Genomic DNA, 114,571 nt, shown 5'->3' with positions numbered 1-114,571 from the left:
AGCCGGGCAGCCAGTCGAGCTCCATTTCCGGCAGCCGGCGCTCGCCCGCGATCCCGTACATGATCTGGATTTGCTCGGGCGAGCCGGCCATCACGCGGCCGAGCCACGTGCGCCAGGCGCGCGCCTCGTCGTAGTAGCCGCCGCGCATCAGCGCGAGCAGCGTGATCGTCGCGTCGCGCAGCCAGCAATAGCGGTAGTCCCAGTTGCGGTTGCCGCCGATCTTTTCGGGTAGCGACGTGGTGGGCGCCGCGACGATCCCGCCGGTCGGCTCGTACGCGAGCGCCTTCAGCGTGATCAGCGAGCGGCGCACGGCGGCCGCGTAGCGACCCTGCACCTGGCAGCGGCCCGACCATTCGAGCCAGTAGTTCTCGGTGCGGGCGAGCATCGACAGCGGATCGCGCGCAGGCGGCAGCCGCAGGTGCGACGCCGCGTAGCTGAGCGAAAACGGTACGCGTTCGTCGGCGCTCACCGTGAATTCCGCGAGCGTATGGAGGTTCTTGCCGGTGAGCGGCACCGGCGTGCGCAGCACGACGGTATCGGGGCCGGCGATCGCCTTCACGCCGTCCTCGCGGGTCAGTTGCGTGACCCACGGGATCGAGAAACCGTAGTCGAAGCGCAACACCAGTTCCATGCGCATCTTCATCGTGCCGTGGCGGCCGACGACGATCCGCACCAGTTCGGACCAGCCGTTGCCGGGCGGCATGAAGTCGATTACGGTGACGGCGCCGTCGGCGCTTTCATAGTCGGTCTCGAGGATCAGCGTGTCGCCGCGATAGCGGCGCGTCGTGTGCGTGATCGCGGCGTCGTCGGCCGGCGCGAGCAGCCAGCGGCCGTGCTCGGGCGTGCCGACCAGCGCCGCGAAACAGGCGCCCGAATCGAAGCGGGGCCAGCACAGCCAGTCGACGGAGCCGTCTTTCGAGATCAGCGCGGCGGTGTGGCCGTCGCCGACGAGGGCGTAGTCTTCGATCAGGGCGGGCATGGGCAAGCGGTCCTTGGGTATTCGAGTTCACTATGCAGGCGGAGGCGCCCTGGCTTCACGCGCCGGCGTCGCGCCCCGTATACTCGGCCGGGCGGCGGAGCGCATGAACGGCCGGCGTTTCGTCCTATCTCAACACTTGAAGCGACTCGATGCAAGGAGGATTCAATGCCCAGCCGTTTACGCGAGCGTGACGCACGCGCTTCGACACGAGGGTTCCCGCTTAGGCTCGCTCACTGGATGAAAGGTTTCGCGATCGTGCTGTCCTTGTCCGCGACCCATGCCTTCGCTCAACAATCGCCGGCACCGGCCGACGGCGTCTACAACCTGCTCGTCGGCACCTATACGGGGCGCGGCAGCGACGGGATCTACGTTTACCGCTTCGATACGAAAACGGGCAGTGTCGCACCCGTGTCGTCGGCGAAGACCGTGAATCCGTCCTACCTGTTGCCAAGCCGCGACGGTCGCACCGTCTACGCGGTCAACGAACTGCCCGGCGACAACGGCCCGGCGACGCAGCGCGGCGGCGTCAGCGCGTTCGGCTTCGATCCGAAGACGGGAGCGCTCACGTTCATCGACCGCGTGTCGTCCGAAGGGAACGATCCTTGCTATCTCGCGCTGTCGCCGGACGGCAAGTACCTCGTCACGGCCAACTACTCGGTCGCGGCCGATCCGGGCGGCAGCTTCGCCGTGTTCCCGGTCCGCGACGGTGGTGCGGTCGGCCCGGCCGCGCTGACGGTGCATCACGAAGGCACGGGGCCCGTGAAGGGGCGCCAGGACGGCGCGCACGTGCACTCGACGGTGTTCTCGCCCGATGGCCGTTACCTGTTCGTGCAGGACCTCGGCGCGGACAAGATCTACGGCTACCGCTACACGATCGACGGCAGCCGCGGGCTGATCAGCCCGACCGACACGCGCTACACGCCGGTGAAGGCCGGCTCCGGCCCGCGTCACATGGTGTTCGGCGCCGACGGCCGGTTCGCGTACGTGACGAGCGAGCTCAACGCGGCGGTCGAGGTGTTCGGCCACCACGACGGCAAGCTGACGCCGGTCGAGACGCTGCCGATGACGGTGCCGGGCTTCAAGGGCAAGGTGGGCGGCGGCGCGATCCACCTGTCGCCGGACGGCCGCTTCCTGTACGCGAGCAACCGTGGCGACGTGAACGAAATCGTGATCTACGCGGTGAACAAGGCCGACGGCCGGCTGAAGACCGTCGGGCGCCAGTCGAGCCTCGGCAAGACGCCGCGCGAATTCCTGATCGATCCGACCGGCAAGTGGCTGATCGTCGGCAACCAGGACAGCGATACGTTCTACGTATTCAGTCGCGACGTCGAAACGGGGCAGCTCGGCCCGAATCCGCAGAAGGTGGCGCTCGGCAGCCCGGTCGATTTCAAGCTGGTGCCGGTGGCGCAGTAAATGGAGAAAGGGCGCTGCTTCTGCAGCGCCCTTTTTTTTCGTTCGGGCGGCCGCTTGCGCGGGGCGCCCGTATCGGTCGTCGTCGGCCGCGCGGCCGCCGTGCTCAGTCGGCCGCGGCCGGCACGAGCACCTCGCGGCTGCCGTTGATCCCCATCGGCGACACGAGCCCGGCTGCTTCCATCTGCTCGACGAGCCGCGCGGCGCGGTTGTAGCCGATGCGCAACTGGCGCTGCACCGACGAGATCGACGCGCGCCGTGTGCGCACGACGAACGCGACCGCTTCGTCGTACAGCGGATCGGCTTCCGCATCCGGCGCGTCGCCGAACAGGTCCTGCGTCGCGCCGTCGGCGGCCGGGCCGTCGAGAATCCCTTCCTCGTACTGCGGCTCGCCGAACTGCTTCAGGTATTCGACGATCCTGTGCACTTCCTCGTCCGCGACGAACGCGCCGTGCACGCGCTGCGGGTAGCCGGTGCCCGGCGGCAGGAACAGCATGTCGCCCTGGCCGAGCAGCGATTCGGCGCCCATCTGATCGAGGATCGTGCGCGAGTCGATCTTCGACGACACCTGGAACGCGACGCGCGTCGGGATGTTCGCCTTGATGAGGCCGGTGATCACGTCGACCGACGGGCGCTGCGTCGCGAGGATCAGGTGGATGCCGGCCGCGCGCGCCTTCTGCGCGAGACGGGCGATCAGCTCCTCGATCTTCTTGCCGGCGACCATCATCAGGTCGGCCAGCTCATCGATCACGACGACGATCAGCGGCAGCTTCGACAGCGGCTCGGGATCGTCGGGCGTCAGCGAGAACGGGTTGCCGATCTTCTTTTCCTTCGCTTCAGCGTCGCGGATCTTCTGGTTGAAGCCCGCGAGGTTGCGCACGCCGACGGCCGACATCAGGCGGTAGCGCTTCTCCATTTCGCCGACGCACCAGTTCAGCGCGTTCGCCGCGAGCTTCATGTCGGTGACGACCGGCGCCAGCAGGTGCGGGATGCCTTCGTAGACCGACAACTCGAGCATCTTCGGGTCGATCATGATGAGCCGCACGTCCTCGGGCGTCGCCTTGTACAGCAGCGACAGGATCATCGCGTTGATCGCGACCGACTTGCCCGAACCCGTCGTGCCGGCGACCAGCATGTGCGGCGCCTTCGCGAGATCGGTGACGACCGGGTGGCCGGTGATGTCCTTGCCCATCGCGATCGTCAGCTGCGACGCCGAATGCTGGTACTGGCGCGATTCGAGGATTTCCGACAGGCGGATCATCTGGCGTTTCGCGTTCGGCAGCTCGAGGCCCATGCAGGTCTTGCCGGGAATCGTCTCGACGACGCGGATCGACGTGAGGCCGAGGCCGCGCGACAGGTCCTTCATCAGGCCGACGATCTGGCTGCCGCGCACGCCGAGCGCGGGTTCGATCTCGAAGCGCGTGATCACCGGACCCGCCGATGCGCCGACCACGGTCACCGGCACCTTGAATTCCTGCAGGCGCTGCTCGATGACTTGGGCGGTCTGCGCGAGGTGTTCCTCGGTGATCGTTTCGATATCGTCGGAGGCGGGCTCGAGCAGGTCGAGCGTCGGCAATTCGACGTTGAACGACGCGGGTGCGTGGAATTCGAACGCGTTCGGGCGCGGCTGGCGCGCGGGTTCGGCCGATGCGTCCGGGGGCGGGGTGCTCGATTCCGCCGGTGCCGGCGGCACGGTGGCCTCGGACAGCGTCGTGTCCGGCGGCGGCGCGGTCGTGACGGCCGGGATGGCGATGCCGGTTGCCGCGGGCGTCGCGCCCGTGCCGGGCATGGACCAGCTCGCCGATGCAGCAGCGGGGGCCAGCGGGGCGGTGAACGACTGGGCCTGCGGCGCCGGTGCGGACGCGACGGGTTGTGCCGGGGTCGCCGTGTCGATGGATCCGCCCGGTGTGGAGAAGGTCGGCATTGCCGACACAGACGCGGTCGCGGAAGTCGCGAGCGCGGCCGATGCCGTCGCGGGGGCGGTCGTGGCGAAGGAGGCCGGCGCGCCCCCCGTCGCTGCAGGCACGCCGCCGAACGCGGCGGGTGCAGCGGCAACGATCGTGCTCGTCGGGGCGAGTGCGCCGGAAGACGGCGCCGGGATGACCGCAGCGGCGGCGGCAGGCGCGATGCCGGGTGCCACCTGCGCTGCTGCGGGCGGTGTGGCCTGCGTGTCGGTCGACCAAGCGTCAGGCGTGCGGTTCGCCGGTGCTGCCGGAGGCGTGGCCGATGCGGTCGACGTTGCGGTAAATGCGCTGCCGGACGAGGTGCCAGCCGCGACGGCAGGCGACACCTGCGTGCTTTGCGCCGAATGCGATCCGATTGCGCTGAAGGACGTGCCGGTCGATGCGGATGCGGTCGCGGCCGGCTGCGATGTGGCCGGACCGGAAGCATTCATTGCGGGCGTCGGAGCAGACGTCGCCACGGGTGCGGACGGCTGTGCGGCGGGCAGGACGGCGGCACCGGTCGAAGGCGTGTGGGCGGGTGCCGTCGGTGCGGGTGCCGGCGTGACCGCGGCCGATGCCGCAGCCGGCACGTGACCGCTGGAACCGTGTGCGGCCCCGGTGGCGCCTATTGGCGCGGACGGCTCGGCCGATACAACGGGCGCCGCCGATGCGGTGGGTTGCGACGGCGACCAAGAGGCCGTGCCAGTCATGCCGGAGAACGAAGGCGTCGCGGCGGCCGGTGTGCTGTTCGACGTGTTCGCCGGTGCGGGTGCCAGGGCAGCAGAGCCCGGCGTGGTCCCGACGCGCGACGACGCGGAAGTTGCCGGAATCGTCAGCGCACCAGAGGAGGTTTCCGCGGACAACGGCTTCGACCACGACGCAGACGCAGGTTCCGCCATCGCGGAGATCGACGCCGCCGATGCGGGTGGCATGGCATCGGCAAGCGGCCGCGTCGGCGTTGCCGCGATCGACGAAGCGGGGAGGGGAGTGGTCGGCGCGACCTGCTGGACAGGCGTCACGACGTCCTGAGTCGCGTGCGTGTCCGGTGTCGTATCGACCGATACGGTGGTATCGGCCGGCAGTGTGGATTGCGACTGGACCTGACCGACCGTCCCTGCGGCCGTTGCCGCATCCTTCGCGTCGGCGGTGCGGCCCATGCAGCTTGCCATCGACGTGACGCTGGCCGCATGCGAACTGACAGCCTCGCTCGTCGCCCCCGACTCATCCGCATCGGACAGCGGCGCGGCAATCGGGCTTTCATGCGATGCGTCGAGTCCGGAAACCGGCGGGCTGACGATGTCTTCCCACGGTGCGAAGTCGATCGGTGAATCGAATGCCGGCGCGGCGGGAGCATTGGCGTCATGCCGATGCTCGCCTTCCGCATGACGCGTCGGTGCATCGGTCTCGACGCTGCGATCCGGTATGGCATGCCGTGCAGTTTCGCCGAAGGCCGGAATGCTCGTGCCAACATCGAGAAGGGGTGTGCGCACGCTCGGCTCGGCCGGCATGAATGCATCCAGCACGATCGGTGCGTCGTCGTATGCCGGCGTGGCTTCGTGCGTGTCCGGAAGGTCTGCGTGGCGGGGCGAGGCCTGAAGCGCGCTCGCAACGACCCCGGCGGGTACGGCCGTCGATGCCGATGCCGATGCCGCGACGCTCGCTGCCGTCGCAACCGCGGCGGCCGTCGCCGGCGCCGCATCGGGCGCCCGCACGTCGTCGAGCGTCGCCCATTGCGCGGTGCTGGCCTCGATCGAGCGCAGCGTGTCGTGAACGCTCGGCGCCGGCGTGATCGGCTCCGCGGGCTGCTGCACCCATGCGTAGAGCGGCGCGCGCGCGGGGACCGGTGGCGCGGGGCGGCGCCGTGCGGCGTCCGGCGACTGGCCGGCGCCCGCCGCTGGGCGCGCGGGCGTGCGCGGCGGCGTCACGCCGGCCGGGCGCGGTGTGACCGCGGCACGCGGCGCGGCCGGCTGCTTCATTGCGGCTGCGGCCGGGCGCGCGGCGGTCGGTTGCGGCCGAACGGGCTCGAACCCGGCCGGAAGCGGGGCCGGATTCGGGCGCGGCACCTGTGCATTCGCTGCGGCTCGCGCGAGGCTGGCGGTGCTGCCGGTCGTCGGCGGCGGCATGGCGCTCGTCGTGCCCGCTGCAGGCGGCGGGGGCATGCGATGGGCCGACGTCGGCTTCAGCCACCCCGAGGGTGCGACGGGCTCCGCGAGCGGACGCGGCGCTGGGTTGCCGCGCGGCTTCGGCCGGGCCTGCGGATCGGGTTTCCACAACGTTGGGCGCGAATAGCGGCCGTTCTGCCGCGGCGCCATCGAGTTGACGGTGTGCGCGGTGGTCGGCTGCACGATGTCGTCGTCGCGATGCAGCGCGCTGCGCGGCAGGTCGGCGACGCCGCGCACGTCGTCGTCGTCGACGTCGCGCGCGAGCTTGACGCCGAACGACGTGTCGACCCACGCGGCGAACTGCCGCCAGCCGATGCCGGTCAGCCACGGCAGGCCGGCGAAGAACAGCACGACCATCGCGACCGGCGTACCGATCGGGCCGAGCACATGCGCGAAGCCGTTCGAGAGCGCGTGGCCGAGCGCATTCGTGTCGGGGCCCGACAGCGGGCTCGTCAGCGCGCAGCTCGCGACGAACACGGCCGCGAAGCCGAGCCACAGGCGAATCGAGCCGCGGCCGGCGAGTCCGCCGCCGCCGGGCAGCATCGCCTGAACGAGACGCCAGATGAGAAGGAGGAACCAGACGGCGGAGATGCCGAACCAGCCGAAGACAACCGTGTGCATGCTTTGATGAAACAGGAAGAGGGCGGGGAGCGCGGTGCGCGACCCGCCGAGTTTAACCGGCCGGCGAACAGGACTCTAAGGCAGCATGAACGCGTCGACGCGCTTCCAGGCCACGGGACGCGTGCGTCCGGGATTCGCGCGTGGCGAAGGCGGCCGGTCGGCCTTCGCCCGCGCGCTGCATCAGGGGCTCCGGCGCGTGAAGGTCAGCGTCGCGCCGGCTTCGGTCACGATCTGCAATTGCTGCGGCTCGCGCATCTGCACGCCGGTCTTCTCGATGTGCGCGAGCGCATCGAGGTACGCGTGTTCGAGCTGGCCGCCGAGTGCGTTCGGGCATGCCATGCGCGTGCCGGCCAGCGGCCCGAAGCTCAGCAGACCGTTCTTGAGCGCGTAGGTGCCCATGTAGCGGTTGCAGCCGGAAAAGCCACTGGCGCGTCGGACGCCCGATTCGATGGACAGCGCGAGCTTGATCGGCTCGCCGTTGTCGCCGTGCGGAATCATGCGCGGCGTGCCGTCGGCGTTCACCCAGCTCGTGAGCTCCCAGCTCGTGTCGTCGAGCAGCTGGACGGCGGCGGGGTTGTACGGGTCGGGTGCGGGGGCGGCGGAATCGGGGTGGGTCGGCATCGCGCAGGCGGCGAGAAGCGTGGCAAGCGTCAACGCGCAGAGCGGCGCGCGCAGCGGGCGAAGCAGGCCGGTGCGTGCGCGTGCGGCGGCGGACAGGTGGGACATGAGCCTCGTTCCTCATCGGATTCTAATCAAGGCGTAAGAGTAACGCACCCGCCCCGCGCGAGGCGAGCCGACACTTCGCGCGTGAAAACGTTCGCAAGGCGCCGGCGGGCTTCACGCGGCGACGCGCGACGCGACGAAACCGCCCGGACCGGCACGGGTGCGCGTGTTAACATCGGAGCCGTTTTCGTCCTCCAACAGAACCAGCGGGAAATCACATGCAGATCGGTCAGCGGCTCGGTACGCCGCTTTCACCCTCGGCCACGCGCGTCATGCTGCTCGGCGCGGGCGAACTCGGCAAGGAAGTCATCATCGCGTTGCAGCGTCTCGGCGTCGAAGTCGTCGCGGTCGATCGTTATCCGGACGCGCCGGGGCACCAGGTCGCGCATCGCGCGCACGTGATCGACATGACCGACGCCGCCGCGCTGCGCGCGGTCGTCGAGGCAGAGCGCCCGCACCTGATCGTGCCGGAGATCGAGGCGATCGCGACCGATGCCCTCGCGGCGATCGAGGCGGCCGGCCTCGCCGAGGTGATCCCGACCGCGCGCGCGACGCAGCTCACGATGAACCGCGAAGGCATCCGCCGCCTCGCGGCCGAGGAGCTCGGGCTGGCGACTTCGCCGTATGCGTTCGCCGAGTCGTTCGACGCGTTCAGCGCGGCCGTCGCGAAGATCGGCATGCCGTGCGTCGTGAAGCCGGTGATGTCGTCGTCGGGCAAGGGGCAGTCGGTCGTGCGGACCGAGGCCGACGTGAAGCCTGCCTGGGATTACGCGATGGCGGGCGGCCGCGTGAACCACGGCCGTGTGATCGTCGAGGGCTTCATCGATTTCGACTACGAGATCACGCAGCTGACCGTGCGCGCGATCGATCCGGCGACGCTTGAGACGCGCACCTACTTCTGCGAGCCGGTCGGGCACGTGCAGGTGGCGGGCGATTACGTCGAATCGTGGCAGCCGCAGCCGATGAGCGCCGTCGCGTTGGAGAAGTCGCGCGAGATCGCGCACAAGGTGACCGAGGCGCTCGGCGGGCGCGGGCTGTTCGGCGTCGAGCTGTTTGTGCGCGGGGACGAAGTCTGGTTCTCCGAGGTGAGCCCGCGGCCGCACGACACCGGCCTCGTGACGCTCGCGTCGCAGCGTCAGTCGGAGTTCGAACTGCACGCGCGCGCGATTCTCGGGCTGCCGGTCGATCCGACGCTCGGCTCGCCGGCCGCGTCGGCGGTGATTTACGGCGGGCTCGACGAGCGCGGCATCGCGTTCGAGGGTGTGCGCGACGCGCTGGCCGTGCCGGGCGCCGACCTGCGCCTGTTCGGCAAACCGGAAAGCTTCGTGAAGCGGCGCATGGGCGTCGCCCTCGCGACCGGCGCGACCGTCGACGAAGCCCGCGAACGCGCAAAGCGCGCCGCGGCGGCCGTGCGGCCCGTGTCGGCGCGCTGACCGGATCGGGAGCACGCGATGGTGTCGACATGGCGGCGGATCGGCCGTATCGGCAAGGTGGGCGCCGCGCTGGCGCTGGTCGCGAGCCTCGCGGGGTGCGGCCTCGCGGCCGCGCCGTGCCGGGTCGCATCGGCCGGGCTGAAGATCGTGCCGGTCGTCGGCCATGTCGCGGCCGCGCCGACCGACGCGTGCGCCGACGTCATCGATCCCTGAGCGACGAACGCTCAATACATAACCAACGATAACCGCGCGTCCCGCGAGGGCGTGCTTCCACCCGTCTCGTGAGAGGACCTGCATGATTCGCCAAACCTTCGCCGCGCTCGCGCTGGCCGGCACCGCCGTTTCCGTCGCGCATGCCGCGCAACTGACCGTCGAGGAGATCGACGCCGATTCGCGCCAGCAGGCCCTCTATCAGTGCGCGAACCAGAAGCAGCCGGTGCGCGTGTCGTACTGGCGCGCGGGCAACGGCCAGAGCTTCGCGCTGGTGCCGGTCAACGGACAGCAACTGCTGTTCGTCGATACCGTTTCGGCGTCGGGCGTGCGCTACCAGGCCGGACGCTATACCTGGTGGACGAAGGGCAAGGAAGGGACGCTGCGCGACGAGATCGCCGACCAGAATGCGGCACCGCTGCTGGGCGACTGCGTGCAGGTCGAGAAGAAGAAAAAGAAGAAGGGCTGAGCGCCGCGCGCGATCGGATACGCCGTGCCGGCGTGCCGATTGCCGCGTTCGATGCGGGCAGCCGGGTTCGACCTCCAGCCGGATCGCTGGGCAGGCGGCGCCCGGGCTCGTCGACCGCTTGCCGATTTTCCGAAGTGCACACCCGGAATTCGACCCCTATTTTTACCCATCGGCCGATCGGGATAGCCTGGTCGCTCGACGCATCCGCCCGCGCCAGGCCTGCCGGCGCTCGCCGCGAACCGCCACCGAGGGCGTTCGCGGCGTTGTCACGGACAGATTGCTGCGCAGTGCTACAATACGCCCCTTTCCGCCGGCATTCGCGCCGAACGGAGTCCGCACGGCCTGTGGCGCCCGATGTTCGAAATGAACCGGTCCCAAGCGCCAGAGCGGCGCCGCGCGGCGCGCCGCGGCTCCGTCTACTTCCGAAATGTGATGAGCGCAGGCCCGGCCGGCCTGACGCACGATGTCCCCGCCGCGCCTTTTGAGCGAAACGCCACCATGTCCGATTCAGTCGCCAAGCCAGCCGACGCAACCTTCGATCAATTCGGCCTTGCCGCCGATATCCTGAAAGCCATCGCGGAGCAGGGCTATACGACGCCGACGCCGATCCAGGCGCAGGCCATTCCGGTCGTGCTCGCCGGCCGCGACGTCATGGGCGCCGCGCAAACGGGTACCGGCAAGACCGCGAGCTTCTCGCTGCCGATCCTCCAGCGGCTGCTGCCGCAGGCCAACACGAGCGCATCGCCCGCGCGCCACCCGGTGCGCGCGCTGATCCTCACGCCGACCCGCGAGCTCGCCGACCAGGTTGCCGCGAACGTGCACGCGTACGGGAAGCACACGCCGCTGCGCAGCGCGGTGGTGTTCGGCGGCGTCGACATGAACCCGCAGATGGCCGAGCTGCGCCGCGGCGTCGAGATCCTGATCGCGACGCCCGGCCGCCTGCTCGACCACGTGCAGCAGAAAACGGCAAACCTCGGGCAGGTGCAGATGCTCGTGCTCGACGAGGCCGACCGGATGCTCGACATGGGCTTCCTGCCGGACCTTCAGCGCATCCTGAACCTGCTGCCGAAGGAGCGTCAGACGCTGCTGTTCTCGGCCACCTTCTCGCCGGAAATCAAGAAGCTCGCATCGACCTACCTGCGCAACCCGCAGACGATCGAGGTCGCGCGCAGCAACTCGACCAACGCGAACGTCACGCAGATCGTCTACGACGTCGCCGAAGGCGACAAGCAGGCCGCCGTCGTGCAGCTGCTGCGCGATCGCGGGCTCAAGCAGGTGATCGTGTTCTGCAACAGCAAGATCGGCGCAAGCCGGCTGGCCCGCAATCTCGAGCGCGACGGCGTGGTCGCGTCGGCGATCCACGGCGACAAGACGCAGATCGAGCGGATGCAGGCCCTCGACGCGTTCAAGCGCGGCGAAATCGAGGCGCTGGTCGCGACCGACGTGGCCGCGCGCGGTCTCGACATCGCCGAACTGCCGGCCGTGATCAACTTCGACCTGCCGTTCAACGCGGAAGACTACGTGCACCGGATCGGCCGCACGGGCCGCGCGGGCGCGACGGGCGATGCGCTGTCGCTGTGCAGCCCGAACGAGCGCAAGCAGCTCGCCGATATCGAGAAGCTGATCAAGCGTCCGCTCGATGTGCAGACGCTCGCGCTCGACAAGCCGGCGCGCCATCGTCACGACGAGCGTGGCGGCGATCGCGGCGGCGATCGCGGCGGTGAGCGTGGCGGCGAACGCGGCGGCCGCCGCGAGCGTGACGAGCATCGCGGTGCGTCGGGGCGTCGTTCGGGCGGTTCCGAGCGCGGCGGCCATCACCGTCGTCACGAGGCGCCGGTCGACGACTTCTTCCTGAAGCCGTACGAACCGTCGGCGCCGGCGAACCAGCCGGAAGAGACGAAGTCCGCGCAGCAGCCCGAGAAGAAGGGGCCGAAGCGTCAAGTCGCCGCGCTGCTCGGCGGCTTCGGAATGCCGCGCAAGCCGTCGGTGTAAGCGGGCGGTTCAGGCGGTCGGTGCAGCGCGCGAGCGCTGCCGCGGAAACGGGTGCATGCGATGAGCATGTGCCCGTTTTTCATTGGGCGAGACGATTCGTGACGAGGCAACCGGGAGGAGGGGTGACTGATCGCGCGGGCGGGGGGCTTCGGTGCAGTGTCGTCAGCGCGCGTGCAGTTTCCGGTCGATTCAGCGCTGACGGATGCCGGAACGCGGTCGTTGCGAACCGGGATTCCGCGAACGGCTCAGCCGGCGTATGGCCCGAAGCGACGCGCCCACGCATCGGTCGCGGCCGCGTAGAACGCATCCATCGTGTCGCCCGATGGATCGCCATCGGCGGCAAGGCCGAGATGCATGGCGGCGGCCCGCAGCTCCGGCAGCGGATCGTCCCGCTGGAGCGCGATCGCGCCGGTCTGCTTGCTGAGCTTTTCGCCGTTCGCGTCGACGACGACGGGCACGTGCAGGTATTCGGGCGTCGGCACGCCGAGACAACGCTGCAGGTAGATCTGGCGCGCGGTCGAATCGAGCAGGTCGGCGCCGCGCACGACGTGCGTGATGCCCGCGTCGGCATCGTCGACCACCACCGCGAGCTGATACGCCCATTGGCCGTCCGCGCGCTTCAGCACGAAATCGCCGACGTCGGTCGCGAGATTCTGCGCTTGCGTGTGCTGCCAGCGGTCGTCGAACGTGACGATCGCATCGTCGCCGTCCGGCACGCGCAGCCGCCACGCGCGCGCGGGCTTGCCGTGCAGGCCGGTGCGGCAGGTGCCCGGGTACGCGAGCGTCGTGTGGCGCTCGTGCGCGGCACGTAGCGAATCGGCGATTTCCTTGCGCGTGCAGCCGCACGGGTAGACGAGCCCTGCGTCGACGAGCCGGTCGAGCGCGGCCGCATAGTTGGCCTCGCGCGTGCTTTGCCACACGGGTGGCTCGTCGGGCGTCATGCCGAAATGCGCGAGCGTCGCGAGGATGTCGTCGGCGGCGCCGGGCACCGTGCGCGGGCCGTCGATGTCCTCGATGCGCACGAGCCATGCGCCGCCGTGTGCGCGCGCGTCGAGCCAGCTCGCGAGCGCACCGACCAGCGAGCCGAAATGCAGCGGGCCGGTGGGCGACGGCGCGAAGCGGCCGCGGTAACCGTTCATCGGGGCGCGGAGCGACGCGCGCTTACGCGGCGCTGGCTGTCTGCGCGCAGGCCGGGCACGACTGGCCGGCCACGTAGCTCGGCGATTGCTGGGCTTCCGGCGTGACGACCGCGCGGCACGCGAAGCACGTGACGTTTTCGGTCGGCTGCAGTTGCGGGTTCAGCGCGGTGCGGTAGTCGAACACGAAGCAGTCGCCGTGATAGTGCGCGCCGCCGACTTCCTCGAAATACTTCAGGATCCCACCCTCGAGCTGGTACACATTCTCGATGCCGATTTCCTTCATGTGGATCGCCGCCTTCTCGCAGCGGATGCCGCCCGTGCAGAACGACACGACGGTCTTGCCCTCGAGATCGGCGCGGTTCGCGTCGATCACTTCCGGGAACTCGCTGAACTTGTCGATCCGGTAGTCGAGCGCGTCGTCGAACGTGCCGACGTCCACTTCGAACGCGTTGCGCGTGTCGAGCATCACGACCGGGCGGCCGGCATCGTCGTGGCCGCGGTCGAGCCACGCCTTCAGCGTGCGCGCGTCGACCGACGGCGCGCGGCCGAGCTCCGGCTTGATCGCGGGCTTCTTCATCGTGATGATCTCGCGCTTCAGGCGCACGAGCATCCGGCGGAACGGCTGCGAGTCGGACAGGCTCTCCTTGAACTGCAGCGTCGCGAACTTGCCTTCGAACAGCGGATCGTGGCGGAGGTAGTCGATGAACGCGTCGGTCGCTTCGCGCGAGCCGGCGATGAACAGGTTGATGCCTTCCGGCGCGAGCAGGATCGTGCCGCGCAAGCCGAGTTCGTTGCAGCGGGCGGTGACGAGCGGGCGCCATTGCTCGGTCGCGTCGAGCGACACGAAGTGGTAGGCGGCAAGGTTGACGATGGTCATGATGGTCCGACGGGAAAACGGCCGCGGCCGTGCGGCGGGCGCACGGCGGCCCCGCAAAAAAGGGTGCGAAGCCGGGGCGATGATTCGAAAACCCGTATTATCCCGCAAACTGCGCATGCGCCGGCACCTGACCGTTCGGCCAACGTCGCGCGCATCGGCCGAACGGCCGCGCGCGGGGATTTTTTGGGCAGCCTTCGCGACGACGCGGCTACAATATCGCCCATGTCAGATCCCCGCTTCGTCCATCTTCGCGTTCACTCCGAATTCTCGATTGCCGACGGCATCGTGCGTCTCGACGACATCGTCAAGGCGGCGGCCGCGGACGGTCAGGGCGCGCTCGCCCTCACTGATCTCGGCAACGCATTCGGCCTCGTCCGTTTCTACCAGGAAGCCCGCGGCAAGGGCATCAAGCCGATCGCCGGCTGCGACGTCTGGATCACCAATCCGGACGATCGCGACAAACCGTCGCGCCTGCTGCTGCTGGTGAAGGACAAGGTCGGCTACCTGAACCTGTGCGAACTGCTGTCGAAGGCATGGCTCACGAACCAGTATCGCGGCCGCGCGGAACTCGACGCGAGCTGGCTCGACGGCGAGCTCTCGCAAGGGCTGCTCGCGCTGTCGGGTGCGCAGCAGGGCGATATCGGGCTCGCGTTCGCGGCCGGTAACGAGGAAGCCGCGCGCCGGCATGCCGAGCGCTGGGCGAAGATCTTCCCGGGCGGTTTCTACATCGAACTGCAGCGTTACGGCCAGCCGGGCGCCGAGGCGTACATCCAGCAGGCCGCGACGCTCGCCGCGTCGCTGCAGCTGCCGGTCGTCGCGACGCATCCGACGCAGTTCATGACCGACGACGACTTCACCGCGCACGAGGCGCGCGTGTGCATCTCGGAAGGCGACATGCTCGCGAATCCGCGACGCCAGAAGCGCTTCACGACCGATCAGTATTTCCGCACGCAGGACGAGATGGCCGCGCTGTTCGCCGACTTGCCGTCGGCGGTCGCGAACACGGTCGAGATCGCGAAGCGCTGCAACCTGAAGCTCGAGCTCGGCAAGCCGAAGCTGCCGCTGTTTCCGACGCCGGACGGCATGTCGCTCGACGACTACCTGGTCCAGCTGTCGAAGGAAGGGCTCGAGAAGCGCCTCGAGCAGCTGTATCCGGATGCGGCGGAGCGCGAAGCGCAGCGCGACACGTACTACAAGCGGCTCGAGTTCGAGTGCGGGACCATCACGAAGATGGGCTTCCCGGGCTACTTCCTGATCGTTGCGGACTTCATCAACTGGGCGAAGAACAACGGCGTGCCGGTCGGCCCGGGCCGCGGCTCGGGCGCCGGTTCGCTGGTCGCGTACGCGCTCGGCATTACCGATCTGGACCCGCTGCGTTACAACCTGCTGTTCGAGCGATTCCTGAATCCGGAACGCGTGTCGATGCCCGACTTCGACATCGACTTCTGCCAGCACGGCCGCGATCGCGTGATCCAGTACGTGAAGGAAAAATACGGCGCGGACGCCGTGTCGCAGATCGCCACCTTCGGCACGATGGCCGCGAAGGCGGCCGTGCGCGACATCGGCCGCGTGCTCGACCTCGGCTACATGTTCACCGACGGCGTCGCGAAGCTGATCCCGTTCAAGCCCGGCAAGCACGTGACCATCGCCGACGCGATGAAGGAAGAGCCACAACTGCAGGAGCGCTACGACCACGAGGACGAAGTGCACCAGCTGCTCGACCTCGCGCAGCGCGTCGAGGGCCTCACGCGTAACGTCGGGATGCACGCGGGCGGCGTGCTGATCGCGCCCGGCAAGCTGACCGACTTCTGTCCGCTGTACACGCAGGGCGACGACGGTGGTGTCGTCAGCCAGTACGACAAGGACGACGTCGAAGCCGTCGGCCTCGTGAAGTTCGACTTTCTGGGTCTCACGACGCTGACGATCCTCGACTGGGCCGAGCGCTACATCCGCCGTCTCGATGCGTCGAAGGCCGACTGGTCGCTCGCGCAGGTACCGCTCGACGATCCGGCATCGTTCCAGATCCTGAAGAAGGCCAACACGGTTGCCGTGTTCCAGCTGGAAAGCCGCGGGATGCAGGGCATGCTGAAGGACGCGCAGCCCGACCGCTTCGAGGACATCATCGCGCTCGTGTCGTTGTACCGTCCGGGCCCGATGGACCTGATCCCGAGCTTCTGCGCACGGAAGCACGGCCGCGAGAAGGTCGACTATCCGGATCCGCGCGTCGAACCCGTCCTGAAAGAGACCTACGGCATCATGGTCTATCAGGAGCAGGTGATGCAGATGGCGCAGATCATCGGCGGCTACTCGCTCGGCGGCGCCGACCTGTTGCGCCGCGCGATGGGCAAGAAGAAGCCCGAGGAGATGGTCAAGCACCGCGAGATCTTCGCCGAGGGTGCGGCGAAGAACGGCCTCACGCGCGAGAAGTCCGACGAGATCTTCGACCTGATGGAGAAGTTCGCGGGCTACGGCTTCAACAAGTCGCACGCGGCGGCCTACGCGCTGCTCGCGTATTACACCGCGTGGCTGAAGGCGCACCATCCGGCCGAATTCATGGCGGCCAACATGACGCTCGCGATGGACGACACCGACAAGGTGAAGATCCTGTTCGACGACTGCGTTGTGAACAACCTCGTCGTGCTGCCGCCGGACATCAACCAGTCGCATTACCGGTTCGAGCCCGTCGCTGAAGCCGACGGCAAGCGCTCGCGCACGATCCGCTACGGTCTCGGCGCGGTGAAGGGCAGCGGCCAGAACGCGATCGAGGAAATCCTGCGCGCGCGCGAGGAAAAGCCGTTCACCGACCTGTTCGATTTCTGCGAGCGGATCGACCGGCGTGTCGTCAACCGCCGCACGGTCGAGGCGCTGATCCGTGCCGGCGCGTTCGATTCGCTGAACGCGAATCGCGCGCAGATGCTCGCGTCGGTGCCGCTCGCGATGGAAGCGGCCGAGCAGGCCGCGGCGAACGCGATGCAGGCCGGCCTGTTCGACATGGGGGCCGAGTCGCCGCACGCGCATGCGCTCGTTGACGAACCCGCGTGGGACGACAAGCGTCGCCTGCAGGAAGAGAAGGGCGCGCTCGGCTTCTACCTGTCCGGCCACCTGTTCGATGCGTATCGCGACGAAGTGCGCCGGTTCGTGCGGCAGAAGGTCGGCGACCTGAAGGAAGGGCGCGACAAGCTCGTCGCGGGCATCATCGCATCGCTGCGCACGCAGATGACCCAGCGCGGCAAGATGCTGATCGCGTTGCTCGACGACGGTTCGGGCCAGTGCGAAATCACGATTTTCAACGAGCAGTTCGAGGCGAACAAGGCGCTGTTCAAGGAAGACGAACTGCTGATCGTGCAGGGGCAGGCACGCAACGATGCGTTCACCGGCGGTATCCGTTTCACGGCCGACACGGTGATGGATCTCGAGCGTGCGCGCAGCCGCTACGCGCAGGCGGTGCGGCTCACGATGAACGGCAATGCGGATGCGGCGGCGCTGCGCCGCGTGCTCGAGCCGCACGTGTCGAAGGACGATCCGGCGGCCGCGCAGGCGGTCGAGGCGCCCGCGCCGCGCGGCGGCGGGCGCGACGGCGGCCGTCGCCCGCAGGCGCCGCTGCCGAACGGGCTCGCGGTCCAGGTTCACTACAGCAACGCGCGCGCGCAGGGTGAGATGCGTCTCGGCGACGCGTGGCGCGTCAAGCCGAGCGACACGCTGCTCGCGGAGTTGCGCGCGACGTTTGACGGAAGCATCGTCGAAATCACGTACTGAGCGGTCACCGCCCGACGGTCGTCGTCTGCACGGCCCGTCGCATCGCCATCGTGCGGTGCGGCGGGCCGTTTTCATTTCGGCGGGTGCTTGGGGCCGTCATCCGGACGCTATACAATCCGTCGCGCGCGACGCAAATGCGGCGCCGGCCGCGGCACGTCCGCCGGCCCGGGCGATATTGCGCGCTTGAAAACGGGGGCGGTTCAGCGCGGCACGCGATGCGGCGCGGTGCCGCGAGCGAACACGCGACGAGGCCGGCACGGGGAAGGGCGCCAGGATGCCGGTCGGTACGCGACGATAAAAAAACCGACAGCACGACCACAACAATGGCCAACGGGAAACCGACGAGGCGGATCCTCGTGATCCGGATTGATTTTCTGGGCGACATGCTGTGCACGACCGCTTTCCTCGGCGCGCTGAAACAGCGCTGGCCCGGTGCGGAACTGCACGTCGTCGCGAACCGCTACAACGCGGCCGCGCTGGCCGGCAACCCGGACGTGCACGCGGTCCATACTTACGTGTACAGCCGTCAGTGCGAGCGCAACGACCGCCCGGGACGGATGCGCGCGCTCTTCGACAGGCTGCGGCTCGTGCGCCGGCTGCGCCGCTTGCGGTTCGACCTCGTGATCGTGCCGAACGGCGGCATGCATCGCAGCAGCATCCAGTTCGCGCGACAGCTCGGCGTGAAGGATTGCCGCTGGCACGATGCCGATTCAGAATTCGACGATCGCAAGCCCGAACACGTCGCGTCGCGGCCGATGTGCCATGAGGCGCTGTCGGGATTCCGGCTCGTGCCCGAGCTCGGCCGCACCGGACTCGACGGTCTGGAGCTGTCCGTCCACCCGGACCGCGCGCTGCAGGAAACGTGGTATCGGCTGCTTGGGCCGCGCACGAAGCCGCGCGTCGGGCTCTTCGTGTCGAACAAGGCGGCGGAGCGACGCTGGCCGGCCGATCGATGGCGCGACCTCGCTCGGCGGCTCGCACCGCTCGCCGACGTGATCGTGTTCCGCGATCCCGCCGTGTCGGCCGCGGCCGACCACGACACGTGGCGGGACGTGGACGCCCGGCATGTCGCGCCGTCGTCGGTCGCCGAGCTGGTGGCCGCCGCGAGCCTGCTCGACGCGATCGTGTCGGCCGACAGCGCGCCCGTGCATCTCGCGTCGGCGCTCGGCGTGCCGGTCGCCGCGCTGTTCGAGGACCGTCCCGAGAAATACCGGCGCTGGCATCCGCTCGGCGTGCCGCACATCGTCCTGCGGGCCGGCGCGACGGTCGACGCGATCGGAGTCGACGCGCTCGAGCGCGCGGTGCTTCATCTGTTGATGCCGGCCGGGCAGCCCGAAGAAGCGATGGGTGGCGCAGTGCCGCTTCCGGCTGCTACCTTCGAGGCACCTGCAGTCGACGCAATCGTTTCGTAGCCTCCGGGACGGCAGGCGGCGACGGCATTGCCGGCGACGCCGTCGGACGGACAAACGGACGCCAGGCGGCACGATGACCGCGGCCCCGCCGTGCGCGGCGCGTCGTTGTCTGCCGCGATACCAGACGGGCGCCCCCAATTTCCAACCGCGACGCGTTGCCGACGCCCGCGCCCGACGCCACGCCACCGGCCGCAAAATCCTGTACATTGCGAGCCTTGTCCAGCCAGCTAGACGGAACGATCGCCGTGGCCCTGTTTTCTTCCGCCCGCCCGCCCAGAACCATCCTCGTCGCAGCCCCGCGCCGTATCGGCGACGTGCTGCTGACGACGCCGCTCGTGCGTTCGCTGAAGGTGCGCTGGCCCGACGCGCAGATCGACATGCTGGTGTTTCGCGGCACCGAGGGCGTGCTGGAGCACAACCCCGACGTGCGGCGCGTGATCGTCGTCGCGCAGCGTGCGGGATTCCGGGAGCGTTTGCGCGACGCGCTGTCGATGTGGCGCCGCTACGATCTCGCGTGCGCGGCGCTGAGTTCCGACCGGCCGCGTTTCTACAGCTGGTTCGCCGGCCGCAAGCGCGTCGGCCTCGTCGATCCGAACCGCGTCACGTGGCTGACTCGAATGATGCTGAACGGCATCGCGATCAATCATCACGAATCCGCGCATACGGTTGTCAGCACGCTCGCGCTCGCACCGGTGATCGGCATCGAGCCGGTATCCGAGGTCGTCGCGCCGGGCATCGGCGACGATCCCGCGCGGCGCGCGCGATTCGACGCGTGGCTGGCTGAATCGCCTGCGATTCGTGACGGCAAGCCGCTCGTCGTGCTGCATCCGTATCCGATGTTCCGCTACAAGCAATGGCGGCTCGAGGGCTGGGTCGAGATGATCGAATGGCTGCGCGCGCAGGGGTTTGCGATCGCGCTGTCGGGCGGCCCGGCCGATCGCGAGCGCGAGTACGCGGAGCAGGTCGCGGCCGAGGCGGGCGGCGACGTGCTGAATCTGGTCGGCCGCCTGACGTTCGGCGAAAGCGCGGAACTGGTGCGGCGTGCACGGCTCTTCATCGGGCCCGATACGGGCGCGACGCACGTTGCGGCCGCAACGGGCACCGACACGATCGCGCTGTTCGGTCCGTCCGATCCGGTGCGCTGGGGGCCGTGGCCGCAGCACTGGCCGGCGACGGAGAACCCGTGGGCGCTGCGCGGCTCCGCGCGGCACGGCAACGTGTGGCTGCTGCAGGGCGAGGGCGATTGCGTGCCGTGCCGGCACGAAGGCTGTGAGCGCCATGTCGACAGCCGCAGCGACTGCCTCGTCAATCTCGGCACGCAGCGTGTGAAGGCGGCGGCAGCCGAGATGCTCGGGCTGAATCCGCCAGGTGCCGCCGACTCGGTCATCGACACATCGCGCTTGCATCGCGCGCGTTCCGACTGACGACGCCTGAAGGCCTGACGTTTCCTGATTCGAAAAGCAGGGGAGCGGCGCCGCGTCGACGGCGCGCGGCCGTGCTTCCGGCAGCGGCGCGCGTGCGCCGCCATTGCAGCCTGAGAGGCTCAAGCTGCGGCGGGCGGCAACGCGGATCGCGCGCCGCCCGCCGCATGATGCGTTACGCGCTGCGCCGGATCGCCGACGTCTCGCGGGGCAGTGCTTCGGTGCGCGCGCCGCAGCCGAGCAGGATGCCGGCGAGCAGCACCAGCAGGTGACCTTCGGCGAAATCGAGCAGCAGCGAATTCGCGAGGCTGCCGATCGCGAAGATCGCGAGCCACGCGAGCAGCAGCTGCCGCGAACGCGAATCGAGCGCACGGCTGCCGCGCGCGATCTGCACGATCAGGTTCAGGAACAGCAAAACGCCGAGCGTGCCGAGCTGCACGGCCATCAGCAGGTATTCGTTATGCGGATTCGACGTGAGTTGCCCTTCGGCCGCCGTCTTGCCGGCCGTGAGCTTCTCGAACTCGAATTCGAGGCCGCCCGCACCGTAGCCGATCACGGGACGCATGCGATACAGCTCGAGCCCCTTCTTGTACCACTCGAGACGCAGCCCGGTCGACGTGACCGCATCGGTCTGCCGATACTGCTGCACTTCCGACACGACCTTCAGAAGCCGGCCGTTGTGCACCGTGCACGCGGCGACGACGAGCGCGACGCCCGCCAGGACCAGCGCCCCGGCGGCGAGCCCCGCGCGCAGCGCCGACTGGCGGCGCATCAACAGCACGAAACGCACCGCGACGACGAGGATCAGCAGCAGCGCGATGACCTGCCCGGTGCGTCCCTGCAGCATCACGAACACGTTGATCAGCGACCACGCGGCGACGCCCGCATATGCGGCTCGCGACAGCGCGGTGCGGGCCGACAGCGCGAGGTCGGCCGCCTGGTAAAACAGCAACGCGCCGAACATGCCGGCCGCGATGTGGTTCTTGAACACCCAGGCACGCGACAGCGGCAGTTCGGTCGCATGCGCGGGCCCGATCGCGGTCAGCCCGAGATAGTTGGTGGTCGACAGCAGCAGGATCACGCACAGCGTGCCGAACCACGCTCGTCGCACGATCGGTGCCCAGTTCGAGTGGCGGAAGGCGAGCACGGCAAACGGCAGCAGCAGCAGCTTGTCGTACTTGGCGACCCAGTTCCACGCCTTCGGGTGCGGCGCGACCGTATAGGTGACGCTCGCGGTCAGCGCCGCGAGGATCAGGAGCGCCGCGAGCGACGCCGGTTCGGTGACGAACGTGCGCAGGTCGCGCCAGAATTCGGGGGAGATCACGAGCGCGGCCGCGAACAGTCCGCAGAACACATTGGTCAGCGCGGTCGAGACGGGCACCATGCACAGCGCGATGACGGCGAAGGCGCGGGCGGCGGTCAGGCGCCGCGTGGCGGGAGCGGAAAACGAAAGCATCGGAACCTGTCGAATGGACGAATGCGGCATGCGGGCACCGTGCCGCGCGCCGCGCGTCCCGGCGGCACCGCGCGGGACGAAGCGCGCAGTATACGCGAAGCGGCGGGCGTTTCTTTACCGTTTCCGGGGTCCGATCAGCTGAATGCGCGCTTGATCCGCGAGCGCAGCAGCGCGCGCTTCAGGCGTCCCTCGACGACCGGCGTGTCGAGCGCGAGTCGCGAGCCCGCCGGCTCGCCGCGATGCAGGTAATAGCGGTCGAACGTGGCCTGCGTCATGCCCCATTTGTTGAGGAACTGGCGGCGACCATCGTTCTTGACGATCTTGCCCGTGCTTTTCTGCTGGAAGTGATAGACGAGGCTGTCGCCGACGCCGAGGAAGATCCGGCAGCCGGCGTCCCAGAATTTCATCGAGAAGTCGTTGTCGCTGCTCATCCCCGGCGACAGCTCGCTGCTGTAGCCGCCGATGCGGTTCCACCAGTCGCGGTGCACGAGCGTCGGCGGCCAGGTCGAGCCGAGCCAGTCCGCGCGCGCGAGCCGCGGTGTGGCCTCGACGAGGCCGGCCGCGTCGAACTGTTCGGCGTCGCGGCCGAAATTGCTGACGACGACGCACGGGTTGCGCGTGTCGACCGGCTCGACCATCGTGCCGGACAGCATGAACAGGTCGGTCGGCATCTGCTCGATGCGCCGCACGAGCGCCGCGTCCCAGCCGGGGCAACAGTACATGTCGTCGTTCATGTAGACGACGTAGTCGCGCGTCGCGCGCGCGGCGGCCAGGTTCACCGCGTGGCAGATGCCGATGTTGGCCGGCGACGCGGTGTGCTCGATGCCTTCGCTGCGCACCCAGTCGAGCGTGCCGTCCGAGCCGTCGTTCACGTGCACGATGATCTGGTGGTCGTACGCCGAATGACGGCGCAGGCTGTCGACGACGAGCTTGAGGTACGGCAGGTTGTTCCAGGTCGGGATGATGATGGAGAACATGGCGGTCGGATTCGGTGGTCGTCGTGTCGGCGGCGCGTGGCGCGGCGCCGCGCTCGGGCGCGCATGGCGCGCGGGCAGCCCGGCATTGTAACGCCGGGCCGGCCGCATGCCGGCGGCGTCAGGGGTGGGGCAGGGGGCGCGCGCTCAGCGGGCCGGCTCGTGGCCGAGCTTCAGGAACCGGTAGTACACCGTTTCCGCGTTGAACACAGCGATCATGAAGCCCGCGCGGCCGTCGAGAAACCCGCGCCGCAGCACATAGGTCCGCACGAACGCCCATGCGCCGCGCGCGAGCGCCTTGCCGAAGCCGCCGCGCTGGCCGGCCGCGCGGCGCTGGCGTGCGCCGGCCGTCGAATACGCATCGAGCTTGCGCACGACGGTTTCGAAATCCTCGTACGAATAGTGCATCAGCTTGCCCGGCAGCCGCTGCGCGGGCGTGTCGAATACGAGCCGTTCGTGCACCAGGTCGTCGGAGAAGCGGGCGGTGCCGCGCCGGAACAGGCGCGGCACCCAGTCGGGATACCAGCCGCTGTGGCGGATCCATTGGCCGCAGAAGCTCGACAGCCGGTCGAGCGCATAGACCTGCGCGGCCGGCGCGCGGATGGCCGCGCGGATCGACTGCGCGAGTTCCGGGCTGACCACCTCGTCGGTGTCGAGCGACAGGATCCAGTCGGTGTCGAGGGCGTCGAGCGCGCGGTTCTTCTGCGGGCCGAAGCCCGGCCAGTCGCGCTCGACGATCACGCGGGCGCCGTGCGCGCGGGCGATCGCGACGGTATCGTCGGTGCTGCCGCCGTCGATCACGACGACGTCGTCGGCGAAGGTCAGCGCGTCGAGGCACTGCGCGAGCCGCGCGGCCGCGTTGAGGGCGATGAGGGCGACGCCGAGGGTGGGTTCTGCCATGAAATCGTCGAAAAGGCGGAGAAAACGGTGAGCGGCAGTATACCCGCGCGCCGGCCGACGGCCGCTTCGGCGACGGCCATGCCGGCGCAGGCGGTACAGCTATAATGTTGGGCCTTTTTCGGCACCCGCCGGACGGGGTGAATTCCGGGCAGTCACGCCCCGGGCGCCGCGTCGCGGCTCAAGAAGGATTGCCTTGGAAACCCAGAACACTCTTCGCAAACCGATGGACGGCACCGGTACGTCGCCGGTCACGGTCCTCAAGCGCCTGTGGCCGTACATCCGGCCGCTCATCGGCATCGTGCTGCTCGCCGTGATGACGATGGGCGTCGTCGCGGCCACGGAAGCCGGGATCCCGGCACTGCTCAAGCCGCTGCTCGACCACGGCTTCGGCTCGCACGGCAGCGACCGCGCGAAATGGTACGTGCCGATCGCGGTGATCGGCCTCGCGCTCGTGCGCGGCGTGTCGCAGTACACGTCCAACTACCTGCTCAACTACGTGTCGAACCGCATCCTGCTGCAGCTGCGGCTCGAGATGTTCCAGCGGATGATCCACACGGGCGCCTCGTTCTTCCAGCGCGAGACCGCGAGCACCGTGATCAACGCGATCGTGTTCGAGGTCAACCAGATCCTGTCGGTGCTGACCGGCGTGATGGTCACGCTCGTGCGCGACTCGCTGACCGTGGTGTTCCTGCTCGGCTACCTGTTCTACCTGAACTGGCGGCTCACGCTGATCGTCGCGGTGATCCTGCCGGGCATCGGCTGGCTCGTCAGCAAGATCAACCGTCGTCTGCGCCGCCTGAACCGCGAGCATCAGACGCTGACCAACGAGCTGTCGTACATCGTCGAGGAGACGGTCGGCGGCTACAAGGTCGTGAAGGTGCACAACGGCGAAGCGTACGAGATGGACCGCTTCACGACGATGAGCAAGCGCCTGCGCGGCTACGCGATGCGCATGACGATCTCGGGCGGGCTCGCGCAGCCGCTGACGCAGTTCCTCGCGTCGATCGCGCTCGCGGTCGTGATCACGATCGCGGTCGTGCAGTCGACCAACGACCAGACGACGGTCGGCGGCTTCGTCGCGTTCGTCACGTCGATGCTGCTGGTGATCTCGCCGCTCAAGCACCTGATCGACGTCAACCAGCCGCTGCAGCGCGGGATGACGGCCGCCGAGCTGATTTTCGGGCTGATCGACGAGCCGGCCGAGCCCCAGGGCGGCGGCCGTGCGCTGCCGCACGCACGCGGCGAGATCGAATTCCGGGACGTGTCGTTCGACTACGGCGCCTCCGAGCGGCCGACGCTCGACCGCATTTCGTTCAAGGTCGCGCCGGGCGAGATGATCGCGCTCGCGGGGCCGTCGGGCAGCGGCAAGACGACCCTCGTCAACCTTCTGCCACGTTTCTTCGATCCGACGGGCGGCGCGATCCTGGTCGACGGCGTGCCGGTGGCCGACTACGACCTCCACGCGCTGCGCGGCCAGATGGCGATGGTCAGCCAGGACGTCGTGCTGTTCAACGACACGATCGCCGCGAACGTCGCGTACGGGCAGACGCCCGACCGCGCCCGCGTGCAGGCGGCACTCGAGGCCGCGAACCTCGCCGACGCGGTCGCCGCGATGCCCGACGGGCTCGACACGCTGGTCGGCGGCAACGGGATGCGTCTGTCGGGTGGCCAACGGCAGCGGCTCGCGATCGCGCGCGCGATCTACAAGGATGCGCCGATCCTGATCCTCGACGAGGCGACCTCGGCGCTCGATTCGGAATCCGAGCGTCACGTGCAGGCCGCGCTCGAGCGGCTGATGGAAGGGCGCACGACGCTTGTGATCGCGCACCGGCTGTCGACGATCGAGCGTGCGGACCGGATCCTCGTGCTCGAAGCCGGCAAGATCGTCGAAACGGGCAGCCACGACGAACTGCTGCGCCATGGCGGGCTGTACGCGCACCTCCACCGGATCCAGTATCAGCAGCAGGCGGCGTGACGTCGGATCGCACCCGTGTGCTAGTCTTCATCGGGCAGGTCCGGTTTCGTTGTTTCCGGTTCGACGTGACAACACGGAGGGAAGGGCAATGAAGAAGATGCACGGGATGATGCTGGCCGCGCTGGTCGCGGCGGGTTTCGCAGCGCCGGCCGCGATGGCGCAGGATCACGGCAACTACGACAATCACGGAGACCGCGGCGGCCCGGGCATGCGGCACGGCCATGGTCCGAAGCACATGCCGCCGGGGCAGGCGATGCATCGCGAGGACGATGTGCCGCCGCGCTGGGCCGACCAGCCGCGCCGCGACTGGCACAAGGGCGACCGTCTCCCGGACGAATTCCGCGATCGCCAGTACGTGGTCGACGACTGGCGCGGCTATCGCCTGAGCCCGCCGCCGCGTGGCTATCACTGGGTGGGCGTCGGCGGCGACTACCTGCTCGTGCAGATCGGCTCGGGCATCGTGCTGCGGGTCGGTCCGTAACACCCGCCACCGATCATCGATTCATCCGGCTGCCGGGGCGTGTGTTCCGGCAGCCGCGTCACTTGTCCTTATCCTTGTCCTTGTCCGCCGCCCGGCGGAACCAGCGCCGCTCGACCCGCGACATCGCCCAGCACACGGCCAGCGCGCAGACGGTGCCGAGCGCCACTTCCCCGAGCCGCATCAGCGGAATGTCCCATAGTGGGCCGTTGCCTGGAAACAGCAGCACGATCGTCGCGGTCACGCCGCCGAGCCGCGCCGCGCTGCCGACGTTCAGACACCAGCAGCTGACGATCGTGACCGCGACCGCGATCGCATAGGCGAGGAGGCGATCGCCGCCGAGCGCGGCGCCCGCGAATCCGACCAGGCCGCCGATCATCGCGCCGATGAACTGGTCGCGCGACAGCGACATCGTGTCCGAATAGTTGTGCTGCGTGACGGCGATCGCGGTGACCGCCGCCCACACGGCCTGCTCGGTGTGCAGCGCGCGGCCGATCGTGTACGCGAGGCACGCGCCGCAGACGGCTTGCAACGCCATCAACGCGCCTTGCGTGAGCCGCTCGCCGAAAGTCAGCCCCTTGAACAGATCGAAGATCGACTGCTGGATCTGCTGGCGGGCTTCGTTGAGCGTCCTGATCGTATCCATCGTGTCGGGCCGGGAAGCGGGGGCGAGCGCGTCAGTGCGCCTGTTCCGGCGATGCGGCGGCCGGCTCGCCGGTGGTCGCGTCGCCGTTCTCGACGCGCGTTTCCGGCATCGCGAGCCAGACCAGCAGCACCGCGAGCGTGCCGGCGGCGGCGAGCCCGAAGAAGCTGACCGCATTGCCGAAGTGATCGGCGACAAAGCCGGCCACGGCGGTGCTGAGCGTCGCGCCGATACCGGCCGCGAGCCCGAACAGCCCGATGCACAGGTTGTAGCGGCCCTTGCCGCCCGCGACGTCGGCCGCGATCAGCGGCAGCATCACGCCGAACACGGCCGCGCTGATGCCGTCGAGCATCTGCACCGGCACCAGCAGGTAGGGGCTGCTCACGCCGGCGAACAGCAGCGCGCGCACCGGCAGCGCCGAGAAGCCGAGCAGCAGGATCGGCCGGCGTCCCCAGCGTTGCGCGGACCGGCCGACCCACGGCGACAGCATCGCGACGATCGCCTGCGGCACGATGATGCACGCCGCGATCACGAGCTGCACGTTCTCGCCCATCCCGGCCGTCACTTCGCCGGCCGCGAGGTTGAGCATCGCCGCGTTCGACAAGTGGAACAGCACGACGCACGCCGCGAAGATCAGCATCCGGCGATCGCGCAGCAGCTCGAGCAGCGTCTCGCGCTCCTCGCCTTCGTCGCGCTCATCGGGTTTCGACGTATGCGGAATCACTTCGTGTGTCGGCTGGATCATCGCGAGCGCGAACAGCGCGGGCAACGCCAGCACGGCGGTCAGCCAGAACACCGCGCGCGCGGAGAAATACTCGCCGGTGAGCCCCATCAGGCCCGCCGCGACCGCGCTGCCGATCGATGCCCAGCGCGCGTTGCGGCCGAGCCGGTCGCCGAGGTCGGAGCGGCCGACCAGCGAGAACGAGATCGCGGCCATCGCGGGCACGAGCATGCAGCTCGCGAAGCCGTGGAACACTTCGGCCGCGATCACCGGCACGATCGTCGGGCTCGACGCGAGCAGCACCGCGGACAGGATGATGGCTGCGATTGCCCACGCGGCCGCGCCTTTCTTGTTCTTCAGCGCGTCGACGGCGGCGCCGCCAGGCACCTGGCTGACCATCGCGCTGATCGTGCCGATCGACAGCACCATGCCGATCTCGCCCTGCGTCCACTTGTGCGATGCGAGGTAGGACGCGATGAACGGACCGAACCCGGTTTGAACGTTTGCAACGAAAAAGTTGAGCCAGTCGAGGGCCCGGAGACTGCGAACGCTGACGGAATGCTTGATCGTCATCGGGCGGCACTCGCAGGCGAAGCCGGCGCGGCGGCGGTAACCGGCGGCGAGACCACGACGATCGGCTTGTCGGCCGCGTAGGGCGGCGACGCCTTGATCTGCGCGTCGTTCAGGTCGAGTTGCGGACGCAGCGCCTTGTCGCGCGTGACGAAGCGCAGCGCGCCCCAGCTCGCGGCGATCGAGCGGCGTTCGGTATTGACGAGCCCGCCGAGGTCGAGCACGACGGCCTGCGGTTGCGCGCCGCGGTCGATCAGCACGTCGACGACCCGGCCGATCTTCGTGCCGTTCGGGCGTTCGACGTCGCTGTCGAGCAACGGCAGACGCGTCGTGGGCGACGCCGCGGCCGAGCCCGACAGCGGCACGGCCTTGGGCCGGGCGGCCGGCGGCAGGTCGCCCGACGGCACGTCGAGCACGATCGGTTCCTGTTTGCCGCCCGGCGTGAAGCGGAACACGCTCCACGGGAAGACGACCTTGCGGTCGCCGATACCCATGAACCCCTGCAGGTTGACGATCATTTCGCGCGGTTTGCCGCTTGCGTCGGTCACCATGTCGACCGCGCGGCCGATCACCTTGCCGTTGCGGCGCGCGACCTCGCTGTCGAGCAGCGCATGGATCTGGGTGCGGTCGAGCGGGCGTGTCGCGACGAGCGGCGGCGGGGGCGGCGGAGGCGGCGTCGGTGATTCGGGGCGCTGCACCGGCTTCGGCTTCGTCACTTCACGGTGCGGCTTCTTCGGCGCTTCCGGTTCCTCCGGCTGGACGAGCGGCGGCACGGGCGGCATCGTCAGCGGTTCGCCGGCGGTTTCCTCGACGGGCTCGACGAGCGCCTCGCTGATCGGCGCGGGCGGATTCTGGGTCGGCAGCAGCCCGCAGCCGGACAGCAGCGCGGCGGCTGCGAGAACGAGGAAAACCGTCGAGGACGGGAACGACATGCGGGATGCGGGAAACGGGAGTCCGCCGCTCATTGACACTCACTCCATGGGTCGGGGGCGGGCCCGGGGGCTCGCGGCTGGCGATGGATGGCGGGTGCGGGCGGCGCACCACGCGAGGTGAGAGTTTAACGTGTCTTCCTTTCAGGACCGATTTATGCGAAGAATCGGGCGCGGGAGGACCGGGAAATGGCGGGGGGGCGGCGTCGGGGGGCACAACGAGCACGGCGCCCGACCGTCGACGACGGGACGGGCGCCGCACGGGCTTCCGACGTGGCGTTATTTGACCAGCGAGCCGAGCGTCGTCGTCACCGGGGCGAGCAGGCCACCGCCTGTCTTCGACAGCGCGCCGGTGCCGCTGCCGCCCGTCAGGCCGCCGACCGGCGAGCTGCCGCCCGCCGCCGTCACGGAGCCGACCGCCGATGTGAGCGCGCCTGCCGGGTTGCTGCCGCCCGTCGCGCCGCCGAGTGCCCCGGTCGACAGGAGCCCCGTCACCGGGGCGAGCGGATTCGTCGCGGCGCTGCCGCCGCCGAGCAGCGCCGTGCCGGCGGTGGCGACCGTGTTGCCGGTCGCGATCACGACGTTGCCGACGCCGGTCGTGACCGGATTGTTGCCCGTATTCGCGAGCGTCGTGCCGGCGTTCGCGACGCCGGTGCCGACGGTCGTCACGAGGTTCGTCAGCGGCGCGCCGAGCGGCGTGCTCGCCGCGACCGTCTGCGTGACCGAGCCGACCGTCGTCGTGATCGGCGTGATCGCCGAGCTGGCCGCGCCCGTCACCTGCGCGACCGGGCCGGTCGACAGTTGCGTGCCGAGCGTCCCGCCGGCGCCTGCGATCGTATTGCCGAGCGTCGTCACGGCCCCGCCGACGGGCGACGTGACGGGCGCGAGCGGCGCCAGGGCCGAACCGCTGGCGCCGAGGCTCGACACGACACCGCCCGTCGCGGCGACTGCCTGGCCGAGATTCGTGACCACGCCACCCGTGCTCGCGACCGTCGTGCCGATCGGATCCGACGACGCGCCGAGCTGACCGAGGCCCGAACCGAGGCCGGTGCCGAGCGTCGTGACCGCCGCGCCGACGTCCTGCACCACGGTGCCGAGCCCCTGTGTCGTTGCCGGGCTCGTGCCGGGCACCGACTGCGCGGCGATTGCCGTGCCGACGCTCGATATGGCTCCGCCACCGGCCGTCACGATGTTGCTCGACGCAGCGGCCGTCTGGCCGACGCCGTTGGCCGACGTGCCGCTCGAGCCGTTGCCCGTGCCGCCGGTCGTTGCCGTCGTGTCGCCGGATCCCGAGCCGGAGCCGCCGGTGCCCTGACTCAGCGAGCCGGAGCCGCCGCACGCGGCCAGCGACATCAGCGCCGCGGCGCCAGCCGCGATCATGATCATTCGGAATCCTGCTTGATGGATGATGGGCGTGTTCATGTCGTCCTCGTCTCGATTATGGAAATGAGTCAGGCGGCCTTCGTGTGCGCCGACATGTCGTCGCTGCGGAAGGGAAGCGGCGGGCGCATCGTTGTTGTCTCCCTGATCGACCTGTCGCCGTGTCGCGTATTCGCCTGAACCGGAACCCGGAGCGGTTGCAGGACGAATCGTTTGCATTCTTTCGTCTTGCTTGCCGATCGTGCCGAAAATCACCGGATTCGTTCGACCAGAGTAGGTCCATCGAGGTGAGACTTCTTTTAATGATCGTTAAATTGAAGTAAGCGTCCGATTCAATGCCGAAGTCGGGGTAATCACGATCGACGCGATGCGACTCGTGTGATGGGGGCGGGAGGGAGGGCGGAAGGAGGGGGCGGGCGGCGCCTGCCTGGGCCGCCGTCGCGGCGGGCAGGCGCGAGCGCCGTGCGAGGCGCGGAGCAACCGGAACGTCAGGCGTCCGGATACCACGCGTCGGTAAATTCGCTGACCTTGACGTCGGTCAGCTCCGGACGTGCGGCCAGCCATGCACGGACGTTCTCGCGGTCGGCATCGGTCGTCGTGCCGCGCGGCGCGCCGGAGATCACGTAGGCGCCGATCCCTTCGTCGGCGGATGCGACGGTCAGCAGCCCGTTCGCTTCGACGAAATCGATGAACGCGTCGATGAGCTGGCCGCGCTCGAGGTCGGACAGCTCGTTGCGGTAATGCGCGGTCGCGTTGAACGCGAGTTCCTGGAACTCGGCGATGTGGAGTTTCTTGCGCTGGCGGCGGTTGTGGCGTTGGCTCATGGTGTGTGATGAACGGGAAGAGGAAAAATGCAGCGACGGCGGGCGCGGGTGTGACATGCGCGAGCGGCCGGCGCCGCGTTGGATCGCCGCGCGGCATAGCCGGCGGCGGGCAGAGGGAACGTCACATCAGCACGATATCGTACTGCTCCTGGCTCAGGTTCGACTCGACCTGCAGCGATACCGGCTTGCCGATGAAGTCGATCAGCATCGCGAGATGCTGCGACTCCTCGTCGAGGAACAGGTCGATCACTTGCTGCGCGGCGATCACGCGGAATTCGCGCGGGTTGAACTGGCGCGACTCGCGCAGGATCTCGCGCAGGATGTCGTAGCAGACGGTGCGCGACGTCTTCACCTGGCCCTTGCCCTGGCAGGTCGGGCACGGCTCGCACAGCACGTGCGCGAGCGATTCGCGCGTGCGCTTGCGCGTCATCTCGACGAGCCCGAGCTGCGAGAAGCCATTGACCGTCACGCGCGTGCGATCGCGCGACAGCGCCTTCTTCAGCTCGGACAGCACCGCGTCGCGATGCTCGGCGTTCTCCATGTCGATGAAATCGATGATGATGATCCCGCCGAGGTTGCGCAGACGCAGCTGCCGCGCGATCGTATGCGCGGCCTCGAGGTTGGTCTTGAAGATCGTGTCGTCGAAGTTGCGCGCACCGACGTAGCCGCCGGTGTTCACGTCGATCGTCGTCATCGCCTCGGTCTGGTCGATCATCAGGTAGCCGCCCGACTTCAGGTCGACGCGGCGCGACAGCGCGCGCTGGATCTCCGTCTCGATGTTGTACAGGTCGAACAGCGGCCGCTCGCCGGTGTAGTGATGCAGCTTCGGGCTCACCGCCGGCGTGAACTCGCCCGCGAATTCCGCGAGGCGCTGGTAGGTCTCGCGCGAATCGACCTGAATGCGCGTCGTGTCGTCGTTCGCGAAATCGCGCAACACGCGCTGCGCGAGATCGAGATCCTGGTACAGCAGGCTCGTCGCCGGCAGCCGCTGCGCTTGCGCGACGATCGTCGCCCAGGTCTTGCGCAGATACGTGACGTCGCCCGCCAGTTCGTCGGAGGTCGCGTCCTCGGCGATCGTGCGCACGATGTAGCCGCCTTTCTCGTCCGACGGGATCACGGCGGTCAGCCGTGCGCGCACGGCCTCGCGCTCGGCCTCGCTCTCGATCTTCTGCGAGATGCCGATGTGCGGCTCCTGCGGCAGATACACGAGCGTGCGGCCCGCGATGCTGACCTGCGTCGACAGTCGCGCGCCCTTCGTGCCGATCGGATCCTTGATCACCTGGACCATCAGCGTCTGGCCTTCGAAGACGGTCTTCTCGATCGGCTGGTGCGGCGTGCCCGACTGCGGCTCGCCCGCGAGGCGCGGATGCCAGATGTCCGCGACGTGCAGAAACGCCGCGCGCTCGAGGCCGATGTCGATGAATGCCGACTGCATGCCGGGCAGTACGCGCACGACCTTGCCGAGGTAGATGTTGCCGACCCGCCCGCGCGACAGCGTGCGCTCGACGTGAAGCTCCTGCACCGCGCCTTGCTGGACGAGTGCGACCCGCGTTTCCTGCGGCGTGAGGTTGATCAGGATTTCTTCGTTCATGGTGGGATTCAGAAGTCGACGCGCGCGGCGCGCAGCAGTGCCGCGGTCTCAAAGAGGGGCAGACCCATGATACCCGAATGGGAGCCTTCGATTCGCTCGATGAATTCGGCCGCGCGCCCCTGGATCGCGTAGGCGCCGGCCTTGCCGAACGGTTCACGGGTGTCGACGTAACGTTCGAACGCCTCGCGCGGCGCGGCCGCGAAGCGCACCGACGAGCGCGACAGCGCGGGCGGCAGCAGTTCGCCGTCGGCGCCGATCACCGCGACCGCGGTCAGCACCTCGTGTTCGCGGCCCGCGAGGCGGGTCAGCATCGTGAGCGCGTCGGCGGCATCGGCCGGCTTGCCGAGGATCGCGCCGTCGATCGTCACGGTGGTGTCCGCAACCAGCACCGGCGCGGCCGGCTTGCCGCTCGCGACGAGGCGCGCCCGCGCGGCCTCGGCCTTCGCGACGGTCACGCGCCGGACGTACGCATCGGCGGCTTCGCCGGGCAGTTCGGCTTCGAGCGCCTCGGCGTCCTCGTCGGGGCGCGGCAGCAGCAATTCGAAGCGCACGCCGATCTGCTGCAGCAGCTCCTGGCGGCGCGGGCTTTGCGAAGCAAGGTAAAGGGTCGGAAAAAGGGCGGGGGGCGTGCTGGACGGCATGGTGTCGTTATCTCGTTGAGCGCGCGCGCCGCGCGTCCCGAGGACGACGCGTCATGCGCGGTGGTAGGGGTGATTCTGCGTGATGCTCCACGCCCGGTAAAGCTGTTCGGCGAGCAGCACGCGCACCATCCCGTGCGGCAGCGTCATGCTCGAAATGCGCAGCAGCAGGTCGGCGCGCGCCTTGAGTTCCGGATCGAGCCCGTCGGCGCCGCCGATCACGAACGCGACGTCACGGCCGTCCTGCTGCCAGCCGGGCAGCGCCTGCGCGAGCTGCATGGTGGTCCAGTCGCGGCCGCGCTCGTCGAGCGCGACGATGCGCGCGCCCTTCGGCAACGCGGCCTCGATCTTCTGCCGCTCGGCCGCCATCACGCTTTCCGCGCTGCGGCCGCCCGAACGCAGTTCGGGCTTGATCTCGCGCAGCTCGATGCGCAGCTCGGGCGGCATGCGCTTCGTGTATTCGTCGAAGCCGGACGCGATCCAGCCGGGCATCTTGTGGCCGACCGCGAGGATGAAAAGCTTCATCGGGACGACTCGCTGCGGGTCAGCGGCGGCGGGCCGCCGTCTTGCGCGCCGGGCGTGCGGGCGCTTCTTCCTCGTCGTCCTCGTCTTCGTCGGCCGTCGCGACGCCGTTCGGGCCCTTGCCGCCGCCGAGCTTCATCCGCACGGGCTTGTCGCCCCAGATTTCCTCGAGGTTGTAGTACTGGCGCAGCGCCGGTTGGAGGATGTGCACGACGGCGTCGCCGCAGTCGACCAGCACCCATTCGCCCGTGTCTTCGCCCTCGGAGCTGACGATGTCGCCGCCGGCTTCCTTGACCTTGTCGCGCACGCTCGACGCGAGCGCCTTGGTCTGGCGGTTCGACGTGCCCGACGCGACGATCACGCGGTCGAACAGTTCGGTCAGGTGGCTGGTGTTGAACACCTTGATGTCTTGCGCCTTGATGTCTTCGAGAGCGTCGACGATCACGCGCTGCAGTTTGCGGATATCCATGGAATCAGGAATGGTAGAGACGATGTTGAAGAATATAGGCCCAGACGGCGGCCGGCACATGCTCGGCCGACGCATCGGGCATTTGCGCGTGACGCGCGATGCATTCGCGCAGGTGCGCACGGATGTCGGTTGCGGCGATATCGAACGCCAGCGTCGTATCGATCAGCAGATGGCCGGCCGGTGTCGCTTTCAGCACGTCGGCGCCGGCCTGCCGCCGCGCGATTTCCTGCGCGACGGCCGGCGGCGCCGTGCCGAGGTCGAAGCCCGGGCGCGTCGACGCGCACACGTGCGCATAGTCGAACAGCTTGCGCCAGTCGCGCCACGTGTCGAGCCGCACCAGCTGGTCGGCGCCGATCAGCAGCGACAGCGAAGCGTCGGGGCCGATCCGCTCGCGCCAGCGCGCGAGCGTCTCGACCGTATAGGTCGGCCCCGCGTGCTCGATCTCGTCGGTCGCGACGGTGATCGTCACGCCGGGCAGGGACAGCGAGCCGGCAGCGGCGCGCGTCATCGCGAGCCGATGCTCGGCGGCCGACACGTCGCGCTTCTGGTAAGGCTGCCCGGCGGGCAGCAGCACGAGGTCGGTCAGCCCGAGCACGTCGGCGAACCGGCGCGCGAGCGCGAGGTGGCCGTCGTGGATCGGATCGAACGTGCCGCCCAGCAGGCCGATGCGACGTGACGGCGTTCGCGGCTGCGGGGCGGGGCGGGCGGTGGTGTTCAGAAAAACGTGTCCTGTTCTTGGGGCGGCGGGGCGCGGCGGGCTCAGACCCAGTCGCGCGGCACGAGGAACTCGCTCAGGCGCGCTTCGGGCGAGCCCGGCTCGGGTTGCCAGTTGTAGCGCCAGTTCGCGACCGGCGGCATCGACATCAGGATCGATTCGGTCCGGCCGCCGCTTTGCAGGCCGAACAGCGTGCCGCGGTCGAATACGAGGTTGAATTCCACGTAGCGGCCGCGCCGGTAAGCCTGGAAGTCGCGTTCACGCTCGCCGTACGGCAGCGCGACGCGGCGTTCGACGATCGGCAGATACGCATTCAGGAACGCGTCGCCGACGCTCTGCATCATCTCGAACGAGCGTTCGAACCCGGGTTCGGCGAAGTCGTCGAAGAAGATCCCGCCGATGCCGCGCGTCTCGTTGCGGTGCTTCAGGAAGAAATATTCGTCGCACCACGTCTTGAAGCGCGGATAGAGCTCGGCGCCGAATGGGTCGAGCGCGTCCTTGCAGGTCTGGTGGAAATGGCGCGCGTCGTCCTCGAACGGATAAACCGGTGTCAGATCCATCCCGCCGCCGAACCAGAAGATCGGCGCCTCGCCAGGCTTCGTCGCGATCAGCATCCGCACGTTCATGTGCACCGTCGGGCAGTACGGGTTGCGCGGGTGCAGCACGAGCGACACGCCGAGCGCCTCGAAGCCGCGGCCGGCCAGCTGCGGGCGCGCGGCGCTCGCCGACGGCGGCAGCGCGTCGCCCGCGACGTCGGAGAAACCAATTCCCGCGCGCTCGAACACACGGCCGCCTTCGAGAATCCGCGTGCAGCCGCCGCCGCGCAGGCGCTCTTCCGGCCCGCGCTGCCACGCATCGGTCGCGAGCGGCGTGCCGTCGAGCGCGCCGAGCGCGTCGGCGATGCGTGTCTGCAGGCCCTGGAGGTACGTGCGCACGCGCGCCACGTCGTAGGTCGAATCGGTCATGTCTGAACTGGGTGCCCCCGCGCGAAGCGGGGGCCGTAAAAAAGGCATCTGCCGGGCATTCTATCGAACCCCGGCAGAGGAGGCCGCCGCTTGCGACGGCAAGGTGGCGGTCAGGGCGTCACGCGCTCTTGCGGTTCAGCGCGCGAAAGCCGATGTCGCGGCGGTACTGCATGCCTTCGAAATTGATCTGGTTGATCGTGTCGTACGCATGCTGCTGCGCTTCGCGCACCGAATCGGCGAGACCGACCACGCACAGCACGCGGCCGCCCGACGTGACGAGCTTGTCGCCTTCGGCGAGCGTCGTGCCCGCATGGAACGTCACGGCCTGTTCGGTCTCGGCCGGGATTCCGTTGATGCGGTCGCCCTTGCGCGGCGCGTCCGGATAGCCGTGCGCGGCCAGCACGACGCCGAGCGCGGTGCGGCGGTCCCAGTCGAGCTCGACCGTGTCGAGCGTGCCCGCGATCGCCTGTTCGACGACCTTCGAGAAATCGCTCTTCAGGCGCGCCATGATCGGCTGCGTCTCCGGGTCGCCCATCCGGCAGTTGAACTCGAGCGTGCGCGGATTGCCTTCCTTGTCGATCATCAGACCCGCATACAGGAAGCCCGTGAAGCGGATGCCGTCCTTCTCCATCCCGCGCACCGTCGGCATGATGATTTCGCGCATCACGCGTGCGTGCATCTGAGGCGTGACGATCGGTGCGGGCGAGTAGGCGCCCATGCCGCCCGTGTTCGGGCCGCGGTCCTCGTCGAGCAGACGCTTGTGGTCCTGGCTGGAAGCCAGCGCCAGCGCGTGCTTGCCGTCGACCATCACGATGAAGCTCGCTTCCTCGCCGTCGAGGAATTCCTCGATCACGACGCGCGCGCCGGCGTCGCCGAGCTTGTTGCCCGACAGCATCATGTCGACTGCGGCATGCGCTTCTTCCAGCGACATCGCGACGACGACACCCTTGCCGGCCGCAAGGCCATCGGCCTTCACGACGATCGGCGCACCCTTCGCGTCGATGTACGCGTGCGCGGCGGCGGCGTCGGAGAAGGTTTCGTAGTCGGCGGTCGGAATGCCGTGGCGTTTCATGAACGCCTTCGCGAAATCCTTCGAGCTTTCGAGCTGCGCGGCTTCGCGGGTCGGGCCGAACACCTTCAGGCCGCGTGCGCGGAACAGGTTGACGATGCCGGCCGCGAGCGGCGCTTCCGGGCCGACGAGCGTGAACGCGACGCCTTCGCTTTCCGCGAAATCGGCGAGTGCGTCGAGCGACGTGATGTCGACGTTCTTCAGACGCTCGTCCTGCGCCGTGCCGCCATTGCCGGGCGCGACATAGACCATCTGGACACGCGGCGACTGCGCGAGCTTCCACGCCAGCGCATGTTCGCGGCCGCCGGAACCGACGACGAGTAGTTTCATGGGATTCCCCGCAGACTAGAAAACAGGGCGGCCGGCACGCTCAGGCGCGCCGGCCGCGAAATCGGTCGGGCCGCCGTCGCGACGATGCGCACGGCGGCCGGCATCTCATTCCTCGACGATGACGGCGTTCGTATACACCTCCTGCACGTCGTCGAGGTTCTCGAGCGCGTCCAGGAGCTTCTGCATCTTCGCCGCATCGTCGCCGGTGAATTCGACTTCGTTCTGCGGCTTCATCGTCACTTCGGCGAGTTCGGCCTTGAAGCCCGCGGCTTCGAGCGCGTCCTTCACCGCCGAGAAGGCCTGCCAGTCGCACAGCACTTCGATCGAGCCGTCGTCGTTCGTGCTGACGTCGTCCGCGCCGGCTTCGAGCGCCGCTTCCATCAGCGCGTCTTCCGACGTGCCGGGCGCGAACAGGAACTGGCCGACGTGATCGAACATGAACGCGACCGAACCGTCGGTGCCCATGTTGCCGCCGAATTTCGAGAATGCATGACGGACTTCCGCGACCGTGCGGGTGCGGTTGTCGGTCAGCGTGTCGACGATGATCGCCGCGCCGCTGATGCCGTAGCCTTCGTAACGGATTTCTTCGTAGTTCGCGCCGTCCGCGCCGCCGACGCCGCGGTCGATCGCGCGCTTGACGTTGTCCTTCGGCATGTTCGCGTCGGCTGCCTTGTCGACCGCGAGACGCAGACGCGGGTTCGAGCTGGCGTCGCCGCCGCCGAGGCGGGCCGCGACCTGGATTTCCTTGATCAGGCGGGTCCAGATCTTGCCGCGCTTCGCGTCGGCAGCTGCCTTCTTATGCTTGATGTTGGCCCATTTCGAATGACCAGCCATACCTTTCTCCGTGCCCGGGCGCGCTGCGCGGGCGATTGTGCCAATGTGTCGTTGAATCGGCGGCCGTCTGGGCGGGCGTGATGCCGCGGGGCCGCGCGTGTCGAGTGGAACGTGATTTTATCACGCGGCGACCGTCGCTTCGGGGCCGCCGTGCATGGCCGAACGGCCGGGCGGGCCGCTCGGTTTGCCGGGCCGCGCGGCCCGGCGGCGGCGTGCGTCAGTTCTTGGTGCCGAACAGGCGGTCGCCCGCGTCGCCCAGGCCCGGCACGATGTACGCGTGCTCGTTCAGGTGCGAGTCGAGCGACGCGACGAACAGCTTCACGTCCGGGTGCGCGTCCTGGAACACCTGCACGCCCTCGGGCGCGGCGACCAGCGCGACGAACATGATGTTCGCGGCCGGCACGTTGCGGCGCTTGAGCACGTCGACCGCGTGCACGGCCGAATAGCCGGTCGCGACCATCGGGTCGCACAGGATGAAGATGCGATCCTCGAGATCGGGCAGGCGCACCAGGTATTCGACCGGGCGGTGATCCTCGGCGCGGTAGACGCCGATGTGGCCGACGCGCGCGGACGGCACCAGGTCGAGCAGGCCGTCCGACATCCCGATGCCGGCGCGCAGCACGGGGACGATCGCGAGCTTCTTGCCCGCGATCACCGGCGCGTCGACCGCCACGAGCGGGGTTTCGACCCGCTTGGTCGTGATCGGGAGGTTGCGGGTGATCTCGTAGCCCATCAGCAGCGTGATCTCGCGCAGCAGTTCGCGGAACGTGCGCGTCGACGTGTCCTTGTCGCGCATGTGGGTCAGCTTGTGCTGGATCAGCGGGTGATCGGTGATGAAGAGATTCGGGAAACGGCTGTCCTGTTTCATGACGGGGTGCCTTGGCGGCAAAAGGGGATCGGGGGCGGCGATGGCGCCATGCCGGCCGCCGCTTATGGTCGCAATTTTACCAAGGCGCGCCACGTGATCCGGATATTATCGACGTCTCACGACAATCCGCGCGCCGTGTCCGGCCGTTCGCGCCCGTTCGCCCGTCCGGCGATGCGGCCGGCCCGCGCCGGCGCGCGTCGCCATAAGGGAATCGACGATGGATCTCGGCATCGCAGGAAAGACCGCGCTCGTGTGCGCGGCGAGCAAGGGGCTCGGACGCGGCTGCGCGGAAGCGCTGGCCGCCGAGGGCGTGAATCTCGTGATCGTCGCGCGCACGCGCGACACGCTGGAGGAAACCGCGGAGGAGATCCGCGCCGGGTCGAACGTGTCGATCACCGCCGTCGCCTGCGACATCACGACGCCCGACGGCCGCGCGGCCGCGCTCGCCGCCTGCCCGCAGCCGGACATTCTCGTGACAAATGCCGGCGGGCCGCCGCCCGGCGACTTCCGCGATTTCTCGCACGACGACTGGATCCGCGCGCTGGAGTCGAACATGCTGACGCCGATCGAGCTGATTCGCGCGACCGTCGACGGGATGATCGGGCGCGGTTTCGGCCGGATCGTCAACATCACGAGTTCGGCCGTGAAGGCGCCGATCGACGTGCTCGCGCTGTCGAACGGCGCGCGCTCGGGGCTGACCGGCTTCGTCGCGGGGCTGTCGCGCAAGGTCGCGGGGCAGGGCGTGACGATCAATAACCTGCTGCCCGGGCTGTTCGACACCGACCGGATCGCGACGACGCTCGCGGCGTCGGCGAAGGCGCAGGGCGTGACGGTCGACGAGATGCGCGCGCGGCGCGCGAAGGAAATCCCGGCCGGGCGCCTCGGCACGCGTGCCGAATTCGGCGCGGCGTGCGCGTTCCTCTGCAGCGTCCACGCCGGCTACATCACGGGGCAGAACTGGCTGCTCGACGGCGGCGCGTATCCGGGCACGTTCTGACGCGCGCACCGCCATTCACGCATACGACAACAATCGACCCACGAAGGAAATGGAGATGAGCAAACCCCGCATCGCATTGATCGCGCACGACGCGAAGAAGGACGAGATCGTCGCGCTCGCGGGCCAGTACCGCGAGACGCTCGCGCAATGCAGGCTGGTCGGAACGGGCACGACGGGCGGCCGCATCGCCGCCGCGCACGGGCTCGAGGTCGAGCGCAAGCTGTCGGGGCCGCTCGGCGGCGACCTGCAGATCGGGGCGGAATTGGCCGAAGGCCGCGTCGACATCGTCGTGTTCCTGCGCGACCCGATGACCGCGCAGCCGCACGATCCGGACATCACCGCGCTGGTGCGCGCGTGCGACGTGCACGACGTGCCGGTCGCGACGAACGTGGCGACCGCGCGGATGCTGCTCGACGATCTGGCGCGCAACATGCAGGACGTTTGCTAGTCGGCCGCCGGTCCGGCCTGATTGCCCTTGCTGACGGCAGGGCCATGCACGCCCGGCCGTGACGCGCGAGAATCGGGCGTCGCGACGCGCACCGCCGCCGGTCCCGTACCGATCGGCACCGGAGCGCGTCGGCGACCCGAATATCCCCTGACCGATTCAGAAACGAGGAGCGAAACGATGCCGAAAGCAATCCGATACGACCAGCCGGGCGGCCCGGACGTGATGAAGTGGGTCGATGTCGAGGTCGGCGAGCCGAAGGCGGGCGAAGTCCGTATCCGGCAGCATGCGGTCGGGCTCAACTATATCGACGTGTATTTCCGCACCGGCCTCTATCCGCAGCCGCTGCCCGGCGGCCTCGGGATGGAGGCGGCGGGCGAGGTGACGGCCGTCGGCGAGGGCGTGACCGCGCTCAAGGCGGGCGATCGCGTCGCCTACGTCGGGCAGCCGCCCGGCGCGTATGCGCAGGAGCGCGTGATGCCGGCCGAGCGGCTCGTGAAACTGCCCGACGGGATCAGCTACGACGACGCGGCGTCGGTGATGCTGCAGGGGCTGACCGCGCACTATCTGCTGCGCCGCACGTACCCGGTGAAGGCCGGCGACACGATCCTGATCCACGCGGCGGCCGGCGGTGTCGGCCTGCTCGTGTGCCAGTGGGCGAAGGCGCTCGGCGCGACCGTGATCGGGACGGTCGGCTCCGACGAGAAGGCCGCGCTCGCGAAGGCGCACGGCTGCGATCATCCGATCGTCTATACGCGCGAGAACTTCACGCAGCGCGTGAAGGAGATCACGAACGGCGCGGGTGTGCCGGTCGTCTACGACTCGATCGGCAAGGACACCTACATCGGTTCGCTCGACTGCCTCGCGCCGCTCGGGTTTTTCGTCAGCTTCGGCAATGCATCGGGCCCGCTGCCGGCGATCGACTCGAAGGAGTTCTCGTCGCGCGGCTCGCTGTTCTTCACGCGGCCGACGCTGTTCTCGTACATCGCGAAGCGTGCGGATCTCGAATCCGCGGCCGCCGAGCTGTTCGACGTGATCCTGTCGGGCAAGGTGAAGACGAGCATCAACCAGCGCTATCCGCTCGCGGAAGTCGGCCGCGCGCATGCCGATCTCGAGTCGCGCAAGACGACCGGCTCGACGATCCTCGTTCCCTGACGCATCCCTTCGTGCCGGCACCACGCCGGCACGCACCCAGACGGGCGGCGCTGGCCGCCGCCCGCTTCGTCCTCGTCCCGCCCGCCGTTTCCCGCCGCACGCGTTTACGCGTTTTTTATACCGGCCCGATTACCTTTGACCCGACCTTTACGCGCGTTCCCATAAGGTTCTAGTCGTCCGATTTCGACGACGGAGAACACAAAAATGGATGGGGTTTTCATCGGCGCACTGGTGTTGTTCACCGCGCTGATCCTCGGTTTGCTTGCCGGTTGCGAGAAGCTCGTGCAATACGGTCGCGGGGGGCGCGCATGACCTGGATGCTTTGGCTCGCGGGTGCCTCGACGGCCCTGCTGTTCGCGTATCTCGTCTTTGCGCTGCTGCGCGCGGAGGACATCGAATGAACGCGAACAACCTGTTGCAGATACTGCTGTTCATCGTCGTGCTGCTCGCGGCGGCCGTGCCGGTCGCGCGCTACCTCACGGGCGTGATGGACGGCAGTTCGCGTGTCGTGCGCGTGTTCGGGCCGCTCGAGCGCGCGCTGTACCGCATCGCCGGCGTCGACGCCGGCACCGAAATGAACTGGAAGCAGTATGCGATCGCCACGATCGCGTTCAACGCGCTCGGCGCGCTGTTCCTGTATGGCCTGCTGCGCCTGCAGGGGTTCCTGCCCGGCAATCCGCAGCAATTCGGCGCGATGACGGCCGACGGTGCGTTCAACACCGCCGTCAGCTTCGTCACCAACACCAACTGGCAGGACTACACGCCCGAGCAGACCGTCAGCTACCTGACGCAGATGCTCGGCCTGACCGTGCAGAACTTCCTGTCGGCGGCAACGGGCATCGTCGTCGTGATCGCGCTGATCCGCGGCTTCGCGCGTCATACCGCGCAGACGATCGGCAACTTCTGGGTCGACCTCACGCGCGTGACGCTGTACGTGCTCGTGCCGATGGCCGCGCTCGTCGCCGCGCTGCTGATGAGCCAGGGCGTGATCCAGAACATGAAGGCGTACCAGGACGTGCCGGTGCTGCAGGCGAGCACCTACGCGGCGCCGAAGCTCGACGCGCAGGGCAACCCGGTCAAGGACGACAAGGGCAACCCGGTGACGGTGCCCGCGCCGCTCGTGAAGCAGACGCTCGCGATGGGTCCGGTCGCGTCGCAAGAAGCGATCAAGATGCTCGGCACCAACGGCGGCGGCTTCTTCAACGCGAACTCCGCGCACCCGTACGAGAACCCGACGCCGTTCGCGAACTTCCTGCAGATCTTCTCGATCCTGATCATCCCGGCCGCGCTGGCCCTCGTGTTCGGCCGGATGATCGGCGACCGCCGGCAGGGCATCGCGGTGCTCGCGGCGATGACGGTCGCGTTCGTGATCGCGATCGGCGTCGAGGTGAGCGCCGAGCAGGCCGGCAACCCGACGCTCGCCGCGCTGCACGTCGACCAGTCGACGAGCGCGCTGCAGCCGGGCGGCAACATGGAAGGCAAGGAAACGCGCTTCGGCATCGCGCAGACCGGCATCTTCACGGTCGCGACGACGGCCGCGTCGTGCGGCGCGGTCGACACGATGCACGATTCGCTGACGCCGCTCGGCGGTCTCGTGCCGATGCTGCTGATGCAGCTCGGCGAGGTGATCTACGGCGGCGTCGGTTCCGGCCTCTACGGGATGCTCGTGTTCGCGCTGCTCGCGGTGTTCGTCGCGGGCCTGATGATCGGCCGCACGCCGGAATACGTCGGCAAGAAGATCGAGTCGTACGAGATGAAGATGGTGTCGATCGTCGTGCTGCTCACGCCGCTGCTCGTGCTGCTCGGCACGTCGATCGCGGTGCTCGCCGATGCGGGCAAGGCCGGCATCGCGAATCCGGGCCCGCACGGCTTCTCGGAAATCCTGTACGCGTTCAGCTCGGCCGCGAACAACAACGGCAGCGCGTTCGCGGGCCTGACGGTCGGCACGCCGTTCTACAACTGGATGACCGCGATCGCGATGTGGTTCGGCCGCTTCGGCACGATCGTGCCGGTGCTGGCGATCGCCGGCTCGCTCGCCGCGAAGAAGCGCATTGCGGCGACGAGCGGCACGCTGCCGACGCACGGCCCGCTGTTCGTCGTGCTGCTGCTGGGCACCGTGATGCTGGTGGGCGCGCTGACCTACGTGCCGGCGCTCGCGCTCGGCCCGGGCGTCGAGCATCTGATGATGTGGCTGGGCGCGTGATGCGCGCCCGCATGGCGACACCTTGCAAAGACTGAAGAGATTGAAGAGATCGCAATGACTCAACATTCCGCAACACGGTCCATGTTCGATCCGGCGCTGCTGCGTCCGGCGATCGTGGATTCGTTCAAGAAACTCACGCCGCGCACGCAGTTCCGCAACCCGGTGATGTTTTGCGTGTACGTCGGCAGCATCCTGACCACGATCCTGTGGATCGCGGCGCTCGTCGGCCAGGCCGAGGCGCCGGCGGGCTTCATCCTCGCGATCGCGCTGTGGCTGTGGTTCACGGTGCTGTTCGCGAACTTCGCCGAAGCGCTCGCCGAAGGGCGCTCGAAGGCGCAGGCCGCATCGCTGCGCAGCGCGAAGAAGGACGTGATGGCGAAGAAGCTCAACGAGCCGCATCCGAAGTCGCCGATCCGGATCATGACCGCGTCCGACCTGCGCAAGGGCGACGTCGTGCTGGTCGAGGCCGGCGACGTGATCCCGGCCGACGGTGAAGTCGTCGAGGGCGTCGCATCGGTCGACGAATCGGCGATCACCGGCGAATCCGCGCCGGTGATCCGCGAGTCGGGCGGCGACTTCTCGTCGGTGACGGGCGGCACGCGCGTGCTGTCCGACTGGATCGTCGTGAAGGTCACGGCGAACCCGGGCGAGGCGTTCCTCGACCGGATGATCGCGATGGTCGAAGGCGCGAAGCGCAAGAAGACGCCGAACGAGGTCGCGCTGACGATCCTGCTTGTCGCGCTGACGATCGTGATGCTGCTCGCGACCGCGACGCTGCTGCCGTTCTCGATGTTCGCGGTCGACGCGATGAAGGCCGGTCACGTGGTGACGATCACCGTGCTCGTCGCGCTGCTCGTGTGCCTGATCCCAACGACGATCGGCGGGCTGCTGTCCGCGATCGGCGTGGCCGGGATGAGCCGGATGATGCAGGCGAACGTGATCGCGACGTCGGGCCGGGCGGTCGAAGCGGCCGGTGACGTCGACGTGCTGCTGCTCGACAAGACCGGCACGATCACGCTCGGCAACCGCCAGGCGTCGATGTTCGTGCCCGCGCCGGGCGTGACCGAGGAAGCGCTGGCCGACGCCGCGCAGCTGTCGTCACTCGCCGACGAAACGCCGGAGGGCCGCAGCATCGTCGTGCTCGCGAAGGAACGCTTCAACATCCGCCAGCGCGACATGGCGCAACTGCATGCGACGTTCCTCGGCTTCTCCGCGCAGACGCGGATGAGCGGCGTCGATCTGCCCGGTCGTGAAATCCGCAAGGGCGCGGCCGATGCGATCCGCCGCTACGTCGAGACGCACGGCAGCCGCTTTCCGGACGAAGTGCGCCGCGCGGTCGACGACGTCGCGCGCCGCGGCAGCACGCCGCTCGTCGTGGCCGACCTGCATGACGGCGCGGCGCGCGTGCTCGGCGTGATCGAGCTGAAGGACATCGTGAAGGGCGGCATCAAGGAGCGCTTCGCGGAACTGCGCAAGATGGGCATCAAGACCGTGATGGTGACGGGCGACAACCGGCTCACCGCCGCGGCGATCGCGGCGGAAGCGGGTGTCGACGATTTCCTCGCGGAAGCAACGCCGGAAACCAAGCTCGCGACGATCCGCGAGCACCAGGCGGCGGGGCGCCTCGTCGCGATGACGGGCGACGGCACCAACGACGCGCCGGCGCTCGCGCAGGCCGACGTGGCGGTGGCGATGAACACCGGCACGCAGGCGGCGAAGGAAGCCGGCAACATGGTCGACCTCGACTCGAACCCGACGAAGCTGATCGAGATCGTCGAGATCGGCAAGCAGATGCTGATGACGCGCGGCTCGCTGACGACCTTCTCGATCGCGAACGACATCGCGAAATACTTCGCGATCATCCCGGCCGCGTTCGTGACGACGTACCCGCAGCTGCGCGTGCTCGACATCATGCATCTGACGTCGCCGGCGTCGGCGATCCTGTCGGCGGTGATCTTCAACGCGCTGATCATCGTCGCGCTGATCCCGCTCGCGCTGAAGGGCGTCACCTACCGGCCGCTCGGCGCCGCGTCGCTGCTGCGCCGCAACCTGCTGGTGTACGGCCTCGGCGGCGTGCTGCTGCCGTTCCCGTTCATCAAGCTGATCGACATGACGCTCGCCGCGCTCGGCTGGGCCTGATGCGCCGTACCTGAAGGAAGAACCATCATGAAATCGTTGATTCGCCCGCTCGTCGTGATCTTCGTCGTACTGACCGTCGTGACGGGGCTTGCCTACCCGGCCGTGATGACCGTGTTCGGCCAGGCCGTGTTCCCGTCGCAGGCGAACGGCAGCCTGATCGAGAAGGACGGCAAGGCGGTCGGCTCCGCGCTGATCGGCCAGCCGTTCGATGCGCCGAAGTATTTCTGGGGCCGGCTGTCGGCCACGTCGCCGATGCCGTACAACGCGACGGGCTCCGGCGGCTCGAACCTCGGCCCGCTGAACCCGTCGCTCGCCGACCAGGTGAAGGCGCGCATCGCCGCGCTGCGCGACGCGGGCACCGACATGTCGAAGCCCGTGCCTGTCGACCTCGTGACGGCGTCGGCGAGCGGCCTCGATCCGGAGATCACGCCGGCCGCCGCCGCGTACCAGGTCGAGCGCGTCGCGAAGGCGCGCAACCTGACGGCGGATGCGGTCGCGCAGCTCGTCGCCGCGAACACGGCCGGCCGCCAGTTCGGCGTGCTCGGCGAGCCGCGCGTGAACGTGCTGAAGCTGAACCTCGCGCTCGACGCGGCGCAGGCCGCGCACTGACCGTGTGCGACAACCGGCGTCCGGCGCGGCCCGATCTGCGCCGGACGCGCTTTTCCGACGGCGCATGCGCCGTCTTTGCCTTTTGCGGCGATTTGGAACAACAATGACGGTACTCGTTCGCAATCCCGCGCTTCGCCTTCCCGACGCATGAACCGCCCCGATCCCGACCAACTCCTCGACAAGCTGCAGCGCGACGAAGAAAAGCAGCGGCGCGGCCAGCTCAAGATCTTCTTTGGCGCGTCCGCCGGCGTCGGCAAGACCTACGCGATGCTGCAGGCCGCGCGCCAGCGCAAGCAGGATGGTGTCGACGTCGTCGTCGGGATCGTCGAGACCCACGGCCGCAGCGAAACCGCCGCGCTGCTCGACGGCCTCGACGTGCTGCCGCTCGCGCGCATCGACTATCGCGGCCGCACGCTCGCCGAATTCGATCTCGACGGCGCGCTCGCGCGTGCGCCGCAACTGATCCTCGTCGACGAGCTCGCGCATTCGAACGTGCAGGGCGCGCGTCACCTGAAGCGCTGGCAGGACGTCTACGAACTGCTCGACGCGGGCATCGACGTGTACACCACGGTCAACGTCCAGCATCTCGAAAGCCTGAACGACGTGGTCGGCGCGATCACCGGCATCCGCGTGTGGGAGACCGTGCCCGATCGCGTGTTCGACGCGGCCGACGAGGTTACGCTGGTCGACCTGCCGGCCGAGGAACTGCTCGCGCGGATGCGCGACGGCAAGGTCTATCTCGCGCAGCAGGCCGAGCGCGCGGTGCGCAACTTCTTCCGCAAGGGCAACCTGATCGCGCTGCGCGAACTGGCGTTGCGGCGCACGGCGGACCGCGTCGACGCGCAGATGCGCGAATACCGCGCCGACCGTTCGATCCAGCGCATCTGGCAGGCGCGCGAGCGGCTGCTCGTGTGCGTCGGGCCGGGGCCCGAGGCGCCGACGCTCGTGCGCGCCGCCGCGCGGCTCGCCGCGAGCCTGAAGGCCGACTGGATCGCCGTCTATGTGGAGACGCCGCGCCTGCAGCGGCTGCCCGACGCGCGGCGGCAGCGCACGCTCGACGCGCTGAAACTCGCGGCCGAGCTCGGCGCGGAGACGGCCACGCTCGCCGGCGACGACGCGGTCGCCGCGCTGATCGGCTACGCGAAGGTGCGCAACGTGTCGAAGCTCGTCGCGGGCGGCTCGCCGAAGGTCGGGCTCGCGCGCCGCTTCGCGCGGCCGTTCGGCGAAAAGCTCGCCGAGCGCGCGGGCGATGTCGACCTGATGCTGATCCGTGCGTCGGCGAGCGACGAAGTGCGCGCGACGCCGCTCGACGCGCGCGCACGCGACTGGCGCGACACGTTCGCGCAATTCGGCATGCGGCGTTCGCCGCCGCGCCACTACCTGTACGCGGCCGCGATCTGTGCCGCGATCACCGGCGTCGCGAGCATCGTGTCCGAGCGGCTCGACCTGACGAACCTCGTGATGCTGTATCTGCTCGGCGTCGTGTTTTCGGCCGTGCGGCTCGGGCGCGGCCCGGGCGTGCTGCAGTCGTTCCTGTCGGTCGCCGCGTTCGATTTCTTCTTCGTGCCGCCGCGCATGTCGTTCTCGGTCAGCGACACGCAGTACCTGCTGACTTTCTTCGGGATGCTGCTGACGTCGCTCGTGATCAGCCACCTGACGTCGACGCTGACGCGCCAGGCGAGCATCGCGCAGCGTCGCGAGCGCCGCACCGGCGCGATCTACGCGATGGCGCGCGAACTCGGCGCGGCGTTGACGACCGAACAGATCGTCGAGATCGGCAGCCGCCATGTGGGCGAGGTGTTCCGCGCGCGCGTGGCGTTCCTGCTGCCCGACAGCGCGGACCAGGTGCGGCAGAAGATCGAGGAGCCCGATGCGGTCGTCACGCTGACGGGCGCGGATCTCGACAGCGACGTCGGCCAGTGGGTGTACGACCAGCAGAAGCCGGCCGGCCGCGGCACCGACACGCTGCCCGCGACCGCCGCGCTGTACCTGCCGCTGAAGGCGCCGATGCGCACGCGCGGCGTGCTCGCGGTCGCGTCGCGCGACCCGCGGGAACTCGAGGTGCCCGAGCAGCTGCGGATGCTCGATGCGTTCGCCGCGCAGATCGCGCTCGCGCTCGAGCGCGTGCACTACGTCGAGATCGCGCGCGACGCGCTCGTCAACATGGAGTCCGAGCGGCTGCGCAACTCGCTGCTGTCGGCGATCTCGCACGACCTGCGCACGCCGCTCACGACGATCGTCGGTTTTTCGTCGATGCTCGCGAACGGACGCGCGGCCGCGCAGGACGGCGATGCCGCGGCGGCCGAGCGCTTCGCGCAGCGCGAGGGCGAGCTGGTCGACGCGATCCACGACGAGGCGCTGCGGATGACGGGCATCGTCACGAACCTGCTCGACATGGCGCGGCTGCAGGCCGGCAGCCTGCAGCTCAAGCGCCAGTGGTCGCTGCTCGAGGAAGCCGTCGGCGCCGCGCTCGCCGCGTGCAAGCGCGTGCTCGCGCGGCATCCCGCGCGCGTGGCGCTGCCGGCCGACCTGCCGCTCCTGCAGATGGACGCGGTGCTGATGGAGCGGCTGTTCACCAACCTGTTCGAAAACGCGGCGAAGTACACGCCGCCCGATACGTCGATCGAGATCGGCGCCGAGCGCGTGACCGACGACGGCCAGCCGTTCGTGCGCGTGCACGTCGACGATCACGGCCCGGGCCTGCCGGCCGGCATGGAAACGCGGATCTTCGACAAGTTCACGCGCGGCGAGAAGGAATCGGCGACGCCGGGCATCGGGCTCGGCCTCGCGATCTGCCGCGCGATCGTCGAGGCGCACGGCGGTAAAATCGGCGCGCTCAACCGTACCGCGCCCGACGGCCGCGTGACGGGCGCGCGCTTCTGGTTCACGCTGCCGGTCGACACGCCGCCGGCCGTGCCTGCCGTACCCGACGACGAAATCGACGTGCCCGGCGCATCGTCCCCCTCCGAGCCATTGCCAGACCATGAGTGAACCGAGCCTGACCGTCGTCCTGATCGAGGACGAGAAACAGATCCGCCGCTTCGTGCGCGCCGCGCTCGAAGAGGAGGACATCGCCGTGTTCGAGGCGGAGACGGGCAAGCAGGGGCTGATCGACGCGGCGACCCGCAAGCCCGATCTCGTGATCGTCGATCTCGGCCTGCCCGACACCGACGGCCTCGACGTGATCCGCGAGCTGCGCGGCTGGTCCGAGGTGCCGGTGATCGTGCTGTCCGCGCGCACGCAGGAAGAGGAGAAGGTCGCCGCGCTCGACGCGGGCGCCGACGACTACCTGACCAAGCCGTTCGGCGTGTCCGAGCTGCGCGCGCGGATCCGTGCGCAACTGCGCCGGCGCAACCAGGGCGGCGCGAACGAATCGCCGAAGGTGGGCTTCGGCGGCGTGACCGTCGATCTCGCGCTGCGCCAGGTGTGGCGCGACGGCGAGATCGTGCACCTGACGCCGCTCGAATACCGGCTGCTCGCGACGCTCGTGCGGCATGCAGGGCGCGTGCTCACGCACCGTCAACTGTTGCGGGACGTCTGGGGGCCGTCGCACGTCGAGAGCCATCACTATCTGCGGATCTACATGGCGCACCTGCGCCAGAAGCTCGAGCGCGATCCCGCGCAGCCCGAGCACATCGTCACCGAAACGGGCGTCGGCTACCGGCTCGTCGGCGCCGCGTGACGGCCGCGGCATGCCGCGTGACGTGATCTGAATGCAAGGCCGTCGCGCCGGTGAAGTTGCATCGGCGCGACATTGCCGCCGCATGCGCCGGCTGTGCACACCGGCCACGGATTCCCCGCTATGCTGACCGTTCCGCGAACGAAACCGAGGAGCGTGCCATGTCCGTCCGTCTCGTCGTCATCAGTGCGCTGGCGCTTGCCGCGCCCGGCGCGTTCGCGCAGCCGCTGCCGCCCGGGCAGCAGCCTTCGGCGCCTCAGCAGGCGCTCGCCAATCCCGCGTCGGTCAATTGCGAAAAGCTCGGCGGCCGCCACGTGATCCGCAACCTGCCGAGCGGGCAGGTCGGCATGTGCGTGTTCAAGGACGGCCGCGTGTGCGACGAATGGGCGTTGTACCGCGACGACCGCTGCATCGGCGGTGGCGGCGCCAAGCGCGTGTCGAACTGAGGCCGGACGCGGCAGGGCGGGCGTGGCCGCGCCAGGCGTCGGCCCGATCTCCGTTCGCGCCCGGCGCCGGTGCATCCGGCATGCCCGTAAGCCTCTTGTTATACTCGGCGCCGCCCGGGGACGACCCCGGGTCATTCGCTTCAACGGGGACGGCCCCATCCGATCCGGAGTACGTCGAGATGGCGTGGGTATTGTTGTTGATTGCCGGTTTGCTGGAAGTGGCGTGGGCGGCCGGCATGAAATCGTCCGAGGGTTTCACGAAGCTCGGACCGTCGGTGTTTACGATCGTGACGGCGCTTGCCAGCTTCGGGCTGCTCGCGGTCGCGATGCGCCAGTTGCCGCTCGGCACCGCGTATGCGGTGTGGACGGGCATCGGCGCGGTCGGCGCGTTCGTGTTCGGGATCGTGATGATGGGCGAGGCGCTCACCGCCGCCCGCATCGCGAGCGCATCGCTGATCGTGCTCGGGCTGGTCGGCCTGAAGCTGTCGTCGGCCACCTGACGCCGCCGCGCCGGGCGCCGGCCGGCGCCGGTGCCCGGCCGTGACGCACTGCGGAATTGCGCCGGCCCTTGTGCCAGCCTGTCTATAATGGAACGCATTCGGGCCTGAATGTCGCCGCGCCGCGCTCGGCAGCGGCGCCGGTCGCCACGCGCCGCGCGGCCGGTCGTACCGGCTCGATCCGATCAATCGGCAAATCGCACGGAAAAGTGCAAGGAGAGGGCCATGATCGAAGCCATTTCGCTCGGCGCGGGGCTCGCGTGGGCGAGCGGGCTGCGCCTTTACCTGACGGTGCTGATCGCCGGCGTGCTCGCGCGGGTCGGCTGGCTTCATCTGCCGGACACGCTCGCGGTCCTGACGTCGCCGTGGGTCATCGGCGCCGCCGCCGTGCTCGCCGTCACCGAATTCCTTGCCGACAAGATTCCCGCGTTCGATTCGCTGTGGGACGCGGTGCACACCTTCATCCGCATTCCGGCCGGCGCGGTGCTGGCCGCCGGTGCGCTCGGCCATGCCGACCCGACCGTGCTCGCGGTCGCCGGGCTGGCCGGCGGGTCGCTCGCCGGTGCCGCCCACGTCGCGAAGGCCGGCACGCGCGCGCTGATCAACCTGTCTCCCGAGCCGATCTCGAACTGGGTCGCGTCGTCCACCGAGGACGGCCTCGTGTTCGGCGGCCTCGCACTCGCATTCTTCGTTCCCCTCGCGTTCCTCGTCCTGCTCGCCGCGTTCATCGCGGCGTCGGCCTGGGCGCTGCCGCGCCTGTGGCGCGGCGTGTCGGGCGGCTTTCGCGGGATGGCGAACCACATGGTGTCGCGGCTCAACTCGATCGGGGGCAAGCGCGATTGAAGGCGCCGTCCCCTGTCGAGCGGCAGCACGCTGACCCGTCGTCGGCCGGGCGGCCCGGCCATGCCGGCCGCTTCGGCTGGCACGACCTGATCCGCCAGGCCGCGCGGATGACCGCGCGCGACTGGCGCGCCGGCGAACTGACGCTGCTCGTGCTGGCGCTGGTGCTCGCGGTCGCCGCGCTGACGAGCGTCGGCTTCCTCGCCGACCGGCTGCGCCAGGGGCTCGAACGCGACGCGCGCCAGATGCTCGGCGCCGATTTCGTCGTGCGCGCCGACCATCCCGTCGATCCGTCGTTCGACCGCGAGGCGCGCGCGCTCGGGCTGCGTACCGCGACGACCGCGATCTTCCCGAGCATGATCGCATCGGCCGCCGGCGGGCAGGCGAGCGACGCGGCGCCCGCGCGCCTCGCGGCCGTGAAGGCCGTATCGCCCGGGTATCCGCTGCGCGGCGCGGTCGAGATCGTGCCGGCCGGCGCGACCGCCGCGCACAAGGCGACCGCGATCCCCGCGCCCGGCACCGTGTGGGCCGATCCCGCGCTGCTCGACGCATTGCACCTGAAGGCGGGGGACACCGTGCGCGTCGGGCTGCGCACGTTCACGGTCGCCGCGTCGATCTCCCGCGAGCTCGATCGCGGCTTCTCGTTCGTCAACTTCTCGCCACGGTTGATGATGCGCGCGGACGAACTCGCCGCGACGGGGCTCACCGGTTACGGCAGCCGCGTCACGTACCGGCTGCTCGTGGCCGGCGACACACCGGCCGTCGCGCGCTTCGAGGCCTACGCGCACGGGCGCGTCGACGGCGGCAAGCTGCGCGGCGTCGGTCTCGAGTCGTTGCAGGAAGGCCAGCCGCAGGTGCGCCAGACGCTCGATCGCGCGCGCCATTTCCTGACGCTCGTCGCGCTCCTGACCGCGCTGCTCGCGGCGGTCGCAATCGCGATGGCCGCGCAGCGCTACATGCGGCGCCATCTGGACGGCTGCGCGACGATGCGCTGCCTCGGCGTGAGCCGCCGCACGCTCGGCGCGCTGTTCACGCTCGAATTCGCCGGCATCGGCATCGTCTCGGGCGTCGCCGGCGCGGTGCTCGGCTACGGCGGCCACTGGGCGCTTCTCGCGGCGCTCGGCAGCCTGATCGACGTCGTGCTGCCGCCGCCCACGCCTTGGCCCGCGCTCGTCGGGATCGGCGCCGCGCTCGTGCTGCTGCTCGGCTTCGCGCTGCCGCCGCTCGCGCCGCTCACCCGCGTGCCGCCGGTGCGCGTGCTGCGGCGCGACTGGGGCGACGCGTCGCGCACGGCCTGGGCCTTGTACGCGCTCGGCGTCGTGCTGTTCGCGGGGCTGTTGATCGTCGCGGCGGGCAATCTGAAGCTCGGGCTGATCGTCGCGGGCGGGTTCGCGGGCGCCCTGGTCGGTTTCTCGCTGATCGCACGGCTCGCGCTGTATGCGGCGGCGCGAGCGGTGCGCGATGCGCGCGTGGCCGCAGGCGTCGGCTGGCGCTATGCGCTTGCGTCGCTGCACCGGCGCGGCACGGCCAGCGCGCTGCAGATCACCGCGCTCGCGCTGGGCCTGATGTGCCTGCTGCTGATCGCGATCACGCGCAACGACCTCGTCGCCGGCTGGCGGCAGTCGACGCCGCCCGATGCGCCTAACCAGTTCCTGATCGACATCCAGCCCGACCAGCGCGACGACGTCGCCGCATGGCTCGCCGCGCACGGCGTACGCGACGCGGTGCCCGCGCCGATGGTGCGCGGCCGGCTCGTCGCGATCAACGGCAAGCCGGTGAACCCGGACGCGTATCCGTCGGACGAGGCGCGCCGGCTCGTCGACCGCGAGTTCAACCTGTCGTATACGACCGAGCTGCCGTCCGACAACCGGATCGTCGAAGGCGACTGGTTCGGCCGTTCGGCCAGCCCGCAGATCTCGATCGAGGCCGGGCTCGCGAAGACGCTGAACGTGAAGCCGGGTGACACGCTGCGCTTCGACGTGACGGGGTTGACGGTCGATGCGCCGATCACCAGCGTGCGCAAGCTCGACTGGGGCTCGTTCCGCGTCAACTTTTTCGTGCTGATGCCGCCGCCGATGCTGAAGGATTTCCCTGCCGTCTACCTGACGAGTTTCCACCTGCCGGCCGAGCAGGCGGCGCTGCTCGATCCGCTGATCGCGCGCTACCCGAACCTGACCGCGATCGACGTTGCACCGATCCTCGCCCAGTTGCAGCGGATGATGCTGCAGGTGGTCGGCGCGGTGCAGTTCCTGTTTGCGTTCACGCTCGCGGCGGGCGTGCTCGTGCTGTACACGGCGCTCGCCGGCTCGCGCGACGAGCGCGTGCGCGAGGCTGCGCTGCTGCGCGCGCTCGGCGCGTCGCGCGCGCAAATCAATGCGGTGCAGCGCGCGGAATTCATCGTCGTCGGCGCGCTGGCCGGCGCGCTGGCGTCAGCCGGTGCGATCGCGGTCGGCTGGGTGCTTGCGTCGCGCGTGTTCGACTTCCAGCTCGCCGTCGATCCGTGGCTCGTGCCGGCCGGCATCGCGGCCGGCGTCGCGTGCGCCGGTGCGGCCGGCTGGCTGAGCCTGCATAATGTGTTGCGGCGCCCGGCGCTGCAGTCGCTGCGCGACGCCTGAGCGTCGCCGGCGGCCCCGACTATCCCGTTTCCGATTATCCGTATGACCGATGTGAATGATGAGGCGCCGTCGCAACCGACGGCGTTCGAGCTCGTGGGCGGCGAAACCCGCGTGCGCGAAATGGTGGATCGCTTTTACGACCTGATGGACCTCGAGCCCGAGTTCGCGGAGATTCGCGCGCTGCATCCGGCGTCGCTCGACGGCTCGCGCGACAAGCTGTTCTGGTTCCTGTGCGGCTGGCTCGGCGGTCCGGATCACTACATCAGCCGGTTCGGCCACCCGCGGCTGCGCGCGCGGCACCTGCCGTTCCCGATCGCGTCGGTCGAGCGCGATCAGTGGCTGCGCTGCATGGCGTGGGCGATGGAGGACATCGGGTTGGCCGAGCCGCTGCGTGAACGGCTCATGCATTCGTTCTATGACACGGCCGACTGGATGCGCAACCGGCCCGGTTGATCGACCGGTACGCCGCTGTCCGTTCGCCGGACGATCTGCGTCTGGGCGTGTGGCCGGCGCGGCGCGACACTGTCCGCTTCCCCAACGATACGAGGCTCGCCCGATGACGACCCACGCACTGTTTCGTGAAGATGCCTATCTGACGCAATGCGAGGCCGTCGTCGCGGCCATTGGCGATGACGGCATCCGGCTCGACCGCACCGTGTTCTATCCGCTTGGCGGCGGGCAGGCCGGCGACAGCGGCACGCTGACGCTGCCTGACGGCAGCGCGATCACGATCGCCGACACGCGCAAGGCGAAGTTCGACGGCGCAACGCCCGACGACGCCGTGCACGTGCCCGCGACGGGCCAGGAAGCGCGCGTCGCGGCGCTCGCACCCGGCGCGCGCGTGATCGCGGACATCGACTGGCTGCGCCGCTACCGGCACATGCGGCTGCATACGGCCGCGCATCTGATGTGCGCGGTGTTGCCGTATCCGGTCGACGGCTGCAGCGTGACAGCCGACTACGTGCGGCTCGATTTCGCGACGTCGGACGCGATCGATCGCATCGACGTCGAGCGCCGTCTCGCGGCGCTGGTCCACGGCGCGCATGCGGTCACGACCGAATGGATCACCGACGCCGAGATGGCCGAGCGGCCCGACCTCGTGCGCACGATGAGCGTGAAGCCGCCAATGGGGCTGGGCCGCGTGCGGCTGCTGCGCATCGAAGGCGTCGATCTGCAGCCGTGCGGCGGCACGCATGTGCGCAATACGTCGGAAATCGGCGACCTGCGGGTCGCCAAACTTGAAAAGAAGAGCGCGCGGACTCGGCGCCTCGTACTGGAGTTTGCATGACGCTCGACAACCTGACGGACAGTGCCGCGGCGCTCGATCCGCAAGCGCGTGAGATTCTCGATTTCTGGTTCGGCGAGCCGGGTTCGGTCGAGTTCGGCCACGCGCGCAAGGTGTGGTTCAACGGCGGTGCGGCGTTCGACGACGTGCTGCGGACGCGCTATGGCGCGTTGCTCGACGCCGCGTGCGACGGCACCTACGATCGCTGGGCCGACACGCCGCTCGGTGCGCTCGCGCTGATCGTGGTGCTCGACCAGTTTTCGCGCAACATTCATCGCGGCACGCCGCGTGCGTTCGCCGCCGATCCGAAGGCGCTGCCGCTCGCGCGGCGCGTCGTCGCGGCCGGGTGGGACGCGCAATTGCCGAGCGGCCATCACCGTGCGTTCGCGTACCTGCCGTTCGAACATGACGAGTCGGACGAGAGCCAGCGCGAGGCCGTGCGCCTGTGCGCGGGCATTCGCGGCGAGGCCGGGTGCGAGAGCTATCACGACTTCGCGTTGCGTCATGCGGCCGTGGTCGAGCGCTTCGGCCGTTTTCCGCACCGGAACGCGATTCTCGGCCGTACGTCGACCGATGCGGAGACGGCATTCCTGCGCGAGCCGGGCTCGTCGTTCTGACGTGCGGGGTGGTGGGGCGGCGCGCGTGAAAGCGTGCTCGAGCGCCGCTTGGCCGGCCTTCCGGAAATGATGACGGCGCCGTTTCGCGGCGCCGCCTTGCATCACTGCGTTTCGTGCTCTTCGGGGGTGCGCACGTAGACGCGCAGCAGTTCCTCGTCGTCGCCCGGGCGAGCGCCGGTCCAGAACAGCTTCCACTCGCTGCCCGGCGCCGGATCGACTGCCCGCACGCCCTGGACGATCATCCACGTGCAGCGGGTCGTCTTCGCGTCGTCGATCGGCGTGTGCTGGATACCGGAGAAGTAGTACAGCATCGGCGCTTCCGATTCGCCGAGCCCGTGCAGGCTCGCCATGCAGTCGCCGTCGCTCCATTCGAGCGCGAGATGCGCATTCAGGTCGTCGAACACCGACCGGTAACTCTTCGCGACGTCGAGCCACGGCAGCAACAGCGTATACACGAGACCCCACGCGACCAGCGCGCCCGCGCCCCACGACAGCGCGCCGCGCCACAGGCCGGTCGTGCGCAGCTTCGGCAGCAGCCACAGCCAGCCGACCGTCAGCACGAGCGCGCCGATCACGAGCCCGGGCACGATCGGCATCGTCCAGTCGAGCGGCAGCCATCGGCCGAGCGGCGCGAGGTCCGCACGCGATGCGCCCGGATCGGCCATCACCGCCCAGATTCCCCACGCGAGCGCGACGACGGTGCCGAACAGCAGGCGGCTCAGGTAATCCCACGCGAGATGCAGCCCGCGCGGCAGGCGCTCGATCGCCTGCGCGGCAACCAGCGCGAGCGGCGCGAAGAACGGCAGGATGTACAGCTGGCGCGAGGTCGCGGACACTTGCAGCACCGCGAGGCCAACCCCGGCGAACAGGACGGGCAGCGCGATGCGCGGCGTGCGCCAGTCGCGCCATGCGCCGCGCGCCAGCGCGACGATCGCGAGCGGCGCGACCGGGAAGCCGAGCAGCAGGAACGCACGCAGGATGAAGAACGGCTTGTCGTTTTCCGCGCCGAGTTCCGGCACCGAGAAACCGAAGAAGCGGCCGACGTTGTTGTCCCAGAACCAGGTCATGAACAGCGTCTCGGAACGCAGGAACAGCGCGGTCGGCCAGACGAGCGCGAACGGTGCGAACACCAGCGCGGCGACGCCGAGCGAGCGCGCGAACGCACGCGTACGGCACGCGGGGTAGAGCACCAGCGCGCCCGTGAGCGTGGCCGCGAACACGAGCGGCACGAACAGGCCCTTTGCCATCAGCGCAATGCCGACGCCCGCGCCGAAGATCGGCGCGGCCCAGCGGCCGGACGGCCGCACCGGCAGCCCGTGCCGCATCTGGCGCGCCCGCGCGACGTGCTGCATCACGAGCTCGAGCAGGCCGCAGAAGCCCATCGCGGTGCCCGCGAACAGCGCGACGTCGGTCATCATGTCGTGCACGTGCTTGACGACGACGAGCGTGCTCGCGCTCAGCACGACGGGGCCGATCACGCGCAGGTCGAGCCAGCTGTCGGCGCGGCTGGCACTGCGCGCCGCGCGTGCGATGAAGCCGAACGCAAGCGCCGCGAACAGCGCGCTCGCGAGCCGTGCCGCGTCGTGCAGCGGCATCACCCGCTGCAACAGCCACGCGAGGCTCGTCGCGACCCACGCGTAGAGCGGGGGCTTTTCCATGAACGGCTGGCCCGCGTTGGTCGGCACGACGAAGTCGCCCGTCTCGAGCATGTGCTGGATGATGCCGAACGTATAGGTTTCGTCCTGCTTCCACGGATCGTGGCCGAGCACGCCCGGCAGCGTGTACGCGCAGACCAGCGCGGCAACCAGCAGCCAGACGCGCCAGCCGAGCTGGAGGACGCGATCGCGGGCGGTGTCCGTCGCGGCGGTGCCGCCCACGGCGGGCGTACCGGCGGCATGGAGTGTCGCGCTGAGGTCGGGATCGGTGGCTGATCGGGCGTGCGTGGCCGGAGCGGGCACGGACGTGCGTCGCCGGCCGGGCGCTGCGGTTCCTGGCATGGAAAAGATCTCGGTCGGGTCAAGCCGGTCCGGCGACATGGGCCGAACCCAATAAGGGTCGCATCAAAGCGAGATGACAGCCGGATGACCGGCTGTTTTTTGACTTGGCGCTAGTAGAGCACGGAACTGTTACGGATGTTTACTGAAATGGTCACGATATTGTGGAGATTTGTGGTGTCGTGACCACGGACCGCTTCAGCCGGTCCGTTTTTCCGCCTTTTGGGGCGCGATTACCGGCCGCCGCCGACGTCGAGCAGGGCGCCCGTCGTGTATGACGCCGTGTCGCCGAGCAGCCAGACGATCGCTTCCGCGATCTCCTGCGCCTCGCCCGCGCGCCCGAGCGGTGTCTGCGCGCCGAGGCGTGCCGCGCGACCCGGCTGGCCGCCGCTCGCATGGATTTCGGTCTCGATCAGGCCGGGCCGCACCGCGTTGACGCGCACGCCGTGCGGGCCGAGTTCCTTCGCGAGGCCGATCGTCAGCGAATCGACGGCGCCCTTCGAGCCGGCATAGTCGACATACTCGTTCGGCGAACCGAGCCGCGATGCGATCGACGACACGTTGACGATCGCGCCGCCGCGCCCGCCGCGATCGGTGGACAGCCGGCGCGCAGCTTCGCGCGCGCACAGGTAAGCGCCGAGCACATTGGTATCGAACATCCGCCGCAGCCGGTCGACCGGCATGTCGGCGAGCGGCATCGACGGCGCGACGATCCCCGCATTGTTGACGAGTGCGTCGAGGCGACCGAACGCCGCCGCGACGGTGTCGAACATCGCGATGACGTCCGCTTCGTTCGCGACGTCGCCGGCGACGACGCACGCGCGTGCGCCGGCGTCGCGAACGGCTTGCGCGGTCAGTTCGGCTGCCGCCGCGTCGCGTGCGTAGTTGATGCCGACGTCCCAGCCGCGCTCGGCCGCGAGCACGGCGGTCGCGCGGCCGATGCCGCGGCTCGCGCCGGTGATGAGGACGGCCTTGCGCTCGGACGACGGTGCGGGCATCGCGTGCGGCTCCCGGTAGACGTTACTTGGCCGCGTCCGGCGCCCACTTGTCGTGGCCGGGCGGCTGGTAGCGGCGCAGCTGTTCGATCAGCGCGACCGGTTCGGCGTCGAGGCACAGCGCGTCGAAGTAGGTCGGGCGCATGAAGCCTTCGTCGACCGTGTGGCGCAGCAGCGCGATCAGCGGATCGTAGAACGAATCGATGTTGTACAGCGCGACGGGCTTGCGGTGATAGCCGAGCTGCGCCCACGTATAGACCTCGAAGAATTCCTCGAGCGTGCCGGCGCCGCCGGGCATCGCGACGAACGCATCCGCGAGGTCGGCCATCATTTTCTTGCGATGGTGCATGTCGGGCACGACGTGCAACTCGGACAGCCCGGTATGGCCGACTTCCTTGTCGACCAGCAACTCGGGGATCACGCCGACCGCATGGCCGCCGGCCGCCATCACTTCATCGGCGATCACGCCCATCAGGCCGACGCGGCCGCCGCCGTAGACGAGCGTGAGGCCCGCATCGACGAGCGCACGGCCGAACGCGCGCGCGGCGTCCGCATAGACGGGCCGCACGCCGGACGACGAGCCGCAGTAAACACAGACTGCCTTCATTGTTTCGCATCCTTCGCGGCGGGCTTGGCGGCGACCGGGCTGCCGGCGGGGCGCGGCGAACCGTCGCGCGGCGGCAGGTAGTCGGTGAACTGGCGCTTGGGCAGCTTGCCGGAGACGAGATCGTCGAACAGCTGGCGCGAACGGCCGCGCAGGTACGGAGCCATGACCGAGATCACGTGCATGCTCACCTGGTGCAGCTCTTCGCGGATCGCGTCCTGGTCGTTGTATTTGCGCGGGTGCATCACGTACTGATACGACAGCCAGTACGTCGAGATCACGGCCATGTTGGTGGCGATGACTTCGATCTCGGCGGGCGTCGCGACCATTTCGGCGTCGGACACGAGCAGCTCGCACATGTCGTGCGCGAAGCGCACCTTGTGGCTGATGATCTGCTTGAAGTGCGTCTCGAGCGTGCGGTTGCGCGCGAGCAGGTCGTTGAGGTCGCGATACAGGAACCGGTAGGTCCACATGAAGTCGGCCATGTACTGCAGGTACGACCAGGTTTCGTCGATCGTCGGACGGTGATCTTCGGGAAAGCGCAGTCGCCGTTCGATCTGCTGCTCGAACTGCGCGAAGATGCTGTTGATGATGTCGTCCTTGTTGCGGAAATGGTAGTACAGGTTGCCTGGACTGATTTCCATTTCCTCGGCGATCGTCGTGGTCGTGACGTTCGGCTCGCCGATCTCGTTGAAGAGTTTCAACGACAACTCGAGAATCCGTTCGCGGGTGCGGCGGGGAGGTTTCGCTTCCATGTCGTCCGGCCCTGTGTGTGCCGGACTGGCGGGCGCTGCAATCGATGCTGCGAGATTCGTCCGGCGCGGGTTGCTGTTCTAAGTCTGGCGGACGATTATAAACCGCGGTTTCCTTACAACGGGCGCATTTCGTGATCGCGATGCGTTCGGCGCATGGTGCGGCGCCGCACGCAGGCGGTGCCGCAGGCGCCGTCAGAAGCCGAGCCAGCGTGCGATCAGCGGGCCGAGCACGAAGCCCCATGTCGTCACGCACGCGAACAGCGCGACCGTGACCGCCGCGCTGCCGAGATCCTTCGCGCGCTTCGACAATTCGTGGCGCTCGAGCGAGATGCGATCGATCGCGGCCTCGACGCTCGAGTTCAGCAGCTCGACGATCAGCACGAGCAGCACCGACGCGATCAGCAGCGCGCGCGATGCGGCGGGGACCGGCGAGAACGCACCGATCGGCAGCATCAGCGCGGCGAGCGTGAGCTCCTGGCGAAACGCGCTCTCCTCGCGGATCGCGACGCGAAACCCGTTCAGCGAATGCTTGAGCGCGTACCACGCACGCGTGATGCCGCGGTGGCGCTTGTACGGATTCGGCGGCAGCGGCGCGAGCCGATCGTCGGGGCCGAGCGGTTCGTGCGTATGCACGTCCGCGTCGGCGTGCGGCTCTTCTTCGTCGAACGGACGATGCGGTTGTGCCGTCGCGGCAGGGGGCGGGGTCTTGTCGTTCAGGTCTCGTTTCAAACGGCGGCACCTTCGGCGGGCGAGTACGCAGTCTTCGGCAGCGGTTTCAGATGCGACGCGAACTGCTCGGACGCCGCGCGCCACGAGAAGCGCTCGGCCCATGCGCGGGCAGTCTCGCGTTCGATCTTGAGCGCCTCGAGGCAGGCTTCCTGCAGGTCTTCGTGCATCGCGCCGGCATCGCCCCCGCCGAGCACGTCGATCGGGCCCGTGACCGGGTACGCGGCGACCGGCGTGCCACACGCGAGGGCCTCCAGCAGCACGAGGCCGAACGTGTCGGTGCGACTCGGGAACACGAACACGTCGGCCGCAGCATACACCTTGGCGAGCTCGGCTTGCGACAGGACGCCGAGATAGTTCGCTTCCGGATAGCGCGATTTCAGTTCGGCGAGCGCGGGACCTTCGCCCGCGACCCACTTCGAGCCGGGCAGGTCGAGGCGCAGGAACGCCTCGACGTTCTTCTCGATCGCGACGCGGCCGACGTACAGGAAGATCGGCCGCGCGGTATTGAGCACCTTTGACTCCATCGGCCGGAAGATGTCGAGGTCGACGCCGCGCGTCCACAGCACGACGTTCGTGAAGCCGAACTTCTCGAGGTCCTGCTTCACGACCGGGGTCGGCGCCATCACCGCGAGCGACGGCCCGTGGAACCAGTGCAGGAACTTGTAGGTCGCCGACAGCGGAATGCCGAAGCGCGCCTGCACGTATTCCGGAAAGCGCGTGTGATACGCGGTCGTGTACGGCAGCTTGCGCGCGCGCGCATAGCGTCGCGCGGCGAGGCCGAGCGGGCCTTCGGTCGCGATGTGCAGCGCATCGGGGGCGAACGCATCGATCCGGGCGCGCAGCTTGCGGTACGGCAGGATCGACAGGCGGATCTCGGGGTAGGTCGGGCAGGGCACCGTGCGGAATTCCAGCGGCGTCAGCATTTCGACCCGGTGGCCGAGCGCGGTGAGTTCGCGGGAGGTGCTCTTCAGCGTGCGCACGACGCCGTTGACCTGCGGCTCCCACGCGTCGGTGACGATCATGATCTTCATCGCGGCATGTGTCCTGTAAGTGGAGTTGTGTCAGGCGGTGGCCTTGGCCTTGCGCGACGGGGCTGCGGACGGCGCGGCGCGCATCGCCGTCCAGTAAATGATCTTCAGCTCGCCTTCCATCGTTTCGACGAGCGCGGACAGGCTCTCGACCCAGTCGCCGTCGTTGCAGTACAGCACGCCGTCGATGTCGCGGATCTCCGCCTTGTGGATGTGCCCGCACACGACGCCGTCGCAGCCGCGGCGACGCGCTTCGTCGGTCATCACGGTCTCGAACTGCGAGATGAAGTTCACCGCGTTCTTCACCTGATGCTTCAGGTACTGCGACAGCGACCAGTACTGGAAGCCCAGCCGGCTGCGGATCCTGTTGAACCAGCGGTTCAGCACGAGGATCAGCGTGTAGAGCGTGTCGCCGAGATACGCGAGCCATTTCGCGTGCTGGATCACGCCGTCGAACAGGTCGCCGTGGACAATCCACAGGCGCTTGCCAGCGAGCGTCGTGTGAAATGCCTCGCCGCGCACCTGGATGTCGCCGAATGCGAGGTCGCAGAACTGCCGCGCGCCTTCGTCGTGGTTGCCCGGGATGTAGACCACCTGCGTGCCCTTGCGCGCCTTGCGCAGGACCTTCTGCACGACGTCGTTGTGCGCCTGCGGCCAGTACCAGCCCTTCTTCAGCTGCCAGCCGTCGATGATGTCGCCGACGAGGTACAGGTATTCCGAATCGTTGTGGCGCAGGAAGTCGAGCAGGTACGGCGCCTGGCAGCCGCTCGAGCCGAGATGGATGTCGGACAGCCAGATCGTGCGGTAGCGATGGGTGGACGGCTCGGGGTCGTCGTGCTGCCTGGCGTGCGCGGCCGTCGGCTCATGCGACGAAAGGGCATCGGTTGCGGCCGAGCCGGACAGGAAGGCGGTGACGGCGCGGGCGCCGAGCGGTTGACGGAACAGGGAGGTCGCGGACGTTTTCTGGCCCATGCATGACTCGCGCCGGTTGACATTACCGGCATTGCGCCATGCGGGCGTGACCATGCCGTGACAGTCACGAGACGTTCTTATTACTGTCGTTCCGGCGTGTTTAGCAGTGAATGCGGCGGCGTTGCGTAATCTGCCGAACCGACCGTCCTGAGGCGATCGGGTAAGCCGTGAGCGGTGGCCGTGATCGCGCCTTCGAGGGGTTTCGTCTGATGGATGCGCCGACGCGCGTAACGGGTCGCGGTCGCGCGGACCGCGCGGCGCGTCACCGCGTCGTCACCGCGTCAGCGTGGAATCGCGACGACGCGCGTGCGGGCGATGCGGTCGTGCGGGAACTGGCGATCGGCGTGCAGGCGGGCGGCGCCGGCCCATGCGACGATCCACGCGGCCGCCAGCGCGAGCGTGACGGGCACCGACAGGCCGAGGAGCGGATGCAGCGCGAGCGGCGGCAGGAACCACAGCCACCCGAGCGCGTAGCGGACGAGCGCGTGGCCGGCGCTCAGCGGACGGCCGGTCGACGATTCGAGCCGCAGCCGCCAGGTCTTCATCGGCAGCGTCTGGCCGCCATGGGTCCAGAACCAGACGAAGTACGCGCCGACGACGAGCGCGATCCACGCGGCGAGGAGATTGTGATGAACGAGGCCGTTGCGCTGCTGCGTCGCGAGGCTGAATGCGAGGCCGGCGAAGAACACGATGCCGAACAGCAGCACGGCTTCGTACAGCATCGCGGCGAGGCGTCGCCGCACGGACGGCGCGGCGACGACGGCCGGGGCCTTGGGTGCGGGGGCGCTCGCCACGTCGGGTCAGGAACCCTTGAACATCGACGGCGCGTCGGCCGGCGAGACGGGCGTGACCGTCGCAGGCGCGGGTGCGGTGCCTGACGTGGATGATGCCGCGACAGGCGGCGTGCCGCCGCCGGACGTGGCGGGCGCCGATGCCGGCGCGGCGTTGCTCGCTGGATGCTCGTGCGAATTGACGAGGCGGCGCACATCGCGGTCGGCGACCGTCGGCGGCGCGCTGACGACGCTCGGCCGGCGACGGCGCTCGGTCGCGGCGAGGCGCTCCTTCTGTTCTTCGGGAAGTTGCTGGTAGGCCTTCCACGCACGCTCGCGCGCCTGCGCGGACAGCTCCTTCGCGCTCTGGTAATTCTCGCGCGCGACGCGGCGCTGCTCGGGCGTCATCCGCGCCCACTCGGACATCCTGTCCTGCAGGTGCTTCTGCTCATCGGGCGTCAATTTCGCGAAACGTGACGCGATCTTCAGCCATTTGCGCTTGCGTGCATCGCTGAAGCCGTCCCACTGATCGGCGAACGGCGCGAGTGCCGCGCGTTGCGCGGGCGTCAGGCGCGCCCACGACAGCGGGCCGTTGGCGGCCGGCAGCGGCAGGGGGAGCGGGGTGAGTTCGGTGGGCAGCCCCGCGGCGGCCGAGGTCGGCGCGGGCGCGTTGCTGGCCGCGGCGGAGACCGTCGCGGCGGGCGGGTTGAATCGGGAATAGGTGGCGACGTAGGAAACGGCGATCGCGATCACGCATCCGAAAAATACGGCCAGGCCCCGTTTCTGACTCACCCGAGCGATCCCCTCGTTATTCTCTGTTAGCGTGCGTGCGAAAGATACGCGTTGAACCCGTGATCGAGATACGCGTTGAGCGGCAGGTCGTCGCTGAGCATTGCCGCGTCGATGTCGGCGAGTTCGGCAGTGCGCTGCATGTCTTCCCAGTACGCGATGCCGACGAGCCCCGCGAGCAGCAGCGCGAGCGGCCAGGCGCGCAGCAGGCGGCGCGCGAACGACGTCTGCGGGCGACTCGCGGGCGGCGTGCCGTATGCGGCGGCGGCACCGGCGAAGGCGGGCACGAACACCGGCGCGGTCGCGGCTTCCGGCTTCTTGCGCGCGAGCGCGGCCCGGCGCGCAACGGCCAGACGGTCGGCGGTCGCGGCAGGCAGCGCCGCGGCACGTTCGTCCAGCGCGCGGCGGACCTTCAGCGCGAATTCGTGTTCTCGATTTACGGGAGCGGAGCTCATAGCGTGATTCCTTTGGCCTTGAGCGCTTGCGCCAGGGTGTGGGTGGCTCGCGAGCAGTGCGTCTTGACGCTGCCTTCGGAGCACCCCATTGCGGCGGCAGTCTCGGCGACATCCATATCTTCCCAATAACGCATCAGGAACGCTTCCCGTTGACGCGTTGGAAGTTTCTGGATTTCTTCGTCGATCAGGGCCAGAACCTGCTCCCGCTCGAGGCGGTGCTCGGTGCTCTCGACGCCCGCGTTGTCATCCGCGGACTCGAGCGTTTCCAGCGGATCGAAGTCTTCGTCGTCCGTGTTGTTGAGCGACGAGAAGAGCGTCACCCAGGTATTGCGGACCTTCTGCCGGCGGAACCAGTCATGGATCGCGTTCTGCAGGATCCGCTGGAACAGCAGCGGCAGCTCGGCCGCCGGCCGGTCGCCGTACTTCTCCGCCAGCTTGATCATCGCGTCCTGCACGATGTCGAGCGACGCATCGTCGTCGCGCACGGCGTACGCAGCCTGCTTGAACGCGCGCCTTTCGACGCCCGCCAGAAAGTCGGCGAGTTCCTTGTCTGATGCCATTCCGTAAAGGTATGCGCTGCGGACTGCGGCGTGTGAAAGGTCGAAAAATTTCGTAAAACCCGCGGATGCTAACAAATTTTCGCGCGACTTGGCACCGTTGACGGCTCGGTACGTTGCGCGCGAGCAGCGTCCGCGGGCCGCCGGGCGGGGCGCATGATGCGCTGCGGGATATTTTGCTTGACGACCCAATCATGACCCGCTATCGTCAACGATTCGCAACATGAAGTGATGGTCTCATTTGAGGCTGGCCCAAGAAGCCCGCCCTTCAAACTGGACGCGCCGCTTGAACCCGAGCCACAAGCCCGGCAGAGAGCACCCGATCAATTTTTTGCCGAAAATTCGAAAGGTCAAAATGAACATGCCCAGCGCGGAATTCTCCACGTCGGAACCCCTTTCCCCTCCCGATAGCGACTCCATCGGCGCCACCGTGCTCATGAAGGCACTGGCCGACGAGAACGTCGAATTCATCTGGGGCTATCCCGGCGGCTCGGTACTCTACATCTACGACGAGCTTTACAAGCAGGACAAGATTCAGCACGTGCTGGTGCGCCACGAACAGGCGGCCGTGCACGCAGCCGATGCGTATGCGCGTTCCACCGGCAACGTCGGCGTCTGTCTCGTGACGTCCGGCCCCGGTGTCACCAATGCGGTGACCGGCATTGCAACGGCCTACATGGATTCGATCCCGATGGTCGTGATCAGCGGCCAGGTGCCGACTGCCGCGATCGGCCAGGACGCGTTCCAGGAATGCGATACCGTCGGCATCACGCGTCCGTGCGTGAAGCACAACTTCCTCGTGAAGGACGTGCGCGACCTCGCGGAAACCGTCAAGAAGGCGTTCTACATCGCCCGCACCGGCCGTCCGGGCCCGGTGCTGATCGACATCCCGAAGGACATCTCGAAGACGCCGTGCCAGTACGAGCCGGTCAAGAGCGTGTCGCTGCGCTCGTACAACCCCGTCACGAAGGGCCATTCGGGCCAGATCCGCAAGGCCGTGTCGCTGCTGCTGTCGGCGAAGCGTCCCTATATCTATACGGGCGGCGGCATCATCCTCGCCGACGCCGCGCGCGAACTGAACCAGTTCGCCGATCTGCTCGGCTACCCGGTCACGAACACGCTGATGGGCCTCGGCGGCTATCGCGCGTCGGACAAGAAATTCCTCGGCATGCTCGGCATGCACGGCACGTACGAAGCGAACATGGCGATGCAGCACTGCGACGTGCTGATCGCGATCGGTGCCCGCTTCGACGACCGCGTGATCGGCGACCCGGCGCACTTCGCGTCGCGTCCGCGCAAGATCATCCACATCGATATTGATCCGTCGTCGATCTCGAAGCGCGTGAAGGTCGACATCCCGATCGTCGGCGACGTGAAGGAAGTGCTGAAGGAGCTGATCGAGCAACTGCAGACGGCCGAGCACGGCCCCGACACCGAGGCGCTCGCGCAATGGTGGAAGGACATCGAGGGCTGGCGTTCGAAGGACTGCCTGAAGTTCGACCGCGACAGCGAGATCATCAAGCCGCAGTACGTGGTCGAGAAGGCATGGGAGCTGACGGACGGCAACGCGTTCGTGTGCTCGGACGTCGGCCAGCACCAGATGTGGGCCGCGCAGTTCTACCGTTTCAACAAGCCGCGTCGCTGGATCAACTCCGGCGGCCTCGGCACGATGGGCTTCGGCCTGCCGGCAGCGATGGGCGTCAAGATGGCGCACCCGGACGACGACGTGCTGTGCATCACGGGCGAAGGCTCGATCCAGATGTGCATCCAGGAACTGTCGACCTGCCTGCAGTACGACACGCCCGTGAAGATCATTTCGCTGAACAACCGCTATCTCGGCATGGTCCGCCAGTGGCAGCAGATCGAATACAGCAAGCGCTATTCGCATTCGTACATGGATGCGCTGCCCGATTTCGTGAAGCTCGCCGAAGCGTACGGCCATGTCGGCATGCGGATCGAAAAGACCTCGGATGTGGAGCCGGCGCTGAAGGAAGCGCTGCGCCTGAAGGACCGCACCGTGTTTCTCGACTTCCAGACCGATCCGACCGAAAACGTCTGGCCGATGGTACAGGCCGGCAAGGGCATCACCGAGATGCTGCTCGGATCGGAAGATCTGTAACGGCGCGACGCGCGCCGGGGCCGGAGCGGCCGCCTTCACGAAGGGCGGTGCGGCACCGGGCGGCGCGCGGCGCGAGTGAATCGACACGGACACATTCTGGAAGAAGCGAACATGAGACACATCATTTCCGTCCTGCTGGAAAACGAACCGGGCGCGCTGTCGCGCGTGGTCGGTCTGTTTTCCGCACGCGGCTACAACATCGAAACCTTGACGGTGGCGCCGACCGAAGACCAATCGCTGTCGCGGCTGACCATCGTTTCCATTGGCTCGGACGACGTGATCGAACAGATCACGAAGCATCTGAACCGCCTGATCGAGGTGGTGAAAGTGGTGGACCTGACCGACGGTGCACACATCGAACGCGAGCTGATGCTGATCAAGGTACGTGCAGTGGGCAAGGAGCGCGAAGAAATGAAGCGGATGTCGGATATTTTCCGCGGCCGCATCATCGACGTGACCGAAAAGACCTACACGATCGAATTGACGGGCGCGAGCGACAAGCTCGACGCATTCATCCAGGGGCTGGACGCGACCGCGATCCTAGAGACCGTGCGTACCGGCAGCTCCGGCATCGGACGCGGCGAGCGCATCCTGAAGGTGTGATGCCGAACAGGCACGCCGGGTGCGCCGTCATGTCCCGGCCCGCAGTACTCCATCTGAACGAATTGTTGAATTTTTGAATTGGCGAAGGAACCATCATGAACGTTTTCTACGATAAAGACGCTGACCTCTCCCTCATCAAGGGCAAGCAAGTCACGATCATCGGCTACGGCTCGCAAGGCCATGCGCACGCACTGAACCTGAAGGACAGCGGCGTGAACGTGACGGTCGGCCTTCGCAAGGGCGGCGCGTCGTGGAGCAAGGCCGAAAACGCAGGCCTGTCGGTCAAGGAAGTCGCGGAAGCGGTGAAGGGCGCGGACGTCGTCATGATGCTGCTGCCGGACGAGCAGATCGCCGACGTGTACGCGAAGGAAGTGCACGCGAACATCAAGCAGGGCGCCGCGCTGGCATTCGCACACGGCTTCAACGTCCACTACGGCCAGGTGATCCCGCGCGCCGACCTCGACGTGATCATGATCGCGCCGAAGGCTCCGGGCCACACCGTGCGCGGCACGTACTCGCAAGGTGGCGGCGTGCCGCACCTGATCGCGGTTGCGCAGAACAAGTCGGGCGCGGCACGCGACATCGCGCTGTCGTACGCGGCAGCGAACGGCGGCGGCCGTGCCGGCATCATCGAGACGAACTTCCGTGAAGAAACCGAAACCGACCTGTTCGGCGAGCAGGCCGTGCTGTGCGGAGGTACCGTCGAGCTGATCAAGGCAGGTTTCGAAACGCTGGTCGAAGCCGGCTACGCGCCGGAAATGGCGTACTTCGAGTGCCTGCACGAGCTGAAGCTGATCGTCGACCTGATCTACGAAGGCGGCATCGCGAACATGAACTACTCGATCTCGAACAACGCCGAATACGGCGAGTACGTGACCGGCCCGCGCGTCGTCACGGAAGAGACGAAGAAGGCGATGAAGCAGTGCCTGACCGACATCCAGACGGGCGAATACGCGAAGAGCTTCATTCTCGAGAACAAGGCAGGTGCGCCGACGCTGCAGTCGCGCCGCCGCCTGACGGCCGAGCACCAGATCGAGCAGGTCGGCTCGAAGCTGCGCGCGATGATGCCGTGGATCGCGAAGAACAAGCTCGTCGACCAGACGAAGAACTAAGCACCGCGTGCTGTTCCGGCCCTTCGAGTGGAGGGTCGGTATCAAAAAGCCGTCCGAAGGCAGCAGTGCCCCGGGCGGCTTTTGCTATCCTACGGGCTTTGCAATTCACCGAACACCGAACGAACCCATGAACTATCCTCATCCGATCATCGCGCGCGAAGGCTGGCCGTTCATCGCGATTGCAGCCGTCATCGCGTTGTTGATCCACGCCGTCGGGGGCTTCGGCTTCGCATGGCCGTTCTGGCTGCTGCTCGTCTTCGTCGTCCAGTTCTTCCGCGATCCGCAGCGCCCGATCCCGGCGCAGCCGAACGCGGTGCTGTGCCCGGCGGACGGCCGCATCGTCGCGGTCGAGACCACCCAGGATCCGTACGCGAATCGCGAAGCGCTGAAGATCAGCGTGTTCATGAATGTCTTCAACGTCCATTCGCAGCGTTCGCCGGTCGACGGCGCGGTCACCAAGGTCGAATACTTCCCCGGCGCGTTCCTGAACGCGGCGATCGACAAGGCGTCGACCGAGAACGAGCGCAATGCGGTCGTGATCCAGACGGCGAGCGGCAAGACCGTCACCGCCGTGCAGATCGCCGGCCTCGTCGCCCGCCGGATCCTCTGCTACGTGCGTGCCGGCGAGCCGCTGTCGCGCGGTCAGCGCTACGGGTTCATCCGCTTCGGTTCGCGCGTCGACGTGTACCTGCCGCTCGGCAGCCGCGCGAAGGTGTCGATCGGCGAGAAGGTCTACGCGTCGTCGACGATCCTCGCCGAGCTCGAACAGTAAGCGGCGGGACGCACGATGGCCGCATTCAAACCGCGTCGTCCGCGCAACGGCTCCGGCCAGGCGCCACGCCCGTTCCGCCGCAACAAGGTGATGGCGCAGGACCCGGCGCCCATCGAGAGCCGCCGCGCCGCGCGCCAGCGGTTCCTGAAGACGCGCGGCATCTACCTGCTGCCGAACGCGTTCACGACCGCCGCGCTGTTCTGCGGCTTCTTCGCGGTCGTGCAGGCGATGAACGTGCGCTTCGAGATCGCCGCGATCGCGATCTTCGTCGCGATGGTGCTCGACGGGATGGACGGGCGCGTCGCGCGGATGACGCATACGCAAAGCGCGTTCGGCGAACAGTTCGACAGCCTGTCGGACATGGTGTCGTTCGGCGTCGCGCCGGCGCTCGTGATGTACGAGTGGGTGCTGAAGGATCTCGGCCGCTGGGGCTGGCTCGCCGCGTTCGTCTACTGTTCGGGCGCCGCGCTGCGTCTCGCGCGCTTCAACACGAACATCGGCGTCGTCGACAAGCGCTTCTTCCAGGGGCTGCCGAGCCCGGCCGCGGCCGCGCTGATCGCCGGTTTCGTCTGGCTCGCGACCGACAACCGCGTGCCGATGAAGCTCGGCTGGCTGCCGTGGGTCGCGTTCGCACTGACGATCTACGCAGGCGTGACGATGGTGTCGAATGCGCCGTTCTACAGCGGTAAGGCGCTGGACGTGCGGCACCGCGTGCCGTTCGCGGCGATCCTGCTGGTCGTCGTCGCGTTCGTGCTCGTGTCGTCCGATCCGCCGTTGATGCTGTTCTGCCTGTTCGTGCTGTACGGGCTGTCCGGCTACGTGTTTTGGGCCTACATGGCCGTGCGCGGACGCGCGAACCCCGCGCGCTCGTCGCAGCGCGATCACTGACGCGCAACCTGCCCGACGACGGCGGCCTCGGATGTGATTCCGGGCCGCCGTTTTTCATTTGCCCCTTTTTCGCACGGCGCGGCCCGGCATCCCGGGTGCCGTCCGATTGCGCACCCAGCGGAATGCCGCTATAGTCTTCGGCATGACTGCATTTTCCCGCCTCTCCCTCCTTCTAGCCGGTGCGCCGCTACGCGCGCTAGCTTTGGCGCGCCTGCCGCGCTGACTGTTCTCGCCCTCCGTCAAGCCTCGTCTGTTGTTGAGCGTCGCCAGCGGTGGCGCGATCTCATTACGTTTGATTCCCGTATAAAGAGCCCTGGAGCCCCCATGACAGACAAGCTGATCATTTTCGATACGACGTTGCGTGACGGTGAACAATCGCCTGGCGCGTCGATGACGAAGGAAGAGAAAGTCCGCATCGCGAAGCATCTCGAGCGGATGAAAGTCGACGTGATCGAGGCCGGCTTCGCGGCCAGCTCGAACGGCGACTTCGACGCGATCCACACGATCGCCGGCCTGGTGAAGGACAGCACGATCTGCTCGCTGGCGCGCGCCAACGACAAGGACATCCAGCGTGCGGCCGACGCACTGAAGCCGGCCAACAGCTCGCGGATCCACACGTTCATCGCGACGTCGCCGCTGCACATGGAGAAGAAGCTGCGGATGACGCCGGACCAGGTGTTCGAGCAGGCGCGCCTCGCGGTGCGCTTCGCGCGCAAGTTCACCGACAACGTCGAATTCTCGCCGGAAGACGGCAGCCGTTCGGATCTCGACTTCCTGTGCCGCGTGCTGGAGGCCGTGATCGCCGAGGGGGCGACGACGATCAACATCGCCGACACGGTTGGCTACGGCGTGCCGGAACTCTACGGCAACCTCGTGAAGACGCTGCGCGAACGCATTCCGAACTCGGACAAGGCGATTTTCTCCGTGCACTGCCACAACGACCTCGGGATGGCAGTGGCGAACTCGCTCGCGGGCGTGAAGATCGGCGGTGCGCGGCAGGTCGAGTGCACGATCAACGGGCTCGGCGAGCGCGCGGGCAACACGTCGCTCGAGGAAATCGTGATGGCCGTGAAGACCCGCAAGGACTACTTCGGCCTCGACGTCGGCATCGACACGACGCAGATCGTGCCGACGTCGAAGCTCGTGTCGCAGATCACCGGTTTCGTCGTGCAGCCGAACAAGGCCGTCGTCGGCGCGAACGCATTCGCGCACGCGTCGGGTATCCACCAGGACGGCGTGCTGAAGGCGCGCGACACCTACGAGATCATGCGCGCGGAAGACGTGGGCTGGACCGCGAACAAGATCGTGCTCGGCAAGCTGTCGGGCCGCAACGCGTTCAAGCAGCGCCTGCAGGAACTCGGCGTGTCGCTCGACAGCGAAGCGGAACTGAACGCCGCGTTCATGCGCTTCAAGGACCTCGCCGATCGCAAGGCCGAGATCTTCGACGAAGACATCATCGCGATCGTCTCCGAAGAATCGGCGCTCGCGCAGGAACAGGAGCACTTCAAGTTCGTGTCGCTGTCGCAGCGTTCGGAGACGGGCGAGCAGCCGCAAGCGAAGATCGTGTTCGCGGTCGAAGGCAAGGAAGTGACCGGCGAGGCGCGCGGCAACGGGCCGGTCGACGCGACGTTCAACGCGATCGAGGGCGAAGTCGGCAGCGGTTCCGAACTGCTGCTGTATTCGGTGAACGCGATCACGACCGGCACGCAGGCGCAGGGCGAAGTGACCGTCCGGCTGTCGAAGAGCGGGCGGATCGTCAACGGCGTCGGCACCGATCCGGACATCGTCGCGGCGTCCGCGAAGGCGTACATTTCGGCGCTGAACAAGCTGCATTCGAAGGACGACAAGGTCAACCCGCAGCGCTCGTAATTGCTGCGCGTCGAGCGCTCGACGCACACGAAACGCCCCGTGCGGCCTTTACGCCGCCCGGGGCGTTTTTTTATGCGCGGCTCATTCGGCTGCCGGCGCGCGGAACAGCCAGCGGCGGGCGGCCGCGCGAGGCGCCGGGCTGCGGCGGCGGAATTCGACTGCGATCCCGCGCCGCGGCGCATCGGCGACGAACGCGTCGAGCAGTTCGAGCACGTCATGGTCGATGTAGTCGGCGCGCGTTGCGTCGATGATCACGGCCGCGCGGTCGGGAATGTGCCGCAGATGATGCTTGACCTGCACCTTGCCGAGGAACGACACGTCCTTGCGGAACGACAGCAGGAAGTGGTCGTCGTGCTGCGCGAGGGTGACGGGGCTTTTCAGGTTCGCGACCGCGACCGCCAGCACGCTGCACGCGAGGCCGACGGCGATGCCGAACAGCAGGTCGACCGCCAGCACGCCCGCGATCGTCGCGGCGAACGGCACGAACGCGGCCGGACCCTGCTTCAGCACCGAGCGGAACAGCGCCGGTTTCGCGAGCTTGAAGCCGGTGTGGATCAGGATCGCCGCGAGGCTCGCGAGCGGGATCAGGTTGATCAGCCCGGTGAGCGCGAACACGCTGGCAAGCAGCAGGATTCCGTGCACGATCGCCGACATCCGGCTTTGCGCACCCGCGTTCACGTTCACCGAACTGCGCACGATCACCGACGTGATCGGCAGCCCGCCGAACGCACCCGCGACGAGATTGCCGACGCCCTGGGCCTTCAATTCGCGGTCGGGCTGCGTCGGGCGGCGCTTCGGGTCGATCTGTTCGACCGCCTCGAGGCTCAGCAGCGTCTCGAGGCTCGCGACGACCGCGAGCGTGATCGCGACGCGCCACACGTCCGGATTGACGAGCTGCGCGAAGTTCGGGCCGAGCTCGGCGTGCTTCAGCGATGCCGCGAGCGCCGCGAACGATTCGAGCTCCGGCAGCGTGACGCGATGCGCGGCGCCCGGCGCGACCGACGGCGCAACGACGCCGAGCACCAGCGTCGCGCCGATGCCGAACACGACGACCGCGAGCGGCGCGGGCACCGAGCGCACCCGGCCGAAGCGCTTGAACGTCGGTGTGTCCCAGGCGATCAGCAGCGCGAGCGAGGCAAGTGCGATGGCCGTCGCGGCCCAGGCGGTCGGCAGGCTCGGCCATGACGCAAACGATTGCGCGGCCGGCCCGCCGATGCCGAATGCGAACGGAATCTGCTTCACGATCAGCAGCAGGCCGATCGCCGCGAGCATGCCCTTGATGACGGGCGACGGCACGTACGCGGCGAAGCGGCCGGCGCGGAGCATGCCGAAGCCGAACTGCAGCACGCCGGACAGCAGCACCGCGAGCAGGAACGCGGAAAAGCTGCCGAGTTGCGCGATCCCTTCGACGACGATCACGACGAGGCCGGCGGCCGGTCCGCTGACCGACAGCGACGAGCCGCTCAACAGCGCGACGACGATGCCGCCGACGATGCCGGACACGAGCCCGGCGAACGGCTCGACGCCGGACGCATTGGCGATGCCGAGACACAACGGCAGCGCGACGAGGAAAACGACGATGCCGGCGACGATATCGCGCGGCAGGGTGGAGAGGCGCTCGTTCAGTTTCATGGTTGGGGTGATTTCATTGGCGTAGGGGGAGGCGGATCAGCCGAGCGCGGCGGCCATGGCGGCATGCTCCGGTTCGGCTTCGGCCGGTGGTGCCGTGTAGCCGGAGTCGAGTTCCTTCAGGCGGCCGTCCGTGAGCGAAAAGATCCAACCGTGAACGAGGGGCGGCCGCTGCCGGCCGTGCACGATCGGCGAAGCGCGCAGCAGCCGCACTTGTTCGAGGACGTTGAGCTCGGCCAGGCGGTCGGCCGCCGCCGTGTCGTCGAGACCGTCGAGCGTGTCGCGATGGCGCCGTGCGAGCGCGCACAGCGGCGCGATGCGGCGCGCGACGTGCGGCAGGTCGGCGGGCGGCGGCAGCAGCGACGCGCGCACGCCGCCGCATCCGTAGTGGCCGCACACGATCACGTGGTCGACTTCGAGCACACGCACGGCGTACTCGAGCACGCTCGCCGAATTGTCGTCGTCGGGATGGAACAGGTTCGCGATGTTGCGATGGACGAACAGCTCGCCGGGCACGCAGTGCGTGATGGTTTCGGCGGGCACCCGGCTGTCGGCGCAGCCGATCCACAGCACCCGAGGGTTCTGGCCGCGCGCGAGCGCATCGAAGAAGCCGGGCGTGTGTTCGTGCGTCTCGCGGGCCCAGGCGATGTTGGCAACCAGCATGCTCTTGGGGCGATTCATGAGGACTCCTTTGTGATAAGGACAAACAGATACCGGACGAAGTGGAGCAATATGATGCTTTCTAAATTGAAAGGTTCAATTTCGTCCGATATTAGGGGTATGCCCTAACGTCTGGTGCCAATGATACAAATTGTTTCAACTGGATCTGGCGAGGTGCATCGAATGCACCAATCCAACGCATGACATGTATTGTGCATGCCTGTTTCCCGTTGGCGCCCATGGCACGGGGCTTCGCATAATGCGATCGGCACAGGTTCGATCGGAAAGGATTGCCGCGTCGAATTGGAAATTAATCGAATATGACGGAAAAAATGAAATGGCCACTCACGCAATAATTCGTGATGGCCATTGTGAAAATTGCGCGTAAATGCGCAATCGATCCGATCAGAACAGGTTGCGACGGTCGGGGTCGTGCAGCGGGTCCGGCGTTTTTTGCGTGGTGCGCAGAACGCCTTGCGGGTCGAAGTAGAAGCTGTACATCATGTACCAGACATTGTCTTCGAGATAGCGGTAGGTCCACACCTCGCGCTTCATCAGCGGGAAGTAGGACGTCTCGACCGGGCGGCCGAAATTGACGAGCACGTCGGTCTTGGTCCACTTCCCGATTTCCGCACGATAGAACTCGCTCGGCTGCAGCACCTGGCGGACGTTAACGATCCGATGGGCTGCGTCGACGTCGGCCGCGACGGTGATTTCGCCCATCGGCTGGGTCGGCCACATCAGACGCTTGCCGCCGCCGGGCAGGTCGTAGATCTCGCGCGGCGGGCCCATGCGCGCAACGATCGCCGACTCGTCCTGGCCGGCCTGGTATTGCTGCCACGGCTGCGCACAACCGGCAAGCAGCGCCGCCGCGCAGGCGACCAGCGCCGGCAGGCGCACGGTAAGGCGAATGGGCATGGGATTCTCCAAGGCTTTCTAACTGTTCACTTGTATCACGGACGGCGCGTGCCGGCGCATCATGCCGAAAAAATCGGTGCGGATCGCGGGAAGTGCGTCGTCGGGGCGTCGCTTCGCGCCGCGCTTGCGGCTGGCAGTGCCTGCGGCCTATGATCCGCGCTTCTCGGACAGATTGAAGGGCAGGGAGCCGATGCAGCTGTGGAAACGATGCGCGCTTGCATTGAGCGTGGGGTGGACGCTGGCGTCGTGCGCGTTCGCGGCGGGCGAGCCGGTGCGGATCGCGCTGATAGAAGGAATGTCGGGCCCGTTCGCGAACGCGGGCGCGGCGGTCGAGCGCAACCTCCGCTTCGGCGTCGAACAGGTCAATGCGGCGGGCGGCGTGAAGCTGCGCGATGGCGCGCACCCGCTCGAACTCGTCGTGCTCGACAGCAAGGGCAGCCCGGAGGAGGCGCTCGTGCAGTTGCGCGCGGCGGCGGACCGGCACATCGGCTTCGTCGCGCAGGGCAACAGCTCGGCAGTCGCTGCCGCGCTCGTCGCGGCGCTCGACAAGCTGAACACGCGCAATCCGGACAGCCGGATGCTGTTCCTCAACTATTCGGCCGACGATCCGGCGCTGACCGGTGCGCGCTGCAGCTTCTGGCATTTCCGCTTCGACGCGCACGCGGGGATGCGGATGGCCGCGCTGGCCGACGTGATGGCGCGCGACCGCGCGCTGCGCAAGGTCTACCTGCTGAACCAGGACTACAGCTTCGGTCACGACGTCAGCGGTCTGGCGCGGCAAGCGTTGGCCGAGCGGCGTCCCGACGTGACGATTGCCGGCGACGAATTCCATCCGATCGGTCGCATCAAGGATTTCTCGCCTTATATCGCGAAGATCCGGGCGAGCGGTGCGGACGCTGTCGTGACCGGCAATTGGGGCAACGACCTCACGCTGCTCGTAAAGGCGGCACGCGAGCAGGGGCTGAACGCGAAGTTCTATACGTTCTACGGCAACAGCCTCGGCGCGCCTGCCGCGCTGGGCGATGCGGGCGTCGGGCGGGTGGTGGCCGTCGCGGACTGGCATCCGAACGCAGGCGGCGCGAAGTCGGACGCGTTTTACCGCGCGTTCCGGACCCGTTTTCCCGCCGCTCAGGACGATTACCCGGTGCGGCGCATGAGCCTGATGATCGAGATGCTCGCGGCGGCGATGACTCGGGCCGGCTCGACCGACCCAGTGGCGGTGGCGCGTGCGCTGGAGGGGCTGTCGTTCGACGACGGCTTCCACGCGTCGACGATGCGCGCGCAGGATCATCAATTGATCCAGCCCCTTTACGTGATGGAAATGGACAAGGCCGGCACGCCGGGCGTGCGCTTCGACAACGAGGGCTCGGGGTATGGCTTCCGTACGATCCTCGCAGTGCCTGCGCAGCGCACCCAGACGCCGTCGACCTGCTCGATGACGCGCCCGTGACAGGGGGCGGTAGGAACGGCGTGCAGTTGTGCTACAATGCCCGCCGGTTGTAAGTCACGGCACGGCCATTCTTCCGTGTCCGCCTGTTCAGTTAGTAGGAAACAAAGGAAATCACATGTCTGTTGCAGATATCAAGAAGTCGGAAGTCGTTGCTCAGTTCGCCCGCGGTACCAACGACACGGGCTCGCCCGAAGTCCAGGTCGCACTGCTGACCGCACGTATCGTCGAACTGACGGGTCACTTCAAGACCCACGCGAAGGATCACCACAGCCGCCGCGGCCTGCTGCGCATGGTGAGCCGCCGCCGCAAGCTGCTCGACTACCTCAAGGGCAAGGATGCCGACCGTTACCGCGCGCTGATCGAGAAGCTGGGTCTGCGTAAGTAATCGAGGCGATTGCCGCCAGCAAGATGCCTGTGTCAGTCCGCTGATGCAGGCATTTTGTTTTTGCGCGGTGCGTAGCGTCACGCGCACCGCGGGTTGTCCGGCACGTGAGTGCCGGCTGCCGGAACGGCTGATACCGGGGTCGGGATTTGTGTCATTCCAGCGCGCCGCTCGACGAGCGTCGCGCTGGAATGGCATAAAAAACACACCTTGCTCCGGGTGATTCGGTCGGGACGCCGCCGCACGGGATGGCCCGGGTGGCGAATGAAATGAATGAATTCAAAGGAGCAACCATGTCCATGTTCAACAAGGTCGTGAAGGAATTCCAGTGGGGCCAGCACAAGGTGCGCCTCGAAACCGGTGAAGTCGCTCGCCAGGCGAGCGGTGCCGTGATCGTCGACGTGGAAGACACCGTCGTGCTGGCAACCGTCGTCGGCGCGAAGTCGGCGAAGCCGGGCCAGGATTTCTTCCCGCTGACCGTCGACTACCTCGAAAAGACCTACTCGGCCGGCAAGATCCCGGGCGGCTTCTTCCGTCGCGAAGGCCGTCCGTCGGAACACGAGACGCTGACGTCGCGCCTGATCGACCGTCCGCTGCGCCCGCTGTTCCCGGAAGGCTTCTATAACGAAGTGCAGGTCGTGATCCACGTGCTGTCCGTGAACCCGGAAATCCCGGCGGACATCCCCGCGCTGATCGGTGCATCGGCTGCGCTCGCCGTGTCGGGCCTGCCGTTCAACGGTCCGGTCGGTGCCGCGCGCGTCGCGTACATCGACAACGCATACGTGCTGAACCCGACGCGTGACCAGATCAAGGCATCGAGCCTCGACCTCGTCGTCGCCGGTACGGAGCGTGCGGTGCTGATGGTCGAATCGGAAGCCGACCAGCTGCCGGAAGACGTGATGCTGGGCGCGGTCGTGTTCGGCCACGAGCAGATGCAGACGGCGATCGATGCGATCCACGAACTCGTGCGCGAAGGTGGCAAGCCCGAGTGGGACTGGCAGCCGGCACCGAAGAACGAGGCGCTGATCGCGCGCGTGACGGAACTGGCGCACGGCGACCTGCTCGCCGCTTACCAGCTGCGCGACAAGCAAGCGCGTTCGACGAAGCTGAAGGAAGTCTACGCGGCGACCTCGGCGAAGCTCGAGGAAGACGCGCTGGCGGCCGGCACGGTCGCGGCCGACAAGGCTACCGTCGGCAACATCCTGTTCGACATCGAAGCGAAGATCGTCCGTTCGCAGATCCTGAACGGCGAGCCGCGCATCGACGGTCGCGACACGCGCACCGTGCGTCCGATCGAGATCCGCACGGGCGTGCTGCCGCGCACCCACGGTTCGGCGCTGTTCACGCGTGGCGAAACGCAGGCGCTCGTCGTCGCGACGCTCGGCACGAAGGGTGACGAGCAGATCATCGACGCGCTCGAAGGCGAATACCGCGAGCGCTTCATGCTTCACTACAACATGCCCCCGTTCGCGACCGGCGAAACGGGTCGCGTCGGCTCGCCGAAGCGTCGTGAAATCGGCCACGGCCGTCTCGCGAAGCGCGCGCTGGTCAAGTGCCTGCCGAGCGCCGACGAATTCGGCTACTCGATCCGCGTCGTGTCGGAAATCACCGAGTCGAACGGTTCGTCGTCGATGGCGTCGGTGTGCGGCGGCTGCCTCGCGCTGATGGACGCCGGCGTGCCGATGAAGGCACACGTCGCGGGTATCGCGATGGGCCTGATCCTCGAAGGCAACAAGTTCGCGGTGCTGACCGACATCCTCGGCGACGAAGATCACCTCGGCGACATGGACTTCAAGGTGGCCGGCACGGAGCAAGGTGTGACGGCGCTGCAGATGGACATCAAGATCCAGGGCATCACGAAGGAAATCATGCAGGTCGCGCTCGCGCAGGCGAAGGAAGGCCGCATGCACATCCTCGGCAAGATGACGTCGGCGGTCTCGGGTGCGAACACGCAACTGTCGGAATTCGCGCCGCGCATGATCACGATCAAGATCAACCCGGAAAAGATCCGCGACGTGATCGGCAAGGGCGGTTCGGTGATTCGTGCGCTGACGGAAGAAACCGGCACGACCATCGACATCTCGGATGACGGCGTCGTGACGATCGCGAGCACGAACAGCGAAGGCATGGCCGAAGCGAAGAAGCGCATCGAGCAAATCACGGCCGAGATCGAAGTCGGCCAGGTGTACGAAGGCACGGTGCTCAAGCTGCTCGATTTCGGCGCGATCGTGAACCTGCTGCCGGGCAAGGACGGCCTGCTGCACATCTCGGAAATCGTCAACGAGCGCGTGAAGGACATCAACGACTACCTGAAGGAAGGCCAGCAGGTGAAGGTCAAGGTGATCCAGACGGACGAGAAGGGTCGCGTGCGTCTGTCGGCGAAGGCGCTGCTGAACGAAGCAGCGGCAGCGTCGCAGTCGGATACGCCGCCGCAGCAGTAAGCGGACAGGCGTGAGAACGGCCGGCAGTGCGAAAGCGTGCCGGCCGTTTTTTCTGTAGCATCGTTGTGCGGCGCAGCAGCGCCGGCGAGGCGCCCGTGCCGCGCACGGGTGCGCCCCCGACTGATCCTGGAGCGACCACCATGAAAGCCATCGAAATCACCGAATTCGGCGCCCCCGACGTGCTGAAGCTGGCGGAGCGTCCGCGCCCCGAACCGAAGCGCGGCGAAGTGTTGATCAAGGTGGCGGCTTCCGGCGTGAACCGGCCGGACGTATTCCAGCGCAAGGGCGCGTATGCGCCGCCGCCGGGTGCGTCGGATCTGCCGGGCCTCGAGGTCGCGGGCGAGATCGTCGGCGGCGACCTGTCAGATGCGGCGCTGAACCCGTTCGGCCTGAAGCTGGGCGATCGCGTCTGCGCGCTGCTCGCGGGCGGCGCCTACGCCGAATATGCGGTTGCGCCGCTGCCGCAATGCCTGCCGGTGCCCGACGGGCTGACCGACATCGAGGCCGCGTCGCTGCCCGAAACCTTTTTCACGGTGTGGAGCAACGTGTTCGACCGTGCGCTGCTCGGCGCGGGCGAGGGCGGCGAGCAGGAAACGCTGCTCGTGCAGGGCGGCTCGAGCGGGATCGGCGTGACGGCGATCCAGATCGCGCACGCGCTCGGCTTTCGCGTGTTCGCGACGGCCGGGAATGCCGACAAATGCCGCGCATGCGAGGCGCTCGGCGCCGAGCGTGCGATCAACTACAAGACCGAGGACTTCGTCGAGGTCGTCAAGTCGTTGACGCACGACCGAGGCGTCGACGTGATCCTCGACATGGTCGCGGGCTCGTACGTGCCGCGCGAACTGTCCGCGCTCGCGGATGGCGGCCGCCTCGTGCTGATCGCGTTGCTCGGCGGCGCGAAGGCCGAGGTCAACCTGAATGAAATCCTGCGCCGCCGGCTGACGGTGACGGGCTCGACGCTGCGGCCGCGTCCGGTCGAATTCAAGGCGCGCATCGCCGCGCAGCTGAAGGCGCGCGTCTGGCCGCTGCTCGCGGACGGTCGCATCAAGCCTGTCATCTACCGCGTGCTGCCGGCAGGGGAGGCCGCGCAGGCGCATGCGCTGATGGAAAGCGGCGAGCACATCGGCAAGATCGTGCTTGATTGGGGCGCGAACGCGTGACGGCCCGCGCGGCGGGCTTGACATGCGCGGTTTGACCGGTTCAAGCCGCGCGCAGTAAAATCGCGGGTTTGCTTCGCCAGATCCAACCTGACGGGCCGGTTTCCGGTGCGTTAATGACAAGATAGTGACGAGACAGACACGATGTCGAAACAACGAACGAAGCGAGTGATCGGCAACTGGAAGATGCACGGCCGGCTGGCCGGCAACCAGGCATTGCTGAACGAAGTGGTGCAGGGCGCGGGCGCGGTGGCGGCCGAGACGTCGATCGGCGTGTGCGTGCCGTTCCCGTATCTCGCGCAGATTCAGGCGCAACTCGCCGGCGGCCGTGTCGCGTTCGGCGCGCAGGACGTGTCCGCGCACGAGCAGGGCGCGTTCACCGGTGAAGTGGCGGCCGCGATGGTGGCGGAGTTCGGCGCGCAGTATGCGATCGTCGGTCACTCGGAGCGTCGCGCGTACCACGGCGAGCGCAACGAAACCATTGCCGCGAAGACGCAGCGCGCGCTCGCGGCGGGTCTCACGCCCGTCGTGTGCGTCGGTGAAACGCTCGACGAGCGCGAGGCGGGCGCGACCGAGCAGGTAGTCGGTGCGCAGCTCGACGCCGTGCTGGCCGTGCTGACGGCTGACGAAGCGGCGCGCATCGTCGTCGCATACGAGCCGGTCTGGGCGATCGGCACGGGCAAGAGCGCGACGTCGGCGCAGGCGCAGGACGTGCACGCATTCCTGCGTGCGCGTCTCGCGGCGAAGGGAGCGGCGGACGTATCGGTGCTGTACGGCGGCAGCGTGAAGCCGGACAACGCGGAAGAGCTGTTCGCGCAGCCTGACATCGATGGCGGCCTGATCGGCGGCGCGTCGCTGAAGGCGGAAGATTTCCTGGCGATCTGCCGGGCCGCACGTTGAGCGGTCCGGGATCGAATTGAACCATGATGGCGGCCGGTTGGTCCGGTTGCCTGATCCAATCGGGTGGATGTGATGCTGTTATTCAAGACGCTGATTATTGTTGTGCAGGTGCTGTCTGCACTCGGTGTGATCGGACTCGTGCTGCTGCAGCACGGCAAGGGCGCTGACATGGGCGCTGCATTCGGCAGCGGCGCGTCGGGCAGCCTGTTCGGTGCAACGGGCTCCGCCAACTTCCTGTCGCGCACGACGGGCATTCTCGCCACGATCTTCTTCGTCGCGACGCTCGCGCTGACGTACCTCGGTTCGTACAAGTCGACGCCGTCGGCCGGCGTGCTCGGCACCGCCGCGACCGCGCCGGCATCGGCGCCCGCAGCGTCGGCGCCGGCCGTCGCCGCGTCCGCTGCCGCGGGTTCGGCGGCGAGCGCGCCGGGTCAGGATGTCCCGAAATAAAAAGTCGAATTTTTTGCGTTTGTGCGTTGAACAAATCTGGAACTCGGGTTAGAATTTAATTCTTGAAGCGATTCGCGGGAAACAAGCAGCACAACCCGAGTTGCATGCAGTGCCGACGTGGTGAAATTGGTAGACACGCTATCTTGAGGGGGTAGTGGCGAAAGCTGTGCGAGTTCGAGTCTCGCCGTCGGCACCAAAGTTACTCAATGCCAGCCGCTTCTAGTGGCTGGCATTTTTCATTTCTGGGGTGTGCCTTGCGATTGTCTTGTGATCGCACGCACTCCGAAATGATTCCTTCCGCCGGAAGTGGTATTCTCCGGACGCTCAGAACCAACCGATAGAGGATTGCCTTGAACCTCGCAGCCTATTACCCCGTCTTGTTGTTCCTCCTCGTGGGCACTGGTTTAGGTATAGCGCTGGTCAGCATCGGCAAGCTCCTTGGTCCCAATAAGCCGGACGTCGAGAAGAACGCACCGTATGAGTGCGGCTTCGAAGCCTTTGAAGACGCCCGGATGAAATTCGACGTCCGGTACTACCTCGTCGCCATCCTGTTCATCATCTTCGATCTCGAAACCGCATTCCTGTTTCCGTGGGGCGTCGCGCTCCGGGACATCGGCTGGCCGGGTTTCATCGCAATGATGATTTTTCTGCTCGAATTCCTGCTGGGCTTTGCCTATATCTGGAAGAAAGGCGGCCTCGACTGGGAGTGATGGGTTAATCGCCGGTTTGCATGGGCGGCCACGCTGGGCCGCTCGTCTGGAGTGGAAAGCAAATGAGTATCGAAGGGGTCTTGAAGGAAGGGTTTGTCACCACGACGGCTGACAAGCTGATCAACTGGACGCGTACCGGCTCGCTGTGGCCGATGACGTTCGGGCTCGCGTGTTGCGCCGTCGAGATGATGCATGCGGGTGCGGCCCGTTATGACCTGGACCGGTTCGGGGTCGTGTTCCGTCCGAGCCCGCGTCAGTCGGACGTGATGATCGTCGCCGGCACGCTGTGCAACAAGATGGCGCCCGCGCTGCGCCGCGTGTACGACCAGATGGCCGAGCCGCGCTGGGTGATCTCGATGGGGTCGTGCGCGAACGGTGGCGGTTACTACCACTACTCGTACTCGGTGGTCCGCGGTTGCGATCGGATCGTGCCGGTCGACGTCTACGTGCCGGGCTGTCCGCCCACGGCCGAGGCGCTGGTCTACGGCGTGATCCAGCTTCAGGCGAAGATCCGCCGCACCAATACCATCGCCCGTCAATAAAGCCCCGAGCGTCCCCTCAATATGGCAAGCAAAATCGAGACCCTCAAGGCAAACCTCGAAGCCGCGCTCGGCGCGCGCGTGGTGAGCCTCACCGAAGCGATCGGTGAACTGACGCTCGTCGTGAAGGCGAGCGATTACCTCGAAGTCGCAAAGATGCTGCGCGACGATCCGAAGCTCCGTTTCGAGCAACTGATCGACCTCTGCGGCGTCGACTACCAGACCTACGGTGACGGCGCCTACGACGGCCCGCGTTTCGCGGCCGTGTCGCAGCTGCTGTCGGTCACGAACAACTGGCGCCTGCGCCTGCGCGTGTTCGCGCCGGACGACGATCTGCCGATCGTGGCATCACTCGTCGACATCTGGACCTCCGCAAACTGGTACGAGCGCGAAGCATTCGACCTGTACGGCCTCGTGTTCGAGGGTCACCCCGATCTGCGCCGCATCCTCACCGACTACGGCTTCATCGGCCATCCGTTCCGCAAGGACTTCCCGGTGTCGGGTTATGTCGAAATGCGTTACGACCCGGAAGAGAAGCGGGTCGTCTACCAGCCGGTGACGATCGAGCCGCGCGAAATCACGCCGCGCGTGATCCGCGAGGATCGCTATGGCGGTCTGAAACATTAAGGGGGCGTCATGGCAGAAATCAAAAATTACACCCTCAACTTCGGTCCGCAGCACCCGGCAGCGCACGGCGTGCTGCGCCTCGTGCTCGAGCTCGACGGCGAAGTCATCCAGCGTGCCGATCCGCACATCGGCCTGCTGCATCGCGCGACTGAAAAGCTCGCGGAAAACAAGACCTTCATCCAGTCCGTGCCGTACATGGACCGTCTCGACTACGTGTCGATGATGGTCAACGAGCACGGCTACGTGCTCGCGATCGAGCGTCTGCTCGGCATCGACGTGCCGGAGCGCGCGCAGTACATCCGCGTGCTGTTCGACGAGATCACGCGCGTGCTGAACCACCTGATGTGGATCGGCGCGCACGCACTCGACGTCGGCGCGATGGCGGTGTTCCTGTACGCATTCCGCGAGCGCGAAGACCTGATGGACGTGTACGAAGCGGTGTCCGGTGCCCGGATGCACGCGGCGTACTACCGTCCAGGCGGTGTCTACCGCGACCTGCCTGACGCAATGCCGCAATACAAGGCGTCGAAGATTCGCAACGAGAAGGCGCTCGCGAAGATGAACGAAGCGCGCAGTGGCTCGGTGCTCGACTTCATCGACGACTTCTTCACGCGCTTCCCGAAGTGCGTCGACGAATACGAAACGCTGCTGACCGACAACCGGATCTGGAAACAGCGTCTGGTGGGGATCGGCGTCGTCAGCCCGGAGCGTGCGCTGCAGATGGGCCTGACGGGCCCGATGCTGCGCGGCTCGGGTATCGCGTGGGACCTGCGCAAGAAGCAGCCGTACGAAGTGTACGACCGCATGGATTTCGACGTGCCGGTCGGCGTGAACGGCGATTGCTACGACCGCTATCTGGTGCGCGTCGAGGAAATGCGCCAGTCGATCCGCATCGCGAAACAGTGTATTGAGTGGCTCCGCAAGAATCCGGGCCCGGTGATGACCGACAATCACAAGGTTGCGCCGCCGTCGCGCGTTGGCATGAAGACCAACATGGAAGACTTGATTCACCACTTCAAGCTCTTCACCGAAGGTTTTCACGTGCCGGAAGGCGAGGCGTACGCGGCTGTCGAGCATCCGAAGGGCGAATTCGGCATCTACCTCGTGTCGGATGGTGCCAACAAGCCGTATCGCCTCAAGATCCGCGCACCGGGCTTCGCGCACCTCGCGTCGCTCGACGAAATGGCGCGCGGTCACATGATTGCCGACGCCGTCACGATCATCGGTACGCAGGACATCGTGTTCGGCGAAATCGATCGCTAATGGTCGCGCCGCCCGCGCGAGTGGGCGGCGAGCAGTAAGTCACACGCGATGCGCGCTGAACCGGCGCGGCTTCGCAAGCTGTCAACAGTGAGCGCCAGGTCTGCCGTCCTTGCACAGCAGTGCGGCAGGTTGTTCGTTCGGTAGGAATTGAAAGAGTCGTGTCTGAAAATGATCTCAGCTGAAGGCCTGAAGGAAATCGATCGAGCGTTGACGAAGTATCCCGCCGATCAGAAACAGTCCGCCGTGATGTCGGCGTTGGCCGTCGCTCAGGAAGAGCACGGCTGGCTGTCGCCCGAACTGATGCAGTTCGTCGCGGACTATCTCGGCATGCCGGCCGTCGCCGTGCAGGAAGTCGCGACGTTCTACACGATGTACGAGCTCAAACCGGTCGGCAAGCACAAGATCACGCTCTGCACGAACCTGCCGTGCCAGCTTGGCCCGCACGGCGGCGCGGAAGCGACTGCCGACTACCTGAAACAGAAGCTGGGCATCGGCTTCGGCGAGACCACGCCCGACGGCAAGTTCACGCTGAAGGAAGGCGAATGCATGGGCTCGTGCGGCGATGCGCCGGTGCTGCTGGTGAACAATCACAGAATGTGCAGCTTCATGAGCCGCGAGAAGATCGACCAGCTGCTTGAGGAGCTCTCGAAATGACGTCCCTCCACGACCGTCACATCAAACCGCTGATCCTCGCTGGTCTGAACGGCGAGAACTGGCATCTCGAAGACTACGTTGCGCGCGGCGGCTACAAGCAGCTGCGCCGCATTCTCGAAGAAAAGATTCCGCCGGAGCAGGTGATCGCCGACGTGAAGGCGTCGGGCCTGCGTGGCCGTGGCGGTGCGGGCTTCCCGACCGGCCTGAAGTGGAGCTTCATGCCGCGCCAGTTCCCGGGGCAGAAGTACCTCGTCTGCAACTCGGACGAAGGCGAACCGGGCACGTTCAAGGATCGCGACATCCTGCGCTGGAACCCGCACGCACTGATCGAAGGCATGGCCATCGGCGCGTACGCGATGGGCATCACCGTCGGCTACAACTACATCCACGGTGAAATCTTCGAAGTGTATCGACGCTTCGAGGCCGCGCTCGATGAAGCGCGTGCCGCGGGTTTCCTCGGCGACAACATCATGGGCTCGGAATTCTCGTTCCAGCTGCACGCGCACCACGGTTACGGCGCGTACATCTGCGGCGAGGAAACGGCGCTGCTCGAGTCGCTCGAAGGCAAGAAGGGCCAGCCGCGCTTCAAGCCGCCGTTCCCGGCGAGCTTCGGCGTGTACGGCAAGCCGACCACGATCAACAACACCGAGACGTTTGCCGCGGTGCCGTTCCTGCTGTCCATCGGGCCGCAGAATTACCTCGAGATCGGCAAGCCGAACAACGGCGGCACGAAGATCTTCTCGGTGTCGGGCGACGTCGAGCGTCCGGGCAACTATGAAGTGCCGCTCGGCACGCCGTTCGCGACGCTGATGGAGCTCGCCGGCGGGATGCGCGGTGGTCGCAAGATCAAGGCCGTGATTCCGGGCGGTTCGTCGGCACCGGTGATCCCGGGCGACATCATGATGCAGACCGATCTCGATTACGACTCGATCGCGAAGGCGGGGTCGATGCTCGGCTCAGGCGCGGTGATCGTGATGGACGAGACGCGCTGCATGGTGCGTTCGCTGCTGCGCCTGTCGTACTTCTACTACGAGGAATCGTGCGGCCAGTGCACGCCGTGCCGTGAAGGCACCGGCTGGCTGTATCGCGTCGTGAATCGTATCGAGCACGGCGAAGGTCGCCAGGAAGATCTGGACCTGCTGAACTCGGTTGCCGAGAACATCATGGGCCGCACGATCTGCGCGCTCGGCGATGCGGCGGCGATGCCGGTACGTGGGATGCTCAAGCATTACTGGGACGAATTCGCGTACCACGTCGAGCACAAGCACTGCATGGTCGGCGGCCACGCGCACGCGGCGGCAGCCTGAAGCGAAGCACCGGTTGCGGAATTTGAGCGCACGGTCGGGCGAAGGCGCGAACGGGCGGAAATAGGTTAAGGACCATTCACCATCATGGTTGAACTTGAAATAGACGGCAAGAAGGTCGAGGTGCCCGAAGGCAGCATGGTGATCCAGGCTGCGCACAAGGCGGATACGTACATTCCTCACTTCTGCTATCACAAGAAACTGTCGGTCGCGGCCAACTGCCGGATGTGTCTCGTCGAAGTCGAGAAGATGCCGAAGGCCGTGCCTGCCTGCGCGACGCCCGTGTCGGCCGGCATGATCGTGCGCACGCAGTCCGACAAGGCCGTGAAGGCGCAGCAGTCGGTGATGGAATTCCTCCTCATCAACCACCCGCTCGACTGCCCGATCTGCGATCAGGGCGGCGAATGCCAGCTGCAGGATCTGGCGGTCGGCTACGGCAAGTCGTCGTCGCGCTACTCGGAAGAAAAGCGCGTGGTGTTCCACAAGAACGTGGGCCCGCTGATCTCGATGGAAGAAATGTCGCGCTGCATCCACTGCACGCGCTGCGTCCGCTTCGGCCAGGAAATCGCCGGCGTGATGGAGCTCGGCATGCTGGGTCGCGGCGAGCACTCGGAAATCACGACGTTCGTCGGCAAGACGGTCGACTCCGAACTGTCGGGCAACATGATCGACCTGTGCCCGGTCGGCGCGCTGACCAGCAAGCCGTTCCGCTACAGCGCCCGTACGTGGGAACTGTCGCGCCGCAAGTCGGTGAGCCCGCACGATTCGGTCGGCGCGAACCTCGTCGTGCAGGTGAAGAACAACCGCGTGATGCGCGTGCTGCCGTTCGAGAACGAAGCGATCAACGAATGCTGGATCTCGGACAAGGATCGTTTCTCGTACGAAGGCCTGAACAGTGAAGAGCGCCTGACGAAGCCGATGCTGAAGCAGGGCGGCCAGTGGATCGAGACCGACTGGCAGACCGCGCTCGAATATGTCGCGAAGGGTCTGAAGGGCATCGCCGCGGATCACGGCGCGAACGCGCTGGCGATGCTCGCGAGCGCGCACAGCACCGCTGAAGAGCTGTTCCTCGTGAAGCAGCTCGCCAGCGAACTGAAAACGCCGAACGTCGACTTCCGTCTGCGTCAGCAAGATTTCTCGGCGCCGGTCCAGGGCGCACCGTGGCTCGGCATGCCGATCGCCGATCTGTCGAGCGTGGATGCCGCGTTCGTCGTCGGTTCGTTCCTGCGCCGCGACCACCCGCTATTCGCCGCGCGCCTGCGCCAAGCCGCGAAGAACGGCGCGAAGCTGCACTTCCTGCACGCGACCGCCGACGACTCGCTGATCCCGACCGCGAAGCGCATCGTCGCCGCGCCGTCGGCATGGCTCGACGAGCTGGCCGGCGTTGCCGCCGCCGTCGCGCAACTGCGCGGCGTCGCGCTGCCGGACGCGCTGGCGGGCGTCACCGTATCGCCGGCAGCACAAGCAGTCGCCCAGTCGCTCGCGAACGGCGAGCGCCGCGCGGTGCTGCTCGGCAATGCGGCCGTCCGTCACCCGCAATTCGCGAAGCTGCACGCCGTTGCACAGTGGATCGCCGACAACACGGGCGCCACGTTCGGTTTCCTGACGGAAGCGGCGAACACGGTCGGCGCGCACGTCGTCGGCGCACTGCCGGGCGAGGGCGGCCTGAACGCACGCGAAGCGTTCGCGCAGCCGCGCAAGGGCTACGTGCTGCTGAACGTCGAACCGGAATTCGACACGGCCGATCCGGCGCAGGCACTTGCCGCGCTGAACCAGGCCGAAATGGTCGTCGTGATGTCGCCGTTCAAGCACGGCCTCGATTACGCCGACGTGCTGCTGCCGATCGCGCCGTTCACGGAAACGGCAGGCACGTACGTGAACGCGGAAGGCTCGGTGCAGAGCTTCAACGGCGTCGTGCGTCCGCTCGGCGATACGCGTCCGGCGTGGAAGGTGCTGCGCGTGCTCGGCAGCCTGCTCGGCCTGCCGAACTTCGAATACGAAACGGCGGAAGAAGTGCGTCTCGCGGCGCTCGGCGACGCAGGCGTCGCGAAGCGTCTGTCGAACCAGGCGTCGGTTGCGCCGGCACGCGTCGCGGCAACTGCCGCGAACGGCGGCTTCGAGCGCCTCGCCGATGTGCCGATCTATCATGCCGACGCACTCGTGCGCCGCGCCGGTGCGCTGCACCTGACGGCCGCCGCGAAGATGGCGAACGCCGCAGCCCTGCCGGCCGCGCTGTTCGACAAGCTGGGCTTGAAGGAAGGCGACGCGGTGCGCGTGCGCCAGGGCGAGCGTGCGGTGCAGTTGCCGGCCGTGCGCGACGCGAATCTTGCGGAGACGGTCGTTCGCGTGTCGGCGGCGACGCCTGCCGGCGCAGCGCTCGGCAGCCTGTCCGGTGAACTGGTGGTGGAGAAGGCGTAAATGAGCTTGTTCGATACGATCAACGCGGGCGGAGCCCAGCTTCTCGGCGTCGCGTGGCCGACGGTGTGGGCCGTCGTGCGCATCCTCGTCGTCGCCGTCGTGATCCTGCTGTGCGTCGCGTACCTGATTCTGTGGGAACGCAAGCTGATCGGCTGGATGCACGTGCGTCTCGGCCCGAACCGCGTCGGCCCCGGCGGCCTGCTGCAGCCGATCGCCGACGTGCTGAAGCTGCTGCTGAAGGAAGTGATTCAGCCGAGCGCCGCAAGCCGTTGGCTGTACCTGATCGCGCCGGTCATGACCGTCGTGCCGGCGTTTGCCGTGTGGGCGGTGATCCCGTTCCAGGCCGAGGCCGTGCTCGCGAACGTGAACGCGGGCCTGCTGTATGCGATGGCGATCTCGTCGATCGGCGTGTACGCGGTGATTCTCGCCGGCTGGGCGTCGAACTCGAAGTACGCATTCCTCGGTGCGATGCGCGCTGCGGCGCAGATGGTGTCGTACGAAATCTCGATGGGCTTCGCGCTGGTGCTCGTGCTGATGACGGCTGGCAGCCTGAACCTGTCGGAAATCGTCGGCTCGCAACAGCACGGCTTCTTCGCCGGCCACGGCGTGAACTTCCTGTCGTGGAACTGGCTGCCGCTGCTGCCGGCGTTCGTCGTCTACTTCGTGTCCGGCATCGCCGAAACGAACCGTCACCCGTTCGACGTGGTGGAAGGGGAGTCGGAGATCGTCGCGGGTCACATGATCGATTACTCGGGCATGGCGTTCGCGCTGTTCTTCCTCGCCGAATACATCAACATGATCGTGATCTCGGCGCTGGCCGCGACGCTGTTCCTGGGCGGCTGGGACGCACCGTTCGAATTCCTGTCGTTCATTCCGGGCATCTTCTGGCTGGTGCTGAAGGTATTCGCGCTGCTGTCGGTGTTCATCTGGGTGCGCGCGACGTTCCCGCGCTACCGTTACGACCAGATCATGCGTCTGGGCTGGAAGGTGTTCCTGCCCGTCACGGTGATCTGGGTGGTCGTGGTCGGCTTCTGGATGATGTCGCCGCTCAACATCTGGGTGAAGTAAGGATCGGACGAAATCATGACTGCAATCCAACACTTCTTTAAGACCTTCTTCCTGACGGAGCTGCTGAAGGGGCTCGCGCTGACCGGTCGTTACACGTTCCGGCGCAAGTTCACCGTGCAGTTCCCGGAAGAGAAGACCCCGATTTCGCCGCGTTTCCGCGGGCTGCATGCGCTGCGCCGCTATGAAAACGGCGAAGAGCGCTGCATCGCGTGCAAGCTCTGCGAGGCCGTGTGCCCCGCGATGGCGATCACGATCGAGTCGGAAACGCGCGCGGACAACACGCGCCGCACGACGCGCTACGACATCGACCTGACGAAGTGCATCTTCTGTGGTTTCTGCGAGGAAAGCTGCCCGGTCGATTCGATCGTCGAGACGCAGATCCTCGAGTACCACGGCGAAAAGCGCGGCGACCTGTATTTCACGAAGGAAATGCTGCTCGCGGTGGGCGATCGCTACGAGAAGGACATCGCTGCGGCGAAGGCCGCCGACGCGCCGTATCGTTGATTGTGTTTGCAGTGCCGGCCCGGCATGAACGGGCCGAGCCGCCGCGACGGGTGCGGCTCGCGAGAGCGTCCCGCAAGCCGCGCCTGACTATGGCCTAACGATGAACCGGTAATCATGGAATTCACGACCGTACTGTTCTACATCTTCGCGCTGCTCCTGGTGGTATCAGGGCTGAAGGTGATCACTTCGCGCAACCCGGTGGCGTCTGCGCTTTTCCTTGTGCTGGCGTTCTTCAACGCCGCCGCGATCTGGATGCTGCTGGAAGCGGAGTTCCTCGCGATCCTGCTGGTGCTGGTGTACGTGGGCGCCGTGATGGTGCTGTTCCTGTTCGTCGTGATGATGCTGGACATCAACATCGATTACCTGCGCCGCGACTTCAAGCGCTTCGTACCGATGGCGACCGTCGTCGGCGCGATCATCGTGGTCGAGACCGCGCTGATCCTGTGGCGCGGCTACGGCGACACGCACACGGTGCACGCGATGGCGACGGGCGCGATGGCCGACTGGTCGAACACGCGCCTGATCGGCAAGGTGATCTACACCGACTACATCTTCGCGTTTGAAATCGCCGGCCTGGTGCTGCTGGTCGCGATCATCGCCGCGATCGGGCTGACCGAGCGCAAGGGCAAGGACAGCAAGCGCCAGCGCGTGTCGGATCAGGTCAAGGTGCGCCGTAATGACCGCGTGCGCCTCGTGAAGATGGAAGCGGACAAGCCGCAGCCGGAAACGGCGCAGAGCGAAGCCGGTACGAGCACCAACGGCTAAGCGGAGGAAAAGAAAACCATGCTGACTCTTGCTCATTACCTCGTGCTCGGCGCGATCCTCTTTGCGATCGCGATCGTCGGGATCTTCCTGAACCGCCGCAACATCATCATCATCCTGATGGCGATCGAACTGATGCTGCTGGCGGTGAATACCAACTTCGTCGCGTTTTCGCACTACCTCGGCGACGTGCACGGCCAGATCTTCGTGTTCTTCGTGCTGACCGTCGCCGCAGCGGAAGCCGCGATCGGTCTCGCGATTCTGGTGACCCTGTTCCGTAAGCTCGACACGATCAATGTCGAGGATCTCGATCAGCTCAAAGGTTAATTTCAGGCAACGCTGTTATGTCAACGACACTCAATGAAAACCTGCTGCTGGCGATTCCGCTCGCTCCGCTGGCCGGCTCGCTGATTGCGGGGCTGTTCGGGAACGCAGTGGGGCGCAAGGGCGCACACCGGATCACGATCCTCGGCGTATTGATCGCGTTCCTCCTGTCGGCGAAAGTCTTCCTCGACGTGATGGGCGGCGCGAGCTTCAACGCGACCGTCTACGAATGGATGAACGTCGGCTCGCTGAAACTCGAAGTCGGCTTCCTCGTCGATTCGCTGACCGCGATGATGATGGTCGTCGTGACCTTCGTCTCGCTGATGGTGCACGTGTACACGATCGGCTACATGTCGGAAGAAGACGGCTACCAGCGCTTCTTCTCGTACATCTCGCTGTTCACGTTCTCGATGCTGATGCTCGTGATGAGCAACAACTTCCTGCAGCTGTTCTTCGGCTGGGAAGCGGTGGGTCTGGTGTCGTACCTGCTGATCGGCTTCTACTTTACGCGTGAGAGCGCGATCTACGCGAACATGAAGGCGTTCCTCGTGAACCGCGTGGGCGACTTCGGCTTCCTGCTGGGCATCGGCCTGCTGCTGGCGTTCGCAGGTTCGATGAACTACGGCGAAGTGTTTGCGAAGCGCGCCGAACTCGCAAGCCTGCACTTCCCGGGCACCGACTGGGGCCTGCTGACCGTCGCCTGTATCTGCCTGTTCATCGGCGCGATGGGTAAATCGGCGCAGTTCCCGCTGCACGTGTGGCTGCCCGACTCGATGGAAGGCCCGACCCCGATCTCCGCGCTGATTCACGCGGCGACGATGGTGACGGCCGGCATCTTCATGGTGTCGCGCATGTCGCCGCTGTTCGAACTGTCGGATACCGCGCTGTCGTTCATCACGGTGATCGGTGCGATCACGGCACTGTTCATGGGCTTCCTCGGGATCGTCCAGAACGACATCAAGCGTGTCGTCGCGTACTCGACGCTGTCGCAGCTCGGCTACATGACCGTCGCGCTCGGCGTGTCCGCTTACCCGGTCGCCGTGTTCCACCTGATGACGCACGCGTTCTTCAAGGCGCTGCTGTTCCTCGGCGCCGGTTCGGTGATCATGGGCATGCACCACGACCAGGACATGCGCAACATGGGCGGCCTGCGCAAGTACATGCCGATCACGTGGATCACGTCGCTCGTCGGTTCGCTGGCGCTGATCGGTACGCCGTTCTTCTCGGGCTTCTACTCGAAGGACTCGATCATCGACGCGGTGAAGCTGTCGCATCTGCCGGGTTCGGGCTTCGCGTACTTCGCGGTCGTCGCGAGCGTGTTCGTCACGGCGCTGTACTCGTTCCGCATGTACTTCCTGGTGTTCCACGGCGAAGAGCGCTTCCGTAAGCCGAAGCATCCGGAATCGCCGATGGGCATGGCGGCCGCGCACGGCCACGACGATCACGGCCATGGTCATGACGACCACGCGCACGAGCCGCACGAGACCCCGTGGGTCGTGTGGGTGCCGCTGGTCCTGCTGGCAATTCCGTCGGTGATCATCGGTGCGATCGCGATCGGCCCGATGCTGTTCGGCGACTTCTTCCAGCACGGCGTCGCGTTCGACAAGGTGATCTTCATCGGCGAAAACCATCCGGCACTGGCCGAGATGGCCGAAGAGTTCCACGGCTGGGTGGGCATGGGTCTGCACTCGGTGTCGGGCCTGCCGGTGTGGCTGGCGCTCGCCGGTGTCGTCGTTGCGTGGTTCCTGTACCTGAAGCGTCCGGAGCTGCCGGCGTCGATCCGCCGCGCGTTCGGTCCGATCTACACGCTGCTGGACAACAAGTACTACATGGACAAGATCAACGAAGTGGTGTTCGCCCGTGGTTCGGTGGCGATCGGCCGCGGCCTGTGGAAGGAAGGCGACGTCGTCGTGATCGACGGTCTCGTCAACGGCAGCGCGCGGTTCATCGGCTGGTTCGCCGGCGTGATCCGCTTCCTCCAATCCGGTTACATCTATCACTACGCGTTCGCCATGATCATCGGCATGCTGGGGCTCCTGACCCTGTTTGTAACGCTCGGCGGCAAATAAGGCGGGGGGACAACACTAATGCACGCTTTTCCGATTCTCAGTACCGCGATCTGGCTGCCGATCGTTTTCGGCCTCCTCGTGCTCGCGGTGGGTAACGACAAAAATCCGGGGACGGCTCGCTGGGTCGCGCTGATCGGTTCGCTGCTCGGTCTCGCGGTCACGATTCCGCTGATCACGGGCTTCGACTCGAGCACGGCTGCGCTGCAGTTCGTCGAGCAGTCGACCTGGATCGAACGCTTCAATATCTCGTACCACCTTGGCGTCGACGGCATCTCGATGTGGTTCGTCGTGCTGACCGCGCTGATCACGGTGATCGTCGTGATCAGCGCGTGGGAAGTGATCACCGAGAACGTCGCGCAGTACCTCGCGGCCTTCCTGATCCTGTCCGGGATCATGATCGGCGTGTTCTCGGCGGCCGACGGCCTGCTGTTCTACGTGTTCTTCGAGGCGACCCTGATCCCGATGTACATCATCATCGGTGTGTGGGGCGGCCCGAACCGCGTGTACGCGGCGTTCAAGTTCTTCCTGTACACGCTGGCCGGCTCGCTGCTGATGCTGGTCGCGCTGATCTACCTGTACACGCAGACGCATTCGTTCGACCTCGCGACGTGGCAGAACGCCAAGATCGCGATGACGCCGCAGATCCTGCTATTCATTGCATTCTTCCTCGCGTTCGCGGTGAAGGTGCCGATGTGGCCGGTGCACACCTGGCTGCCGGACGCGCACGTGGAAGCGCCGACGGGCGGCTCGGTCGTGCTGGCGGCGATCATGCTGAAGCTCGGCGCGTACGGTTTCCTGCGTTTCTCGCTGCCGATCACGCCTGACGCAAGCCACTTCCTGGCACCGGTCGTGATCACGCTGTCGCTGATCGCGGTGATCTACATCGGCCTCGTCGCGATGGTGCAGGCCGACATGAAGAAGCTGGTCGCGTATTCGTCGATCGCGCACATGGGCTTCGTCACGCTCGGCTTCTTCATCTTCAACCAGCTCGGCGTTGAAGGCGCGATCGTCCAGATGATCTCGCACGGCTTCGTGTCGGGCGCGATGTTCCTGTGTATCGGCGTGCTGTACGACCGCGTGCACTCGCGTCAGATCGCCGATTACGGCGGCGTCGTGAACGTGATGCCGAAGTTCGCGGCATTCGCGATGCTGTTCTCGATGGCCAACTGCGGCCTGCCGGGCACCTCGGGTTTCGTCGGCGAATTCATGGTGATTCTCGCGGCTGTCCAGTACAACTTCTGGATCGCATTCGGCGCGGCATTCACGCTGATCCTCGGCGCCGCCTACACGCTGTGGATGTACAAGCGCGTGTACTTCGGCGCGGTCGCGAACGATCACGTTGCCAAGCTGAAGGACATCGGCCGTCGCGAATTCGTGATGCTGGCCGTGCTCGCCGCGTTCACGCTGCTGATGGGTCTGTATCCGAAGCCTTTCACCGACGTGATGCACGTTTCCGTGGAAAACCTCCTCTCCCACGTCGCGCAGTCGAAGCTGCCGCTGGCCCAGTAATCGCGAGCGGAGGAAATCAAGATCATGAACGCACCTATGAATGTCCTGTTGCCTGACGCGCTGGTGATGGTCGCCATCGTCGTCGCATGGCTGAACGACACCTTTACCGGTGCCGCTGGCCGCCGCCTGACCTATCTGATCGCGGTGGTTTCGTCGGTCGTCGCCGGCGTGTGGTTCGCGGTGCAGGCGCTGGACCCGCAGCAGTATTATTTCTTCTCGCGGATGGTCGTCGTCGACTCGTTCGCGAGCATGATGAAGGCCGTCGTGTCGCTCGGCTTCGCGGTCTCGCTCGTCTATTCGCGCAAGTACCTCGAAGACCGTGACATGTTCCGCGGCGACGTGTTCCTGCTGGGCATGTTCTCGCTGCTCGGTCAGCTGGTGATGGTGTCGGGCAACAACTTCCTGACGCTGTACCTCGGCCTCGAACTGATGTCGCTGTCGCTGTACGCCGTCATCGCGCTGCGCCGCGATGCCGCGCAGTCGAGCGAAGCCGCGATGAAGTACTACGTGCTGGGCGCGCTCGCGTCGGGCTTCGTGCTGTACGGCATTTCGATGCTCTACGGCGCGACCGGCTCGCTCGAGCTGGGCGAGGTGTACAAGGCGGTCGGCGGCAACACCGACGCGGCCGTGCTGATGTTCGGCGTGGTCTTCATCGTCGCCGGTATCGCGTTCAAGCTCGGCGCCGTGCCGTTCCACATGTGGGTGCCGGACGTCTACCAGGGCGCACCGACCGCGATGACGCTGTTCGTCGGCGGCGGCCCGAAGGTTGCCGCGTTCGCGTGGGGCCTGCGTTTCCTGGTGATGGGCCTGCTGCCGCTCGCACAGAACTGGCAGACCGCGCTCGTGATCCTCGCCGCGCTGTCGCTGATCGTCGGTAACATCACCGGTATCGTCCAGCGCAACATCAAGCGGATGCTCGCGTACTCGGCGATCTCGAACATGGGCTTCGTGCTGCTCGGCCTGCTCGCCGGCATCGTGAAGGGCGACGCGACCGCTCCGGCGAACGCGTACAGCTCGGCGATGTTCTACGCGATCGTCTACCTGATCACGACGCTCGGCTCGTTCGGCGTGGTGATGCTGCTCGCACGCCGCGATTTCGAAGCGGAAACGATCGACGACTTCAAGGGCCTCAACAAGCGCAGCCCGGTGTTCGCGTTCGTGATGATGGTCATGATGTTCTCGCTGGCCGGTATCCCGCCGACCGTCGGCTTCTACGCGAAGCTCGCGGTGCTCGAGGCAACCGTCAACGCGGGTCTCACGTGGCTGGCCGTGCTGGCTGTGATCACGTCGCTGTTCGGCGCGTTCTACTATCTGCGCATCGTCAAGCTGATGTACTTCGATGCACCGCAGGATGCGACCCCGGTCACCGGCGATTTCTGCAAGCGCACGATCCTCGTGCTGAACGGTATTGCAGTCGTGGTGCTCGGCCTGATCCCGAGCCCGCTGTTGACGGCCTGCCTGCAGGCGATCCGTCACACGCTGCCGCTGTAATGTCGGCAGCTGGCTGGTTCATCGTGCTGTTGGCGCTCGTATGCGCCAACGTGCCGTTCCTGAACCAACGCCTCTTCGCCGTCGTACCGATCGGTGCGACGAAGAAGAACGCGTGGGTTCGGATCGGCGAGCTGATCGTGCTGTATTTCGTCGTCGGTGCGCTCGGCTTCTGGCTCGAGTCGCGCGCCGGCAACCGCTTCGAACAGGGCTGGCAGTTCTACGCGATCACGTTCAGTCTCTTCGTTGTGTTCGCGTTTCCCGGCTTCACGTTCCAGTATCTCGTCAAACGACGCTGACGGCTTCGGCCGTCGCGTGCTCATTCCTCCGGAGCCCGCCGATGGCCGAACTACCCAATCACGACGCCGCACTGACCGAAACCTGCCTCGAGAGCGAGGCGATTTTCGACGGCTCGTTCCTCAAGCTGAAGCGCGATACCGTTCGTTTGCCCGACGGCAAGCAGGCCACGCGCGAATACGTCCAGCATCCCGGCGCGGTGATGGTGATCCCGCTGTTCGACGACGGCCGCGTGCTGATGGAAAGCCAGTATCGCTATCCGATCGGCAAGGTCATGGCCGAATTCCCCGCCGGCAAACTTGATCCGAACGAGGGCGCGCTTGCCTGCGCGGTGCGCGAACTGCGCGAGGAAACCGGCTACACGGCACGCGAATATGTGTTCCTGGCCCGGATTCATCCGATCATTTCCTATTCGACCGAATTCATCGACCTGTATCTTGCGCGCGGCCTGACGGCCGGCGAGCGCAAACTCGACGAAGGCGAATTCCTCGAAACCTTCACGGCGACGCTGCCCGACCTTCAGGAGTGGGTGCGCACCGGTCAGATCACCGACGTGAAGACGATCATCGGCACGATGTGGCTCGACAAGGTCCTGTCCGGCGCCTGGCCGCTCGGCCCGGTCGAGAAGCCCTGACGGCGCGTCAGCGGCGGGTGGGGCGCCGCGTTACAATCCTGTGACGCGGCCGCTGTCCGGCCGCGCGATCCTGGTTTAGCACGATCGTTCACAAACGCGCGTTTTGCGCTACACTCGCCACACGCCCTGATTCAGCATGAAGGTCCTCGATTTACAGTGCCCGCACGGTCATCGGTTCGAAGGCTGGTTCGCTTCCGCCGATGAGTTCGAAGCGCAGTTGTCCCGCAAGCTGGTCGAATGTCCGGTGTGCGGAACGACCGAGATCAACCGGATGCCGTCGGCGCCGCGCCTGAACCTGTCGGGCGCGACGCAGGCACAGCCGGCCGATCCGCGCGCGCTGCAGGCGCAGGTGATGCGCGCGCTACGCGAGGTGCTGGAGAAGACCGAGAATGTGGGCGAGCGCTTCGCCGAGGAAGCGCGGCGCATTCATTACAACGAGGCGCCGGCGCGCAGCATTCGTGGCGTCACGACGCCGGAGGATGCGCAATCCTTGGTCGAAGAAGGCATCGACGTGATGCCGCTGCCGATTCCTGCCGCGCTGAAAGAACCGCTGCAATGACGTACGCAGTGTGTCCTTGCCGGGCCGGACGGCCGCGGTCAGGAGACACTGCGCATGGATCTGGATTATTCCCCCGCCGACGACGCGTTCCGCGTCGACGTCCGCGCCTGGCTTGAGGCCAACCTGCCTCATGCACTGCGCGCCAAGGTACTCGATCACAAACGACTCGACCGCGAGGATTTCGCGAGCTGGCACCGGATTCTCGGCCAGCGCGGCTGGTCCGCGCCCGCATGGCCGGCCGAATACGGCGGTCCGGACTGGAACGCGACCCAGCGCCACATCTGGGATGAGGAGTGCGCACGCATCGGCGCGCCGACCGTGCTGCCGTTCGGTGTATCGATGGTCGCGCCGGTGCTGATGAAATACGGCAGCGAAGCGCAGAAGCGCCACTATCTGCCGCGCATTCTGGACGGCACCGACTGGTGGTGCCAGGGTTATTCGGAGCCGGGCTCCGGGTCGGATCTCGCATCGCTGCGCACGCGTGCCGAACGTCACGGCGACCACTACGTCGTCAACGGCCAGAAGACATGGACGACGCTGGGCCAGTACGCGGACATGATGTTTTGTCTCGTGCGCACCGATCCGGCGGCGAAGAAGCAGGAGGGCATCTCGTTCCTGCTGATCGACATGAAGACGCCCGGCATCACGGTGCGCCCGATCATCACGCTCGATGAGGATCACGAAGTCAACGAGGTGTTCTTCGAGGACGTGAAGGTGCCCGTCGAGAATCTCGTCGGCGATGAAAACCGCGGCTGGACTTACGCGAAATACCTGTTGGGCCACGAGCGCACCGGCATCGCACGCGTCGGCGCGTCGAAGCGTGAGCTCGCATTCCTGAAACGCGTGGCGTCGAACCAGCGCAAGAACGGCAAGCCGCTGCTTGCCGATCCGGTGTTTGCCGCGAAGGTCGCGGCGCTCGAAGTCGAGCTGATGGCGCTCGAGGTGACGGTGCTGCGTGTTGTGAGCCGCGAGACGAGCGGCAAGGGGCCGGGCCCCGAGGCATCGATGTTGAAGATCAAGGGCACCGAGGTGCAGCAGGCGCTTACCGAGCTGATGTTCGAGGCGATCGGCCCGCTCGCCGCGCCGTTCGACGTCCCGTTTCTCGAGGGCGAACGCGAACACAGCAGCGCGGGCGACGATGATGCCGCGCCGCTCGCCGCCTACTACTTCAATTACCGGAAGACGTCGATCTACGGCGGTTCGAACGAGATTCAGAAGAACATCATCGCGCAGATGATCCTGGGGCTGTGATCAGGGAACGGAGACAACCATGGATTTCAGCTTTACCGATGAGCAGCAACAGTTTGCCGACGCGCTGCGCCGTTATCTCGGCGAGCAATACGGTTTCGACGCGCGCCAGGCCATCGTGCGAAGCGATGCCGGCGTGTCGGACGCGCAATGGAGCGCATTCGCGGAGCTGGGCCTGACCGCGCTGCCCGTGCCGGATGCGCAGGGCGGCTTCGGCGGCGGCCCGGTCGACATGCTGGTCGCGATGCAGGAGCTCGGCCGTGCACTCGTGGTCGAGCCGTACTGGGCGACGGCGGTCGGCATCGAGGCGCTGCGTGTCGCCGGGTCCGGCACGGGCGACGATGCCGCGCTGCTGGAAGCGGTCGCGCAAGGGCAGAAGCGCCTGGCCGTTGCATTCCACGAACCACGGGCACGCTACGACCTGTACGAACTCGATACGCACGCGCGCGATCACAGCGGCACGTATCGGCTGACCGGCACCAAGTCGGTCGTTCAGCACGGCGCCCAGGCGCATGCGTGGATCGTGCCCGCGCGCGTCGATGGCGGCAGCATCGGCCTGTTCGTCGTCGAGCGCGATGCCGCGGGGGCGAAGCTCGTCGACTACCGGACGATCGACGGCCAGCGCGCTGCGACGATCGAGCTGCATGACACAGCCGCGCGGCAGTTGACGGGCGGCGCACGCGATGCGGCCGCACTCGAGCAGATTGCCGATTACGCGACCTTCCTGCTCTGCGCGGAAGCGGTCGGCGCACTCGACGAGCTGAACCGCGCGACGGTCGAATACACGAAGACGCGCGAACAGTTCGGCGTACCGATTGCACGTTTCCAGGCACTGCAGCACCGGATGGTCGACATGCTGATTCACGCGGAGCAGGCGCGCTCGCTGACTTACCTGGCCGCGGTGCGTTACGCGGGCGGCGATGCCGATGCGCGTCGCAAGGCGGTGTCGGCCGCGAAGGCGCGGGTCGGCGCGGCCGCACGCTTCGTCGGCCAGCAGGCGGTGCAACTGCACGGCGGCATGGGCGTGACCAATGAGGTTGCCGCCGCACACCTGTTCAAGCGGCTGTCGATCATCGAGACGACACTCGGCGACACCGATCATCATCTTGCGCGCATCGCGGCCCTGCCGGATTTCGCGCAGACCGATGCGGCATGACGGCGACGCGCGAGCGCGCCATAGGAGATAGACAGTGGGTATCAGTTACGAAGATCTGGAAGTCGGCAGTACGACCGAAATCGGCCGCTATACGTTCGAATCGGACGACATCAAGGCGTTCGCGCAACGCTACGATCCGCAACCGTTCCACCTCGACGAGGAGGCTGGCAAGGCATCGCCGTTCGGCGGACTCGTTGCGAGCGGCTGGCATACGTGTTCGGTGTTCATGAGCCTGCTCATCAAGAAGCTGGGACCGGATTCGACCAGCATGGGCTCGCCCGGCATCGACTCGATCCGCTGGCTCAAGCCCGTGCGTGCCGGCGACACGATCACGATGTATCAGAAGGTCCACGACAAGCGCGTGTCGGAGAGCAAGCCCGATCGCGGCATCGTGTCGACGGAGTGGATCGGCGTCAACGGCGCCGGCGACACGGTGATCACCGTGCATACCAAGGTGATCTTCGGACTGCGTCATCCGCAAGGGGCGGGCGCATGACGGACGTGACATTGCCGCTGATCGCGTCTGCGCGAGCGCTGCACGAGCGCGTCGGCGCGGAGCCGCTCGCGAGCGGCTGGGTCGAGATCGATCAGCGTCGCGTCGATGGTTTTGCCGACGCCACCGGCGATCACCAGTGGATTCACGTCGATCCCGAGCGGGCGCGGCGCGAGTCGCCGTTCGGCGGCCCGATCGCGCACGGATTCCTGACGCTGTCGCTGATTCCCGCGCTGATGACCGATGCGATGCGCTTCGAGCAGAAGATGGGCGTGAACTACGGACTGAACCGCGTGCGGTTCCTGAAGCCGGTGCCGGTCGGCGCACGCGTGCGCGCGCTGTTCGCGGTGAAGGAAGCCACGGAGGCCGCGCGGGGTGGTGTGCAGGTGACGTGGTCGGTGTCGATGCAGGTCGAGCGTCCGGACGTGCCGTTGCTCGTTTGCGCGGCGGAATTCATTACGCTGCACTACTTCTGATGCGCGCGGCGGCATCGACGGATGCCGCCGCGTCGCACGGCGCGTGGTTCGTCAGTGCTTTGCGTATTGCGTCGCGCCGAACAGCATTTCGCGTGCCTTGTCGTCCTGCAGCGGCTTGCGCAGCGATGCGAGTACTTCGACGCCCCGCTGCACGGCCGGACGCGCGGCAATCGTTTCGTGCCAGCGCTTCACGTTCGGCAGTTCGTCGAGCACGATGCCCTGGTTCTGCCATGAGCGCGTCCATGGGAACGTCGCGATGTCCGCGATCGTGTATGTGTCGCCGGCGAGATATTCGGATTCGCCGAGACGCTTTTCCATCACGTTGTACAGGCGCTTCGCTTCGTTCGTATAGCGATTGATCGCATAGTCGATCTTCTCCGGCGCGTACAGCCGGAAGTGGTGCGCCTGCCCGAGCATCGGGCCGACGCCGCCCATCTGGAACATCAGCCATTCGAGCGTCGCGTAGCGTTCGGCCGGCTCGGTCGACAGAAACTTGCCGGTCTTTTCCGCCAGGTACACGAGGATCGCGCCCGATTCGAACAGCGAGATCGGCTTGCCGCCGGGGCCGTCCGCGTCGACGATCGCGGGGATCTTGTTGTTCGGGCTGATCTTCAGAAATTCGGGCTTGAACTGGTCGCCCGCGCCGACATCGACCGGATGCGCACGATACGCGAGGCCGGTTTCCTCGAGCGTGATGTGTATCTTGTGGCCGTTCGGGGTCGCCCAGCTGTAGACGTCGATCATCGTCAACTCCTTTATTGCATGCGCGAAAACGGCGCCGGCGGGGCGCCGCGACAGGCGGTCATTAGAGCATGGATCGATACGGGCTGCAGGCGACGGAAACGTGCGGCCGCGCGCCTGTGCGTGCGTGTCGTCGCAGCGGCGGCGGCGGATCAGCGCTTGTAGCGCGGTTGGCGTTTCTCGAGGAATGCGGTAATGCCTTCGAATGCATCCGCGTGATGCAACGATGCGACGAAGTGATCGCGCTCGGTGCCCAGATGCGCATCGAGCGGCTGTGCGGTCGCATCGTCGAGCAGCGACTTGATGCGCGTGAGCGCGTTCGGCGAGATGCCGGCAAGCGAGTCGGCCCATGCGAGCGCGTCAGACAGCGCGGCACCGGGCACGGCGAGCCGATTGACGACGCCGAGCGCATGCAGGCGGTCGGCCACGACGGGCTTGCCCTCGAACAGGATTTCGGCGGCGAGCGCACGCGGCAGTGCGCGCGCGAGGAACCACGAGCCGCCGCCGTCGGGCGTGAGGCCGACGCGTGCGTACGACATCACGAACTTCGCGTCGTGCGCGGCAACGATCAGGTCGCATGCGAGCGCGAGCGAAAAGCCCGCGCCGGCCGCCGCGCCTTCGACTGCCGCGATCACGGGCTTGCTCGTTGCGCGGATCGCCGTGATCCACGCGGCGAGCTGATCGATGCTGTCGGCCTGATAGGACGGATCCTTCGAGCGGTTGTCGAGCAGCCGGTTCAGGTTGCCGCCCGCGCAAAAGAAACGATCGGCACCGGTGAGCACGACCGCGCGAATGGCGGGGTCGCACTCGGCGGTGGCGAGCGCCTCGACGCCGGCCGCATACATGTCGGGATGCAGCGCGTTGCGTGCGCCGGGATTGGACAGCGTGAGGACGAGCGTCGATTCGCTCTCGGGGGGGCGCGAGGCCAGCAGTTCAGCACTCATGCGAAGGTGTCTCCATCGGATGGCGAGGCTGCGACACCGCATGCTGCGCGGGCGCATGCGCATACCCGTGAGGGCGCTGTCGCAGCGGATGTATTGTTGTCATGACGGACGCGAAACTGCTTTAGACTAGCACGAACGTGCTTTTCAGCGCGACGTATCCCGATGCCGCCGGCATCGCCGCGGCGCGCTTCAGCAACGAAGGAGACTCCGATGCTACAGCTGTGCGGTATTCCGTTGTCCAACTATTACAACAAGGTGAAGTTCGTCCTGCTCGAACATGACATCCCGTTCGAGGAATCGGCATGCAGTCTGCCGATCAGTGATCCGGCACTGCTCGCCGATTCGCCGCTCGGCAAGATTCCGTTCTTGAAGACGGAAGAGGGCGCGCTGTTCGAATCGCAGGTGATCATCGAGTATCTGGCGGCGCGTTATCCCGACAAGGCCATTTTTCCGGCCGGACCGTTCGCGGCCGCGAAGGTGCGCGAACTCGTCGAGACGCTCGAGCTGTATCTCGAATGGACCGCGCGCGAGGTCTATACGGAAGCGTTTTTCGGCGGCAAGGTCAGCGACGGGATGAAGGCGCACGTCGAGAAGCGCCTGCCGCGCGCGATCGATGCATTCAAGCGGATGACGCAATTTTCGCCCTACGTGCTCGGCGACACGTTCACGCTGGCGGACATTGCCGCGGCGATCCATCTGCCGGTGATCGGAATGGCGACGAAGGCCATCTTCGGCCGCGATTTCCTGCTCGACGCCGGCATCGACTGGAAGGCGCACGCGAAGCTGGTCGGTGAGCGGCCGGTCGCGCAGCGCGTGGCGGCCGATCGCAAGGCCTATGTCGAGGCGACGAGCGCCGCACGTTCGTAAGCGCGGCGCGGGCGCGGTGTCGTACCGTGCCCGGCCGCCCATGCAGGACTTACAGGCGTGCGAGCCGTTCGAGTGCGGATGCGAGCGTGCTTTCCTGTTTCGCGAAGCAGAAGCGCACGACGCCCGATTCGTGCGGCTCGTGATAGAACGCCGACACGGGAATCGCCGCCACGCCGATCTCCGACGTGAGCCACTTCGAGAATTCCGCTTCGGACAGGTCGCTGATCGCCGAATAGTCGACGCACTGGAAGTACGTGCCGGGGCACGGCAGCAGCTTGAAGCGCGTGCGCTCGAGGCCGGCGCGGAAGAAGTCGCGCTTCTTTTGGTAAAAGTCGGGCAGCGTCAGGTACGGTGCCGGATCGCGCAGGTAGTCGGCAAGCCCGATCTGCATCGGCGTGTTCACCGTGAACACGTTGAATTGATGGACCTTGCGGAACTCCGCGGTCAGCGCGGCAGGCGCCGCGACATAGCCAACCTTCCAGCCCGTCACATGGTAGGTCTTCCCGAAGCTCGACACGATGAAGCTGCGCGCGGCCAGTTCCGGGTAGCGCGCGACGCTTTCATGCCGCGCACCGTCGTAGACCATGTGTTCGTACACTTCATCCGACAGGATCAGCACATTGGTGCCGCGCACGATCTCCTCGAGCTTGCGCATGTCGGCCTCGCGCCACACGGTGCCGGTCGGGTTGTGCGGCGTGTTGATCATGATCATCCGCGTTTTCGGCGTGATCGCGGCGGCCAGGCGATCGAACGGGATCGCATAGTCGGGCGCTTCCAGCGTGACGAACACGGGCTTGCCGCCGGCAAGCTCGATCGACGGCAGATAGCTGTCGTAGGTCGGTTCGACGACGATTACCTCGTCACCCGGATGGACCGCGCACAGGATCGCCGTCAGCAGGGCCTGCGTCGCGCCGGCCGTGACCGTGATCTCGGTGGCCGGATCGTAGCGCCGGCCGTAGACCTGCGCGATCTTGTCGGCGATCGCGTCGCGCAACGGCGCGACGCCGGCCATCGGCGGATACTGGTTGTGACCGTTGCGCATCGCGGCCGCGACCGCGTCGACGATGCGCGGGTCGCAGTCGAAATCCGGGAAGCCCTGGCCGAGGTTCACGGCGCCTTTCTCGGCGGCGAGCGCGCTCATGACCGTGAAGATCGTCGTGCCGATGTTCGGCAGGCGCGAGGGGAAAACGGGAGTCGTAGGCATGTCGGAAGGAGCGTTCATCGATACGGTCGCAAGCGGGTGGCGCCGGGCCCGTCAGGCCGGCGTGGTAGTGGTGGCCAATGCGGCATCGAGCGCGCAGGCTTCGGTGAACGGCGCGGGCTGCGCGATCCGGAAGCCGAAGTCGCGCGCGGTGCGCTTCGCGAGCTTGAGCAGCGCACGGTCCTTCGACACGAGCCAGTCGGCCTGCGCGGCGCGCGCGAGCTCGAGAAATTTCTGGTCGTCGCGGTCCTTGCACTTCGGCAGGGGCGGCGCGTCGGCGTCGACGGGTGGCGGCTCGACGAGGCTCGTCAGGCGGGCGACCGTCGCGAGCGCTTCGGCCTTGTCGATCGCGCGCGCCTGAAACTGCGGGTAGTCGAGCACGAGCTCGAGTTCGTTCAGGCAGCGGCCGTCGATTACGGCGGCCAGCGTGCCGCGTTCGAGCGCCGCCCGGATCGGGCGGGTGGCAGGGTCGTCGAATACGAGTATGTCGATCCAGACGTTCGAGTCGAGCACGACGCGATGTGCGGCATGCGGGGCGAGAGAGCGGGTCATTCGTTACAATCAGTGGTTTTCGTCTGACCGCAAGGCACGGCGTGCCAGCGAGCCTCTATGATAATCGTTCTCTCCCCAGCCAAATCCCTCGACTACGATACGCCCGCCCACGTCCCGTCTTACACGAAGCCTGCATTCGTCGACGATGCGTCGGAACTGATCGACGGCCTGCGCAAGTTGTCGCCGCAGGACATCTCGACGCTGATGGACATCTCCGACCCGCTCGCGCGGCTGAACTTCCAGCGCTATGCGGACTGGTCGCCGACGTTCACGACGGCCAACGCGAAGCAGGCGGTGCTCGCCTTCAACGGCGACGTGTACGAAGGGTTCGATGCCAAATCGTTGTCGGCCGCTGATCTCGACTATGCGCAGCACCACGTGCGCGTGCTGTCGGGCCTGTACGGGCTGCTGCGTCCGCTCGACCTGCTGCAGCCGTACCGGCTCGAGATGGGCACCCGTTTCGCGAACGCGCGCGGCAAGGATCTGTATGCGTTCTGGGGCGACCGGATTACGCGGGCGCTGAACGAGCAGCTCGAGACGCGTAGCGGCGCGGCGCGCGTGCTGGTCAACTGCGCGTCGACCGAGTACTTCAAGTCGGTCAAGCCGAAACTGCTGGCCGCACCGATCGTCACGCCGGTGTTCGAGGACTGGAAGGGCGGTCGCTACAAGATCATCAGCTTCCATGCGAAGCGCGCCCGTGGCCTGATGGCGCGTTACATCGTCGAGAACCGCATCGCCGAACCGGCGGCGCTGAAGGATTTCGCGGTGGAAGACTACGCGTTCGATGCCGCTGCGTCGAACGATTCGACTTACGTATATCGCCGGCGAATCGGCGAGTGACCAAGCCGGCCGTTCACGAGACGGCCGGCGCATGCATGAGGCTGGACACGCGGCAAACCGCCGGTTCCGGTCGACACTGGAGAGATAGATGACCCTTTCGATCACCAGCAATTTCGACGCGGGTGCCATCGGCGTCGTGTCGTGCGACAGCCCCGACGCGATCCGGCTGCGTGTACGCGGCGACAACCGCTCGGAATTCGCCCAATGGTTCTACTTCCGTTTGACGGGCGCACGCGGTGAGCGGTGCGTGATGTCGTTCGAGAATGCGGCCGAATGCGCGTACCCGTCGGGATGGCGTAACTACAGCGCGGTCGCGAGCTATGACCGGGTCGACTGGTTCCGCGTGCCGACGACGTTCGACGGCAAGACGATGACCATCGACCATACGCCCGAGTTCGACAGCATCTACTACGCGTATTTCGAGCCGTACTCGGAAGAGCGTCATGCCGCGTTCCTCGGCGCGGTCCAGCAATTGCCGCAGGCGAGCGTCGTCGAGCTCGGCCGAACGGTTGAAGGCCGTCCGATGTCGCTGCTGACGCTCGGTACGCCGGAGGTCGACGGCGCACCGAAGAAGAAGGTGTGGATCATCGCACGCCAGCATCCGGGCGAGACGATGGCCGAGTGGTTCGTCGAAGGGCTTGTCAAGCGGCTGGCCGGGTGGGGCGACTGGGCGGGCGATCCGGTGGCGCGCAAGCTGTACGACCGCGTGACGTTCTACATCGTCCCGAACATGAATCCGGACGGCAGCGTGCACGGCAACCTGCGCACCAACGCGGCGGGCGCGAACCTGAACCGCGAGTGGATGGCGCCCGATGCCGAGCGCAGCCCCGAAGTGCTGGCCGTGCGCGATGCGATCCATTCGATCGGCTGCGACATGTTCTTCGACATTCATGGTGACGAGGATCTGCCGTACGTGTTCGTCGCGGGTTCGGAAATGCTGCCGAGCTTCACGGAGCAGCAGGGCAAGGAGCAAACCGCATTCATCGATGCGTTCAAGGTCGCGAGCCCGGATTTCCAGACCGAGCACGGTTATGCGGCGAGCAAGTACAAGGAAGACGCGCTCAAGCTTGCGTCGAAGTACATCGGCCATCAATTCGGCTGCTTGTCACTGACGCTCGAGATGCCGTTCAAGGACAATGCGAACCTTCCGGACGAACGGGTCGGCTGGAACGGCGAGCGGAGCGCCGCGCTCGGCGCGGCGATGCTGGCGGCAATCCTGGTGCACGTCGAGACGTTCGCATAAGCGTACCGTCGTCGATATGAAAAAGCCGGCGCATCGTGCGATGCGCCGGCTTTTTTGCTTCTGTCGTTGCCGCTCCGTCGGATCAGGACTTCTTCGCGGTTTTCTTCTTCACGGCTTTCTTCTGGCCGCTTGATTTCTGCGTTGCGACGGCTTTCTTGCCGGTGCGGCCGGATGCCTTGGCCTTGACCTTGCCGCGGTGCGACTTGCCCTTGAACTTCTTCGTCGACGACGACGGGCGTTCGACACGCGGCTTCAGTGGCGGCACCGGATCGTTCCAGCTGAACGCCAGCATTTGCTGGCCGACATAGCCGCAGCGGAATTTCAGCGGTGTCGGGTCGCTGCCGTCGCTGTGGACACCGAGACCGTCCACGGTGACGATGTTGTCGACCTTCACGCGCTGCTTGCCCTGATCGAACGAATCGTTCCACGGCGTGATCGTCGCGTTGCCGCTTTCGAACGCGTTCGGCGCGAAGTCGACGCGGTCGAAGGCCGTCGACGTGCTGGCGATGAAGCTGCCGTGCGCCGCACAATCGGCGACGATCGGATCGGCATGCATCTCGTTGACGAATTTGTTGATCAGTTCGGAGCGCTGGTCGAGGAGGTCGGCGAATACCGGTGCCGGAAGCGCAAGCGACAGGCCCGCGACACAGGCTGCCAGCTTGCCGAACGCCCGGAAGATCCGGAGCGAGGCAGGTGAGCTGTCCATCTGGTTATTGGTGAGGAGCGAATGAGACATCGGGCACGTATAGATGCCCGATGAAGATCAGGAGTTCAATCTTAGCGTAAAAAAGTTGTGCGGCAGTAGACGTCGCACTCTCCCGCGCTGCGGAAGCGGATCGTCACGCGCGCCGATCGCACCGGGACCGGCACGTTCAGGCGCGCGGACCGCCGAGGCGATAGCGCCGAACGTCGAACGTCGTGACCCACGCCGGACGATAGACGGCGATGAGCGCGGTGGCCATGCCGGTGAACCACGCTTCGCCGAGCGCGAGCAGCGCGGTGTTCAGCAGATAGCCTGCTGGAATGACGACGGGAGCGCCGTCCGCGAGAGCGAGCTGGACTCCGGCTGCGGCCGCTGCGACTGCGACGATCGCGATGGCCGGTGACAGGAATCCCTGGCCGGTGATAAACGACGCGAGATTGTGCGGGAGCCACGCGATCGCGGCGCGTTGCAGCAACGCGGACACGGCGACCGGTAGCGCACCGTAGATCAGATAGGTCACGCCGACGCCTTGCCACGGCGCATCGAAGACGATAGCGGCGACGGCTGTGACGGCACCCATCGCGATCAGCGCAAGCGTCCAGTCGAACAGCGTGACGAGCAGCGTCGCGCCGAGCAGGTGCATGACGATGCCGTCCTCGAGCCACGCATTCGAGGCCCAGAGCACCGTGATCGCGGTGACGAGCGCGAGCCACACGTGCTGGAGCGTTGCGTCCTGGAGACGGACGAAGGGACGATTCCAGAGCGCGAGCGCGAGCAACGCCACGGTGGCGATCCAGCCACCGATGCCAACCCAGAGCGGAAGCGGTGTGAAAAGAAAACCCATGCGTTCATATTACTCGTTGAGCATCGAAGGTGGGAATCCGCACATGTCGACCGTCGCAATATCGATACTGTCCGATCAGCGCTCGCGCCGAAACCGCGCTGGCGGTTCGGCCGCGAGCGGCAGGTCCCGGGTATCGGTGTTCGCGGCGGGCAGCGGGTATGGACGGTCGTTCCGTTGCATGCGCAGCGGAACCGGGCCGCGTTCGCCGATGACGGGCTTGCTTGCACGATCACGGTTTGCCAGCAACACCTCGAGATGCGGCGACAGCCATCCGTTGTAGATCGCGACTGCGGCGGCGCGGTTTGCCGCGCCCAGCTGCTGGAAGATGCTGGCGAGGTGGATCTTTACGGTGCCTTCGCTGATGCCGAGCGTGCGAGCGATCATCTTGTTGGTACTGCCCATATGGACGAACCGCATGATCTGCGCCTGTCTGGGCGACAGGAGACCACTTGGCGGGCGGCGCGGCAGCGATCCGGCGAGCGTCTGGAAATGGGCGTCGTGGCATACCGCGGCAGTGGAGGGCAGCAAGCTGAGTGCGATGGGCGGGATGTAATGGCCGCCCAGCAGAACCATTTCGAGCGCCCGCACGATCAGGTGCGGCCGTGTGGAGTGCGGGATCACACCCGCGACGCCATAGTTGTAGAAGCGCTGGATGGCTTCCGGCGTGGATTCGTCGATTAGTACCGCGACGGGCGTTGGCGAGCAGGCGCTGCAGAGCGCTTGGAGTTCGCAGAGGCGGCCGACGTCCAGCCAGTCGATGGCAACGAGGTCGAAGCGCTGGGTGCGCAGCAGCCGGCGCGCCTGGAAGCCATCGGGCGCATCGTTGATGCTGGCGTGACGGTCGATCTGCCGCAGCAGGGCCTTCAGTCCGTCACGCCGTTCGGCGTCTGAGTTCAGCACCAGGAACCGCATATTCAACCTCCGTAAGGTGAGTCATTGAGCTGCCGTTGGCATGCGTTGGATCCGATAATGACAAAAACCTTACACGAAGTCTGCTTGGCTGAAAGGCTTAGGAGAAGTCTGAAATTTCGAATGACGGAAATGCGGACCAGAAAAAAGCCGCTCCGGCTGGAACCGGGAGCGGCTTCGTCGGGCAGGCGCTGCGGGCCTGCAGTGTGCGATCAGTGAAAGTGCGGTTGGGCGGGCGAGGCGTCTTCTGGCATTTCCGCGTGGACAATTTCGCCGAGCGGATCCGCATAGAGCGGCACGCCGCAGTCGTCGCAATATTCCGGCTCGAAGCGGCCCGCGTGCCGGCGGACGTCGGTTACGCCGCATTCCTTCAGCAGACTCACTATCTCCTCGAGCGGCCCTTCGATCGGTGCTTCGCCTTCGAGCGTCGCGCTGTCGATCGACACGTCGCCGTTTTCGCGGCCGTAGAGCGGCCACACGACACCATAGATCACGTCGTTGCTGGCACGTCGCGTGAAGCCGACGCGATACTCGTCGATCCGTCGCTCGCCGAAGCCTGCGACCACGGCGCGCAGCTCTTGCGGTGCCGTACCAAGTGTGTCGAAAAGATAACGGATCGCCGTTCGGACCGTGTGCGGACGGATGCGCTCGTCCGCATCACGGCAGGCCGAATAGTATGCGTCCGGGAGCAGGCATTCGAACTCGCAGCCGGGGAGAGCAATCGACAGGTTCGGACCGCCCTGCGCGGTCCATTGCTCGAGACACTGGCCGCGTTCGATCCGATTGCCGTGCTCTTCTTCCTGCCAGCGGAACAGCGGAGCGCCGGCTGGCGCGGCGACGACGGCGAGGAGAAAGCGTGGGTCTGCCAGGATCGGCGAGGTTTCGGGCAAGTCTCCGAAGCTGAGCTTGGCGGCGTGCTGGCCGAGCGCCGCGTGCGCGAGCTGCTGGGCGAGCCGGTAGGTCTCGACGTGGTGGCGCGGCAGTTGGTCGATGCTGTACAGGAACGGGGCGAGGCCGACCAGCGTGCCGGTGGCGAGCACGTGCGCTTGCAGGTGCGTGCGCAGTGCGTCGGCGACGTCGCCTTTCAGCGGGCCCGACGGAATCATGTAGCGCGTCCAGGCAAGAACGGGAACGGCGACCAGCAGCGCATCGTACGGCTGGCCGTCGTGCTCGATCACCATCGATTCACTATGCGTCTCGGCCATGTCGGCGAGCGCGCCATAGGCATCAGGGTGGTTCTGCTGCAGATGGTCGAGTGCCGCGTCGAGCGTGGTCTGGTTGCCGTTGCGAACGATCTTGGCGAGTAGCGCATCGAGCTTCGCTTCCCAGAAGCGATCCTCGATGCGGCTGCCCGAGGCGAAGAGCGCAAGCGACAGGCCGACCAGTTTGTCGGCGTCGGGGGGGAGGCGTTTGGCGATTCGCTGGCGCATATTAAATACGTATAGAAAGGGGCGAAGAACCTCACATTCTAGTCCGTTCTTTGCACCATAAGCGGTCTCGTGCTCCGGCATGGCCGGAAGGCTGAATCGGCGAGGATGAAGAAAAATCCATCAAACCCTTGCGCGATCGCCGGGAGCTGCTTAGAATCACGCCTCTTTCGCGCTAACGGAAACGCGGCGCGGGAGGAGAAGGGAAGCGGTGCGGACGAGGGCAGGTTGTAGAACCTCAGCGCACACGAAGTTGAACCCCAGTCGTCGCAACG

At 67.0% G+C, this 114,571-nt stretch carries 106 protein-coding genes and 1 tRNA gene (1 of these 107 cut by a window edge); 63 read left to right on the top strand and 44 right to left on the bottom strand.

The genetic code is table 11. From position 1 onward, the window contains the following. Positions 1–979: the 5' portion of a glycoside hydrolase family 15 protein gene (locus HWX25_RS24125; protein WP_059820623.1), read on the bottom strand. It extends 851 nt beyond the left edge of the window; 979 of the gene's 1,830 nt are visible here — the first part of the coding sequence; it begins with the start codon at positions 977–979; its stop codon lies beyond the left edge, outside the window. 165 nt (positions 980–1,144) lie between these two features. Between HWX25_RS24125 and HWX25_RS24120 the strand changes: the two genes are divergently transcribed. Further along, on the top strand, positions 1,145–2,392 hold the full coding sequence (locus tag HWX25_RS24120) for a lactonase family protein (RefSeq protein WP_082725500.1): 1,248 nt from the start codon (positions 1,145–1,147) through the stop codon (positions 2,390–2,392). Positions 2,393–2,495: 103 nt separating this feature from the next. Here HWX25_RS24120 and HWX25_RS24115 read toward each other — a convergent pair whose 3' ends face one another. Further along, the gene (locus HWX25_RS24115) at positions 2,496–7,115 is read right to left on the bottom strand and encodes a DNA translocase FtsK (RefSeq protein WP_175910927.1); all 4,620 of its coding nucleotides are present in this window, start codon (positions 7,113–7,115) and stop codon (positions 2,496–2,498) included. Between the two features lie 180 nt (positions 7,116–7,295). Beyond that, positions 7,296–7,841 (bottom strand): META domain-containing protein, encoded by a 546-nt coding sequence (locus tag HWX25_RS24110; protein WP_175910925.1) that lies wholly within the window; start codon positions 7,839–7,841, stop codon positions 7,296–7,298. 215 nt (positions 7,842–8,056) lie between these two features. Here HWX25_RS24110 and purT point away from each other — a divergent pair, with 215 nt between their 5' ends. The 4 genes from purT (at position 8,057) to HWX25_RS24090 (ending at position 11,942) form a co-directional block, all read left to right on the top strand. After that, entirely contained in the window at positions 8,057–9,271 is a 1,215-nt protein-coding gene (gene purT, locus HWX25_RS24105) for a formate-dependent phosphoribosylglycinamide formyltransferase (RefSeq protein ID WP_059527309.1), read from the top strand. An 18-nt stretch (positions 9,272–9,289) separates the two neighbouring features. Further along, on the top strand, positions 9,290–9,484 hold the full coding sequence (locus HWX25_RS24100) for a DUF6726 family protein (protein ID WP_175910923.1): 195 nt from the start codon (positions 9,290–9,292) through the stop codon (positions 9,482–9,484). 82 nt (positions 9,485–9,566) lie between these two features. Next, positions 9,567–9,950 carry an MliC family protein gene (locus HWX25_RS24095; protein ID WP_175910922.1) on the top strand — a complete coding sequence of 128 codons (384 nt, stop codon included), beginning with the start codon at positions 9,567–9,569 and terminating at the stop codon, positions 9,948–9,950. A 432-nt stretch (positions 9,951–10,382) separates the two neighbouring features. Further along, positions 10,383–11,942, top strand: a complete 1,560-nt coding sequence (locus HWX25_RS24090; RefSeq protein WP_175910920.1) for a DEAD/DEAH box helicase — start codon at positions 10,383–10,385, stop codon at positions 11,940–11,942. A 245-nt stretch (positions 11,943–12,187) separates the two neighbouring features. Here HWX25_RS24090 and gluQRS read toward each other — a convergent pair whose 3' ends face one another. Beyond that, positions 12,188–13,081: a tRNA glutamyl-Q(34) synthetase GluQRS gene (gene gluQRS / locus HWX25_RS24085; RefSeq protein WP_175910918.1), complete on the bottom strand. Its 894-nt coding sequence runs from the start codon at positions 13,079–13,081 to the stop codon at positions 12,188–12,190. Positions 13,082–13,103: 22 nt separating this feature from the next. Next, complete coding sequence (locus HWX25_RS24080) at positions 13,104–13,958, bottom strand: sulfurtransferase (protein ID WP_175910916.1); 855 nt, start codon at positions 13,956–13,958, stop codon at positions 13,104–13,106. Positions 13,959–14,180: 222 nt separating this feature from the next. Here HWX25_RS24080 and dnaE point away from each other — a divergent pair, with 222 nt between their 5' ends. The 3 genes from dnaE (at position 14,181) to HWX25_RS24065 (ending at position 20,550) form a co-directional block, all read left to right on the top strand. Next, complete coding sequence (gene dnaE / locus HWX25_RS24075) at positions 14,181–17,714, top strand: DNA polymerase III subunit alpha (protein ID WP_059820631.1); 3,534 nt, start codon at positions 14,181–14,183, stop codon at positions 17,712–17,714. Between the two features lie 323 nt (positions 17,715–18,037). Beyond that, positions 18,038–19,126 (top strand): glycosyltransferase family 9 protein, encoded by a 1,089-nt coding sequence (locus HWX25_RS24070; RefSeq protein WP_175910914.1) that lies wholly within the window; start codon positions 18,038–18,040, stop codon positions 19,124–19,126. A gap of 245 nt (positions 19,127–19,371) precedes the next feature. Further along, positions 19,372–20,550, top strand: a complete 1,179-nt coding sequence (locus HWX25_RS24065) for a glycosyltransferase family 9 protein (RefSeq protein ID WP_175910912.1) — start codon at positions 19,372–19,374, stop codon at positions 20,548–20,550. 172 nt (positions 20,551–20,722) lie between these two features. Here the strand turns inward: HWX25_RS24065 and HWX25_RS24060 are convergent, their stop codons facing one another. From HWX25_RS24060 to HWX25_RS24050, 3 genes are all read right to left on the bottom strand, one after another. Beyond that, a complete protein-coding gene (locus HWX25_RS24060; protein ID WP_175910910.1) occupies positions 20,723–22,003 on the bottom strand; it encodes an O-antigen ligase family protein in 1,281 nt (426 codons plus the stop codon). A gap of 134 nt (positions 22,004–22,137) precedes the next feature. Beyond that, entirely contained in the window at positions 22,138–22,980 is an 843-nt protein-coding gene (locus HWX25_RS24055) for a glycosyltransferase (protein WP_175910908.1), read from the bottom strand. Positions 22,981–23,124: 144 nt separating this feature from the next. Beyond that, entirely contained in the window at positions 23,125–23,877 is a 753-nt protein-coding gene (locus HWX25_RS24050; protein WP_059527280.1) for a glycosyltransferase family 2 protein, read from the bottom strand. A gap of 223 nt (positions 23,878–24,100) precedes the next feature. Here HWX25_RS24050 and msbA point away from each other — a divergent pair, with 223 nt between their 5' ends. Beyond that, entirely contained in the window at positions 24,101–25,852 is a 1,752-nt protein-coding gene (msbA, locus tag HWX25_RS24045; protein WP_059689407.1) for a lipid A export permease/ATP-binding protein MsbA, read from the top strand. An 88-nt stretch (positions 25,853–25,940) separates the two neighbouring features. After that, a complete protein-coding gene (locus HWX25_RS24040; RefSeq protein WP_059820635.1) occupies positions 25,941–26,333 on the top strand; it encodes an RcnB family protein in 393 nt (130 codons plus the stop codon). A gap of 58 nt (positions 26,334–26,391) precedes the next feature. Here HWX25_RS24040 and HWX25_RS24035 read toward each other — a convergent pair whose 3' ends face one another. The 14 genes from HWX25_RS24035 to upp form a co-directional block, all read right to left on the bottom strand. Further along, on the bottom strand, positions 26,392–26,976 hold the full coding sequence (locus tag HWX25_RS24035; RefSeq protein WP_175910906.1) for an FUSC family protein: 585 nt from the start codon (positions 26,974–26,976) through the stop codon (positions 26,392–26,394). Between the two features lie 31 nt (positions 26,977–27,007). Next, entirely contained in the window at positions 27,008–28,267 is a 1,260-nt protein-coding gene (locus HWX25_RS24030; RefSeq protein ID WP_175910904.1) for an MFS transporter, read from the bottom strand. Next, complete coding sequence (locus HWX25_RS24025; RefSeq protein ID WP_175910901.1) at positions 28,264–29,229, bottom strand: PRC-barrel domain-containing protein; 966 nt, start codon at positions 29,227–29,229, stop codon at positions 28,264–28,266. Before HWX25_RS24025 ends, HWX25_RS24030 begins: the two co-directional genes overlap by 4 nt. A 243-nt stretch (positions 29,230–29,472) precedes the next feature. Next, complete coding sequence (locus tag HWX25_RS24020) at positions 29,473–30,615, bottom strand: collagen-like triple helix repeat-containing protein (RefSeq protein WP_175910899.1); 1,143 nt, start codon at positions 30,613–30,615, stop codon at positions 29,473–29,475. 446 nt (positions 30,616–31,061) lie between these two features. Further along, positions 31,062–31,397 carry a 50S ribosome-binding protein YggL gene (locus tag HWX25_RS24015; protein WP_059527263.1) on the bottom strand — a complete coding sequence of 112 codons (336 nt, stop codon included), beginning with the start codon at positions 31,395–31,397 and terminating at the stop codon, positions 31,062–31,064. Positions 31,398–31,518: 121 nt separating this feature from the next. Then, complete coding sequence (gene rng / locus HWX25_RS24010) at positions 31,519–32,988, bottom strand: ribonuclease G (RefSeq protein WP_175910897.1); 1,470 nt, start codon at positions 32,986–32,988, stop codon at positions 31,519–31,521. Between the two features lie 8 nt (positions 32,989–32,996). Continuing rightward, on the bottom strand, positions 32,997–33,629 hold the full coding sequence (locus tag HWX25_RS24005; RefSeq protein WP_059820641.1) for a Maf family protein: 633 nt from the start codon (positions 33,627–33,629) through the stop codon (positions 32,997–32,999). A gap of 51 nt (positions 33,630–33,680) precedes the next feature. Next, positions 33,681–34,151 carry a 23S rRNA (pseudouridine(1915)-N(3))-methyltransferase RlmH gene (rlmH, locus tag HWX25_RS24000; protein WP_044844705.1) on the bottom strand — a complete coding sequence of 157 codons (471 nt, stop codon included), beginning with the start codon at positions 34,149–34,151 and terminating at the stop codon, positions 33,681–33,683. 19 nt (positions 34,152–34,170) lie between these two features. After that, on the bottom strand, positions 34,171–34,617 hold the full coding sequence (rsfS, locus tag HWX25_RS23995) for a ribosome silencing factor (RefSeq protein WP_059820642.1): 447 nt from the start codon (positions 34,615–34,617) through the stop codon (positions 34,171–34,173). Between the two features lie 4 nt (positions 34,618–34,621). After that, positions 34,622–35,335 (bottom strand): nicotinate-nucleotide adenylyltransferase, encoded by a 714-nt coding sequence (locus tag HWX25_RS23990; RefSeq protein WP_082722101.1) that lies wholly within the window; start codon positions 35,333–35,335, stop codon positions 34,622–34,624. A 41-nt stretch (positions 35,336–35,376) separates the two neighbouring features. Then, positions 35,377–36,297 (bottom strand): oxygen-dependent coproporphyrinogen oxidase, encoded by a 921-nt coding sequence (hemF, locus tag HWX25_RS23985; RefSeq protein WP_059820644.1) that lies wholly within the window; start codon positions 36,295–36,297, stop codon positions 35,377–35,379. Positions 36,298–36,415: 118 nt separating this feature from the next. Further along, a complete protein-coding gene (gene purD / locus HWX25_RS23980) occupies positions 36,416–37,696 on the bottom strand; it encodes a phosphoribosylamine--glycine ligase (protein WP_059468145.1) in 1,281 nt (426 codons plus the stop codon). 105 nt (positions 37,697–37,801) lie between these two features. Continuing rightward, complete coding sequence (locus tag HWX25_RS23975) at positions 37,802–38,530, bottom strand: YebC/PmpR family DNA-binding transcriptional regulator (RefSeq protein ID WP_044844700.1); 729 nt, start codon at positions 38,528–38,530, stop codon at positions 37,802–37,804. 217 nt (positions 38,531–38,747) lie between these two features. After that, entirely contained in the window at positions 38,748–39,398 is a 651-nt protein-coding gene (gene upp / locus HWX25_RS23970; RefSeq protein WP_006478229.1) for a uracil phosphoribosyltransferase, read from the bottom strand. A gap of 217 nt (positions 39,399–39,615) precedes the next feature. Here upp and HWX25_RS23965 point away from each other — a divergent pair, with 217 nt between their 5' ends. From HWX25_RS23965 to HWX25_RS23890, 16 genes are all read left to right on the top strand, one after another. Then, entirely contained in the window at positions 39,616–40,395 is a 780-nt protein-coding gene (locus HWX25_RS23965; RefSeq protein ID WP_059533275.1) for an SDR family oxidoreductase, read from the top strand. Positions 40,396–40,450: 55 nt separating this feature from the next. Further along, complete coding sequence (locus tag HWX25_RS23960) at positions 40,451–40,843, top strand: methylglyoxal synthase (RefSeq protein ID WP_059533273.1); 393 nt, start codon at positions 40,451–40,453, stop codon at positions 40,841–40,843. A gap of 177 nt (positions 40,844–41,020) precedes the next feature. Beyond that, positions 41,021–41,995: a quinone oxidoreductase gene (locus tag HWX25_RS23955; protein ID WP_175910896.1), complete on the top strand. Its 975-nt coding sequence runs from the start codon at positions 41,021–41,023 to the stop codon at positions 41,993–41,995. Positions 41,996–42,303: 308 nt separating this feature from the next. Further along, complete coding sequence (gene kdpF, locus HWX25_RS23950; protein WP_006752209.1) at positions 42,304–42,396, top strand: K(+)-transporting ATPase subunit F; 93 nt, start codon at positions 42,304–42,306, stop codon at positions 42,394–42,396. Further along, a complete protein-coding gene (kdpA, locus tag HWX25_RS23945) occupies positions 42,393–44,198 on the top strand; it encodes a potassium-transporting ATPase subunit KdpA (protein ID WP_175910894.1) in 1,806 nt (601 codons plus the stop codon). Before kdpF ends, kdpA begins: the two co-directional genes overlap by 4 nt. A gap of 54 nt (positions 44,199–44,252) precedes the next feature. Then, positions 44,253–46,337, top strand: a complete 2,085-nt coding sequence (kdpB, locus tag HWX25_RS23940; RefSeq protein WP_059533267.1) for a potassium-transporting ATPase subunit KdpB — start codon at positions 44,253–44,255, stop codon at positions 46,335–46,337. Between the two features lie 27 nt (positions 46,338–46,364). Next, a complete protein-coding gene (kdpC, locus tag HWX25_RS23935; protein WP_059533265.1) occupies positions 46,365–46,946 on the top strand; it encodes a potassium-transporting ATPase subunit KdpC in 582 nt (193 codons plus the stop codon). Between the two features lie 147 nt (positions 46,947–47,093). Continuing rightward, entirely contained in the window at positions 47,094–49,937 is a 2,844-nt protein-coding gene (locus tag HWX25_RS23930) for a sensor histidine kinase KdpD (RefSeq protein ID WP_175910892.1), read from the top strand. After that, positions 49,930–50,628, top strand: a complete 699-nt coding sequence (gene kdpE / locus HWX25_RS23925) for a two-component system response regulator KdpE (protein ID WP_059533261.1) — start codon at positions 49,930–49,932, stop codon at positions 50,626–50,628. Before HWX25_RS23930 ends, kdpE begins: the two co-directional genes overlap by 8 nt. Before the next feature lie 158 nt (positions 50,629–50,786). Further along, a complete protein-coding gene (locus HWX25_RS23920; RefSeq protein WP_059689393.1) occupies positions 50,787–51,071 on the top strand; it encodes a DUF333 domain-containing protein in 285 nt (94 codons plus the stop codon). A 179-nt stretch (positions 51,072–51,250) separates the two neighbouring features. Continuing rightward, complete coding sequence (gene sugE, locus HWX25_RS23915) at positions 51,251–51,571, top strand: quaternary ammonium compound efflux SMR transporter SugE (protein WP_175910890.1); 321 nt, start codon at positions 51,251–51,253, stop codon at positions 51,569–51,571. A gap of 222 nt (positions 51,572–51,793) precedes the next feature. Next, a complete protein-coding gene (locus tag HWX25_RS23910) occupies positions 51,794–52,411 on the top strand; it encodes a DUF4126 domain-containing protein (RefSeq protein WP_040144699.1) in 618 nt (205 codons plus the stop codon). A 107-nt stretch (positions 52,412–52,518) separates the two neighbouring features. Next, on the top strand, positions 52,519–55,023 hold the full coding sequence (locus HWX25_RS23905; RefSeq protein ID WP_175910933.1) for an FtsX-like permease family protein: 2,505 nt from the start codon (positions 52,519–52,521) through the stop codon (positions 55,021–55,023). Positions 55,024–55,065: 42 nt separating this feature from the next. Next, a complete protein-coding gene (locus HWX25_RS23900; protein ID WP_175910888.1) occupies positions 55,066–55,476 on the top strand; it encodes a group II truncated hemoglobin in 411 nt (136 codons plus the stop codon). Between the two features lie 103 nt (positions 55,477–55,579). Further along, positions 55,580–56,311 carry an alanyl-tRNA editing protein gene (locus HWX25_RS23895; RefSeq protein WP_059820652.1) on the top strand — a complete coding sequence of 244 codons (732 nt, stop codon included), beginning with the start codon at positions 55,580–55,582 and terminating at the stop codon, positions 56,309–56,311. Further along, positions 56,308–56,925: a DUF924 family protein gene (locus tag HWX25_RS23890; protein ID WP_175910886.1), complete on the top strand. Its 618-nt coding sequence runs from the start codon at positions 56,308–56,310 to the stop codon at positions 56,923–56,925. The genes HWX25_RS23895 and HWX25_RS23890 overlap by 4 nt, the downstream gene beginning before the upstream one ends. Before the next feature lie 101 nt (positions 56,926–57,026). Here HWX25_RS23890 and HWX25_RS23885 read toward each other — a convergent pair whose 3' ends face one another. From HWX25_RS23885 to HWX25_RS23835, 11 genes are all read right to left on the bottom strand, one after another. Beyond that, entirely contained in the window at positions 57,027–58,922 is a 1,896-nt protein-coding gene (locus tag HWX25_RS23885; RefSeq protein ID WP_175910884.1) for a glycosyl transferase, read from the bottom strand. A gap of 230 nt (positions 58,923–59,152) precedes the next feature. Further along, positions 59,153–59,917 (bottom strand): SDR family oxidoreductase, encoded by a 765-nt coding sequence (locus tag HWX25_RS23880; protein ID WP_059533247.1) that lies wholly within the window; start codon positions 59,915–59,917, stop codon positions 59,153–59,155. A gap of 22 nt (positions 59,918–59,939) precedes the next feature. After that, positions 59,940–60,521, bottom strand: a complete 582-nt coding sequence (locus tag HWX25_RS23875) for a TIGR00730 family Rossman fold protein (protein WP_175910882.1) — start codon at positions 60,519–60,521, stop codon at positions 59,940–59,942. Continuing rightward, a complete protein-coding gene (locus HWX25_RS23870) occupies positions 60,518–61,273 on the bottom strand; it encodes a TetR/AcrR family transcriptional regulator (protein WP_059820655.1) in 756 nt (251 codons plus the stop codon). The genes HWX25_RS23875 and HWX25_RS23870 overlap by 4 nt, the downstream gene beginning before the upstream one ends. A 192-nt stretch (positions 61,274–61,465) precedes the next feature. Then, complete coding sequence (locus HWX25_RS23865) at positions 61,466–62,002, bottom strand: diacylglycerol kinase (RefSeq protein ID WP_175910880.1); 537 nt, start codon at positions 62,000–62,002, stop codon at positions 61,466–61,468. Next, positions 61,999–63,033: a glycosyltransferase family 1 protein gene (locus HWX25_RS23860; RefSeq protein ID WP_059533238.1), complete on the bottom strand. Its 1,035-nt coding sequence runs from the start codon at positions 63,031–63,033 to the stop codon at positions 61,999–62,001. The genes HWX25_RS23865 and HWX25_RS23860 overlap by 4 nt, the downstream gene beginning before the upstream one ends. 30 nt (positions 63,034–63,063) lie before the next feature. After that, a complete protein-coding gene (locus HWX25_RS23855) occupies positions 63,064–64,002 on the bottom strand; it encodes a UDP-2,3-diacylglucosamine diphosphatase (protein ID WP_059533236.1) in 939 nt (312 codons plus the stop codon). A gap of 281 nt (positions 64,003–64,283) precedes the next feature. Then, on the bottom strand, positions 64,284–64,796 hold the full coding sequence (locus tag HWX25_RS23850) for an RDD family protein (RefSeq protein WP_175910878.1): 513 nt from the start codon (positions 64,794–64,796) through the stop codon (positions 64,284–64,286). Positions 64,797–64,802: 6 nt separating this feature from the next. After that, positions 64,803–65,564 carry a DUF3106 domain-containing protein gene (locus HWX25_RS23845; RefSeq protein ID WP_175910876.1) on the bottom strand — a complete coding sequence of 254 codons (762 nt, stop codon included), beginning with the start codon at positions 65,562–65,564 and terminating at the stop codon, positions 64,803–64,805. Between the two features lie 26 nt (positions 65,565–65,590). Beyond that, positions 65,591–66,016 carry a DUF3619 family protein gene (locus tag HWX25_RS23840; protein ID WP_059533231.1) on the bottom strand — a complete coding sequence of 142 codons (426 nt, stop codon included), beginning with the start codon at positions 66,014–66,016 and terminating at the stop codon, positions 65,591–65,593. Next, the gene (locus HWX25_RS23835) at positions 66,013–66,576 is read right to left on the bottom strand and encodes an RNA polymerase sigma factor (protein ID WP_059468121.1); all 564 of its coding nucleotides are present in this window, start codon (positions 66,574–66,576) and stop codon (positions 66,013–66,015) included. Before HWX25_RS23835 ends, HWX25_RS23840 begins: the two co-directional genes overlap by 4 nt. Positions 66,577–66,928: 352 nt before the next feature. Here HWX25_RS23835 and HWX25_RS23830 point away from each other — a divergent pair, with 352 nt between their 5' ends. From HWX25_RS23830 to HWX25_RS23805, 6 genes are all read left to right on the top strand, one after another. Beyond that, complete coding sequence (locus HWX25_RS23830) at positions 66,929–68,692, top strand: acetolactate synthase 3 catalytic subunit (RefSeq protein WP_059689386.1); 1,764 nt, start codon at positions 66,929–66,931, stop codon at positions 68,690–68,692. A gap of 111 nt (positions 68,693–68,803) precedes the next feature. Further along, the gene (gene ilvN / locus HWX25_RS23825) at positions 68,804–69,295 is read left to right on the top strand and encodes an acetolactate synthase small subunit (protein ID WP_034207977.1); all 492 of its coding nucleotides are present in this window, start codon (positions 68,804–68,806) and stop codon (positions 69,293–69,295) included. A 95-nt stretch (positions 69,296–69,390) separates the two neighbouring features. Continuing rightward, the gene (ilvC, locus tag HWX25_RS23820) at positions 69,391–70,407 is read left to right on the top strand and encodes a ketol-acid reductoisomerase (RefSeq protein ID WP_059533228.1); all 1,017 of its coding nucleotides are present in this window, start codon (positions 69,391–69,393) and stop codon (positions 70,405–70,407) included. 127 nt (positions 70,408–70,534) lie between these two features. Next, positions 70,535–71,179, top strand: coding sequence for a phosphatidylserine decarboxylase (locus HWX25_RS23815; RefSeq protein ID WP_059468119.1), 645 nt, complete (start codon positions 70,535–70,537; stop codon positions 71,177–71,179). A gap of 15 nt (positions 71,180–71,194) precedes the next feature. Further along, positions 71,195–72,067, top strand: a complete 873-nt coding sequence (gene pssA / locus HWX25_RS23810) for a CDP-diacylglycerol--serine O-phosphatidyltransferase (RefSeq protein WP_059533226.1) — start codon at positions 71,195–71,197, stop codon at positions 72,065–72,067. Positions 72,068–72,391: 324 nt separating this feature from the next. Next, the gene (locus HWX25_RS23805; RefSeq protein WP_059533224.1) at positions 72,392–73,936 is read left to right on the top strand and encodes a 2-isopropylmalate synthase; all 1,545 of its coding nucleotides are present in this window, start codon (positions 72,392–72,394) and stop codon (positions 73,934–73,936) included. A gap of 81 nt (positions 73,937–74,017) precedes the next feature. Here the strand turns inward: HWX25_RS23805 and HWX25_RS23800 are convergent, their stop codons facing one another. From HWX25_RS23800 to HWX25_RS23790, 3 genes are all read right to left on the bottom strand, one after another. Then, complete coding sequence (locus HWX25_RS23800; protein ID WP_175910874.1) at positions 74,018–75,568, bottom strand: SulP family inorganic anion transporter; 1,551 nt, start codon at positions 75,566–75,568, stop codon at positions 74,018–74,020. Positions 75,569–75,604: 36 nt separating this feature from the next. After that, positions 75,605–76,246, bottom strand: a complete 642-nt coding sequence (locus HWX25_RS23795) for a carbonic anhydrase (RefSeq protein ID WP_175910872.1) — start codon at positions 76,244–76,246, stop codon at positions 75,605–75,607. Positions 76,247–76,630: 384 nt separating this feature from the next. After that, positions 76,631–77,143 (bottom strand): hypothetical protein, encoded by a 513-nt coding sequence (locus HWX25_RS23790; protein ID WP_175910871.1) that lies wholly within the window; start codon positions 77,141–77,143, stop codon positions 76,631–76,633. Positions 77,144–77,333: 190 nt separating this feature from the next. On the opposite strand from HWX25_RS23790, the gene HWX25_RS23785 reads away from it, so the two are divergent. From HWX25_RS23785 to HWX25_RS23650, 28 genes are all read left to right on the top strand, one after another. Beyond that, positions 77,334–78,593, top strand: coding sequence for a branched-chain amino acid ABC transporter substrate-binding protein (locus HWX25_RS23785; RefSeq protein WP_175910869.1), 1,260 nt, complete (start codon positions 77,334–77,336; stop codon positions 78,591–78,593). A gap of 115 nt (positions 78,594–78,708) precedes the next feature. After that, positions 78,709–78,978, top strand: coding sequence for a 30S ribosomal protein S15 (gene rpsO / locus HWX25_RS23780; protein WP_006398792.1), 270 nt, complete (start codon positions 78,709–78,711; stop codon positions 78,976–78,978). A 290-nt stretch (positions 78,979–79,268) separates the two neighbouring features. Then, positions 79,269–81,416, top strand: a complete 2,148-nt coding sequence (gene pnp, locus HWX25_RS23775; RefSeq protein WP_059533215.1) for a polyribonucleotide nucleotidyltransferase — start codon at positions 79,269–79,271, stop codon at positions 81,414–81,416. A gap of 140 nt (positions 81,417–81,556) precedes the next feature. Next, positions 81,557–82,576, top strand: coding sequence for an NAD(P)H-quinone oxidoreductase (locus HWX25_RS23770; protein ID WP_175910867.1), 1,020 nt, complete (start codon positions 81,557–81,559; stop codon positions 82,574–82,576). A 141-nt stretch (positions 82,577–82,717) separates the two neighbouring features. After that, positions 82,718–83,473 carry a triose-phosphate isomerase gene (gene tpiA, locus HWX25_RS23765; protein WP_175910865.1) on the top strand — a complete coding sequence of 252 codons (756 nt, stop codon included), beginning with the start codon at positions 82,718–82,720 and terminating at the stop codon, positions 83,471–83,473. 72 nt (positions 83,474–83,545) lie between these two features. Further along, positions 83,546–83,923 carry a preprotein translocase subunit SecG gene (gene secG, locus HWX25_RS23760; protein WP_059533209.1) on the top strand — a complete coding sequence of 126 codons (378 nt, stop codon included), beginning with the start codon at positions 83,546–83,548 and terminating at the stop codon, positions 83,921–83,923. A gap of 111 nt (positions 83,924–84,034) precedes the next feature. Then, positions 84,035–84,119, top strand: a tRNA-Leu gene (locus HWX25_RS23755). Positions 84,120–84,273: 154 nt separating this feature from the next. After that, on the top strand, positions 84,274–84,633 hold the full coding sequence (locus tag HWX25_RS23750; protein WP_006398798.1) for an NADH-quinone oxidoreductase subunit A: 360 nt from the start codon (positions 84,274–84,276) through the stop codon (positions 84,631–84,633). Positions 84,634–84,695: 62 nt separating this feature from the next. After that, a complete protein-coding gene (locus tag HWX25_RS23745; RefSeq protein ID WP_006398799.1) occupies positions 84,696–85,175 on the top strand; it encodes an NADH-quinone oxidoreductase subunit B in 480 nt (159 codons plus the stop codon). A 21-nt stretch (positions 85,176–85,196) separates the two neighbouring features. Next, positions 85,197–85,799 (top strand): NADH-quinone oxidoreductase subunit C, encoded by a 603-nt coding sequence (locus HWX25_RS23740; RefSeq protein WP_059502607.1) that lies wholly within the window; start codon positions 85,197–85,199, stop codon positions 85,797–85,799. Between the two features lie 9 nt (positions 85,800–85,808). After that, positions 85,809–87,062: an NADH-quinone oxidoreductase subunit D gene (locus HWX25_RS23735; protein ID WP_012364320.1), complete on the top strand. Its 1,254-nt coding sequence runs from the start codon at positions 85,809–85,811 to the stop codon at positions 87,060–87,062. A gap of 168 nt (positions 87,063–87,230) precedes the next feature. After that, the gene (nuoE, locus tag HWX25_RS23730; protein ID WP_006478266.1) at positions 87,231–87,716 is read left to right on the top strand and encodes an NADH-quinone oxidoreductase subunit NuoE; all 486 of its coding nucleotides are present in this window, start codon (positions 87,231–87,233) and stop codon (positions 87,714–87,716) included. After that, a complete protein-coding gene (nuoF, locus tag HWX25_RS23725) occupies positions 87,713–89,023 on the top strand; it encodes an NADH-quinone oxidoreductase subunit NuoF (protein WP_006756904.1) in 1,311 nt (436 codons plus the stop codon). Before nuoE ends, nuoF begins: the two co-directional genes overlap by 4 nt. 84 nt (positions 89,024–89,107) lie before the next feature. Beyond that, complete coding sequence (nuoG, locus tag HWX25_RS23720) at positions 89,108–91,438, top strand: NADH-quinone oxidoreductase subunit NuoG (protein ID WP_175910863.1); 2,331 nt, start codon at positions 89,108–89,110, stop codon at positions 91,436–91,438. Continuing rightward, on the top strand, positions 91,439–92,506 hold the full coding sequence (gene nuoH, locus HWX25_RS23715) for an NADH-quinone oxidoreductase subunit NuoH (RefSeq protein WP_059533202.1): 1,068 nt from the start codon (positions 91,439–91,441) through the stop codon (positions 92,504–92,506). A 15-nt stretch (positions 92,507–92,521) separates the two neighbouring features. Then, positions 92,522–93,010 (top strand): NADH-quinone oxidoreductase subunit NuoI, encoded by a 489-nt coding sequence (gene nuoI, locus HWX25_RS23710; RefSeq protein ID WP_011885529.1) that lies wholly within the window; start codon positions 92,522–92,524, stop codon positions 93,008–93,010. A 114-nt stretch (positions 93,011–93,124) separates the two neighbouring features. Next, positions 93,125–93,775, top strand: coding sequence for an NADH-quinone oxidoreductase subunit J (locus tag HWX25_RS23705; protein ID WP_059533200.1), 651 nt, complete (start codon positions 93,125–93,127; stop codon positions 93,773–93,775). An 18-nt stretch (positions 93,776–93,793) separates the two neighbouring features. Next, positions 93,794–94,099 carry an NADH-quinone oxidoreductase subunit NuoK gene (nuoK, locus tag HWX25_RS23700; RefSeq protein ID WP_004185739.1) on the top strand — a complete coding sequence of 102 codons (306 nt, stop codon included), beginning with the start codon at positions 93,794–93,796 and terminating at the stop codon, positions 94,097–94,099. A gap of 17 nt (positions 94,100–94,116) precedes the next feature. Beyond that, a complete protein-coding gene (gene nuoL, locus HWX25_RS23695) occupies positions 94,117–96,165 on the top strand; it encodes an NADH-quinone oxidoreductase subunit L (RefSeq protein WP_175910861.1) in 2,049 nt (682 codons plus the stop codon). Positions 96,166–96,183: 18 nt separating this feature from the next. Beyond that, entirely contained in the window at positions 96,184–97,674 is a 1,491-nt protein-coding gene (locus HWX25_RS23690) for an NADH-quinone oxidoreductase subunit M (protein WP_175910859.1), read from the top strand. A 36-nt stretch (positions 97,675–97,710) separates the two neighbouring features. Next, positions 97,711–99,165: an NADH-quinone oxidoreductase subunit NuoN gene (nuoN, locus tag HWX25_RS23685; RefSeq protein ID WP_175910931.1), complete on the top strand. Its 1,455-nt coding sequence runs from the start codon at positions 97,711–97,713 to the stop codon at positions 99,163–99,165. Then, positions 99,165–99,461 carry a DUF2818 family protein gene (locus tag HWX25_RS23680; protein WP_059533192.1) on the top strand — a complete coding sequence of 99 codons (297 nt, stop codon included), beginning with the start codon at positions 99,165–99,167 and terminating at the stop codon, positions 99,459–99,461. The genes nuoN and HWX25_RS23680 overlap by 1 nt, the downstream gene beginning before the upstream one ends. A 41-nt stretch (positions 99,462–99,502) precedes the next feature. Beyond that, positions 99,503–100,093 carry an NUDIX hydrolase gene (locus HWX25_RS23675; protein ID WP_059533190.1) on the top strand — a complete coding sequence of 197 codons (591 nt, stop codon included), beginning with the start codon at positions 99,503–99,505 and terminating at the stop codon, positions 100,091–100,093. Positions 100,094–100,229: 136 nt separating this feature from the next. Next, the gene (locus tag HWX25_RS23670) at positions 100,230–100,652 is read left to right on the top strand and encodes a DUF1178 family protein (RefSeq protein WP_006750470.1); all 423 of its coding nucleotides are present in this window, start codon (positions 100,230–100,232) and stop codon (positions 100,650–100,652) included. 54 nt (positions 100,653–100,706) lie between these two features. Beyond that, positions 100,707–101,903 carry an acyl-CoA dehydrogenase family protein gene (locus HWX25_RS23665; protein ID WP_044844732.1) on the top strand — a complete coding sequence of 399 codons (1,197 nt, stop codon included), beginning with the start codon at positions 100,707–100,709 and terminating at the stop codon, positions 101,901–101,903. Positions 101,904–101,922: 19 nt separating this feature from the next. Continuing rightward, a complete protein-coding gene (locus tag HWX25_RS23660) occupies positions 101,923–103,056 on the top strand; it encodes an acyl-CoA dehydrogenase (RefSeq protein WP_175910857.1) in 1,134 nt (377 codons plus the stop codon). Between the two features lie 34 nt (positions 103,057–103,090). Further along, on the top strand, positions 103,091–103,552 hold the full coding sequence (locus tag HWX25_RS23655; RefSeq protein ID WP_059533186.1) for a MaoC family dehydratase: 462 nt from the start codon (positions 103,091–103,093) through the stop codon (positions 103,550–103,552). Beyond that, positions 103,549–104,025, top strand: a complete 477-nt coding sequence (locus HWX25_RS23650) for a MaoC family dehydratase (RefSeq protein ID WP_175910855.1) — start codon at positions 103,549–103,551, stop codon at positions 104,023–104,025. The genes HWX25_RS23655 and HWX25_RS23650 overlap by 4 nt, the downstream gene beginning before the upstream one ends. Before the next feature lie 51 nt (positions 104,026–104,076). On the opposite strand, the gene HWX25_RS23645 is transcribed toward HWX25_RS23650, so the two are convergent. Next, positions 104,077–104,769 (bottom strand): glutathione binding-like protein, encoded by a 693-nt coding sequence (locus HWX25_RS23645; RefSeq protein WP_175910853.1) that lies wholly within the window; start codon positions 104,767–104,769, stop codon positions 104,077–104,079. A 149-nt stretch (positions 104,770–104,918) separates the two neighbouring features. Then, positions 104,919–105,710, bottom strand: a complete 792-nt coding sequence (locus tag HWX25_RS23640; RefSeq protein WP_175910851.1) for an enoyl-CoA hydratase — start codon at positions 105,708–105,710, stop codon at positions 104,919–104,921. Between the two features lie 210 nt (positions 105,711–105,920). Here HWX25_RS23640 and HWX25_RS23635 point away from each other — a divergent pair, with 210 nt between their 5' ends. Then, positions 105,921–106,577 (top strand): glutathione S-transferase, encoded by a 657-nt coding sequence (locus HWX25_RS23635; RefSeq protein WP_059533180.1) that lies wholly within the window; start codon positions 105,921–105,923, stop codon positions 106,575–106,577. A 49-nt stretch (positions 106,578–106,626) separates the two neighbouring features. On the opposite strand, the gene HWX25_RS23630 is transcribed toward HWX25_RS23635, so the two are convergent. Together HWX25_RS23630 and HWX25_RS23625 are read right to left on the bottom strand one after the other, a co-directional pair. Further along, on the bottom strand, positions 106,627–107,799 hold the full coding sequence (locus HWX25_RS23630) for a pyridoxal phosphate-dependent aminotransferase (protein WP_175910848.1): 1,173 nt from the start codon (positions 107,797–107,799) through the stop codon (positions 106,627–106,629). A gap of 33 nt (positions 107,800–107,832) precedes the next feature. Then, positions 107,833–108,330: a putative toxin-antitoxin system toxin component, PIN family gene (locus HWX25_RS23625; RefSeq protein ID WP_059820670.1), complete on the bottom strand. Its 498-nt coding sequence runs from the start codon at positions 108,328–108,330 to the stop codon at positions 107,833–107,835. Positions 108,331–108,387: 57 nt separating this feature from the next. On the opposite strand from HWX25_RS23625, the gene yaaA reads away from it, so the two are divergent. Together yaaA and HWX25_RS23615 are read left to right on the top strand one after the other, a co-directional pair. Next, complete coding sequence (gene yaaA / locus HWX25_RS23620) at positions 108,388–109,170, top strand: peroxide stress protein YaaA (RefSeq protein ID WP_059820671.1); 783 nt, start codon at positions 108,388–108,390, stop codon at positions 109,168–109,170. A gap of 88 nt (positions 109,171–109,258) precedes the next feature. Beyond that, positions 109,259–110,413 (top strand): carboxypeptidase family protein, encoded by a 1,155-nt coding sequence (locus HWX25_RS23615; protein ID WP_175910838.1) that lies wholly within the window; start codon positions 109,259–109,261, stop codon positions 110,411–110,413. An 82-nt stretch (positions 110,414–110,495) separates the two neighbouring features. Here the strand turns inward: HWX25_RS23615 and HWX25_RS23610 are convergent, their stop codons facing one another. The 4 genes from HWX25_RS23610 to HWX25_RS23595 form a co-directional block, all read right to left on the bottom strand. After that, positions 110,496–111,149 carry a hypothetical protein gene (locus HWX25_RS23610; protein ID WP_059533169.1) on the bottom strand — a complete coding sequence of 218 codons (654 nt, stop codon included), beginning with the start codon at positions 111,147–111,149 and terminating at the stop codon, positions 110,496–110,498. Positions 111,150–111,285: 136 nt separating this feature from the next. After that, positions 111,286–111,960, bottom strand: a complete 675-nt coding sequence (locus tag HWX25_RS23605; RefSeq protein WP_175910836.1) for an energy-coupling factor ABC transporter permease — start codon at positions 111,958–111,960, stop codon at positions 111,286–111,288. 75 nt (positions 111,961–112,035) lie between these two features. Next, a complete protein-coding gene (locus HWX25_RS23600; RefSeq protein WP_059820674.1) occupies positions 112,036–112,872 on the bottom strand; it encodes a response regulator transcription factor in 837 nt (278 codons plus the stop codon). A 209-nt stretch (positions 112,873–113,081) separates the two neighbouring features. Next, the gene (locus HWX25_RS23595) at positions 113,082–114,299 is read right to left on the bottom strand and encodes a DUF2863 family protein (RefSeq protein WP_059533163.1); all 1,218 of its coding nucleotides are present in this window, start codon (positions 114,297–114,299) and stop codon (positions 113,082–113,084) included. Positions 114,300–114,571 lie beyond the last annotated feature (272 nt).

Origin of the sequence: Burkholderia sp. BCC1640, from assembly GCF_902833125.1 — a bacterium.
Lineage (GTDB): Bacteria > Pseudomonadota > Gammaproteobacteria > Burkholderiales > Burkholderiaceae > Burkholderia > Burkholderia diffusa.
This window is presented reverse-complemented; position numbering and strand designations above follow the sequence as displayed.

Coding starts and splice junctions, on each gene's coding strand:
- HWX25_RS24080 (WP_175910916.1), bottom strand. CDS start 13,958: ATGACCATCGTCAACCTTGCCGCCTACCACTTCGTGTCGCTCGACGCG.
- HWX25_RS23705 (WP_059533200.1), top strand. CDS start 93,125: ATGGAATTCACGACCGTACTGTTCTACATCTTCGCGCTGCTCCTGGTG.
- kdpB (WP_059533267.1), top strand. CDS start 44,253: ATGACTCAACATTCCGCAACACGGTCCATGTTCGATCCGGCGCTGCTG.
- HWX25_RS23670 (WP_006750470.1), top strand. CDS start 100,230: ATGAAGGTCCTCGATTTACAGTGCCCGCACGGTCATCGGTTCGAAGGC.
- HWX25_RS23880 (WP_059533247.1), bottom strand. CDS start 59,917: ATGCCCGCACCGTCGTCCGAGCGCAAGGCCGTCCTCATCACCGGCGCG.
- HWX25_RS23860 (WP_059533238.1), bottom strand. CDS start 63,033: ATGAAGATCATGATCGTCACCGACGCGTGGGAGCCGCAGGTCAACGGC.
- HWX25_RS23660 (WP_175910857.1), top strand. CDS start 101,923: ATGGATTTCAGCTTTACCGATGAGCAGCAACAGTTTGCCGACGCGCTG.
- HWX25_RS23625 (WP_059820670.1), bottom strand. CDS start 108,330: ATGACCCGCTCTCTCGCCCCGCATGCCGCACATCGCGTCGTGCTCGAC.
- HWX25_RS24055 (WP_175910908.1), bottom strand. CDS start 22,980: ATGTTCTCCATCATCATCCCGACCTGGAACAACCTGCCGTACCTCAAG.
- HWX25_RS23890 (WP_175910886.1), top strand. CDS start 56,308: ATGACGCTCGACAACCTGACGGACAGTGCCGCGGCGCTCGATCCGCAA.
- kdpA (WP_175910894.1), top strand. CDS start 42,393: ATGAACGCGAACAACCTGTTGCAGATACTGCTGTTCATCGTCGTGCTG.
- HWX25_RS23645 (WP_175910853.1), bottom strand. CDS start 104,769: ATGATCGACGTCTACAGCTGGGCGACCCCGAACGGCCACAAGATACAC.
- HWX25_RS24090 (WP_175910920.1), top strand. CDS start 10,383: ATGAGCGCAGGCCCGGCCGGCCTGACGCACGATGTCCCCGCCGCGCCT.
- tpiA (WP_175910865.1), top strand. CDS start 82,718: ATGTCGAAACAACGAACGAAGCGAGTGATCGGCAACTGGAAGATGCAC.
- HWX25_RS24015 (WP_059527263.1), bottom strand. CDS start 31,397: ATGAGCCAACGCCACAACCGCCGCCAGCGCAAGAAACTCCACATCGCC.
- HWX25_RS23930 (WP_175910892.1), top strand. CDS start 47,094: ATGAACCGCCCCGATCCCGACCAACTCCTCGACAAGCTGCAGCGCGAC.
- HWX25_RS23795 (WP_175910872.1), bottom strand. CDS start 76,246: ATGAATCGCCCCAAGAGCATGCTGGTTGCCAACATCGCCTGGGCCCGC.
- HWX25_RS24025 (WP_175910901.1), bottom strand. CDS start 29,229: ATGAGCGGCGGACTCCCGTTTCCCGCATCCCGCATGTCGTTCCCGTCC.
- dnaE (WP_059820631.1), top strand. CDS start 14,181: ATGTCAGATCCCCGCTTCGTCCATCTTCGCGTTCACTCCGAATTCTCG.
- HWX25_RS23920 (WP_059689393.1), top strand. CDS start 50,787: ATGTCCGTCCGTCTCGTCGTCATCAGTGCGCTGGCGCTTGCCGCGCCC.
- gluQRS (WP_175910918.1), bottom strand. CDS start 13,081: ATGAACGGTTACCGCGGCCGCTTCGCGCCGTCGCCCACCGGCCCGCTG.
- pnp (WP_059533215.1), top strand. CDS start 79,269: ATGTCCATGTTCAACAAGGTCGTGAAGGAATTCCAGTGGGGCCAGCAC.
- HWX25_RS24070 (WP_175910914.1), top strand. CDS start 18,038: ATGGCCAACGGGAAACCGACGAGGCGGATCCTCGTGATCCGGATTGAT.
- HWX25_RS23875 (WP_175910882.1), bottom strand. CDS start 60,521: ATGAAGGCAGTCTGTGTTTACTGCGGCTCGTCGTCCGGCGTGCGGCCC.
- HWX25_RS23790 (WP_175910871.1), bottom strand. CDS start 77,143: ATGCCCATTCGCCTTACCGTGCGCCTGCCGGCGCTGGTCGCCTGCGCG.
- HWX25_RS24100 (WP_175910923.1), top strand. CDS start 9,290: ATGGTGTCGACATGGCGGCGGATCGGCCGTATCGGCAAGGTGGGCGCC.
- HWX25_RS23735 (WP_012364320.1), top strand. CDS start 85,809: ATGGCAGAAATCAAAAATTACACCCTCAACTTCGGTCCGCAGCACCCG.
- nuoF (WP_006756904.1), top strand. CDS start 87,713: ATGACGTCCCTCCACGACCGTCACATCAAACCGCTGATCCTCGCTGGT.
- nuoG (WP_175910863.1), top strand. CDS start 89,108: ATGGTTGAACTTGAAATAGACGGCAAGAAGGTCGAGGTGCCCGAAGGC.
- HWX25_RS23605 (WP_175910836.1), bottom strand. CDS start 111,960: ATGGGTTTTCTTTTCACACCGCTTCCGCTCTGGGTTGGCATCGGTGGC.
- purD (WP_059468145.1), bottom strand. CDS start 37,696: ATGAAACTACTCGTCGTCGGTTCCGGCGGCCGCGAACATGCGCTGGCG.
- HWX25_RS23635 (WP_059533180.1), top strand. CDS start 105,921: ATGCTACAGCTGTGCGGTATTCCGTTGTCCAACTATTACAACAAGGTG.
- HWX25_RS23665 (WP_044844732.1), top strand. CDS start 100,707: ATGGATCTGGATTATTCCCCCGCCGACGACGCGTTCCGCGTCGACGTC.
- HWX25_RS23740 (WP_059502607.1), top strand. CDS start 85,197: ATGGCAAGCAAAATCGAGACCCTCAAGGCAAACCTCGAAGCCGCGCTC.
- HWX25_RS23870 (WP_059820655.1), bottom strand. CDS start 61,273: ATGGAAGCGAAACCTCCCCGCCGCACCCGCGAACGGATTCTCGAGTTG.
- kdpF (WP_006752209.1), top strand. CDS start 42,304: ATGACCTGGATGCTTTGGCTCGCGGGTGCCTCGACGGCCCTGCTGTTC.
- pssA (WP_059533226.1), top strand. CDS start 71,195: ATGGCCGCATTCAAACCGCGTCGTCCGCGCAACGGCTCCGGCCAGGCG.
- rpsO (WP_006398792.1), top strand. CDS start 78,709: ATGTCTGTTGCAGATATCAAGAAGTCGGAAGTCGTTGCTCAGTTCGCC.
- HWX25_RS23855 (WP_059533236.1), bottom strand. CDS start 64,002: ATGGGCCAGAAAACGTCCGCGACCTCCCTGTTCCGTCAACCGCTCGGC.
- HWX25_RS23600 (WP_059820674.1), bottom strand. CDS start 112,872: ATGCGGTTCCTGGTGCTGAACTCAGACGCCGAACGGCGTGACGGACTG.
- kdpE (WP_059533261.1), top strand. CDS start 49,930: ATGAGTGAACCGAGCCTGACCGTCGTCCTGATCGAGGACGAGAAACAG.
- HWX25_RS24095 (WP_175910922.1), top strand. CDS start 9,567: ATGATTCGCCAAACCTTCGCCGCGCTCGCGCTGGCCGGCACCGCCGTT.
- HWX25_RS24060 (WP_175910910.1), bottom strand. CDS start 22,003: ATGCTTTCGTTTTCCGCTCCCGCCACGCGGCGCCTGACCGCCGCCCGC.
- msbA (WP_059689407.1), top strand. CDS start 24,101: ATGGACGGCACCGGTACGTCGCCGGTCACGGTCCTCAAGCGCCTGTGG.
- HWX25_RS23630 (WP_175910848.1), bottom strand. CDS start 107,799: ATGAACGCTCCTTCCGACATGCCTACGACTCCCGTTTTCCCCTCGCGC.
- HWX25_RS23910 (WP_040144699.1), top strand. CDS start 51,794: ATGATCGAAGCCATTTCGCTCGGCGCGGGGCTCGCGTGGGCGAGCGGG.
- HWX25_RS24020 (WP_175910899.1), bottom strand. CDS start 30,615: ATGAACACGCCCATCATCCATCAAGCAGGATTCCGAATGATCATGATC.
- yaaA (WP_059820671.1), top strand. CDS start 108,388: ATGATAATCGTTCTCTCCCCAGCCAAATCCCTCGACTACGATACGCCC.
- HWX25_RS24030 (WP_175910904.1), bottom strand. CDS start 28,267: ATGACGATCAAGCATTCCGTCAGCGTTCGCAGTCTCCGGGCCCTCGAC.
- HWX25_RS23650 (WP_175910855.1), top strand. CDS start 103,549: ATGACGGACGTGACATTGCCGCTGATCGCGTCTGCGCGAGCGCTGCAC.
- HWX25_RS23955 (WP_175910896.1), top strand. CDS start 41,021: ATGCCGAAAGCAATCCGATACGACCAGCCGGGCGGCCCGGACGTGATG.
- purT (WP_059527309.1), top strand. CDS start 8,057: ATGCAGATCGGTCAGCGGCTCGGTACGCCGCTTTCACCCTCGGCCACG.
- HWX25_RS23835 (WP_059468121.1), bottom strand. CDS start 66,576: ATGGCATCAGACAAGGAACTCGCCGACTTTCTGGCGGGCGTCGAAAGG.
- HWX25_RS23805 (WP_059533224.1), top strand. CDS start 72,392: ATGACAGACAAGCTGATCATTTTCGATACGACGTTGCGTGACGGTGAA.
- ilvC (WP_059533228.1), top strand. CDS start 69,391: ATGAACGTTTTCTACGATAAAGACGCTGACCTCTCCCTCATCAAGGGC.
- HWX25_RS24040 (WP_059820635.1), top strand. CDS start 25,941: ATGAAGAAGATGCACGGGATGATGCTGGCCGCGCTGGTCGCGGCGGGT.
- HWX25_RS23965 (WP_059533275.1), top strand. CDS start 39,616: ATGGATCTCGGCATCGCAGGAAAGACCGCGCTCGTGTGCGCGGCGAGC.
- HWX25_RS23595 (WP_059533163.1), bottom strand. CDS start 114,299: ATGCGCCAGCGAATCGCCAAACGCCTCCCCCCCGACGCCGACAAACTG.
- rng (WP_175910897.1), bottom strand. CDS start 32,988: ATGAACGAAGAAATCCTGATCAACCTCACGCCGCAGGAAACGCGGGTC.
- HWX25_RS23830 (WP_059689386.1), top strand. CDS start 66,929: ATGAACATGCCCAGCGCGGAATTCTCCACGTCGGAACCCCTTTCCCCT.
- HWX25_RS23745 (WP_006398799.1), top strand. CDS start 84,696: ATGAGTATCGAAGGGGTCTTGAAGGAAGGGTTTGTCACCACGACGGCT.
- HWX25_RS23610 (WP_059533169.1), bottom strand. CDS start 111,149: ATGTCTCATTCGCTCCTCACCAATAACCAGATGGACAGCTCACCTGCC.
- nuoK (WP_004185739.1), top strand. CDS start 93,794: ATGCTGACTCTTGCTCATTACCTCGTGCTCGGCGCGATCCTCTTTGCG.
- HWX25_RS23960 (WP_059533273.1), top strand. CDS start 40,451: ATGAGCAAACCCCGCATCGCATTGATCGCGCACGACGCGAAGAAGGAC.
- nuoL (WP_175910861.1), top strand. CDS start 94,117: ATGTCAACGACACTCAATGAAAACCTGCTGCTGGCGATTCCGCTCGCT.
- nuoN (WP_175910931.1), top strand. CDS start 97,711: ATGAATGTCCTGTTGCCTGACGCGCTGGTGATGGTCGCCATCGTCGTC.
- HWX25_RS24050 (WP_059527280.1), bottom strand. CDS start 23,877: ATGGCAGAACCCACCCTCGGCGTCGCCCTCATCGCCCTCAACGCGGCC.
- nuoH (WP_059533202.1), top strand. CDS start 91,439: ATGAGCTTGTTCGATACGATCAACGCGGGCGGAGCCCAGCTTCTCGGC.
- HWX25_RS23770 (WP_175910867.1), top strand. CDS start 81,557: ATGAAAGCCATCGAAATCACCGAATTCGGCGCCCCCGACGTGCTGAAG.
- rlmH (WP_044844705.1), bottom strand. CDS start 34,151: ATGAAGCTTTTCATCCTCGCGGTCGGCCACAAGATGCCCGGCTGGATC.
- HWX25_RS23815 (WP_059468119.1), top strand. CDS start 70,535: ATGAACTATCCTCATCCGATCATCGCGCGCGAAGGCTGGCCGTTCATC.
- HWX25_RS23900 (WP_175910888.1), top strand. CDS start 55,066: ATGACCGATGTGAATGATGAGGCGCCGTCGCAACCGACGGCGTTCGAG.
- HWX25_RS24120 (WP_082725500.1), top strand. CDS start 1,145: ATGCCCAGCCGTTTACGCGAGCGTGACGCACGCGCTTCGACACGAGGG.
- HWX25_RS23840 (WP_059533231.1), bottom strand. CDS start 66,016: ATGAGCTCCGCTCCCGTAAATCGAGAACACGAATTCGCGCTGAAGGTC.
- HWX25_RS23905 (WP_175910933.1), top strand. CDS start 52,519: ATGACCGCGCGCGACTGGCGCGCCGGCGAACTGACGCTGCTCGTGCTG.
- HWX25_RS23690 (WP_175910859.1), top strand. CDS start 96,184: ATGCACGCTTTTCCGATTCTCAGTACCGCGATCTGGCTGCCGATCGTT.
- HWX25_RS23675 (WP_059533190.1), top strand. CDS start 99,503: ATGGCCGAACTACCCAATCACGACGCCGCACTGACCGAAACCTGCCTC.
- secG (WP_059533209.1), top strand. CDS start 83,546: ATGCTGTTATTCAAGACGCTGATTATTGTTGTGCAGGTGCTGTCTGCA.
- hemF (WP_059820644.1), bottom strand. CDS start 36,297: ATGACCGATTCGACCTACGACGTGGCGCGCGTGCGCACGTACCTCCAG.
- HWX25_RS23800 (WP_175910874.1), bottom strand. CDS start 75,568: ATGAAACTGAACGAGCGCCTCTCCACCCTGCCGCGCGATATCGTCGCC.
- upp (WP_006478229.1), bottom strand. CDS start 39,398: ATGAAACAGGACAGCCGTTTCCCGAATCTCTTCATCACCGATCACCCG.
- HWX25_RS23975 (WP_044844700.1), bottom strand. CDS start 38,530: ATGGCTGGTCATTCGAAATGGGCCAACATCAAGCATAAGAAGGCAGCT.
- HWX25_RS23785 (WP_175910869.1), top strand. CDS start 77,334: ATGCAGCTGTGGAAACGATGCGCGCTTGCATTGAGCGTGGGGTGGACG.
- HWX25_RS24110 (WP_175910925.1), bottom strand. CDS start 7,841: ATGTCCCACCTGTCCGCCGCCGCACGCGCACGCACCGGCCTGCTTCGC.
- HWX25_RS23895 (WP_059820652.1), top strand. CDS start 55,580: ATGACGACCCACGCACTGTTTCGTGAAGATGCCTATCTGACGCAATGC.
- ilvN (WP_034207977.1), top strand. CDS start 68,804: ATGAGACACATCATTTCCGTCCTGCTGGAAAACGAACCGGGCGCGCTG.
- rsfS (WP_059820642.1), bottom strand. CDS start 34,617: ATGGATATCCGCAAACTGCAGCGCGTGATCGTCGACGCTCTCGAAGAC.
- HWX25_RS24035 (WP_175910906.1), bottom strand. CDS start 26,976: ATGGATACGATCAGGACGCTCAACGAAGCCCGCCAGCAGATCCAGCAG.
- sugE (WP_175910890.1), top strand. CDS start 51,251: ATGGCGTGGGTATTGTTGTTGATTGCCGGTTTGCTGGAAGTGGCGTGG.
- HWX25_RS24115 (WP_175910927.1), bottom strand. CDS start 7,115: ATGCACACGGTTGTCTTCGGCTGGTTCGGCATCTCCGCCGTCTGGTTC.
- nuoI (WP_011885529.1), top strand. CDS start 92,522: ATGACTGCAATCCAACACTTCTTTAAGACCTTCTTCCTGACGGAGCTG.
- HWX25_RS23640 (WP_175910851.1), bottom strand. CDS start 105,710: ATGAGTGCTGAACTGCTGGCCTCGCGCCCCCCCGAGAGCGAATCGACG.
- kdpC (WP_059533265.1), top strand. CDS start 46,365: ATGAAATCGTTGATTCGCCCGCTCGTCGTGATCTTCGTCGTACTGACC.
- HWX25_RS24005 (WP_059820641.1), bottom strand. CDS start 33,629: ATGCCGTCCAGCACGCCCCCCGCCCTTTTTCCGACCCTTTACCTTGCT.
- nuoE (WP_006478266.1), top strand. CDS start 87,231: ATGATCTCAGCTGAAGGCCTGAAGGAAATCGATCGAGCGTTGACGAAG.
- HWX25_RS23615 (WP_175910838.1), top strand. CDS start 109,259: ATGACCCTTTCGATCACCAGCAATTTCGACGCGGGTGCCATCGGCGTC.
- HWX25_RS23680 (WP_059533192.1), top strand. CDS start 99,165: ATGTCGGCAGCTGGCTGGTTCATCGTGCTGTTGGCGCTCGTATGCGCC.
- HWX25_RS23885 (WP_175910884.1), bottom strand. CDS start 58,922: ATGCCAGGAACCGCAGCGCCCGGCCGGCGACGCACGTCCGTGCCCGCT.